Below are 115,343 nucleotides of genomic sequence, written 5' to 3'. Positions count from 1 at the left end.
GGTCCGCTGGCGACGGCCTCGGCCGTGTACGGCACGTACGGCGGCAGCGTGGCCGTGCGCAACGTCGGCACCGCGGCCCGCACATGCGCGAAGAAACGCTCGCGGAAATGCGCGGCGGAAAACTGCTCGGCGTTCGCGCGGCAATCCAGCGGCGAAAAACGCTTCACGTGGTCGTCGAAACGCTCGACGGCGGCGATGATCGATTCGGCATCCTGTTCATCGAAGAACATGCCGGTGGGCCGGGGCTCGGACAGATCGCGCACGGTTTCGAGCGCACCGCCCTTGCCGTAGGCGATCACCGGCGTGCCGCAGGCCTGCGCCTCGACCACGGAAATACCGAAGTCTTCTTCCGCGGCGAACACGAAGGCCTTGGCGCGGCTCATCCGGTCCTTGAGCACCTTGAACGGCTGGTAGCCCATGATCTCGACGTTCGGCCCTGCTTTCGCGCGGATCTTCTGCATGTCGGGACCGTCGCCGATCACCACGAGCTTGCGCTCCGGCATGCGCGCGAACGCTTCGACGATCAGATCGATCTTCTTGTACGGCACCATTCGCGAGGCGGTCAGATAGAAGTCGTCCTTCTCGGTGCAGAGCGCGAAGGCTTCGACGTCGACCGGCGGAAAGATCACGTGCGCGTCGCGCTGGTAGACCTTCTTGATACGACGCGCAATGAATTCGGAGTTGGCGACGAAGCCATCCACCGAATTCGACGTACGGATATCCCAGTTGCGGATGTAATGCAGAATCAGCCGCGCCATACCAGACTTCAGGCCGGCGGTCAGTTTCGACTGCCGCAGATACTGGTGCTGCAGATCCCAAGCATAGCGGATCGGCGAATGCACGTAGCTGATATGCACCTGGTCGGGGCCGGTCAGAATGCCCTTGGCGACCGCATGGCTGCTCGAAATCACCACGTCGTAGGCCGATACGTCGAGCTGTTCGATCGCGAGCGGCATCAGCGGCAGATACGAGCGGTACCTGGTGCGCGCGAGCGGCAGCTTCTGGATGAACGACGTCGTGACGGGTTTGCCGCGCAGAAAGCTGTGATCGTCGAGAAAATCGACGAGGCTGAACAGGTCCGCGTCTGGAAAGCACGCAACAATCTGTTCGAGCACCTTCTCCGCCCCCGCATACGTGACGAGCCAGTCATGCACGATCGCAACGCGTACCGTTTTATCCCCGCGGAATACCGCGCGGCGCGGCGCCTGAACGCCGGGAACGGTGGTGAGTTCGGCCAGTGCGCTGCGCGTCGCGGGTTGCAGCACGGCTTCTTCAAGGACTTCGTGGTTCATGCGCTTTTCCTCGGATTCAGTCGCAACAGCAGTAAACGCGCAAGATCGCGCAAGGCGGGTGTCATGGTGATCGACCAGGCGACATTCGCGCCCACCATCAATACGCCGGCAACCATCGCCGCCGCGAGACCCGGCAGAAAACTGGCAAGCCACAGGCTGGCCAGCAGGAAAGCGAGGTGGGCGAGCATGTCGAGCACGATCTGCCGCGCGTGAATCGCCGACAGGCGCAGCAACAGGGCGTAGTCGAACAACGCCCGGCCGGCCACGGCCACTGCCGCGCCGGTCAGACCGAAATGCGTGATGCCGAACCACAATGCCCCTGCAAACAGGGGCAATTCGAACAAACCGACGCGCGCGGCGGTGGCCGGATTGACCTGCGACTGGATCAGGATCCGCGTGACGTTCGCCTGGCCGACGAGCCACACGGCGATGATCATGATGCGGCCCACCGGCGCCGCCACGGTGGCGATCTCATTGCCGACCCACAGATGCAGGAACGGTTCGAGCACCAGCATCGCGACCAGCGCGACCGGTGTGAACACGCCGTTGAGAAATTCGAGCGACTGCCGGGTGATGGTGTCGGCATCGGCACGGCCGACTGCGGAGAGCCGCGGAAACAGCGTGCGCACCAGCGCGGTCGGCACGATGTTCAGACGCGTCACGAGGTTTTGCGGCACCGTGTAATAGGTGACGAAACGCGCGCCGAGACTCGTGCCGAGCATCACGCGGTCGAGCGAGTCGGCGATCATGGTGGTGACGCTCGCAATCAGCATCCAGCCGCCGAAATTGAACAGCCCTTTCGCCACGCCGAACTGCGGCGGCAGAATGCGGCGGATTTCCAGCACTTTCAGCGCGGAACGGCCCAGCAGCAGCGCGGCGACGATTCGCGCGAACACCGCGGCGGCCAGCACGTTCTGCAAGGTCGCGCCCATCCACAGGGCGGCGCCGAGCGGCAGCAACTGGAACAGGAAGGTGCCGATGGTCTGATTCGTGTTGTAGACGCCGAAGCGTTCTGCGCCGTTGATCGCACCCGCGAACACCCACGACACGTTGGCGATCGGAATCGCCACCGCGAGCCACGGCAGCGCCATATACACCTCGTGCTGCAACTCGGGCGAGACCTTGGTGAAATACGCGGTGTAGAGAAAGGCGCCGAAATAGATGATCAATCCGCCTATCACGCCGGTTGCGAGATTGAGCCACGTCGCGCTCCAGAACACGCGCTCGCTCTCTTCCCTGTCGCCGGATGCGCGCGCCTTCGAGATGTGATTCTGCGCGGCCATGCTCATGCCGAGATCGAGAATCCCGAAGTAGCCGATCAGCGTCCACACGAGACTGATTACGCCGTAGCGCTCGACGCCGAGCAGCCTGATATACGACGGCACGGTCACGAGCGAGACGAAAGTCGGCAGCACCAATCCGAAGAAATTGATCGCTACGTTCCTGAGAATGCCTTTGTCCATCGGATGCCCTGGTTTGTCTACGGTTGCCTGGCTGCGGTTGCCTGGTGTTGCCTGGTTATGCGAATGAAGTGCTCATGTTTCGCTCATCAAGGCTTCCAGCGGTACATCATCACTTTGCCGCGCGCGTCTTCCTCGACGAACACGAGGTACTCGCCATTGCTGCGTCTGGCGGCGCTGATGCCGTTCGGCACATCCACCCAGCCCGACGCGCGCCCCACTTCCGGGCCCGGCCGGATCACGCCGATCTCCTTGCCGCTGTCCTTGTCCCACACGTGCACCGCGCCGACCGGTTCGACGCCGAAGAGGTATTGCCCTTCGACCGTCAGGCCGATGATGGTGGCGATGGGTTTGCTCTGCGTCTGCCACGGCAGCGTGATCGCATAGCGCTGCACCGGATTGCCGCTCGACCATTTGTCGTAGCGCACCAGCACGCGGCCCACTTCTTTCCAGAAGCCGCGATCGACCGGCGTGTCGGGCGTATAGCCCGTCACGTACAGGGTGTCGGTGTCCGGGTCGTAGATCGCGCGATGCAGTTCCGTGAACGGCTGCGGCACCGGGTACTGCGTCATGTTCGAATACGAGTAGACCGGATTGCCCTTCGCATCCAGCCCGCCGAAACGGAAGCGATAAATGCCCTTCGTATCGCGCGTGCGCCAGATGTCGCCGGCGGTGTCCACCCACCAGCCCCAGCCGCCGGCGAGCTTGGTGCCGGTCGTGTTGAGTGTGAATTCGTCGGTGTCGAACCTGCCGTCGCCGTTCGCATCGCGCCAGATCCAGTCGCCGCCCGGCGGCGCATTCGGCACCTTGGCCACCGCGCGCTCACGTCCCGCGATAAAGCCCGAAGGAATTGCCGTTTCGCCGTCGTGCTGCGGATCGAAGCGATAGATCTTCAGATGGTCCGCGTACATATCCGTGAGGTACAGGAAGGTGCGGCCCTTCAGTTTGCGGGCAGTCGGCAGGCCCGGATACTGGTCGGTGTGAAACACCGGGTCGTCCGGATACTTGAAGCGGTTCGATAGAAAACCCACGTATTTCCAGTCCTGTCCAGCAGGTTTCGACAGATCGAGCTCGAAGCGCTTGTTGCCGGTATAGACGCTGTCCGGGCGCGACGGGTCGATCCACGCGCCGTCGACGAACAGTAGCCCCTGCAGCTGCCAGTTCTGTTTGCCGTCTGGCGCATAGCTTTCGAGCGTCGCGCCGAGTCCCGCGCCGATCGGGTCGTAACGCGGACCGATCCCGTTGGTCGACACGTATACGTTGCCGCGCGCATCCACGCCCACACCGGTCAGTCCGTTGAACCGTTGCGGTCCCGGTTTGCCGGCGACGCCGCTGAAAATGCCGCCGCGCTCGCCAAGCGAGCCCGACTCCGCATAGCGGCCGTTATTCCTGCTGAAATACAGCACCTGCTGACGCGGACCGTTGTCGGCGATCAGCACGCGGCCTTGCGCATCGACCGCGATATCCACTGCAATCGTTCCGCCAGGCAGCGTGAAGTTTTCGTCGATGCGCTTGCCCGCTGCCGTGTAGTGTTCGACGCGCGGCGCAGCGTCGTTGCGCGTGCCGCTCAATACCCACAGCGTGCCGTCCGGCGCCAGCGCAATACGGCCCGGCTCGTGCACGCTCCAGGTGGTCTTCTGCTGCATCGATTCCGCGTCGTACACCTCGATACGATCGCGCGCCGTGTTGGCCGCATAGAGCGTGGTGTCGTTCGCCGCGAGGCCGCCGATTTCGGCGCTCGTGCCGGTGGGCACTTCGTTCATCATCAGGAAGCCGGCCGCCAGTTGCGCGTGCGGATCGGCGCTTTTCGCGGCGGGCTGGAACGGCGCGGCGCGTTTCGGATCGGCGATCTGCCGGCGCGAGATGCCGAACCACTGCTTGCCCTTCTCCGGCCACACGCCCTGCTCGACCAGCCGCCCCTTCTCGTTGCCGACCGCGATCGCGACGAACGCGTACTTGCGATTCACCGCGACCGCGCTGCCGCCGCCGTTACCCCAGCCGTGCGTGCCGCCCGCGAAGCCGAGCATCTTGCCGTTCTGATACACGCTCGCTTCCGCGCCACTTTCGTCCCACGGCGCGTTCGTATAGACCTTGCCGTCGGGCGACACCGCAATAGCGGTGATGTTGATCTGCGCCCAGGTGCCGTCGCCGAAACCAAACGTATTGCCGATCCATGACGTTTTCGCGTTCAACGCGGTTTCCGCATGAACCGTGAAACTGACCGATTCCGCGGTCAGTCCCGCAGCGCACGCAAATACGGCGAGCCAGCTTTTGAACGTGAAACGGGGCAAGGTATTTCCTCCAATCAGCGCCGCGCCGCGCGCGGGCAACGAGACTCGCGCGGCTGCATAAGCCGGTGAAATGACGGTTCGAATCGCAGTCGATCCCATGATGCAAATTGCTAGAAGCCATGCAAGGACATGAGGCAGATTCGTGCGAGGACGGGGGCGAGGCAGCGCGTCGGCACAACGGCTGCCGCGAGTCCGGTGGTCACGCGACGCGCGAACCCACGCGCCGTCCTTGGCCACCCAATCCGCACGGCTCACATTACGCGGAAAAAACACCGCGACGAAAATCGAAAATAATTCAAAAATATTCGGTGCTTTAAGCGCCGTGAAAGAAACTGATTTAAAAATCGATTAAAACGAAATCATCTTCGATGTGCGGCGCCGAGCGCTCTTTGCATCATCCTTACCGATCTCCCGTCGCGTGATCCGCACTTATTACATATCCCATGTCCATTCGGCGCAACCATAAAAATTCATTGCGAATGGATAACGAAACCCCCTGTTGCAATCTGATTCATTTATCCAATTCATTCCCGTTTTTTCACGATTTTATTTTCCCTAGAATCGATTGCACTTCCGTTGCGACGCGAAGCGAGCGCGCCTGTTCTCCGCAAGCCTCGCGCGACGCTTCGCCCGGCCCATCCGCTTCACACCATGGACGGTTCATGACTGCCAGCGCACTGCCCTTAGCGCCCTCTCACTCCCGCCGCATCGTGCAGCTCGACGGCTTGCGCGCCATCGCCGTGCTCGCCGTATTCGCGCAGCACGCACTGAAAGCGCCGCTGTGGATGGGTGTCGATCTGTTTTTTGTTCTGAGCGGCTTTCTGATCACCGGCATCCTGCTCGAACGCAAGGCGCGCGGGCAGTCGTATTTCGGCTATTTCTACGCACGCCGGGCACGCCGCATCCTGCCGCCGTATGTGCTGCTGATGGTGGTGTCGTCGATTCTGTTCGGCTTCGGGTGGGCGCAGCACTGGCAGTGGTACGCATTCTTCGCGACCAATATCGGCGACGCGCTCAATCAGAGCGGTCACGACAGCCTGAATGTGCTGTGGTCACTCGCCGTCGAGGAGCAGTTCTATATTTTCTGGCCATTCGTGATCCTGCTCTTGCCCGAGCGCGTGCTCGGCTACGTGGCGACCGCGTTGATCCTGCTGGTGCCAGTGCTGCGCGCGGTAGCCACGCCCTGGTTCGATTCGTTCTGGCCGATCTATTACCTCACGCCGTTCCGCATGGATCTGCTCGCGGCCGGTGCGTTGCTCGCGGTTGCCGTGCGGCGTGACCGTAATGCGCTCGAACCGTTCAAGGGCGTCGCGGTGGTGGGACTGTTCGCGGCGCTGGCGGTGCTGGCCTGGCTGCATCTGCACTTTCCGCGCTTTCGCGCGGCGAATACGCCGCTCTCGAACGCCGGGCTCTACAGCGTTTCGTTGGTGCTTTGTACTTCCGTCGTGGTCATCGCCCTGCAAAGCAAGGGCATCGTCAAACGGCTGCTGTGCAACCCCGTGCTGGTCTATATCGGCACCATCAGCTACACGATCTATCTGATTCACCTGAGCGTGCTGTACACGCTTTGGCCGCTGCATCTGAACCGTTATGTGACCGCCGCGCTGGCACTCGCGATCACGCTGGTCTACGCCACCATCACATGGTTCGCGTTCGAGAAGCGCCTGATTTTCGGCTCGGCGGGCAAGACGAATGCGCAGACACAGACACATTCGCAGACCGCGGCCGGCGGCGTGAGCACCGCGCCGCAAAGCCGCGCATGAAACGCCGTGCATGGCTCGCTGCCAGCGTGTGGGCGGCAGCGTCAATGCTTGCGCCGGTCGCGATCGCCGTGGGCCCGGGCCCACAAACACAGGTGCTGATCGAGGCCTACGGCGATTCGACCACCCTCGGCATTACCTGCAGCGACGGCCACTGCGGCCCGCAGGCGCAAAACGCGGTGTCCTATCTGCAAGACGAACTGCAGTCGCGCCACGGCGAACGGGTGCGTATCACGAACTATGGCGTGGGCAACACGATGGCGGCGCAACTGCGCGACGGCACGGGCAATCGCCGCGCCGGGCCGACGGCCGGCCTGCCCTGGCAGGAACGGCTCGCCGCCTCGCCCGCGCAGATCGTGCTGATCAACTACGGCATCAACGAAGTGATGCAGAACCAGACGCCCGAGCAGTTCTACACGGCCGAGACGACGCTCGTGAAAACCGCCCGCGCGCTCGGCAAAGAGCCGGTTCTGCAGACCGCGAATCCGATGCCCGACAACCGGCTCAACGCGCGGCTCGCCACGATGGTCGCGATGACGCGCCGCGTGGCCGCCGAGCAGCAGGTGCCGCTGGTCGATCAGTTCGCCTACATCAGCAATCTGCCGGACTGGAAGACATTGATGTCCGATGGTGCACACCCCAAACCGGGTTTGTACCGGCTCAAGGCGGAACGGGATTTTCAGGTCGTCGAACCATTGGTGCGGCGGCTGCTGGACGGCACGCCCTGAAGCGCTTTTGCAAGTGTGGTTCGCGCTTTGGTGCCTTTGGCGCTTGCGGAACGTGCTTCTGAGATGTGTTTCCGGGTGTGCCGATGAAATGCGCCTTTACCGGCGCGACTGCTTTTTCTCTTTCTTTTAACAATCTCGAAGGCAAGCTATGAGCCAACCACGCAAAGCGATCATCACCGGCGTATCCGGTCAGGACGGCGCCTATCTGACCAAACTGCTGCTCGACAAGGGCTACCATGTGACCGGCACCTACCGGCGCACGAGTTCCGTCAATTTCTGGCGCATGCGTGAGCTGGGCGTGCTCGATCATCCGAATCTGCGTCTGGTCGAGCACGATCTCACCGATCTGGGTTCGACGCTGCGTCTGCTCGAAGGCGCGCAGGCCGACGAGTTGTACAACCTCGCCGCGCAGAGCTTCGTGGGCGTTTCGTTCGACCAGCCGGTGACGACCGCCGAAGTGACCGGCATCGGCGCGCTGAATCTGCTCGAAGGCATCCGCATTCTCAACCCGAAGACGCGTTACTACCAGGCGTCGACGTCGGAAATGTTCGGTCTCGTGCAGGCTGTGCCGCAACGCGAAGACACGCCCTTCTATCCGCGCAGCCCGTATGGCGTCGCCAAGCTGTTCGCGCACTGGTCAACGATTAATTACCGCGAGTCGTACGGCCTCTTCGCGAGCAGCGGGATTCTGTTCAATCACGAATCGCCGCTGCGTGGCCGTGAATTCGTCACCCGCAAGATCACCGACACGGTCGCCAAGATCAAGCTCGGCAAGCAGGACGTGCTCGAGCTGGGCAACATGAGCGCGAGGCGCGACTGGGGCTTCGCGCTCGAATACGTGGAAGGCATGTGGCGCATGCTGCAAGCCGACGAGCCGGACACCTTCGTGCTCGCCACCGGCCGCACCGAAACGGTCCGCGATTTCGTGCGCATGGCGTTCGCCGCCGCGGGGTATCAGCTCGAATGGTCGGGCAAGGAAGAGCGCGAAACCGGTATCGATGTCGCTACCGGCAAGACACTGGTGCGTGTGAATCCGAAGTTCTATCGCCCGGCCGAGGTGGATCTGCTGATCGGCTGCGCGGACAAGGCTCACGAGAAGCTCGGCTGGAAACCGGCAACCACGCTGGAACAGCTGTGCCACATGATGGTTCATGCGGATCTGGGGCGCAACGAGCATCACGAGACGTTCTGATTCGCGATGGAAACGCGCGGCCGCGCTGGCGGTCGTGCATCTTCACCGGCTGGGATCTTCTTTCATGCCATGCCGTAACGCGAGGAGAGGCGGAGCCCGATCGCAATGATCGAGGCTCCGCGTTTGTCATTCACCGCGGCACGGCCTTGACTCAATGCACTCCACCCGCCGCAATCGCTTCCCCATACACCGACGCCACCCGTTTCGCGATCACCGAGTTATCGAAGTTCTCACGCGCATAACGGCGGCATGCTTCGGCATCGGGCAATTTCAGCGTGCCGTTCAGCGCGCCCGCGAGTCCGTCCGCGATCGCCTTCGCGCCCGTCTCCGGCAGCACCAGATTCGGGGACAAACCCGCCACGGCTTCCGGCAAGCCGCCCACCGGCGTCACCAGTACCGGCGTGCCCGAGGCGAGCGATTCCACCGTGATCAGCCCGAAGCCCTCCAGCGCGACCGTCGGCACCACGCTGATATTCGCCGCACGGTACAGCGCCGCCAGATGCTGATCGGGCACGAAACCCAGCAGCTTGACGTTGTCCTCCAAACCCGCCTCGGTAATGCGCGCCTGCAGTTCGCCTTCGAGCCGCCCCTTGCCCGCGATCAGCAGCAGCACGTCCGGCGCGCTCCGCTTGAGCAGCTTCACCGCGTCGATCAGATCTTCGAGGCCCATGCGGCGCACCAGGCGCCGCACCGCCAGCACGATCGGCCGGTCTTGCGGCAATTGCAGCCGCAGGCGCGCCTCGGCGGGCGAGATCGGCAGATTGAACTGCTCGACATCCACGCAGCCGGGCACGACGCGCACCCGGTCCGGCGCAATGCGATAGCGCGAGGTCAGAATCTTGCCGAAAGCCTCGGACAACACGATCAGCCGCGACGAGCGCGCATAGACCGATTGCTCCAGATAGCGCTTGGCGCGTTGACCAAGTGAGTCGGCGCCTTCCACGTGACTCTCGTCGGCCCACGGCCCCTGAAAATGCGAAACCTGCGGAATGCCGCGGGTCACGTCGAGACCCGGAAATGTGTAGAGCGCGAAGTGCGACGAAATCACGTCCGGGCGCGACTTGCCGAGTTCCTGGCGCAGCGCGCGGCGCGCGGCCATCAGGCGCAACGGCAGCGATTGCGCGGCCGAGCCGAAGCCGTTGATCGCGCCGCCGGTGTCGGCGGCCACTTTCGGCGAGCCGGCTACCACGCCGCGCACCGCGACGCCCGCGCCCGGCAGCGCGCCGACCAGCGAGTAGTACATGCGGTCGAGGCCGCCCGCGCGCTCGGGGAACCAGTGCATCCCGATCTGCAGCGATTTGATGGAGCTCGTCGTCATGATTGTGACCCCTGTGCGTTCTGAGAGTTGTGGTGATGAAGCGCCGAATACGTCAGCCGGTTGGATGAAACCCGCCGCGTCATTCCGCGCTCTTCTGGCCGGCCAGCGTGTTCAGCGTCAGCGCGTCGTTCCTCGCGACCGTCGCCGCTTCCGCTTCGCTGCGCCGTCGATCCTTCTGCTGCCCGGCCAACTGGCGATACAGCGCGATGTATTGCGCGGCCATGCGCGCCCAGCCGAAGCCGGTCGCGAGTTCGTTGGCGGCGACGCCCATCGCGCGGCGCTCGTCGTGGTTCCCGGCGAGACGCGCGACCGCCTGGGCCAGCGCCCTGGGATCGTCCGGATCGTCGAGCACGATGCCGCATTCCGGCGTGATGATTTCAGCGCCGCCCGCGGTACGCGCCGTGACCACCGGCAAACCGGCCGCCATCGCCTCGAGCAGCGACAGGCTCATCGCTTCATAGCGCGACGGGAATACGAAGGCGTCGACCGAATGCATCAGCACCGGCATCTCTTTCACGAGCCCGAGAAAATGCACCCGATGCGCGATGCCGAGCGCCTTCGCCTCTTCCGGGTACGGGCTGCCCGGCAGAAAACCGGCCACCGCGATCTGCACGTGCTCCGGCAGAAACCTGAGCGCGGCGAGCACGGTGCCGAGGTTCTTGCGCGGCGTGCGCAGGTCGCCGACGAACAGCAGCAGGAACGCGTCCTTCGGCAGGCCGAATTTCTCGCGGTCGCCGGTGGCCGCGGCGAAGCCCTGCGTATCGACGCCGTTGTAGATCACATCCACGCGGTTATCCGGCGTGAGACCGATCGCGCGGATTTCGTCCGCGACCTTCTGCGACACCGCCGTGATTACCTTCGAGCGCCGGTAAGCCCAGCGTTCGAGCAGCGCATTGCAACGTGTATAGACGGATTGATACGCGGACCACACGCCTTTGGTGAGCCCGAACGGGTAATACTTGCTGCCGAACCAGCCGCTATGCACGAAGTGCGAGGTGTTGACGTCGGCGTGCATCCACGTGATGAAGCCGTTCACATGCAGCACGTCGTATTCGCGGCGATGCGCGCGCAGCCACATCGCGCTTCTGAACGCGAACACCTGCTGGCGCAGCAGATTGGTCGGCCACCAGCGGCCGATTTTCACCGGCACCCAGCGAACGTTCGGATGCGCGAGCAGATCCGGCGCGACATGCGAGGCGACCAGCGTGACGCCGATATTCTCGTCGAGCGCCGCGCGCGCGATCTCGTGGTTGACGCGCCCCTGGCCGTCGTTATGGCGCACAACGTGCGTGACAATGGCAACTCTCAATCAGTGCCTCCGTGGAGTGATAGCGTGCGATATGACATACCTGCGCGGTTCAGTTTTTCGTAATGCACCGCGGAAAGGATTGAAAAAACACTCATGAAAAGCAGCAAGCCGCCCGTGCCGACCAGCGAATTGGTGAACACCAGCATCGCGAAGGTCGCGAGACTCAGGCTCAGGCAGGCGGAGACGAATTTGTCGTTGCGCAGCTTGAACGACGCGAGCACGGCGCGCGTCACGAGCCAGACAATGCCGGACATGTAGAGCAGCGTGCCGGGCCAGCCGAGCACGAACGGAATGTTCATCACGCCGCTGTCGAAGTTGCCGTACTGGCCGAGCTGGCCGCCGTCGTTCGAGAGCTTGGTGGACGTGCCGGTCGCGCCCATGCCTTCGCCGGACACATCGGTAAAGGCGGTTTTGGCGAAGGTCGCGTAGAACTCGTTACGCGCCGCGTAGCTCTGGTCGTCGTTCAGGTTGACGATGGTGGTCAGGCGCGCCTGCATCCGCTCGGCGACCGGGCCGACCGCCAGCAGCGGCACGCAGAGCCCCGCCAGCAGCACCGCGCTGGCGACGATGCGCACCCGCACCTTGTTGTTCGATTTGACGAGCTGGATCAGGAGCGCGATGACCCAGCCGCCCCACGTCGAGCGCACGAGGCTCAGGGCGAACGCGAAAAAGCCCAGCGCCGCGGCAACCCAGCGCACCCGGTGCGTGGCCGCCATCACGAACACCATCGCGCCCATCATCGCGAACGCGAACGGTCCCGACGAATTCATCGTGCTGAACACGCGCACGCCCATCGGCACCGGATCGCCTTGCGAGTTCATCTGCGAGCCGAGCATCCACAGCGCGTCCCATTGCGGCATGATGAAAAACTGCACGAGACCGTAGCCGCCCATCACCAGCATGCCCCAGATGAACGTGTTGACGATGGTGTCGCGATACTGCGGATACTGGCGCGTGTTCGCCATGATGTGAAAGCCGATCAGGATCGGATAGAGCCAGTTCGCGAGATCGTAGGTGGCCGCGAGCGGCCCGCTCGACATCACGCCGACGAGGAACGCATAGACGAGGCCGAGCAGAACCAGCAGCACCGGCAGACCGCGCCGTTGCGCGAGCAGCTTGTAGTAGCGCAGCAGCGACAACGCGCTGATCATCGTCACCGCGAGCGGCGCAACCTGAATCAGGCTGGTCGGCGTGAACGAACCCTTGGACCAGTCGGCCAGACGCCGCACTTCCGGGCTCAGGAACCACAGCCACCACATGAAGCCGACATAGCGCGCCGGGCTCCTGAAGTAGAGCCACAGGCCCGTCAGGATCGCGAGCATCGGAAACGCGAGCGTGAGCACCGTGCCCTGATGCGCGCCGATCAGCAGCGCCGTGACGAACCACAGCAAAGCCTCCGGCAGCCATTCCTTGCGGGCACGGGACGGCGCCCGTCCGGTGCCGTTCGAGCTATCGGCGCTTCGCGCAATCGTCGACATCGTTCAGAGACCCCCGCGCGACTGGCGCGCCGACCGCTCGGGCTCGGCCACTGCCGCCGCCGCAGCCGAGGTCATCCCGGCCGCCGGGCGCGCGCGCATCGCGGCCCTCGCCCGCAGCATCTCCTGGGTGATCCGCACATGCTGCATCGCGTAGTGCTGCGTGGTCAGATCGCGTGACAACAGGCCGGCCGCGGCCGCCTGCGCCTGGCGCAACGCGTGCGCCGGTGCGGCGGCAAGCTGGTCGACCGCTTCGCGCAACGCCTGCGGATCGAACGGCGGGATATAGAACGCCTCGCCTGCCGGAAAATAATCCTGCAACGCGCCGACATTCGTCACCACCATCGGCTTGCCGACCGCCGCTGCTTCGAGCATCACGGTAATGCCCGATGCGTGCGAATTCGGCCGCAAGGGCACGACGATCACGTCGGCCCAGTCGTACAGTTCGTGCTGCTTCCTGATGCCGGAGAACAGTGCGATCTCGACGTTGGGCGCGCGCAGCGACGCGGGAATCCGGCGCCGAGTAGCGAGCTTCACGGTATAACGCGCGTCGTTGCCGAATGCCTTGATGAGCGTCTCCCAATCGCGGTCGCGGTCGTTACCGATGGCGGCGATGCGGATTGGCGCGTGCGGCATCCACTCAACAGGGCTCCTGACCGGAAAATCGCGCGTATTCAGGCCGTACAGCAACGGCCTGGCGTCGCGATCGAAATAGCGCCGGCACAGTTCGGCATTTTCGCTGGCGAGCGTGGTGAGCTGATCGGCGCGCTTCATCAGCTTGCGATACAGCCAACTGCGCAGCATGCCGTAAGAAGGCCACTTATCGAGCAGCCACACGCTTTGCGCGAGCAGCAAGGGGCCGCTGTCGGCGCCCGCCTTGCGGCCGCTCAGCAACAGCATGAGCGCGGCCGAGAGCCATTCCTGTTCGGTATGCGTCCAGATCACGTCCGAGCGCAGCATCTCGGCGCGATTGCGCCACGTATGGATGAAGTCGAAGCCGAGCGCCGCCTTCAGCGCGCGGCGCAGCAACCGCACCGGCTTGCCTTCGCGGGCGTCCTGCGAATAGGTGAGCTTGAACGCGTCGGATTCCGCGTGGTGATAGCCGTACAGACAGCCGATATCGTCGCCCGGCCGGTAAAAGCGCGGATCCGCGCCGTAAAACAGATGAACGTGGACTTTCGTACTCATGCAGACACTCCGCTCTGCCGGTGGAAAGGGGCATCGGCGGCCCGAATGCGGGCTGCCGACGCGCGAACGCGATGCGTGAACGTACAGAGCGCGGAAATCACGCGGCGCGGGACAACGCGCGGCGCGCTTCGTGGGCGCCGGTGCGCACGGCGCGCCAGCGCGTGAGCTTCAGGCCGGCCTGCTTCGAGAGCAGCGCGAGCGCCGCGTGCGTAAGCCCCGGATAGACCCGCGTGCCGACCAGCGTCCACCACCACCACGCGGTTTCGCGGCGCAGCGGCGGCAACTGGTCGCGCAGGATCAGATGGAAGTTGAAGGCGGCGTTGCGCAACGCGGTCATGGTTTGCGCGTCGCGCCGGTCGTCGTCGAACCGCTCGGCGGGAAAGTGATCGACCGCCACGCGCGGGTCGTACATCAGCTTCCAGCCGGCGTTCTTCACTGCGAGGCTGAAGGCCATGTCGTTGTGGACCTGTGCGCCCGCGCCGCGCAGGCGCGCGTCGAAACGGATGGTGCGCACCGCCTCGCGGCGATAGCTCATGTTTGCGCCTTTCAGAATATCGACTTCGCGCGCACCGCCCACGCCGAGATGATGATTGCCGATGATCTTGCCGTGAGCCGTGACCTTGCCCACCAGCGGCCGCTCGCCGTCGAGCACGCGGCCTTTCTCGTGCACCCAGTCGCGTCCGCCGAGCGCGCCGAGGCGCGCGTCGCCCTCGAATGCGGCCGCGATGCGTTCAACCCAGTCGGCGTGCGGCGCGGCGTCGTCGTCGGTGATTGCGATCACGTCGCCGTTGGCCGCGTCCAGTCCGCGATTCAGGGCCGCGACCTGGCCGGGCACCTCGACCAGCGCCACCGAGAGCGGCAGCGCGCCCGGCACGGCCGGATCGCGCAGGCAGGCGTGGGTCGCTTCGTCGTCGGCGCGCGCCACTACCACCACTTCGTCGGGCAGCCGCGACTGCCGTTGCAGCGCGGCGAGGCAGCGCGCCAGATCGGCCGGGCGTCGGAAAGTCGGAACCAGTACCGTCACTTTCATCGTGATGTCCTTTTTAATCGTCGTTGCGCGAAGACCGGATTGCATCCCGAAACGCATCCGGCTCAGGTGCTCAGGTATTCCTGAACCGCCGCATAGCCCCGGTCGTAGCCGCCGCGCGAGCGCGCCGGCATGCCGTTGAAAATGCCGCCCTGCACGTGCACGCCGGCCGCGCGCAGACGCTTGAGCGCATCGGCGATTTCGCCCTCGCTGTGCACGCCCGAGCGCATCACGAAGAAGGTCGAACCGGCATACGCGCCGATGATCGACGCATCGGTCACGGCCAGCACCGGCGGCGTGTCGATCATGATTACGTCGTAGCGCTTGGCGAGACCTTCGAGGTACTGCGGCAGCCGCGGCGACATGAGCAGTTCCGACGGATTCGGCGGACGGCGGCCGCACGAGATGAAGCTCAGGCCCTCCACGTTCGAGCTGCGGATCGCTTCTTCCAGCGAGATCTGGCCGCTCAGCAATTCAGAGAGACCGTTATCCGGCACGCCGCCCAGATAGCGTTCGAGCACACCGCGGCGCATATCGCCGTCGATCATCAGCACACGCTTGCCCGAATTCGCGAGCAGCACCGCGAGGTTGACCGTCAGGAAGCTCTTGCCGACCCCGGCCATCGGGCCCGTTAGCATGACGATGCGGTTCTTCGCGTCCATCATGGTGAACTGCATGGAGGTGCGCAGGCTGCGCAGGCTTTCCACCGTGACGTCCTTCGGCCGCGCATTCGCCAGCACCGAGCGCAGGCGTTCGCCGCCGCGCAGGAAACTGCTTTCGAGCACCGCCTGTTCGGCGCTCTGCGGTACGAGTCCGAATACCGGCAGATGGAAGGCACGCTCGATATGATCGGGGTCGTCGATGCCCTTGAACATATTGCGGCGCAGGAACACGAAGCCGGTGCCCGCGATCAGCCCGAGAATCACCGCCGCCGAGAGGATCAGCGCCTTCTTCGGCTTGACCGGCACGCCCGGGCGCAGCGCGGCGTCGACGATATGCACGTTGCCGCCGGTGCCGGCCTTCTGCACCGACAACTCCTGCACGCGGTTGAGCAGCAGCACGTAGATGTCTTCCGCCACTTTCGCGTCGCGCTGCAACTGCACGGCCTTCACTTCGGTGGCCGGCAGATCGCGGAAGCGGTCGGCGTATTTGGCGCGTTGCGCCTGCAATTCGGCCATCTGCGCGCGCGCGGCCACGAGCATCGGGTGGTCGTCACCGTAACGCTCGGTGAGTTGCGCCATCTGCAGGCGCAAGCCGGCGATCTGCTGCTCGTACTGCATGCTGCCTTCGAGGTACACCTTGGCTTCGTCGCTCGCGTTGATCGAGCCGGACTGGCGCTGATAGGCGGTCAGGGCGGCTTCGGAGCGTTCGAGGTCGGACTTCAGGCGCGGCTCTTCGCTCTTCAGGAAGTCGAGCATCTTGCTCGCGTCGGCCTGTTTGTTCAGCACGTGCTGGCGCACGTACGACTGGGCGAGCGCGTTGGCCACCAGCGCGGCATGTTCGGGGCTCTTGTCTTCCAGCGAAATCTGGATCACGCCGGTCTGCTTGCCCTGCTCCTGCACCGTGATGGCCGACTGGAACGCGGTGATGGCGTCGAGGTCGTTGGCACGCATCACCGTGAATTCCTCGCCCGGCCGCGCCACCAGCTTGTTGACCGTCATGGTCACGCCGCCGCCCTGCTCCTGCTGGCCGACGACGCCGCGCAGCAGCAGCGCGCCGTTGGCCGCATACAGTTCGTAGTGCTGGTCGTCGATCACCTTCATGGTCAGCTTCTGACCTTCCAGCGCGGGGATCACGTCGATCGAATCGACGTCGGCCTCTTCACCGCCCCATGCGTACGACGACAGACCGAGCCACGGACGCGCCGGCTGACCCGGCGTCGCCATGCGCGCGGCAATGCTGCCGAGCAGCGGGAACGTCTTCGGCGTGACGCTGAAGTTCAGCTTCAGTTGCTGCACGACCGGGCCGACCACGCCGCGGCTCTTGATGATTTCGATCTCGGCGTCGGTCGGCAGCGCCGTCGAGCCGGTGGTGATCGCCGCGCCGGTTTGCGTCTGCGTGAGCGCCTGCGACGTGTTGTCGGACTGCTCGACCCGCACGTGCGCATCGGCGGAATAGATCGGCTTGGCGAGGAAGCAGTACGCCCCCGCGATCGCGACGATCACGGCGGCGATGGCGATGAGCCACCAGATGTCGTCGAGGATCACCTGCACCAGTTGCCCGAGGACGACGTCCTCTTCTTCGGTCTTGATCGGACCAGCCATGTGTGGAGAGATTTGGTTGCTCACAATTCGCTTCCCGTATCGGTTACATCGGCATTTGCTTCGGTCCCGCGCCGCGTCCTCGATGGACAGTGCGGCACGGGCCTGACGACGGCGGTTCAGACGATCAGCGCGTCAGCTGTTTCAGGTAGAACAACGTCTGCACACTCGGCAGAACCTGCTGCAACACACGGTTGAAGGTGGTCGACGCAGCGGTGCCCACGTACACGACATCCAGCGGCTGCAACTGGAACTGCGAGGACAGCATGATGGCGTCCGGCTGCGTCATGTCGAGGCGATACACGTCCGGTGTGGTCGGGTGATCTCGCATGCCGCGCATCACGAAGATCTGGCGCGGATTGGCGTCCGTGTCGAGAATGCCGCCGGCCTGCGTCAGCGCGTCGGCGATCGTCATGCGCCCCTTGATGATCGGCAGCTGGATCGGCGTCTTCACTTCGCCCATCACGAATATGCGGCTGTCGGTGCGGTCCGGCACGTTGATCACGTCGCCGTTTTGCAGCATCACGTTCTGCGTGGTGTCGCCGCGATCGAGCATGCGGTCGGCGTCGAGCACGTAGAGTTTGTTGTTGCGCGTGAGACGCACGCGCTGAATATCGGCGTCCGCATTGGTGCCGCCCGAACGCGTGATCGCGTCGACCAGCGTGAGCGGCACGTCGCTCACCGCGAGCGGGCCCGGCGTCTTCACTTCGCCGGTCACCTGCACCTTCTGGCCGCGATACGACAGCACGCGCACGTCGACCTGCGGATTGCGGATATAGCGCACGAGGCCGGTGCTCAACTGAGCACGCAACTCGCTGACGGTTTTGCCGGCGGCCCGGATACGGCCGACGAACGGGAAAAAGATCGTGCCGTCGGCGGCGATGGTCTGGCCGTACGGGTCGGCCTGCCCCGGCAGTGCAGCCGTATAAGGCTGCTGCAACGCGCCGCCGATCGACTGCGTGGTGTTGCCGCCCGCCGACAGCGTACTGCCCTGCGGCGTGGTCAGTTCAGGATGGTCCCACACGGTGATGCCGAGAATGTCCTGCGGCGCGAGCCGGTACACATACTGCGACGGGTCGCTCAAGGTGGAGGTCGGCAGCACCTGAGTCTTCGCGGCGGCGGCTTGCGCCTGCGCGGTCACGACATTCGCGTCGATCACATGGACCGGATAGGTCTCGGCGGGTTGACTGTCGTGCTGGCCGTCGTCTTTCAGACGGGAGGTGTCGAGGTAGTTGCCAGGTGCGGTGACGCAGGCCGACAGAAAGGACGTCAGCAAAAGCGTGGCGGCGAGTTTGGACTTGAAATTCGTCGACTTGCCGTCCACGAGTGAGTGTGCAGTGAGTTTTTTCATCAGCATATTTTTTTCAGCCATCCCATGACCAGATGTTCGATGAGCACGAGACTCTCCCTATAAGCGGTTTCCGCCCCGCCGTGCGGATCGGCGACGTCGGAATCCGCTTCCCACTTGCCGAGCGGATAGACCTTGCCGCGCGAGGCCGGATCGAGTGCTTCCACGTCGCTCACCTGCGCGCGCTCGGTGACCAGCACCAGATCGGCGCTGCGCACGAGTTGCCGGTCCAGACGCCGCGCGTAGTGGATGCCCGAGGCGACGCCCTGCTCGGCGAGCAGGCGCCGCATCACGGGGTCCATGCCGTGACCGTTCACGGCGCGCAGACCCGCCGAATGAAACGCGATCGGCTCCGCATGCGAACGCGACGCCGCCCGTTGCCGGGCCTTGAACAGCATTTCGGCGGCGGGCGAACGGCACACGTTGGCGTGGCAGACGATCAGAACGTTGGCAAACATGGCGGGCTCCGTGATGAGGCGCGTGGTGACGGCTGAGCGGGTGCTTGTCGGTGCGTTGGCGTTGGCGGCGCTCCGGCGGCAGCTCAGCGGCTGGCTCCGGCCGCGTCCAGCGCCACCACCTGCGCGAGCGGCAAGCCGTTCGCGCCGACCTTCGCCGGCGCGCTGCGCAGTGCGTGCTGTCGGCCGATCGCCTGATACTCGATACCGAGTTCGAGCAGCGCGTCCGGTTCATACAGGTTGCGGCCGTCGAAAATCAGCGGCGTCTTGAGGATCCGCTTGAGCGAATCGAAGTCCGGGCTCTTGAACACCTTCCACTCGGTGAGGATCACCAGCGCGTCCGCGCCTTCGGCGGCTTCCATCTCTTCCTTCACGAACGACAGGCGCGCGTGCTGCTGCGGCACGTCCTTCAGATCCAGCGCGAACACCCGCTTCGATTCGTCGATCGCGACCGGGTCGTATGCCTTCACGCGGGCGCCGCGGCGCAGCAGTTCGGCGATCAGCGGACGGCTCGGCGCTTCGCGCATGTCGTCGGTATTCGGCTTGAAGGCGAGGCCCCACACGCCGAAGGTGCGGTCGGACAGATCCTCACCCAGACGCGAGACGATCTTCTGCGCGAGCACTTTCTTCTGCGTGTCGTTGACCGCTTCCACCGCTTCGAGAATGCGCAGATTCGCCTTGTGGTCGGCGGCCGTGCGGATCAGCGCCTGCACGTCCTTCGGAAAGCACGAACCACCATAGCCGCAGCCGGCATACAGGAAGTCGTAGCCGATGCGCGGATCGGACCCGATGCCGCGCCGCACCGCCTCGATATCCGCGCCGACGCGGTCGGCCAGATTCGCGAGCTCGTTCATGTACGAAATGCGCGTGGCGAGCATGGCGTTGGCCGCGTACTTGGTGAATTCGGCCGAGCGCACGTCCATATACAGCGTGCGTTCGCGATTGCGGTTGAACGGCGCGTAGAGGCGCTTCATCAGCTCGCGCGCTTTTTCGCCCGGCACGTCTTCGTCGCAACCGAGCACGATGCGATCGGGCCGCGTGAAGTCTTCCACCGCCGCGCCCTCTTTCAGGAACTCGGGATTCGACACCACCGAGAACATGTGCGCAGCGTTGCGGCCGGCCAGTTCGGCGGCGATCACGTCACGCACGCGCGAGGCCGTGCCGACCGGCACCGTGGATTTGTCGACGATCACCTTGAAGCCCGTCATATGGCGGCCGATGTTGCGCGCGGCGGCGAGCACGTATTGCAGGTCGGCGGAACCGTCTTCGTCGGACGGCGTGCCGACCGCGATGAACTGGATATCGCCGTGCGCGACCGCCGCTTCGACGGCGGTCGAGAACGTCAGGCGCCCGGCCTTGCGATTGCGCGCGATGATCTCCTGCAGACCCGGCTCATGGATCGGCACGCCGCCGTTGTTGAGCACGTCGATCTTGCGCTGATCGACATCGAGACAGAACACGTCGTGGCCGATGTCGGCCAGACACGCGCCCGTCACGAGGCCTACGTAGCCACTACCGATGATCGTCAGGTTCATGTATTACACCTCGGAAAATGGAATCCAATAAAAAGTCACATGACGCGTGACCGAAGCCCGCAAGAAAACGCCGGGCCGCCCCAAGTTTTCCTGCACCCCCTCGGGGGGCTGGCGCGAAGCGACAGGTGCGGGCCGTCAATAAGCATTGCTGCCAACAAAGCCCTTCCACAGCGTCAGCACGACGATCTTGATGTCGAGCCAGAAGGTCCAGTGCTGCATGTAGTACAGATCGAGCTTGACGCGGCCCATCATCTTTTCGATGCGGTCGGTTTCGCCGCGATAGCCGTTGATCTGCGCCCACCCGGTAATGCCCGGCTTGATCCGGTAGCGGTGCATGTAGCCCTTCACCAGATCCTTGTAGATGTCGTCGTGTTCGAGCGCATGCGGACGCGGGCCGACCACCGACATCTCGCCGCGCAGCACGTTGATGAACTGCGGCAGCTCGTCGAGGCTGGTGCGCCGCAGGAACGCGCCGACCGCGGTGATGCGCGGATCGCGCCGCGTGGCCTGGGTGATCTTGCCGTGCTCTTCCTTGTGCATCTTCATCGAACGGAACTTGTAGATCTCGAACTGATTGCCGTCGATGCCCTTGCGCTTCTGCCGGAAGAACACGGGGCCCGGCGAGTTCAGCTTCACCGCGGCGGCGATGACCAGCATCAGCGGTGCGAGCGCGGTCAATGCGGCCAGCGCGAACAGGCGGTCGAACACGCGCTTGGGCAGCACGCGCAGATCGGTGATCGGCGAGGCGGCCAGGTTGATCGCCGGCACGCCGAGCAGATCGACCATCGGCTGATTGAAAAGCGTGAGACTGCGCACGTCGGGAATGAAGCGGATGTTCACGAAGTCGTTGCGCAGGTCCATCACGAAGCGGTGAATCGCTTTCTCCTTGGAGATCGGCAGCGCGAGCCACAGTTCGCGGATCGCGCGCTGGCGCACGAGATGCAGCATGCGCTGATAGTCGCGCTCGACCGGCACGCCTTCGATCGCCTCGCCCGCATCGGGGTCTTCATACGGATTGATGGTGCCGTCCTCGTCGAACACCACGACGGGGCTGAAGCCCGCATCCGGACGGCTGCGCATCTGCTGGATCAGAAAGCGCCCATACGGCGCGCCGCCCACAATCGCCACCGCGCGCTGATTGAAGCCTTCGCGGCGCAGTCCGCGCAAGATCGAATAGACGATCACCTTGGTGACGATCAGGAGCACGATCGTGGCCGCCGCCCAATAGACGAGCCACAACCGCGACAGGCTGTCCGAGCGGTGCAGGCTGAAGCTGATCAGCACGCCGGTGACTTCCACCAGCAGCCAGCCGCCCGCCACGCGGCACAGCAGGTCGTACAACGGCTTGCCACGCCACGACTGATAGATCCCGAGCGCCGGAAAAAACACCACCACCAGCAGGCAGTCGAACGCGAGCGAGACGCTTTGCATATCGTCCAGCCACACGGCTTTCCCGCTGTGCACGGCCGCCGCAATGGCGGCGCCGAGCGCGACCATGGCGATGTCGATGATTCTCGATAGAACGCTCAGCATGCGCTGCCCCTCAGTTCGTCAGTCAAGTGCCATCCGTTGGTTGGTTGAAATCCACTCCGGCGATGGGACGCACAACGCCGGTATCCGCGTCATGCAATTCCATGCGCGACGCGAAACTGTTCGAAGCGGTGCTAATTGCCCTTCTGTTTCCCAATCGAAAAGATCGCCTGAACGACCGGATCAGGAAATGTGTGTCGGAATGAGTGAATACCCTTGTACAGGTATAGATAAAGCGGTATTAAAATTCCCACTGCAAGACCGCAAAATATCTCAAATTGTATCGGTCAATGTTTCGGTATTTTTTCTGAATTTTGTTCGGCAATTTTTACCGGCACGGATGTCTTTTCACTGCCTGGTAAGCCTTTGTGTGAGCCAATCCAGTACTTTCTGATGGTTTTCCTACAAAGCTTACGCGACGCCTTCCGTTGTCATTTTGCGGCATGGACGACGATAAAAAAATGTCCCGTGATTTTTTTCGGGTAATTTTTCTTTTTAAAAAATTATAGGGACATTTTTTCTTCACGAAATGGATAATTTTATTTGGCGCTTTATATAGTTTCCATTTAACGCGCTTTTATTGATTCCCGGGTTCGTGATAAAAATCGACGCATTCACCCAGCCTCGAGGAGTCCATCATGACAGCTCCGGTTACGGCCACGTCTGCCGACACCCGGTCCACGCAAGTCAAGTCCCTGAACGTCAAGCTCAAGGTTCATCCTGTGATTCTGGCGGGCGGCTCCGGCACGCGGTTATGGCCGATGTCGCGCGAACAGCACCCGAAGCAGCTCATCGGCCTGCTCGGCGACGATTCGCTGCTGCAATCCACTACGCGCCGTCTCGACGGACTCGAAGCCGGCTATCCGCTCACCGAGCAACTCATCGTGGTGGCCAATGAAGAGCAGCGCTTCACCACCGCCGAGCAATTGCGCACGAGCGGCAAGCCGACCCGGCTGATTCTCGAACCCGCAGGACGCGACACGGCGCCGGCGCTCACCGTGGCCGCCCTCTCGGTCGCCGCGCAAGACGAAGACGGCATCATGGTGGTGATGCCCGCCGATCATGCGGTCACGGACATCGCCGGATTTCATGCGGCAGTGGCGACCGGCGTGCAGCATGCGGCAGCCGGGCATATCGTCACGATGGGTATCGTGCCGACGCGCGCCGAAACGGGCTACGGCTACATTCGCATCGGCGCAGCGCTTGGCACGACTAATGATACGCAGGACGCCGGCACGGAAGCCGCCGGCAGGATCGGCGCGCACAAGCTCGATCGCTTCGTCGAGAAGCCGCATCTGGAGCTGGCGCAGCGGTATATCGATTCGCAGGAGTACTGGTGGAATAGCGGCATTTTCATCATGCGCGCGTCGACCTGGCTGAAGGCGATCCGTTATTTCCAGCCGGCCATTTACGAAGCGTGCGACGCGGCCTTCGCGGGCGGCAAGGCGGACGGCGACTTCTTCCGCCTGCAACGCGACGCGTTCAGCGCCTCGCCGTCGAATTCGATCGACTACGCGGTGATGGAACAGCTCGGCAACGACCAGAGCGCGGCCTCGGGCATCGTCGTGCCGTTGCAGGCGGGCTGGTCCGACGTCGGTTCGTGGGACGCCATCTGGGACATCTCGGACAAGGACGCCGATCAGAACGTGGGGCGCGGCCGGGTGATGTTCGAAGGCGCCGTCTCGACCTTCGCGCATTCGGAAGGACGCCTGATTGCCTGCGTGGGCACACAGGATCTGGTGGTAGTGGAAACGGCCGACGCCATTCTGGTCGCCGACAAGTCGCGCGTGCAGGACGTCAAGAAGATCGTGGGCCGGATTCGCAGCGACGGCGGGATGGAAGCGGCCAACCATCGCAAGGTGCATCGCCCGTGGGGCAATTACGACTCCGTCGACACCGGCGAGCGCTTCCAGGTCAAGCGGATCGTGGTGAAGCCAGGTGCGCGGCTCTCGCTGCAAATGCATCATCACCGCGCCGAACATTGGATTGTCGTGCGCGGCACGGCGCTCGTCACGCGTGGTGAAGAGCGCTTTATCGTCTCCGAAAACGAATCGGCTTATATTCCGCTGGGTGTCACCCACCGTCTCGAGAATCCGGGCAAGATGCCGCTCGAAATGATCGAGGTCCAGTCCGGTTCGTATCTCGGTGAGGACGATATCGTGCGTTTCGACGACACCTACGGACGCCAGTGACAAGCCACTAACAAGCGTCGATCAGGGGCGTCGGCGAACGGCGTCCTTCTGACATCACCAGTGAATCACAACGAATGAAGCGGGAGCCTGCGGCGGTTGCTCCTACCGGCCGCGGGGAACTGCTGTGCTCACCCTGCGTGGGAGATGAGTTCTGGGTACGACGTAAAACGATCTGATGTACTGCTCTCGGTCGCTGCGTTGACAGCAGCCGGTTCGCCGGGATAACGGCGCAGCGGACCACGAAATGCGTTCAGCGGTCCATGCAAAGACGCACCGTGATTGACCGCGACCGGTTCGGGCACATGGCGCAAGGCAGGCAACGGACGAGCCGCCGTAGGCGCCGGGTTTGCAGCGACGTGCGCCGACGCTTGAGTCGAAACATGAACTGCCGCCGCGGATTCGGCTGCTGCCGCCAGCGTGAGGCATTCACGATCGATCCACTGCCGCGCCCAGTCGAGCGCGTATTGCTCCGCCACATCCGTATCCGCAAAGCGCGGGCCGACAAGGCCTGAACGCTCGACGCGTTTGCCGTCCTTCATGATCTCCGCCCACGCGCGAAACATGGCGTTCGGCACCCGCTCCGCCGCGACATAAATCACATAGCCGCGGTCGGCGATTTCCCTGCCGCGTGGCGCGAGGCTCAGCGACAGCGGGCTGCGCCGGTCGTCGGGCGCCGGCGTGCTGCGCGCTGATGCGACGGCGGAATTCAAACCATGCATGGCGGCATTCACCGCGCCCGCTTCGTCCGCGCGAGCGAGGTCCGGCCGCGCGACATACCGTACGGGCGCCGCAGGCGCGCGGGACACCGGCGGCACGCTTGCCGCCCCGTTCGCCTCTCCCGACAACTGACGCGTGATGTCGGCAATCGGATCGGCCGACCGCCAGTTGCTCAGGCTGTTCGACACGCCGGGCGCTTGCCACGACTCTGGACTTCTCCAGGACACACCACGCAGAGTCTCGTCGCGCGCGCGGGCTTTCCGTTACCGGTGCCGCGGGTTTGGCCGCGACGGGCGGCGCCGGCTGGGGGACGTACGCAAAGGTGCGCCCGGTTTGCGACAACAGCCGAACCATCTCGAGCAGCGTGCCGTTCAATTGCCATTCTTCAAAACGGCGCCGGCAAGTGGGCCCCGACGGATAACGGCCGGGCAGTTTCGACCAGGGCTCGCCGGTGGTCAGGATCCACAGCACGGCATTCGCCACGATGCGTGGTTCGGCGCGGGGCCGGCCGCGTCGGTTTAGACGGACGGCCGGCTCATCTGAGACAAGCGCTGCCAGCAGCGCCCATTCGTCATTGCTTAGCTCATCGAAAAACATTGGATTTTCTCCACGCAGCCTGGCCGGGCCGCGGCTTTGGGACGCCACGGATTCAACTTTCACGATCCGTGTGCAGCCCGCGGTTGCACAAATATGTCTTGTACGTTCTGTCAGCTGGTCAAACCCGCCCTGTCTTAGTGCGGTTTATCCCTATTGCGAAGCACAAAACGTGGTCTCACTCGTGCATGGGAGAATTGTGCACGAAGCATACCATCCCCAGGGTTTGCGTGAATACGCGTGAGACAAGTGTTACGGATAGAAACAAACTTGTCCTTTTTGCTGCGTCTTTTCTCGCATTGCCGTCACAGAACTGCTGTTGCTTCCAGCTAAAAAATGGCGCTATTGCAGCGCACAACAATTGGATATCGCTGGCGAATTGACTTTGATGAATTCGCCGTTTTTTTGAAGGTGGATTCCGATGCATTTCGCTGTCGCTATGTCTAGCGGCGGTGAGCGGAAGCAGCGGCAGAACAGCCTATGTGCAATGCATCGGTGTCAGGACGATGGCGCGGCCAGCGTGGCGCAGGCACCGCTAGAAGATGCGCCGCTCCGCAGCCAAATCCATCGATACGACCGATAGACCTGGTTTCAGCGCATCGGTTCGCCGCGCCCTCGCCGACCACAGCCGTCCTTTCCCGTGCGTGCCGGCATGTCACGATACCGGTGGGCACGTATGCCGCCGCTGTGACAGCGGCGTCGCGGTACAACTACCGGCACACATGCTGGTCAATATTACCCCTATGTCATAAGACGGAATTTTCTGCCGATTTACCATTCAGTTGCATTTGCAGCAATCCGCAATGGATATTTTAATCTTTCATCGAACTCCCCGAATCGCGTCGCGCTAATTCGTTTCGAATTCGCTTCATGCAATTAATCTGGAATGCATAACATAATTCGGCACGCCGCTATTGCCCCTTTCATTCTCCGATGCGCCATCGCCGCCCGCCGCGCAAGGGAAAATCTGTGCGAGTGCATGTCAACCGGATTGCTGTTTTGGCCGTTCTGGCAGACAGCATTTGCCATAATGGACATGCCGAGGGTTCTGGATACCGTTGACGCCCGCGCGCATGAACGACCAAAAACGTTTTCACCACCGATGGAGTGTCATATGAAAGTCCAATCCGCTATCGCTACGCTGGTGCTGGGCGCTGTCCTCGTTTCTCCGGTGTTCGCACAGAACAGCCAGCAGACGAAAATGGCCGACTGTAACAAGCAGGCCGGCGACAAGAAGGGCGATGACCGCAAGGCATTCATGAAAACGTGCCTGTCCGCGAAGCCGGCCGCCGCCGCGCCGATGAGCCAGCAGGACAAGATGAAGGCGTGCAACACGCAAGCCACCGGCAAGAAGGGTGATGACCGCAAGGCGTTCATGAAGAGCTGCCTGTCGTCCGCACCGTCCAACTAAACACCGTGAGTCAGCGCCGCGCCACGAGCGCGGCGCACGAGCGCCCTGCGCTCGAACCAGGCGACGCCGCGCCCGGCGCCGCTTACCTGTCACTTACTGCCCACTTACTGCCGCCTCCCGCTCCGCCCCACGCCGTGCATCCGCCCGAACGCGCCGTTTTTCTTCTATGATGGCTGCGGAGACGGCCCCCCCATATAGAACATTAGACGGGCCGCCATCTTGTCGTTGGAGCTGCAGAGCGTCCATCGGAGGCAAGGATGGTATCGAAGCATAAAAACCGCTGGCTGAGGCGGTGGCTGGTCGTCATCATCTTCTGGGCGGTGCCCGTGGCGATCGTGGCGGTGAGCGAGATCCGGGAGGAAATGGCGTACAACGCCGTCGACCTCGACCGCGCGCTGACCACCTGGAATTTCACCGACGCGCAACGCGCGGCCGGCGCCCCCGCGCGCTGTCACGGCAATCCCGACGAAGCGCAAGCCGCGGGTTGTCCGGCCGATGTGCTGGCCGCCAACGCGGCGCGACAGCAGGACGCCCGCAATGAATACGGCGTGCGCCGCGCTACCCTGATGGCTTATCTCTGGCATGCATTTGTCGGTTACTGGATCGTGCCGGCCGTCGCGCTGTTTCTGCTCGGCGTACTGATCGGCATGCTGCGCCGCGTACTGCGGCGTCCGCCGCCGGTCAAAAGCCCGGCGAATCACGGATGACGGCGCACCCGCTTCGACAGCCGATCTGCGGCATCGACGCAACGCTTTCGGTTTTATTACAACGCGAATACGCGAGGCGCGAAAATCGGTAAAAACGAATCATCCAGGCTGTTACGGCCCCGTTCCGATTGAGGCACATCAAATCGGGCCCGAATTCCCGGGAACCTGTTCCAACGCGCGGCGCGCGCGCTCACGCGGCGCGCTCCAGTACCAGTCAAAATTACAGCGCGATCCCTTACGATTAGCCCGAAACCCCCGCCGTACAAGGCTTTTCGCCTGTCAAGGAAGCGCGCCATTTGTGCTTGCGTGTGATATAACTCAAAAGCAACCCGGCAACATCAGATGAGGTTGCGCCCCGGAACAATGACGGAGAAAAACGATGCAAAGACGAAACTTCATGTTGAAGACTACCGCTGCGCTCGCTTTCGGAGGCCTTGCACTGGCTGGTTGTACGACGAATAAAGGCAACCCGGACACACCCGCCACCGATTCATCCAAGCGCCAGTCGATCGACGCCAGCGTCGAAGGCACGATGTCGCGACTTTTCACGACGGTGCAGGGCTCGCGCGAACTGGTTTCGAAGGCGCGCGGCGTCCTCGTGTTCCCGTCGGTGCTTCAGGTCGGCTTTATCGTCGGCGGTCAGTACGGCGAAGGCTCGCTGAAGGTCGGTGGCGGCACGGTCGGTTACTACAGCACGATTTCCGGTTCGTTCGGCCTGCAGGCAGGTGCGCAGTCGAAGGCGATCATTTTCCTGTTCATGACGCAGGACGCACTGGACAAATTCCGCAACGCCGACGGCTGGTCGGCGGGCGGCGACGCCTCCGTCGCGCTGGTGAAAATGGGTGCCAACGGCGCGATCGACACCACCACGGCGACGGCTCCGGTCGAAGTGTTCGTGCTGACCAATGCCGGCCTGATGGCCGACGTATCGCTGCAAGGCACCAAGGTTACGCGTCTGAAGATCTAAGGGGCGCGCTCCGATTGCCGGTCTGCGGGGTGTGCGTCTGATCCGCCGGGTTTCCGTGAGCAGCGGTGGCCGGATCAGACGCAATCCCGCGCAGCCCGCTTTTGCAACGCAAGCAATGTGGCACGCGCCGCGGCGGTGAGCTTTTGTGGGCCGCGGGTAGCCGCAGATGATCGGTCGCATTGCCTGACGCCATTGTCTCGAATCATGCGGCAACAAAAACGGCGATGCGCTGCCTGCATCGCCGCTCTTTTTGATCTCGCGCGTTCGCCAGTCTTTCCGGCTCAGCTTCCCGACGTATCGATCACCTTGAAGCGCGAACGTTTCTGCGCGCGAATCACCGACTGATACGCGTTCACATACTGTTGAGCCATGCGGTGCGACGTGAAGCGCTCCTCGAAGCGCTGCCGTACGCCCGCTCGCGGCACCTTGTGCAGGCGATTGACCGCCGCCACCGCGCCGATCTCGTCTTCCACGATAAAGCCCGTCACACCATCTTCCAGCACTTCCGGCACCGAACCGCGATTGAACGCGATGACCGGCGTGCCGCATGCCATCGCTTCGATCATCACGAGGCCGAACGGCTCAGGCCAGTCGATCGGAAACAGCAACGCGTGCGCCCCGGACAGGAATTCGGCCTTCTGGTGATCCGCAATCTCGCCGATGAACTCCACGTACGGCAAATCCAGCAGCGGCCGGATGTCGCGTTCGAAATACTCGCGATCGGCGGCGTCCACTTTCGCGGCGATGCGAATCGGCATACCGCAGCGGCCGGCAATCCGGATCGCGGTGTCGACACGCTTTTCCGGCGAGATCCGGCCGAGAAACGCGAGATATTTCTGCTCGACCGGCTGCGGCGTGTAGAGCTGCTCCGGCAAGCCGTGATACACGGTGGTCAGCCACCTGGCCTGCGGCAGCGGATGCCGCTGCGCGTTCGAAATCGAGATCACCGGCGCGGTGTTGAAGGTGTCGAACACCGGCTGTTGCTCGGGCAGATCGAGGCGGCCGTGCATGGTCGTGACAAACGGCGTTTCCTGGCGCTTGAAGACCGAGAACGAGTAATAGTCCAGGTGGAAATGCAGGACGTCGAAATTCTCGGCCTGACGGCGCACCAGTTCCATCAGCAGCATATGGGGCGCCACGCGGTCGCGAATGCCCGGATCGAGACGCAGCGCGCGCGGCCAGACGGCTTCGAGCTTCGCGTTGGTCACGGAGTCGCCGCTCGCGAACAGCGTCACGTCATGGCCGAGTTCGACCAGCGCCTCGGTGATGTATGACACGACGCGCTCCGTGCCGCCATACAGCTTGGGCGGCACCGATTCGGTCAAAGGGGCGATCTGCGCAATCTTCATATTCTGTCTCCGTGATCTGACGGCTTGCGCCTGCGGCGGTGCACGTCAGCAGCGCTGAGTATGGACAGCGCCACTACCGCCGATCAATGCAACGGCCGCGCTCCGGCACGGTGCACGACCGGCATCGACGCATTATTCACCACGGGCCAACAAAAAACCCCCAAACTTGCACTTTCTCGGCACTGTTACATTCAGCTTACACGCGACTCGAAACGGAAACGGATCCCCGATTATCGGGCGGGCCATTTCCAGGGCGGCAGATCGCGCTCGTCGTCATCGGCGATACGGGTGGCGCCGAAGTGCTTCTCCAGCACGATCGACTGGCTCGCCTCCTCGCGTTCGAGTGCCGCGATCAGGCGCGCCGCATGCGACACCACCAACACCTGCGAATATGTGGCAGCCCGCGCGATCAGGCGGGCGAGCGCCGACAGCAGGTCCGGATGCAGGCTCGTTTCGGGTTCGTTCAGCACGAGCAGTTCCGGCGGACGCGGCGTCAGCAAAGCGGCGACCAGCAGCAGATAGCGCAAGGTGCCGTCCGACAGTTCCGCGCCTTTCAGCGGCCGCAGCAGGCCATGCTGCTGCATCGCCACTTCGAAGCGGCCGTCCTGTGTCGTGACGTCGAGGCGAGAGCCCGGGAAGGCGTCGTCGATGGCGGCGTCGAGCGCAACCGGATCGCCGATCTCGCGGATGGTTTGCAAGGCGGCGGCGAGATCCGCACCGTCGTTCGCGAGCACCGGCGTGTGCGTGCCGATCTGCGGCAGACGCGCGGCCGCTTCGACGTCCGTGCGGAAATGGTCGTAGAAACGCCAGGAGCGGATCTGCTCACGCACCGTGACCATCTCAGGTGCGGTGCGCGGGTCGGAGAACTCCGTCATCATGCTGTCGAAGCTGGCGACCGGTTGCGGAATGGTCTGCCAGTCGCCGTGCTCGTCGCGCGTGCGCAGCGCCGGGCCGTGCCGGTCCACCAGTAACGCCGACGGCCGCAGCACAGGGCCGCTCCAGATGCACTCGCGTTTGATGATCGGATCGAGCAGGAACTTGCTGGGTATGGGAGGCGCTGGCCGCTCCGGCGCTGGCAGCCCCAGATCGATCGCGTAGCCGAACTGATCGCCGGCAAAGCCGAGCCGCAGGCTCACGGGTTCTTTACGCCGCGTGCCCTCGACCGGGAACTCGCCGGCCAGCACGGCGCGCGAAAAGCGTTCGGGACCGGCCCATAACGTGGAAGGCAAACCGCCTTCGCGCGCCAACGAGGTAATCACACCGCCGCGCGCCGTCTCCGCCAACAAACGCAGCGAACGATACACGCTCGACTTGCCGCTGCCATTGGCGCCCGTAATTACGTTCAGGCGGCCGAGCGGCACGATCAGCTCGCGCAGCGAGCGGTAACCCGCGACAGCCAGCGTGGTCAGCATGCGGCAACCCGGGATTCAGTCACGCACGCGTGCCCTTTCCGTAATTCCGCGACGCGCCCGCACGCGGCGAACCGCCCGCGCGAGAACCAGGCCAGGCATTGGTCAAGACGCCCCATCAGTTATGCCCGCCGCCCTTGCCCGGCTTCTGCACCGGCACGCTGCGCAAATCGTGCAGGAACGTATCGCGCCACACGCCGAGATCGTTCTTGCGCAGCGCCGCCATGTTGATTTCATGGCGCCGCTGACGCGCGTCGAGCGGCATCTGCAACGCGCGCTGCAAGGCTTCGCACATGCCGATCGCATCATGCGGATTGACGAGCAGCGCGCCGCTCAGCTCCGCCGCCGCGCCCGCGAAAATCGACAGCACCAGCACGCCTGGGTCGTCGGGATTCTGCGCGGCGACGTATTCCTTCGCGACCAGATTCATGCCGTCGTGCAGCGGCGTGACGAAACCGATCTGCGATTCGCGAAACAGCGACATCAGCTTCCAGCGGTCGTACTGCTGATTCAGATAGCGGATCGGCGTGTAGTCGAGACCCGAGTAGCGGCCGTTGATGCGCCCCGCTTCGTACTCCAGATCCTGGCGAATTTTCTGATAGGTGGCGACGTCCGAACGGGTGGGTGGCGCGATCTGCACCAGCGTGACGTTGCCGCGCCATTCCGGCGAACGCTCCAGCAGATGCTCGAAGGCCCGGAACCGCTCGACCAGACCCTTCGAATAGTCCAGCCGGTCGACGCTCATGATCAGCTTGCGCCCCTCCAGGCTCTGCTTCAGGTCGAGCACGTGCTGACGGCTTTCGTAGCGCTTCGCCTGTTCGGCGATTTCGTCGGGGAACACGCCGATCCGGTAGACGCCGGTGTGCAGTTTGCGGCCGAACGCTTCGACGAGACCGTCCGCGCTCACCGTGCCGCGCGCGTGGCGCGTGACGTAATCCTTGAAGGCGAGTTCGTCGGTAGCGGTCTGGAAGCCCAGCAGGTCGTAGCACGACAGCGACTTCACCAGTTCTTCGTGCGGCGGAATGTTGAGCAGGATCTGCGGCGCGGGAAACGGAATGTGCAGGAAAAAGCCGATGCGGTTCGTGACACCCTCGTTGCGCAGCGCCTCGGCGAACGGGATCAGGTGGTAGTCGTGAATCCAGATCACGTCGTCGGGTTCGAGCAGCTTGATCAGCTTGTGCGCGAGCCACGCGTTGACCCGCCGGTAGCCCGCGTATTCCTCGCGCTCGTAGCGTGCAAGGTCGTTGCGGTAGTGGAACACCGGCCACAATGTCGCGTTCGAAAAGCCGCGATAGTACTGGTCGTAATCCTTGCGTGTCAGGCCCACGGTCGCAAAGGTCACCGCGCCGTCCTGCTCCAGCGTCGGGCCGGCGTTGGCGACGGTCTCGCTGACCACGTCGCCGCTCCAGCCGAACCACACGCCTCCAGCATCCTTCAACGCGCCGAATACGCCGACCGCGAGGCCGCCGGCCGATCCTTTGGTTTCCGTCGGCGTAGCGACGCGATTCGACACGACGATCAATCGCCCCATGTTGCATGTCCTCCTTGGTTCGCGCGACGCGCGCGGGTGCGTTCCATCAGGTCCTGGCGGCCTCCCGTGCGCAATCGCGCGACGGGAACCCGAGCCACCCTGAAGCACACCATGCCGCGCCAGCTTCGTGAGTGAGTGGACGGTTCGACCGCTTTGGTGCCCGATCAGTTGCATTCATCGGTGCCTGTGCGCCACAGTATGGCGCTTTCGCCGTCGAACCCACCGTCAGAGCGCGGTCAAAGCCGGTATCAGACCCACCGTCAGACTTTTTCCTTCACAGGCTGCGGCACATCGGCCGCCGGAGCCCGTCCGGCGCGGCTTGCCACCGGATCGGCCTCGGTATGCGCGGCGGTGCTGCCAGCCGGCGTCTGCGTGCCGCGCGGCACCCAGTCGAGCGGTGCGCCCTTGCCGGTTTCGAGTTCCGCCGACACTTCCGCGCGCGCCCGCGGCAGGTACTGCGGATAGTGCCTCTGTATGAAGTCGAGCAGTCCCTCGCGCACCCGGCAGCGCAAATCCCAGTTCAGACCGGAATCGAGCGAACTGACGAGGGCGCGCAATTGCATCGAGCGCTCGGTGCCGTCCGTGACCTGCAGCACCTGCACGCGGCGATCCCACTCGGGCGCGTCCTCGACGATGCGGGCGAGCTCCTCGCGCAACGGCGCGAGCGGCATCCGGTAATCGACGTACAGAAACACTGTGCCGATAATCTGCGAACTGCTGCGGGTCCAGTTCGAGAACGGGTTCTCGATGAACCACTGTAGCGGCACGATCAGCCGCCGCTGATCCCACAGACGCACCGACACATACGTGCCCGTGATTTCCTCGATACGCCCCCACTCGCCCTGAATCACGACGACGTCGTCCAGACGGATCGGCTGCGACAGCGCGATCTGCAAACCGGCGATCAGATTGCCGAGCACCGGCCGCGCGGCGATACCGGCAACAAGGCCTGCCACGCCCGCCGACGCCAGCAGGCTCGCGCCGATCTGCCGGACATTGGGAAACGTCATCAATGCGCCGCCCACGCCGACGATCACGATCACGAACATCACGGAACGCGCCAGCACGCGCGCCTGCGTATGGATGCGGCGCGCCTGCAGGTTGTCGGCGGTATCGAGCGGATGGGCCTGAATGATCGCCTCGCCGATGGCCGCCGCCGAGCGCACCGAGAGCCACGTGATCGCGCCGATCAGCGCGATCGCGGCGGCGTCGCGCAGCGGCGTGATGAAAGTCAGCGTGTCGGGCGCTTCCCACCATACCGCTTCGAGCGCGAGGATCACGAGCACGAAGAGCGACGGCTTGTCGATATAGCGCAGCACCACGCTGGTGAGCGGATAGGGCCGCGCGAGCCGCGTCGCCATGCGCGCGCCGATCCGATGGACGCCCACGGCCAGCAGCACCGCGATCACCGAGACGATCAACGCGCCGAGCCACGTATGCAGCGGCGCTTCGGCGATGCGGCTGAGGTCGTCGAGAGTAGGCATCAAAGGGATCGTCCTCCTGGCTTGAGGGGTGAACAGAGTGGGCGCGGAATCGCGAGACTTCGAATGTGGCCGCGTGTTGCGCGACGCGTCGGACCGCTTCAAAAGCTCCAGTCGGCAAGCGACGATGAAGCAAGCGCGAACCGGACGACTGCGCGCCGTCGCGGCCTGCCTACTGACATCTTGGATTGTTCTTCGGCGCGATCTGGGAAAGGTGCCCAGGCTGGCCGCCTCTGCAAGTGGACAGCCGGAGCTCAGACCGGGTTTCAGATAGGCTTCGAGGAACCCCCACAGAGGTTCCGGCTGAAAAGCCGAAACACACTCATGAGATGAGGCAAACCGCCCAACGCGCCCGCTGCGGGCGCGCGACATCAGCCGCAATTCAGTTCAGCTACCGCTCTTGCACGGAAACGCCTTGCCGAGCCCCAGCGAGATCGCCGTGCTGGCGTTGTAGCCCGCGACGTTCGGATTCTCCGCAATGTACTTGCGCACCGCGTCGGTCAATTGCGCCGAGCGCGCGTCCTGCGGCAAGCAGAAGTACTGGCCGACGCGCGGACCGGTCGTGCCGCCGATCGCGTCGATGGTGTTGAAGATGCCGTCGGCGGCGCCTTCGATATAAGCGGCACACGCGCTACGCGATGCCACGTCCGTCTTGGTGCACAGCTTGTTGAGGTCGCCTCCCGTAAACGCGGCTGCCGATAGCGGTACGGCAAACGCGCTGGCGAAAATCAAAGCCCGCAGCATGGTGTTCCTTTCCAGGGTCGTTTATCAGGCGGTCTTTCGCCGCATCCAAAGGGCGCGCCCACGTGGCGCGCCAAAGTCGTCATTCTGCACTGTTTTGCGAAGCGCAAGCGTGCGCACCGCCGCTATCTTCAGGCACTTTTTTAGCGCGGCGGCACGGCGACCCGCAGGCCGGCTACCCGCGCCGCCATGCACATTATTTCTGCTGCATCTGCTGCAGCCGCGCCGTCAGCCCTTCGACCACGTCCGGCTCCTTGTAGGTCTTGGCGAAATCAAGCGCCGTCATGCCGATCTGGTTCTTCACCGTCAGGTCCGCGCCGTTGTCGAGCAACAGCTTCACGGTCGACACGTGGCCGCCGCGCGCGGCCATCATCAGCGGCGTGGTGCCGTTCGGCGAGCCGGCGTCGACGTAGGCCGAATGGTCGAGCAGCACCTTGACGATATCGTCGTTGCCGTTCGCCGCCGCGTAGTGCAGCGGTGCCCAGCCCTTCTTGTTGACCTCGGCGTCTTTCGCGATCAGCTGGTTGACGAAGTCGAGGTCGCCGTTCAGCGCGGCCATCATCATCGCGTTCTCGCCGGCTTTGTCCTGAATTTCAATGTTGGTTTTCGGATTGGCGAGCAACGCGGCGCCGACCTTGTCCGATTTCTCGCGCGCGGCCAGCACCAGCAGCGGCATGCCCTGGTTATCCACGCTATTCGGATCCATGCCCTTGGCGAGCAGCTTGTTGACGCCGTCGACGTCGTCGAATTTGACCGATTTGATCAGCGAATCGATCGGCGCAGCCTGGGCCGGCGACACCGCCAGTGAAGTCAGCGCGGCACAGGCCAGCGAAGCCGCGAAAGCGAGGCGCGAAACGCCGCGCCGCGCCGAAGCCAGCGCGCCATGCGCTGCGACGTTCGTTGCCGAAGTGTCTTGGAATGCGGCGTCCAACATCGAAATTTCTCTCATATTTAACTTTAGGAAACGTCCCTATCCTTTTGATATTTATCGACTTTACGTTTCACGCGCCGATGGGCGCCGGGATCTTGAAAAGGCGGAAGAAGTTCTGCGTGGTCGCGGCGGCCAGCGCCGCTTCCGGCATCTCGCGTTGCTGCGCGATGAACCGTCCGACATAACTTACGTAGGCAGGTTCATTAGGCTTGCCGCGATACGGCACGGGCGCGAGGTACGGCGAGTCGGTTTCGATCAGCAAACGCTCCAGCGGCACACGGCGCGCGACGTCCTGCACGTCGGTCGCGCTTTTGAATGTGACGATGCCCGACAGCGAGATGTAAAAATTCTGCGCCAGCGCCTGTTCGGCGACCGGCCACGGCTCGGTGAAGCAATGCATCACGCCGCCCGGCTCGCTCGCGCGTTCCTCGGCCATGATGCGCAGCGTGTCCGCCGACGACGAACGCGTATGGATGATCAGCGGCTTGTGCGTAGCGTGCGCCGCCCGGATGTGGGTGCGAAAGCGCTCGCGTTGCCATTCCATGTCGGCGATCGTGCGGCCTTCCAGCCGGTAGTAGTCGAGACCGGTCTCACCGATCGCGACCACCTTAGGATGCGCGGCCAGTTCGACCAGTTCGGCGACGCTCGGCTCGCGCATGTGCTCGTGATCCGGATGCACACCGACCGACGCGTACACGTTCTCGTAGCGGCTGGCGATATCCAGCACGGCAGGCAGCGTCTCCAGATCGACGGACACGCACAGCGCATGCGTGACCGAATGGCTGCGCATGTTCTCGAGCACCTGCGGCAGGCGCTCGGCGAGTCCTTCGAAGTTGATATGGCAATGCGAGTCGACAAACATGGTGATGTCCTGCGTAGGGCTGGCTCGAAATGAATCAGGCGGCGGCTGCGGCGCTCGCGGTGAGGTTCAGGCGTTTGCCGAGAATCACCAGATCGCGCTCCACGCCGTCCAGCACGGCCACGCGCGGCAGCGAGCCCCACGTGTCGAAGCCGAAGCCGCGGAACAGGCGCAAGCTCGCCTCATTGTGGCCGAAGATAAAGCCGAGCACGGTATCGAGGCCGAGCGCCGGCGCCGCTGCCAGCGAAGCCGCCAGCAATTGCTTGCCGAGGCCGCGGCCACGCGCGCTTTCGTCGAGATAGATACTGACTTCCGCGGTGCGCAGATAGGCCGGACGGCCGTAGAAGTCCGAAAAGCTCAGCCATGCGATCACGCGGCCGGGCTGTTGCGGGTCTTCCACCACCCACAATGGGCGCTTTTGCGGTCCGTGCGCGTGAAACCAGGCCAGCCGGCTTTCGACGCTGACCGGTTCGAGGTCGGCGGTGACTTGCCGCGACGGCACCGTCGAGTTGTAAATGGCGACGATGGCGGGCAGGTCGTCGAGCGTGGCATCGCGGTAGGAAAGGCTCATGGTGCGTTGAACGTGAGGTGGAAGGCCAATACAGGACGGAACAGGACAGAAGACGGACCGGCGCCGGCCGCGCGGCTTGCCCCGTAGACGCGGCTCAAGCGAACAGATCGCGGTAGCCGATAAACAGTTCCTCGAACACCAGCCGCGCATTCAACGGATGGTTTTCGACGGCGCGCTGGCGCGTCACGGTACGCATGAAGCGCGCAAACGCGCTGGCGTCGGCCTGCGACGCACAGCGCGTCAACGCCGCCGACGCCTGTGGAAAATAACGCGGTGCGCCCGCCGTGCGCTGCGCCAGCAGATCGTACATCCAGCGTTGCAGCCAGCCTAGCACCAGCGGCACGGGCAGCTTCTGCAGCGCCTCCCCGCAGGCGAAGGCGTCGCAGTCGGGGCCGGCCGCGAGCTGTTTCAGCGTCCAGTCGCGCAGCGCGCGGTTCTCGTCGCTGGCGAGCGCAAGCGCCGTGAGCGGCGCGCCGCCGGCTTCGGCGAGCAGCGCGGGCGCCTCGGCCACGCCTTGCGCGGCAAGCCACTTCGTTGCCACGTCCGGCGCGGGCATGGTCATCGGCCATTGGCGGCAGCGGCTGATGATGGTCGGCAGGAGGCGGTCGATGCGCGCCGACACCATCAGGAACACGACGCCCGCCGGCGGTTCTTCGAGCGTCTTCAGAAGCGCGTTGGCCGCGGCGATATTCAGCGCTTCCGCCGGATACAGCACGACCACGCGCGCGCCGCCGCGGTGCGAACCCACGCCGACGAAATCGAGCAAGCCGCGAATCTGCTCGATCTTGATTTCCTTGCTGGGCGTGCGGTTTTTTTTGCCTTCGTCGGCGTCGGCCTTGTCGGCTTTTTCGTCCGCGGCATTGTTGAGGCCGGCTTCGGCGGCCAGCGCCTCGGGCACGATGATCCGGTAATCCGGGTGATTGCCTTGCGCGAACCAGTTGCAGGCCACGCACGCGCCGCACGGCTCGCCATTGGCCTGCTGGGCCTCGCACAGCAGGCCTTGCGCGAGGTGCTGCGCGAAGCGCAGCTTGCCGATGCCCGCCTGTCCATGCAGCAACAGGGCGTGCGGCCAGTGGCCGCGCAACTGCTGCAGGCGGTTCCAGTCATCGGCTTGCCACGGATAAATCATCGTTTCTCTTTAAAATCAATCGGTTGAATGCGCTATCTGAGACATCACGCGAATTTGTCAAGCCGTTATAAATAAGAATTATATTATTTTAAAATCAAAGAATTGCGATCAACTCTTCAAGTCGCCTCTGAATCTGCGTGATGCTCTGCGCGGAGTCAATGATAGCGAACCGGTACGGCGCTTCTTCGGCACGGCGCAGATATTCGGCGCGGGTACGGCTGAAGAACGCCTCCGATTCGCTCTCGAAACGATCCGGATCGCGCGCCGCGCTGCGCCGCTCGCTGGCGATCTCGGGATCGAGGTCGAACAGCACCGTCAGGTCTGGTTGAAAGCCGCCCTGCACCCAGCGTTCCAGGGTTTCCAGCTTGTCTCGCGGCAGTCCGCGGCCACCGCCCTGATAGGCGAAGGTCGCGTCGGTGAAACGGTCCGACAGCACCCAGTCGCCGCGCGCGAGCGCCGGCTCGATCACTTCGGCCAGATGCTGGCGGCGCAGCGCGAACATCAGCAGCGCCTCGGTTTCGAGGTCCATTTTCTGATGCAGCACGATTTCGCGGATCTGCTCGCCGAGCGGCGTGCCGCCCGGTTCGCGCGTCATGACGACCGAGCGCCCGGTGCTCGCGACTTTCTGTTCGAGGCGCTCCCGAAACCAGCTGAGGTGGGTCGTCTTGCCCGCCCCGTCGATGCCCTCAAACGTGATGAATTTGCCCCGCGCCATCATTGCCCTCGAATGTATTTGTCCACGGCCTTGTTGTGATCGCCGAGGGTGTCGGAAAAGATACTGCTGCCGTCGCCGCGCGAAACGAAATACAGCGCGGCGGTGGCTGCCGGGTTCAGCGCCGCCTGTAGCGACGCCACACTGGGCAGCGAGATGGGCGTTGGCGGCAGCCCCATCCGGGTGTAGGTATTGTAGGGAGTGTCGGTCTGCAGGTCTTTCTTTCTGATACGGCCGGCGTAGCTGTCGCCCATGCCGTAGATCACGGTGGGATCGGTTTGCAGCGGCATGCCCACGCGCAGCCGGTTCGCGAACACCGCCGCCACCAGCGGCCGGTCCGATGTCTTGCCGGTTTCCTTTTCGATGATCGACGCCATCGTCAACGCGTCATACGGTGTTTTGTACGGCAGGTTCGGCGCGCGCGCCATCCATGCCTCGTCCAGACGCAGGCGCATCAGGCGGTAGGCGCGGCGGTACACGTCGAGATCACTGGTGTTCTTGTCGAACAGGTACGTGTCCGGGAAAAACAGTCCTTCGCCGTTGCCGATCGACGCTTCCGGCGCGTTGATCGCGTTCATCAGATCGGTGTCGCTCATGCCGGCCGTGTCGTGTTTGAGTGCCGGATTGGCGTCGAGCTCGGCACGCATGCGCTTGAAGGTCCAGCCTTCGATAATGGTCGCCACGTATTCGTTGACGTCGCCGCGGGCGATTTTCTGCAGCACCTCATACGGTGTCACGCCCGTTTTGAACTCGTAGTTGCCCGATTTCAGCTCGCTTTGCAGTCCGAGCAGCCGCGTCATCAGGACAAACAGCTCCGGCTCGACAGGCACGCCGCCGCGATTGAGTTGCAGCGTGACGCTGCGCAAGCTGCTATGCGGCTTGACGGTGACATCGAGTTGCGCCGGGGTCAGTTCGAGCGGGCTGGTGGCCCAGTGGTATCCGCCGGCAATTGCGGCTGCGGCCAGCACAACGACGAGTGAGCCGGCAATGAAACATTTCTTGAACAGGGACATGCGAAACGTGGCAAGGTTGGACTGCATATAATACTTGTTTGCCTTCGCCAAAGTCAGAATTGACTGTTCCCGGAATCCATGAACATACCGCTCGCTACCGCTTCAGGCACTCCGTCAGGCACGGCTCCCACGGCAATTGCCGCCGCGCCCGCCGGTCTGCCCACTCTGCCGCGCCCCGGCGCCGATGAATTCGACGCGGTCGTTGCGCATGGCGCGTACATGCCGCTCACGCAGTTCGGCGTGATCGACGCGACCGGCGACGACGCTGCAAGCTTCCTGCACGGCCAGTTGACCAACGACACCCAGCACCTCGACGCGGCTAACGCGCGTCTGGCGGGCTATTGCTCGGCCAAGGGGCGCCTGCTGGCATCGTTTCTGACCTGGCGCAGCGGCGACACGATCCGCCTGCTGGTTTCGAAAGACGTGCAGGCCGCCGTGCAGAAGCGGCTGTCCATGTTCGTGCTGCGCGCCAAGGCCAAACTCACGGACGCAAGCGGCGAACTGGCGGTGATTGGTCTCGCCGGCGACGTGCGCAAGGCGCTCTCGGGCGTGTTCGACGCGCTGCCGGACGGCGTGCATGTGAAGGTGGACGGCGCGGCGGGCTCGCTGATTCGCGTGCCGGATGCGCTCGGGCGCCTGCGTTATCTGTGGGTCGGCCCGAAGGCGCAGATCGAGCCGCAGCTTGCGTTGCTGGATGAGACGCTCAAACGCGTGTCGCCGGCGGTGTGGGACTGGCTCGACATTCGCGCGGGCGAACCGCGCATCACCCAGCCGGTGGTCGAGCAGTTCGTGCCGCAAATGGTCAATTTCGACGTGCTCGGCGCGGTGAATTTCCGCAAAGGCTGCTATCCCGGCCAGGAAGTGGTGGCACGCAGCCAGTATCGCGGCACGATCAAGCGGCGCACCTCGCTCGCCAACGTGGCGGGCGAGCCCGATTCGGTGCGCGCCGGCGCGGAACTGTTCCATTCGGACGACCCGGGCCAGCCATGCGGCATGGTGGTGAACGCGGCATCGGCGCCGGAGGGCGGCGTCGATCTGCTGGTCGAGATCAAGCTCGCGGCGCTGGAAAACGGCTCGGTGCATCTGGGTGCGGCAAACGGCCCGGCGCTGCGGTTTTTCGCACTGCCCTACGGGCTGCCCACCGAAGTCTGAACTTCTCGCAGAGTACCAGGCGGCGCAATCAGGCGCCGCTTTTTACTGGCCTTTTCACCTGCAACGCCTCCACCGGGAGACGCCCCCGATGTGCCTGATCGTCTTCGACTGGCGACCCGACGCGGTCGACGGCCCGCTCTTCACGCTCGCCGCGAATCGCGACGAATTCTTTCGCCGCATGGCCGAACCGATCAGTTGGTGGCATGACGCGCCAACGGTGCTGGCCGGGCGCGATCTGCAAGGCGGCGGCACGTGGCTCGGCCTGTCGCGCGACGGCCGCTTCGCCGCGCTGACCAATTACCGTGCGCCGCACGAAATGCGCGCCGACGCGCCGACGCGCGGCACGCTGGTCAGCGACTGGCTGACCGGCGCCACGCGCGATTCGAACGGCAGCCCGCACGCCACGCCGCTCGCATATCTGCAGCATGTCGCGCAAACCGGCGACATCTACAACGGCTTCAATCTGCTGGTGGGCGACTGGACGCGCCGCGAACTCGCCTGGTACTGCAACCGCTCCGACCGCGCGCCTGCGCTGCTTACGGCGGGCACGCACGGCATCTCGAACGCGGTACTCGATACCGCGTGGCCGAAGCTCGTGAAAAAGCGCGCCGAACTGGGCACGCTGCTCGCGCGCAACGCAATGCCGCCGCTCGAACGCCTGATCGATCTGATGCGCGATCCGCGTCTCGCGCGCGACGACGAACTGCCGTCCACCGGCATTCCGCTCGAACGCGAACGGGCGCTGTCGGCCGCGTTCATCGAAACGCCTGACTACGGCACGCGCGGGACCACTGCGTTGCGCGTCGCCGTGCATGGCGAGGTGGTCAACGTGGCCGTTGCCGAGCGCAGCGACGACAACGGCTCGCATCGGATTGCACGGCCCGGCGATTTCGAGCGCAGCTTCGCTTTCAATATCGAACGCGAGATGGTGTGACGGTTGCCCGGCGGCTCGCGGGCCATTGACCGCCGCCTGGCGAGGCGAGCTTAGTGCGCGTCGACCCCGAACGCCGCGCGCAAAGCCGCCGCGGCGTCCGCATGCGCCGCGCCGACCTCCGGCACGAAGCCGCCCATCTTGAAGAACTCGTGGATCATGCCCGGGTAGCGTTTGAGCGTGACCCGGTTGCCCAGCGCGTGCAATTTCTCCGCGTAGGCGTCGCCCTCGTCGCTCAGGGGATCGTATTCGGCTGTGGCAATCCATGCGGGCGCAACGCCGTGGAAATCGGGCGCGCCGTGCCGGCCGTCGAGCGGCGCGAAACGCCAGTCGTCGCGGTCGCTTCTGTCGCGCACGTAATGGTCGAAGAACCATTGAATCGTGTCGCCCGACAATAGAAACCCGTTGGCGAAGCGCGAGTGCGAATCGGTTTGCTGATGGCCGGTCGTGCCCGGGTAGATCAGCAATTGCAGCACGAGTTCGATGCCGGCGTCGCGCGCGAGCACCGCGCAGACCGTGGCCAACGTACCGCCCGCGCTATCGCCGCCCACTGCGAGCCGGCTTGCGTCCACGCCGTATTCGGCGGCGTGCGAGTGCAGCCAGACCAAGGCGTCGAAAGCGTCTTCGACGGCAGTGGGAAATTTGTATTCCGGTGCGAGCCGGTAATCCACCGACAACACCGTGCACTTGGCATCGCGCGCGAACATCCGGCACAGCGCATCGTGCGTATCGACGCTGCCCACCGTGAAGCCGCCGCCGTGGTAGTACACCAGCGCCGGCGCGGGCTCGGCCCAACTCGGCTCGACCGGGTGGTAAAGACGCGCACGAATCGTCGCGCCGTCGCGTGTCGGGATCCGCAGATCTTCGATCGCGAACATCGGTGCGCTTGCAATCTCCAGGATCGGCGCACTTTTTTCGTACGAGGCCCGCGCGTCTTGCGCGGTCATTTCATGGAGCTTCGGGCGCCTGGCCCGCTCGATCATGTCGAGCACCTGCTCGATCTTGGGATTCAGCGGCATGGTGCGTCTGGTGGCGCGTGAGCGCCGAAGGTTTAAAAAAACGGCGCCACAATGTCGGCAGCGCCAGCGATGCGATGAGCGCTTTACCTAGCCCGCGCTTTTAACTTCCGGCTTCAGCGACATCGGATCGGTGGGATTGCGCAATTGCTCGATGTCTTCATGACGCAGTTTCACCGTCGCCATGATGCCCGGATGCGTGACGACGTAGAAACGCCGCGCCGCAATCGCTTCGAAGGTGATGCCGGCGACATCGTCTGCATTCAGCTTGCCTGACTGCACCGCGCGCTGTAGTTGCTTGCCGGCGGCGATCTGCGAGCGCGTCGGCCGGCTGTCGTTGCGCAGGTCCGCGGGCCGCGCGCGTTCCGCATCGGCAATGCCGGTCGGCACAAAGGCCGGGCACAGCAGCGAACAGCCGACCTGCGCGCCGGCCGTTTCCACCTGAGCGGCCTGCGCCAGTTGCAGATCGTGATACAGCGTTTCGGTGAGCGACACCACGGCATGCTTCGACGCGTTGTAGATACCCATTGCGGGCGGCGACAGCAAACCCGCGACGGACGCCGTGTTGACGATATGCGCCGGTTCGTTCTGCGCCAGCATGATCGGCGTGAACACCCGCACGCCGTGCGCGACGCCCATCACGTTCACGCCGAACACCCACGACCAGTCGTTCGCCGAGCTTTCCCACAAGAAGCCGCCCGCGCCCACGCCCGCGTTGTTGAACAGCAGATGCACCTTGCCGTAGGCAGCGAGCGCCGCTTGCGCGAGCGCTTCGACCTGCGCCGCGCTGGCGACGTCGGTTGGCACGCCGATCGCTTCGGCGCCGCCGGTGCGCAATGCTTCGACGGTTTGCGCGAGCGCGCCGGGGTTCACGTCGGCCAGCACGAGCTTCATGCCGAGCGACGCGCCCTTCTGCGCGAACGCGCGGCCGAAGCCGCTCGCCGCGCCGGTGATCACCGCCACCTTGCCTGAGAACTCGAACGTCATGTGACTCCTTTGGGTTGACCGGTTGTCTCGTGGGATTCGCTCAGTTGCCGCCACGCTCAGATCACTCAGATCACTCAGATCACTCAGATCACTCAGATCAGCTTGACGAGCTGCTTGCCGAAGTTCCTGCCTTTGAGCAGGCCCATGAAAGCCTCGGGCGCGGCATCGAGCCCTTGCGCGATGGTCTCGCGATAATGCAGCTTCTTCTGCGCGACCAACGTGCCGAGTTGCTTGAGCGCTTCGGGCCATACGTCCATATGTTCGCTGACAATGAAGCCTTGCACGAGCAGACGCTGTGTGAGCATCAGCGAGGGATGCTTGAGCGGCAACGGCTGGCCGTCGTAGCCCGCGATAAATCCGCACAGCGCGATCCGGCCGAACGCGTTCATGCGCGCAAGCGTCGCGTCGAGCACTTCGCCGCCGACGTTTTCGAAGCAGCCGTCCACGCCGTTCGGCGTCGCAGCCTTGAGATCCTGATAGAGATTGCCGGCCTTGTAGTCGACGCAGGCGTCGAAGCCGAGCGTCTCGGTGACATAGCGGCACTTGTCTGCGCCGCCGGCAATGCCGACCGCGCGTGCGCCGGCCAGCTTCGCCAGTTGGCCGACCACGCTGCCCACCGCGCCGCTCGCCGCGCTGACCACCACCGTCTCGCCCGCTTTCGGCGCGATGATGCGGTTCAGGCCGTACCACGCGGTGACGCCCGGCATGCCGACCGGGCCGAGATAGGCCGAAAGCGGCACATGCGTATCGTCGACTTTCTGCAGGCCGGTTCCGTCCGAGGTGCCATATTCCTGCCAGCCGAACATCGCGACGACTTTGTCGCCGACCGCGAACTTCGGATTCTTTGATTCCACCACTTCACCCACCGTGCCGCCGATCATCACTTCGTTCAGCGGTTGCGGCGGCGCATACGACTTGCTGTCGTTCATGCGGCCGCGCATGTACGGGTCGAGCGACAGGTAGTGATTGCGCACGCGCAATTCGCCTTCGGCCAGCGGCGCGAGCGGCGCTTCGACGAGGCGGAAATTGTCGGGCGTCACGGCGCCTTGCGGGCGCGAAGCCAGCACGAGTTGACGGTTGATCTGGGGCATGACGAGCGTCTCCATAGGTTACCGATTGGATCGGCGAATGATTCGAACGGTGCGCACGAAGGCGGAAACCGGCACGCGCCTTCCGTACGCGCGCGGGGTTCACACGGCAGCGCTCAGCCGTCGCTTGGGCCGGGTTTCGCCGACGGGTCGCTGCGCAAACGCTGTTGGGTCACCTCGCGGCCCACGGCGAGGCGCCGCATGTATTTGAACGTGCCGAGCGCCTTGGCGACGAAGTGACCTTCGCTGTCCCGGATCTCGCCTTCGCAATACGCCATGGTGGTCGAGCGATGCAGCACGCGGCCGGTGGCGCGCAATTCGCCGCGGCCCGGCTGCATGAAGTTGACCTTCATTTCGACCGTGACCACGCCGACACCGTCGCCGGCCAGACTACGCGCGGCCATTGCCAACGCGACATCGGCAAGTGTCATCGTGACGCCGCCGTGAGCGACGTCCCACGTATTCATATGATCCGGCTGCAACGGCAGTGCGACTTCGCTAGCGCCGTCCGCAGCTGACAAAAGCTGCGCGCCGAGCCGATCGACGAACGGGCTCTCGGGCAAGGAGGCGATGCTCGCGTTGGAGGAAGGCGAATCGGTCATGGCTGTTTTCAGATTTCGTGGTCGGTGCGTATCGGTACGTTCATGCGGTTGAGGCAGGACGCGAGGATGCCTTCGGCCAAGGCAGACGCTAAGCCTATCAAACTTACACCTTCGATGGAGCTTTATCAGGAGGTCTGGCCGGCGGTTATGGGCCTTGCCGATACCGCAATGGCGCGCTCGCGAGCATCGCGCTTCGCTATGAATTACGCCGGAGAGATCGAAATGACAGGTATCGCGACGACTGGCCGGGGTCCGTGACCCGACTGGGCTCCTCGAATGGCGCCAATCGGGTACGGACTACATCGACGATAAATTGGAAGGTGTCTACAGACGTTGAGATAAACCATCGAGGTTGGCGCACGAGTTCGACGCCGCCCCGTTTAAAGTATCAATGGCTGAAGTCAGCCCCCAGCCAACCCGCCGCGGTGGTTTTCGCATGACTGAGAGCGCCTTGTGCGTCAGGGAAAACGCCGAGCTGGTCCCACCGTTCCTCTGCCGCAAAAGGCCCCTTGATGCCAAGCGCCTTCTGGATGCTCAACTGCGCGGCGTATCTTCCGTCTTCAAGAGGCCGTGCTGTTGCAACCACCTTGTGCGGGAGCCCTTGCCGCACGGGCTGAATCAGTTCCAGAGGACCGCCGGCCATACCTACGTCGATCAGCTCGTTGCGCATATTGCAGTCGGGGCAATAGAAGAAAAATGCATTGTTATCCCGATTCGGTTTGACCTGCTTGCGGGCAAGAACAGCCCGGCACTCGACATTTTCGCAAATGAATGGCATATCGGTCTCCGTGATGATTTTCGAATCGTGGCGCGGTGCAGATCGGAACGGCGCTTCGGGAAACGATCTGCCAGAAGCAGTCAGGGAGCAATCAGCAGATGACCGGATTGCTAATGCCATGCGAATGCCAGCGGCTCCTCGCGCAACACGGCCCGGTACAATGCATGACCCAAGCCGCTTGTTCCGTGCTTGCTTCCGCGCTTGTTCCGAGGTGCAGGTCATGTCCATTTTCCGCGCGCTGCTGTCCGGCCGTTCCGTTCGCCTCGCCACGATCCTCGCCATCGTCACGCTGACGCTCAACGGTTGCGCCGGCCTGTTCGGCGGCGACCCGCTGCGCGTGAACGTGGCCGGCATAGAACCTATGGAGGGCCAGGGTCTCGAAATGCGCTTCAACGTGAAACTGCGCGTGCAGAATCCCAACGAATCCCCGGTCAGCTTCAACGGCGTGTCGCTCGATCTCGAACTGAACGGCAAGCCTTTCGCGAGCGGCGTGAGCGATCAGGCCGGCACCGTGCCGCGCTTCGGCGAAACGGTCGTCAATGTACCGTTGACCGTGCCGGCTTTCGCCGCGGTTCGCCAGGCTTTCGCCTTCGCGGGCGCCGCCCAGTCGGGACAGATTCCGTACATTCTGCGCGGCAAGCTGGCGGGCGGGCTCACCGGCACGACGCGATTCGTCGATCAGGGGACGTTGAGCCTGCCGTCGTCCGGCATGGCGTTGCCCTGATGGCGTTCATCGAGGCGAGCATCGCGCGCAAATAAAAAAGCGGGTGGCGAGGGTTCGTCGCTATCGCGCCGAAGCACACGGCACCCGCCGTTCATCCAGCGTTCGACATGGCTCACACCACCTCGAACAAGCCTGCCGCGCCCTGCCCGCCGCCGATACACATCGTCACGACAACCAGCTTCGCGCCGCGCCGCTTGCCTTCGATCAGCGCATGCCCGGTCAGCCGCGCACCCGACACGCCATACGGATGGCCGACCGCGATCGCGCCGCCGTTCACGTTCAGACGATCCTGCGCAATGCCGAGCTTGTCGGCGCAATACAGCACCTGCACCGCGAACGCTTCGTTCAGCTCCCACAGGTCGATATCCTCGACTTTCAGACCTGCCTGCCTGAGCAGCTTCGGCACCGCGAACACCGGACCGATACCCATCTCGTCCGGCTCGCAACCTGCCACCGCGAAACCACGGAAAATGCCGAGCGGCTGCAGGCCTTCGCGCTCCGCCACCTTCGCGTTCATCACCACGCACGCCGACGCGCCGTCCGAGAACTGGCTCGCGTTGCCGGCCGTGATCACACCGCCAGGCAATGCGGTACGAATCTTCGAGACACCTTCGAGCGTCGTGTCGGCGCGAATGCCCTCGTCGCCGCTCACGGTCACTTCTTTCGTGAAGAGACGTCCGCTCGCTTTATCGGCAACGCCCGCGAGCACAGTCAACGGCACGATCTCGTCCTTGAACCTGCCGGCTTCGAGCGCGGCGGCGGCGCGCTGTTGCGAACGCACGCCGTATTCGTCTTGACGTTCCTTCGAGATCGAATAACGTTTCGCGACGTTCTCGGCGGTCTGCAGCATCGACCAGTAGATTTCCGGCTTGTTTTTGCTGAGCCAGCCTTCGGTCAGCATGTGGTGGTTCATCTCGTTCTGCACGCACGAGATCGACTCCACGCCGCCTGCCACATACACGTCGCCTTCGCCCGCAATCACGCGTTGCGCGGCCAGCGCGATAGTTTGCAATCCCGAGGAACAGAAACGGTTCACTGTCATGCCCGGCACGCTGACCGGCAAACCGGCGCGCAGCGCGATCTGCCGCGCGATGTTCATGCCCGTCGCGCCTTCCGGATTGGCGCAGCCCATGATCACGTCCTCGACGCGCGCCGGGTCGAGCTTAGCGCGCTCGACGGCAGCCTGCGTCACATGGCCGCCGAGCGTCGCGCCGTGCGTCATGTTGAAACCGCCGCGCCATGATTTGGCAAGGCCTGTGCGGGCGGTCGATACGATTACGGCGTCAGTCATGCGTGTCTCCTGTGTCGATCAGCGTTGGCGTGTCGACCGGAGTCAATGCTTCGACACCGACTCCGGTCCCACGCAGCGCGCTCTGATCCCATACAAGTTGTGTCGAGGGTGGCGCGCTGGCGAATCGATCACCGCATGGCACCACCCCAATCTTTCACTCGAACGGCAACTCAGCCGTTGAACCCGCGTCCCTCGCGCGCCAGTGCCGCGATGCCCGGCGCCAGTTGCCAGGCATCGCCGTTCGGCTGCGCGGCATAGCGGCGAATCGCGCGCTCGACGTTGTAGAGGCCGACCGTGTCCGCATACAGCATCGGGCCGCCGCGATAGAGCGGAAAGCCGTAGCCGGTCAGATAGACCATGTCGATGTCCGACGCCTTCGACGCAATACCCTCTTCGAGAATTTTCGCGCCTTCGTTCACGAGCGCGAACACGAGGCGCTCGACGATTTCCTCGTCGCTGATCTTGCGGCGCTCGGCGTTGGCTTCCTTCGAAAACGCGACGATCATGTCATCGACCACCTTCGACGGATACGCGGTGCGATCGCCCGCCTTGTAGTCGTACCAGCCGCCGCCCGTCTTCTGGCCGAAACGCCCTGTCTCGCAGAGACGGTCGGCGATCTTCGAGTAGTGCATGTCGGGATGTTCCTGATAGCGGCGCTTGCGGATCGCCCAGCCGATGTCGTTGCCAGCCAGATCGCTCATGCGGAACGGCCCCATCGCGAAGCCGAACTTTTCGATCGCGCGATCCACCTGCGCGGGCAGCACGCCTTCTTCGAGCATGAAGAGCGCCTGACGGATGTACTGCTCGATCATCCGGTTGCCGATGAAACCGTCGCACACGCCCGAGACCACGGCGGTTTTGCGGATCTTTTTGGCAAGCTTCATGACCGTGGCGAGCACGTCTTTGGCCGTCTCCTTGCCGCGCACGACTTCGAGCAGCTTCATCACGTTGGCCGGGCTGAAGAAGTGCATGCCGACCACGTCCTGCGGACGCTTCGTGAAAGCGGCGATCTTGTCGACGTCGAGCGTGGAGGTGTTCGAGGCGAGGATCGCGCCTGGCTTTGCCACTTCGTCCAGACGCCTGAACACCTGTTCTTTCACGCCGAGTTCCTCGAACACCGCTTCGACGATCAGGTCGGCGTTTTTCAGGTCGTCATAGGAAAGCGTGGGCGTGATCAGCGCCATGCGCTGTTCGAGCGCTTCGGGCTTGAGCTTGCCCTTCCTGACGCTCGCTTCGTAGTTCTTGCGAATGGTCGCGAGGCCGCGATCCAGCGCTTCCTGTTTCGTTTCCAGCAGCGTGACCGGAATGCCCGCGTTGATGAAGTTCATCGCGATGCCGCCGCCCATCGTGCCCGCGCCGATCACGGCCACCTGGTCGATGTCGCGCACCGGCGTGTCGGACGGCACATCGGGAATCTTGCTCGCCGCGCGTTCACCGAAGAATGCGTGACGCAGCGCGCGGCTTTCCGGCGTCTGCACGAGCGCGACAAAGCATTCGCGTTCGAACGCGAGGCCCTTGTCGAAGCCGTTCTGCACGCCCGCTTCCACGGCGTCGATACATTTGTGCGGGGCAGGCAAATGCTTCGCGACCGCTGCCACGCTATTGCGCGCGAACTGGATGAAGCCGGCGGCGTTCGGATGCTCGATCTTGCGGTCGCGCACCTTCGGATGCGGGCCTTCTTTTGCACCGACCTTGCGGGCAAATGCCAGCGCTGCTTCGGCCAGATCGCCTTGCGCGAGTTCATCGAACAAGCCGGAGTCAGCGAGTTTCTCCGACATCACGGGCGTGCCGGAGACGATCATGTTGAGCGCGGCTTCGAGACCGATGGCGCGCGGCAGACGCTGCGTGCCGCCCGCGCCCGGCAGAATGCCGAGCTTCACTTCCGGCAGCGCGATCTGCGCGCCGGGTGCGGCCACGCGGTAATGCGCGCCGAGCGCGAGTTCTAGACCGCCGCCCATCGCGACGCTGTGAATCGCCGCGACCACCGGCTTCGCGCTGCCTTCCACGGTCCTGATGACGGTGGCGAGCGTCGGCTCCTGAGTCGCTTTCGGCGTATTGAACTCGGTGATGTCCGCGCCGCCCGAGAAAGCTTTGCCCGCGCCCGTCAGCACGATCGCCTTGATGGCCGGATCGTTCTGCGCGCGCTCGATCCCCTCGACGATGCCGGCTCGCGTCGACAGGCCGAGACCGTTGACGGGAGGATTGTTCAGCGTGATGACGGCCACGCCGTCATGGGTTGTGTAGTCCACTGCCATCTGCCTGCCTCCATGCGATCCATGCAATAAGGCGACGCGCTGGCGCGCCGCCCTTCCGGTTCATTGGGTCGGACTATCGGTCCGACTCATTGTCGGACGAATTGTCGTTTGACGCCGGGGTCAGCAGGCAGAATACACAGAAAAGCACGCTCGTTCAATTTATCGGGAGACGGGGTTTCCCCTGGCAAGCGGTGTCAGCGGGCAGTCCTTTTCTTCCTCCAGCGCGGACGGCAGAACATGGTCGCGGAAAATGTCGCGCAACTTGAGTTTCTGCAGCTTGCCGGTTGCCGTGTGCGGCAGTTCGTCGACGAAGGCGACGTCGTCGGGAATCCACCATTTGGCGACCTTGCCTTCGTAGAAGGCGATCAGCTCATCGCGCGTCACGTCGAAGCCGGGGCGCTTGACGACCACCAGCAGCGGCCGCTCGGTCCATTTCGGATGCGCACACGCAATGCACGCCGCCTCGGCCACGGCCGGATGCGCGATCGCCACGTTTTCGATGTCGATCGAACTGATCCATTCGCCGCCGGACTTGATCACGTCTTTCGAGCGGTCCGTGATATGCAGAAAGCTGTCGCGGTCGATGGTGGCGACGTCGCCGGTGGGAAACCAGCCGTCCACCAGCGGCGAGTCGTCCTTGCGGAAATACCGGTCGATCACCCACGGCCCGCGCACGTGCAGATCGCCGAACGCCACGCCGTCCCACGGCAGTTCGCTGCCGTCTTCGCCGACGATCTTCATATCGACGCCATAGAGCACGTGCCCCTGCTTCTCCAGCAATTTGCGCTGCTCTTCCAGCGGACGCTGGCTTTGCTCCCACGTCAGTTTGGACAGCGTGCCGAGCGGCGACATCTCGGTCATGCCCCATGCATGGATCACCTGCACGCCGTAGTCGTCCTCGAACGTGCGCAGCATGGCCGGCGGACACGCCGAGCCGCCGATCACCGTGCGATTGAGCGACGAAAACCGCCCCTTCGCCTCGCGCAGATAGTTGAGCAGGCCGAGCCACACGGTCGGCACGCCGGCCGAATATGTGACGCGTTCGCTTTCCATCAGTTCGTACAGCGACTTGCCGTCGAGATCCTTGCCGGGGAACACCAGCTTCGCGCCGGTCAGCGGCGCAGAGTGCGGAATACCCCATGCGTTCACATGAAACATCGGCACGACGGGCAGCACGCAGTCGCGCGCGGAAAGGCTCATGGCGTCGGGCAACGCGGCGCCGAACGCATGCAGCACCGTCGAGCGATGCGAATACAGCGCGCCCTTCGGATTACCGGTGGTGCCGGACGTATAGCAAAGGTATGAAGCCTGGCGCTCGTCGATGGGCGGCCATTCGTAATTGCCGTCCTGCGCGGTGACGAGCGTCTCGTAGCTGAGCACGGGTGTCTGCATGACAGGCAGATGCGCTTCGTCGGCGAGCGCGATCCAGCCGCGCACTTTCGGGCATTGCGGCGCGAGGACGTCGACGAGCGGCGCGAACGTGGTGTCGAACAGCACGTAAGCGTCGTCCGCGTGATTGATGATGTAGGCGATCTGATCGGGAAAGAGACGCGGATTGATCGTGTGGCAGACAGCGCCGAAGCCGGTCGTGCCGTAATACGCTTCCAGATGCCGGTAGCCGTTCCATGCGAGCGTCGCGACCCGTTCGCCGGGTTCGACGCCGAGCGCGATCAAAGCCTGCGCGAGCTGCTTCGCGCGTTTTTCGCAATCGCGATAGGTATAACGATGCAGGTCGCCTTCAATGCGGCGCGACACGATTTCAGTGCTGCCGAAATGCCGCGCGGCATGCGCGAGCAGCGAAGGCACGGTGAGCGGCACGTCCATCATCTGGCCAGCGAGCGGCGTCGTCATCAAGAGTGGTCTCCTCGGCTTGATTGTTTCAATCGGTTTGCAGCTCGGGGGCGCGCCTCAGTCTCAACGCGCCGTCAGCGAAATGCGGAAATCCGGCAAACAGCTACGCGAGGCCCGATTCGGCAACGACAGTGGGCCGGCCAGCAGCTCCGCGGGCGCGGACTTACAATATCGGTTAATCCAGAGGCGCTCAACATGTCGTTTTCCCCAAGCATTGCAGGGTTATCCGGGCCTTTGTCGGCCCTTTCCGATGCGCTCACCACTGCGCCGGAAAGCGCGTTTGCGAGCCTTGGCAGCGTGTTTCTCACGCGCCTGCCGGCGGCGCCGCTCAGCGCGCCATATGTGGTCGGATTTTCCGCGGAAACCGCCGCGCTGCTCGGTTTGGAGCCCGGCATCGAGAACGATCCGGCGTTTGCCGAACTGTTCTCGGGCAATGCCACGCGCGAGTGGCCGGCCGAGGCGCTGCCCTATGCGTCGGTGTATTCGGGCCACCAGTTCGGCGTGTGGGCCGGCCAGCTCGGCGACGGCCGCGCGCTCGGCCTCGGCGAAGTCGAACACGGCGGCCGGCGTTTCGAGCTGCAGCTCAAAGGCGCGGGGCGCACGCCCTATTCGCGCATGGGCGACGGCCGCGCGGTGTTGCGCTCTTCGATCCGCGAGTATCTCTGTTCGGAGGCCATGCATCACCTCGGCATTCCGACCACGCGCGCGCTGTGTGTAGTCGGTTCCGATCAGCCGGTGCGGCGCGAGACAGTCGAAACGGCCGCGGTGGTCACGCGCGTGGCGCCGAGCTTCGTGCGCTTCGGCCACTTCGAGCATTTCTATTCGAACGATCGCACCGATGCGCTGCGCGCGCTCGCCGATCACGTGATCGAACGCTTCTATCCGCATTGCCGCGAAGCCGACGATCCGTATCTCGCGCTGCTGAACGAAGCGGTGCTGTCGACCGCCGACCTGATGGTCGAGTGGCAGGCGGTGGGTTTCTGCCACGGCGTGATGAACACGGACAACATGTCGATCCTTGGTCTGACGATCGACTACGGTCCATTCGGTTTCATGGACGGCTTCGACGCCGGCTACATCTGCAATCACTCCGATTCGCAAGGCCGTTACGCATACAGAATGCAGCCGCAGATCGCCTACTGGAACCTCTTCTGCCTCGCGCAAGGCCTGTTGCCGCTGCTCGGCGAAAAGCACGAAGAAAGCGTGCGCGGCGACAAGGCGATCGAAGACGCGCAGCGTGTGCTCGGCGGCTTCAAGGACCGTTTCGCGCCGGCGCTGGAGCGGCGCATGCGCGCGAAGCTCGGCCTCGAAACCGAACGCGCCGGCGACGACGCGCTCGCCAATCGCCTGTTCGAAGTGATGCACGCCAATCGCGCGGATTTCACGCTGACCTTCCGCAATCTGGCGCGCGTGTCGAAGCACGACGCGAGCGGCGACGCCGCGGTGCGCGATCTGTTCCTCGACCGCGCCGCGTTCGATGCGTGGGTGAACGACTACCGCGCGCGGCTGTCGGAGGAAACACGCGAGGACGCCGCGCGTGCCATTGCAATGAACCGTGTGAACCCCAAATTCGTACTTCGCAATCATCTGGCGGAAACGGCGATCCGCCGCGCGAAAGAGAAGGATTTTTCCGAAGTGGAGCGACTGGCGGCCGTGCTGCGCCGCCCATTCGACGAACAGCCCGAGCACGAAGCGTATGCCGGGCTGCCGCCGGACTGGGCGAGCTCGCTGGAAGTGAGCTGCTCGTCGTAACGCGCTGAAACACCGCTGATTGCGTCTGATTGTGTGTAGCAGGCTTAATGAGCCAATCCGGAGCCGAATCCGCCTGACCTATCCAGCCGCCCCCAGAACAACCCCGAGCCAGCCCGAGACAGGAACCCGACCATGAACAAGCCCGACGACCTCAACACCGACGCCCCCGCCGTGCAGAAAGACGACGCCGAGTGGCGCAAGCAGCTTTCCGATGTCGAATATCAGGTGACGCGCCACGCGGCCACCGAGCGGCCGTTCACGGGCCGCTATCACGACCACTGGGACCGCGGCATCTATGACTGCGTCTGTTGCGGCACGCCGCTGTTCGAATCGGACACCAAGTTCGACGCTGGTTGCGGCTGGCCGAGCTACTTCAAACCGATCAACGGCGAAGTGATCGCCGAGAAGACCGACCGCTCGCACGGCATGTTGCGTATCGAGGTGCAATGCAAGAACTGCGGCGCGCATCTGGGCCACGTGTTCGAAGACGGGCCGGCGCCGACCGGCCTGCGGTACTGTATCAATTCGGCTGCGTTACAATTCGAGCCCAAGTAACGCAGCGCGGAGTCCGGCGCGTTGCCGGCCGGCGCCCGCGTCCAACCAGGCGCGCGCCGGCCGCGACACCCTTCATCCAGCTTGCGAGCCGGTCGAACCGGTCGATCGGCTTCGCACCGCGCCCCTGATCTCCGACCCATTCTCCGATTTCCCGCCCAGATAATGAAATTCCTGTTCGATCTGTTCCCGATCATCCTGTTTTTCGTCGCCTTCAAGATCTGGGGCATTTTCACGGCGACGGCAGTGGCGATCGTCGCCACGCTGGTGCAGATCGCATGGGTGGCTTTCCGCCACCGCAAGGTCGATCCGATGCTGTGGGTGAGCCTCGGCGTAGTCACTGTGTTCGGCGGCGCAACGCTCGTGCTGCACAACGACACGTTCATCAAATGGAAGCCGACCGTGCTGTACTGGGCATTCTCGGTCGCGCTGATCGTCTCGCAACTGGCCTTCAACAAGAACCTGATCGAAGCGATGATGGGCAAGCAGATCACGCTGCCGCACGCGGTCTGGGGCAAGCTGAATGTCGTGTGGGCGGTGTTCTTCGTGCTGCTCGGGCTCGTCAATCTGTTCGTCGCGTACAACTACACGACCGACCAGTGGGTCAATTTCAAGCTGTTCGGCGCGACCGGCTGCCTCGTGGTGTTCATCGTCGGGCAGAGCTTGTGGCTGTCGAAGTATATGAAGGAAGAATGACATGACGAGCAATGCCGATGTATTCATGCACGCCACCACTGCAGAGCGCGCCGCGTTGATCGAGACGCGCCTCGCCGCCGCCCTCGCGCCGGTCACGTCGATCCAGATCACCGACGACAGCGCGCAGCACGCCGGCCACGCCGGTGCCTCGGCCGGCGGTCATTTCAGTGTCACGATCGTGGCTGCCGCATTTGCCGGCAAGGCCCGCGTGGCGCGGCATCGCATGGTGTATGATGCGCTGGCCGATGCCATGCAGCGCGGCATTCACGCCCTTGCAATCACGGCGTACACGCCCGAAGAATTCGCTTTGTTGCCCCGCTAGGAAAATTTTCGATGACCTTGAAGAAAACCCGCCTTTGGGTATTGCTGGCTGCATTTGCAGCCGCACCTGCATTCGCACAGAACATTGCCGTCGTGAACGGCACGCCCATTCCGAAAGCACGTGCCGATGCGCTGATCGATCAACTGGTTCATCAAGGCCAGCAAAATACGCCGCAACTGCAAACGGCCGTGCGCGAAGAACTGGTGAACCGCGAGATCCTGATGCAGGAAGCGCTGCGCCGCGGCCTGCCGAATCGTCCGGACATCAAGGCGCAAATCGCCGTGGCACAGCAAACCGTGGTGCTGCGCGCGCTGATCGAAGACTTCGTGAAGAACAACACGCCGACCGACGCCGAAGTCACCGCGCGCTACAACGCGCTGATCAAGGACGCGGGCGGCAAGGAATATCACCTGCACCACATTCTGGTGGACAACGAGCAGCAGGCCAAAGACCTGATCGCGAAGATCAAGGCCGGCGCGAGCTTCGAAGATCTGGCCAGGCAATACTCGAAGGATCCGGGATCGGGCAAGAACGGCGGCGATCTGGACTGGTCGGACCCGAAGGCTTACGTGCCTGAATTCGCGGACGCGGCCACGCATCTGCAGAAAGGCCAGATGACCGATACGCCGGTGCATACGCAATTCGGCTGGCACATCATTCGTGTCGACGACGTGCGCAACATCACGCCGCCGCCACTGGAGCAGGTACGCCCGCAGATCGTGCAGCAGATCCAGCAGGAAAAGCTGCAAGCGTTCGAAGAAGGTCTGCGTAAGAACGCGAAGATTCAGTAAGCGGGAGCTTGCCGCTGAGAATCAATCGGGTGGCGCTCCGGGTTAGCGCTTCTCCTGATCGACGGTTCTCGATTCTGACGAAGGCGCTGTTCAGTCAATGACTGAACAGCGCCTTTTTCATATGCGATCGACCAAGTCGGTTAAACCGCCGTGCTCATTTGCGCAGCGCTGCGCTCATCTCCGCGAGCGGCATCGCGACGATCGAGTCGAGTAGCCGGACTTCGCCGGCATTCGGCTGCGCGATTTCGTCGACGGCACGCCGCGTGTCCGCCACGCGCGCGTCGAGAATGGCCAGCATGTCATCCAGCAACCTTTCCGAACCTCTTGGCGCGAGATGAAGCGCCTCGCCGAATGCCAGCATGTTCCTTCTGGAAATGTCCGCGAACTGCGTGGCGTCTCCAACGGGCATGGTCAGGTCGCAGCGCGGCCAACGGTCCCGCTGTTGCGGCTGGTAGGTCGGCGTATGGTAGACGACCGTGCTCACCAGATCGTAGAACGGAGCCAGTATGTAGCCGCGCGGGCTGACGAAGAACGACAGGTTTTTCAGATGCGAGTCGGCGTTGCCAATCAGGACGTTGAAGACCGCCCATCGGAATACATCGAGACGCGCCACTGCGCGAGTGCTCGTTTTTTCGATGGCATCACTGAGCACCTGCGCCGTCGCGTTCTGATATTTGAAGCTGCGGTCGTAGTTCAACAACTGCATGGCGTCGACCGTATGGAGGCGCCGGGCCGGTTCAGTGGCCGTATCACGGTCGAAACGATCGATGATGTAGCAGGCCGAAGGCACGCGTAAAAAGTGCGTAGGCGGCACGTTCAAACCCATCGCGCGAGCGAGGCGCATGCAGAAAAATTCGTTGATCGCTGAATGGAGATAGCCCGTGCTTCGCATATCGGGCTTGAGCAGATGCATGGACGGCTCACTCCCCACAGGTTCAAACAACTCGTAATCCGGCGCGGTGCCTCGCAAGGTCAGAAGCAGCTTCTGCTGGGCGCCCGCCGCGGACATGCGTTTGGGCGCCGTAGCGGTGAGCGCGTGATGCGGCATGGCCTGAATGCGCGCCTCCAGATTCGCGTACGACAACGGTTGCAGACCGCCGGATGCCTCGTGTTCAGCCTCGGCGAGCAGCGTCAAGGCTCCAGCCGACTCCCGGCCGTAATGGGCGAGCAGACCCCAGGCATCGCTCGCATCGACCTTGGCCTCGCGAGCGAGCGACATGCGCATTTCCTCTTCAGGCAAGAGGTTGTCGAAGAACCATTGCACTGGCCTTTGGCTCGAGGTGTCGACGAACGGCTGGGCATTCAGAGGAAATGCAGGTGAAAGCGCAAACGCGTCGTCATGACCCAGCCAGTCCTGGTCGTAGGTAAATGACCAGATACCGCTGTCATCGCTTACGATGCCAACGCGCCGGCCATTCGCATAGGCGACGAGCGTTCTAGCGGCCATGAGGGGTCCGTCTGCGATGGAGCGCCTTGGCGGCCGAGGCTGGAGGAATGTCCACGGAAACTTGCGCGTGCAGCCTGATGCCCAGTTCGCCGAGAAGATGCAGCACCTTGCCGATCTGCGCTGTCGGCTTGCCGGCTTCGATATGCGTGATGAACTTGGGGGACAGGCCTGTCGCAATGGCGACATCGTCGCGTGTCAGCCCTTGTGCGAGCCTCGACGCCCGTACGAGATCGCCGAGCGCCGTCATGTCGCCAATGAAAACCTCGGATTGCCGCACTGTTCACCCCTGTACGTTCGTACCCGCTCGGGAACATTATGCCACATGACAGGAAGGGAGGCTTGATCTCGTACCCGATCGGGTACGGAATGATGTGTTAGAAGTCTCGGCAAACCATTTCGTACCCGATCGGGTACGAAGAATAGAAAAATTGCTGACTGCGGCGCTTCACGTACCAGAGCGGATACGGAGCATGTGTCGACAGGTTTGGGCACCGCTGCAAGGCGGCACAGCGTTTTCCACCGCCCGCCCTGCTCACGCCACGCGGCCGCACGGCCCGTGGCACGTCACATCTTCAGCCCAGCCAGCGGCGCGCGTTCTGGAACACGCGCATCCACGGGCTCGCGTCCGTACCGCCCTCGCCCCAGCCTTCCGGATGCCAGCTCATCTGCACCGCGCGATGCACGCGCTCGGTGTGCGGCATCAGCACCGTGAAGCGTCCGTCCGGCGTCGTCACCGACGTGATGCCGTTCGGCGAGCCGTTCGGGTTGAACGGATACTGCTCGGTCGCCTGACCGCGGTGATCGACGTAACGCATTGCTACCGCGACCTTCGACGCATCGCCCTGCTGCGAGAAGTCCGCGTAGCCTTCGCCGTGGGCGATTGCCACCGGAATGCGCGAGCCTTCCATGCCGCTGAAGAAGATCGACGGCGAAGCCTGCACTTCGACCAGCGAGAAGCGCGCTTCGAATTTCTCCGACTTGTTGCGCGTGAACTTCGGCCAGGCTTCGGCGCCCGGAATCATGGAGGCGAGGCTGCTCATCATCTGGCAGCCGTTGCAGATGCCGAGGGCGAACGTGTCTGCGCGGCCGAAGAACGCGGCGAACATGTCGGCCAGTTGCGCGTTGAAGCGGATCGCCTTTGCCCAGCCTTCACCGGCGCCCAGCGTGTCACCGTACGAGAAGCCGCCGCACGCCACCGCGCCGGCGAATTCCGCCAGATTGGCGCGGCCCGCCAGCAGGTCGCTCATGTGCACGTCGTGCGCGTCGAAGCCCGCGCGGTCGAATGCGTAGGCGGTTTCGAGGTGCGAGTTGACACCCTGCTCGCGCAAGATCGCCACGCGCGGACGCGCGCTCCTGCCGATGAACGGCGCGGCGACGTCTTCCGTCGGATCGAAACTCAGCGCCGGGGCGATGCCCGGATCGGCCGCGTCGGAGAGCGCGTCGTATTCGGCGTCGGCGCAAGCCGGGTTGTCGCGCAGACGCGAAATACGCCAGCTCACTTCGCTCCACGTGCGATGCAGTTCGGTGCGTGGAGCTTCGTAAATCTTCTTCGCGTCGCGATAGATTTCAATGGTGTCGCGCTCGTTGATCTTGCCGATCACATGCGAGCACGCCGACAGGCCATGTTCGCGCAACGCGACCAACACCGCGTCGCGCTCGGACGCGCGCACCTGGACGACGGCGCCGAGCTCTTCGTTAAAGAGCGCGCGGATCGTGCGATCTTCGCGGCGGCCGCTGGTCTGCTTCGCCCAGTCTTTGGCGTCGCCGTAGTCGGATTCGTGGCTCGGATCGAGCACCAGCATGTCGACATTCAGCGACACGCCAACGTGCCCCGCGAACGCCATTTCGCACACCGTTGCCCACAGCCCGCCATCCGAACGGTCGTGGTAGGCGAGTAGCTTGCCGTCCTGGTTCAGCGCCTGAATCGCGGCGAAGAAACGCTTCAGATCTTCCGGGTCGTCCACGTCCGGCACCGTATCGCCGACCTGCTGCGTGACCTGCGCGAGAATACTGCCGCCCAGACGATGCTTGCCGCGGCCGAGGTCGATCGCGATCAGCACCGACTCGCCCACGTCGCTCGCGCGGCGCAGTTGCGGCGTGAGGTGGCGGCGCACGTCTTCGACCGGCGCGAATGCCGAGATGATCAGCGAGACCGGGGCGACCACTTCTTTCGCGACGCCGCGGTCTTCCCACTTGGTGCGCATGGACAGCGAATCCTTGCCGACCGGAATGCTGATGCCGAGCGCCGGGCACAATTCCATGCCGATCGCCTTGACCGTGTCGTACAGCGCGGCGTCTTCGCCCGCTGCGCCGCACGCGGCCATCCAGTTGGCCGACAGCTTGAGCTTGTCGAGCGACGCGATCGGCGCCGCCGCGATGTTGGTCACCGCCTCGCCGACCGCCATGCGGCCCGATGCCGGCGCGTCGATCACGGCGAGCGGCGTGCGCTCGGCCATGGTCATGGCTTCGCCGCGAAAGCCCGCGTAGTCCATCGTCGTGATCGCGACGTCGGCCACCGGCACCTGCCACGGGCCGACCATCTGGTCGCGCGCGGTCGTGCCGCCCACCGAGCGGTCGCCGATCGTGATCAGGAACGACTTGCTCGCCACCGTGGGATGACGCAGCACGCTGGTCGCGACATCCGCCAACACGAGGCCGGTGACATCCACCGGTTCGAGCTTCCGCTCGACGCGTTTGACGTCGCGATGCATGCGCGGCGCCTTGCCGAGCAGCACTTCCATTGGCATGTCGACCGGCTGGTGCGCGGTGTCGTCGTTCAGCTCGGAGTCGATCAGCTTGAGTTGACGCTCCGCGGTGGCCGTGCCGATCACGGCAAACGGGCAGCGCTCGCGCTGGCACATGGCCTCGAAGGCCGGCAGATCGGCCGGTGCGATTGCCAGCACGTAGCGTTCTTGCGCTTCGTTCGACCAGATTTCGCGCGGTGACAAGCCGCTCTCTTCCAGTTGAATTTTGCGCAGGTCGAAGCGCGCGCCCTTGCCCGCGCCATCGACCACTTCCGGGAAGGCGTTCGAAAGACCGCCCGCGCCGACGTCGTGAATACTCAGAATCGGGTTCTTCTCACCAAGCTGCCAGCACGCATTGATGACTTCCTGCGCACGGCGCTCGATTTCCGGGTTGCCGCGCTGAACCGAATCGAAATCGAGTTCCGCGGTGTTGGTGCCGGTCGCCATCGAGCTCGCGGCGCCGCCGCCCATGCCGATGCGCATGCCCGGGCCGCCGATCTGGATCAGCAGCGAGCCTTCCGGTAGATCGTGCTTATGCGTGTGCTGGTCCGAAATATTGCCGATGCCGCCGGCGATCATGATCGGCTTGTGATAGCCGCGCACCAGGCCCGCGACGTTCTGCTCGTAGGCGCGGAAATAGCCGCCCAGGTTGGGCCGGCCGAATTCGTTGTTGAACGCGGCGCCGCCGAGCGGACCGTCGATCATGATCTGCAGCGGCGAGGCGATGCGATCGGGTCGGCCGTACGCTTCGTGCTTGTCGTCCGGATTGCGGTGCGCGAGCGGCTGTGCGGCGTCGCGCGCGTTTTCCCACGTCTCGACGCCGTCCGGCAGTTCCAGATTCGACACCGTGAAGCCCGCCAGACCCGCCTTGGGACGCGCGCCGCGGCCCGTCGCGCCTTCGTCGCGGATTTCGCCGCCCGCGCCGGTCGCGGCGCCCGGGAACGGCGAGATCGCGGTCGGGTGGTTATGCGTTTCCACCTTCATCAAGGTGTGGGTGAGTTCGGTGCTGCGGCGGTAGTGCTCGGGCAGCTCACTCGCGCCGAGGTCGGCCGGCGTACGCGGGAACCAGCGCTCGGCCATACCGCCCGCCATGATCGCCGAGTTGTCCGAATAGGCGACGATCGTGCCTTGCGGATTCAGCTTCTCGGTGTTGCGGATCATGTTGAAGAGCGAGATGTCCTGCTTCTCGCCGTCGATCGTCCAATCGGCGTTGAAAATCTTGTGGCGGCAGTGTTCGCTGTTGGCCTGCGCGAACATCATCAGTTCGACGTCGGTCGGGTTGCGTCCGAGCTTCGTGAACGCGTCGACCAGGTAGTCGATTTCGTCGTCGGCCAGCGCGAGGCCCAGTTCCGTGTTCGCCGCGACCAGCGCGCCGCGGCCGCGGCCGAGCACGTCGACGGTTTGCAGCGGCCTGGCCGGCAGTTCGTCGAACAGATGCAGCGCGTGCTCGCGCGAAGGCGACATGCTTTCGGTCATGCGGTCGTGCAGTGCCGCCGCGACGGCCGCGCGGGCTTCGTCGGAGAGCGCCTTCTTGCCGCCCAGCAGGCCGCTTTTCAGCGTCACCGTGTACTCGACGCCGCGCTCGATGCGGCGCACCTGCGTGAGGCCGCACAGATGCGCGATATCCGTTGCCTTGCTGGCCCACGGCGACACCGTGCCGAAACGTGGCACCACGAGGAAGGTCTCGGCGGTGCCGCGCTCCCTGGTTTCTTCGAGCGGATCGCCGTAATGCATCAGCGCTTCGATCTTCGCGTTGTCTTCAGCGGAAAGCGGCGCCTGTGCATTGACGAAGTGCAGATATTGTCCGCGCACGCCGGTGATGTTCGGATCGATGCGCGTAAGCGTTTCGAGCAGGCGGGTTTGACGGAAATCGGAAAGGGCCGAAGCACCGGGGAAACACGAGAAGTGGGCCATGGACTTGACGTTGCGTCGCTAATGATGCCGATGAGTGATGCGGATGAGTCGCGCCGATGAGCCGCGCGTGATGGCGGCGTGAGACGCAAAGGAAGTCCGGGATTATACCTCGGGAACGGGCTTCCAGCGGCCATGCGACGCGTCCGCGTGGCCGGGGGCCGCATGCTCGCGAATGTGTTCTTCCGATACGACATCTCGTCGGCATGCCGATGCTCTAATCGACGCGCAAGTGGGGCAATTCATTCTCCCGGACGCGTCGGCAGCGCTGCGCCACGCGAACCGCAAACTCATTTGAACGGGCATGTCATGAACGTCAACCGCTATGGCAGTACCTATCAGACTTCGCATCCGCTGGCTTTGATGCGCCCGCCGCCGGGCACGGCCGCCGCATTCATGCTGACGACGCCTCACATCCATTCGCCGGCCGAGACGCCGCGCGCGCCGATCGGCAATGCCGCGGCCGGGCTCCCGCACGGCAAGCCGGATGGCCGGGCGCCGAGGGTTGGAGGCGGTGTTCAAGCGCTTGAGCGAATCGGCGGCAAAGCGGCGCGGGATAGGCTGGACGCTTCGGGTAGGCGCGTCCAGGACAGCAAGGACAATCCCGTTCGCGCCACGTGGGCCCCCGACGGGCGGCACACCCGCGACAGCATGGACGCCAACGGCACGCGCATTCACGAGACGTGGGACGCGGCCGGCAGTCACACCCGCGACAGCGTGGACGCCAACGGCACGCGCATTCACGAGACGTGGGACGCGGCCGGCAGTCACACTCGCGACAGCGTGGACGCCAACGGCAACCGTATCCGTGACATTTGGGGCCCGAACGGCAAGCACATCCGTGACATCTGGGACGCAAACGGGAAGCACAAACGCATCGTCTTGCACAACAAGGCCAACCACATACCTCCTTCGATGCACGCCGGCGGTCTCACGCCCGGCCCTGCCGGCCGCAGCAGTCGCCCAATGCCTCTACCCGCGGTCGGCGACGCTCCTGCGTCATCGCCGCTCGCGGTCCCAGCCAATGGCGCCGCCAGCGGCGAGCCGTTGGAACCCGTCGGCGGCGGGGATGGTGAACAGCCTGCCGAACCCACAGGTCGCGGCGCCCAGCCCTCCGCCCCCGTCAGCGGCGGTAGCGGCCAACCCTCCGCGCCCGGCGACGACGACCTTCAGGCGCCCGACGACAACACCGGCCATACCGACTACGATCAACCTTCCCCCGGCTCCGCGCGTACCCCGGCGTTGATCGGGCTCACGTCGGAGCAACGCGGGATAGTGACCCGCGCCTATCAACACGTGAAGCGCATGATCGACAGCGCCCTCGACAAACTCAAATCTGGTCATCCCGACAACAACTTTTCGCGCTGGTTCGGCAGCCCGACTCAGCGGAATGTGCAGAAAGTCGAACAGGTTCTCACCCACATGCAGCACGCCATGTCGCACGACCGGTTCACCTTCGTCCTCGGTGCGTCGCACGACAACTCGGAACTGGCGCACGTGCAATCCAATTCGCCTCATCAGATCAACCTGAAGCCGCACTTCTTCGATCACGCATTCGGCGCCAACACCCCGGAAGCGACGATTGCCCACGAGCTGAGCCATTTCCCGTACATCGGCAACACCAAGGACCACCTGTATGGTCCCGCCGCCGTCGCCAGCCTCGCGGCACGAAACAGCGACATGGCCACCGACAACGCCGAAAACTACGGCATGTTCATTCGCGCGCAGGCGACCGCATGAGCCTCTGAGCGGAACCCGCATTCGCCGCGCTCACGACGGACCACGAAGGACGGCGCCGCACCCCGCGCGCTCCCGTCCCTTCGAGTTGCGCTCCGCCGCGGCCGGGCCTGCACGCGGCCCGCGTGGCCGCGCCGGCGGATTGACTGCTATCATTCGCCCTTTCACCAGATCGGCGCGAGCGGCCTCGTCAGGCCGGGCAACGCGCCGCATGTCACGCTCAACGGGAATGCGCCGCTTCGGCGTCCCGTCGGCAAATCGAATCAGAACATGGATGTCATCGTCATCGGCGGCGGGATTGCGGGCGTCGCCACCGCTTATCAACTGCGCGCGGCCGGCCACCGGGTATGCGTCGTCGAGCGCCACGCCACTGTCGCGCAGGGCGCGACCTATGGACACAGCGGCACCGTCCTGCCGACCCCGCTGGACGTCTGGTTCGGCCCGACTTTCATGGCCAGCCGTCAGAACGCCAAAAACGGCATAGTCAACAAAGCCGGTTTCAACGGGCCGGTGCGCCAGCTGGTCAAACAGCTCGCCGAGCTGCAGGAACCCAACGCGTTCGGCCACCAATACGGACTGCTGCGGCCGCTGATCGAGCTGTCGCGCGAAACCATGACGGACATGGAAGCACGCTTCGGGCTCGAGTTCGAACAGGCGAGCGGCGTGCTCTACCTGGTCCGTTCCGAACAGGAGTGGCAGCAGTTGCGGCCGGCCCTCGGGCTGCTGCGGCTCTTCGAAGTGCCGCACCACGAGTTGACCCCGGAACAATGCGCCGCGTTCGAGCATTCCGTGCGCACCGAGCCGGAATTCGCCGGCGGCGTGCTGTTCGACCAGGAGCGCACAGCCAACTGCCCGCTGTTCACGAAGCTGATCAAGCAGACGCTGGATACGCAGGGCGACGTCCAGTTCATGCTGGGCTGCGAAGTCTCGTCGGTCCGCCTGGAAGGCCAGCGCGCCGCGGTAGAGCTGGCGCCGCGGCCGGGCACGGCATCCCGCTCGCGCGAAGTGGACGTGATCCACGCCGATGCGGTAGTCGTGGCCGCGGGCCACGGCAGCCTGCCGCTGCTGGAGCGCCTCGGCTTGCGGCTGCCGCTGCATCCGCTGCGCCTGCATACGCTGGTCGCACCGATCGCGCATGAGGAATGCGCGCCTCACGTCGCGATCGTGGACGCGGTGAAGCGGATCGCGATCAGCCGGATGAACCATCGTCTGCGGATCGCGGGCGGCGCGGTTCTGCAAAGCGCTGGCCAGATCGACAAGCCGCTGGGCGAAGCGGTGACGAAAGAAGCCCTCGCGCTGCTCGGCCAGGCCACGCACGACTGGATTCCGGGCGCCGCGCGGATCTCGGCGGCTTTGCCGTGGGAAGGCGTCAAACTGCTGTCGCCGGACGGCTTGCCGGTGATCGGCAATGCGCTCCATCCGCGCCTTTTCGTCAATATCGGTCACGGCCCTGCGGGTTGGGGCCTCGCCTGCGGATCGGGCAAACTGCTTGCCGATCTGATTTCGGGCGGCACGCCGGACCTTCCTGCGGACACGCTGGCCGCCCTGCGCGCGGATCGCTTCCGTTAAAACCAATCCCGAGGCCCCGCCGATAACGGAAGGGGCCTTCTGTTTTTTGGCCGTCCCTCGGGCGGGCCCCGTGCACACGCTGTCCGCAAGAGACCCCGCCGGGCACCTATCGGCACTACCATAGCGATTCCCAAGCTTTCTCACCTCGCTCCAGGTGAACCGCCGAGCCTAGCCATGACAGAAGCCGACCACACGCCGCCGACGCTAATCAGCCCGCACAATCGCGCCTTGCCTTTACTGACGCTGACCGACCTGCGGATCGCCGAATCTCAGGCGCAGACAGCGCTGCCGAAGCACACGCTGATGTCTCGCGCCGGCAAATCCGCGGCGAGTTTCCTGCAGGAGCAGATCACCCGCGATACCTCGATCGAAAAATCGCGGCACAAGGTGTGGCTCATCGCCGGGCCGGGCAACAATGGCGGCGACGCGCTGGTGCTTGCCACGGAACTGCACAAAGCCGGCATCGCTGTGGAATTGTGCATGCCCGTCGAAGTGAAACCGGACGACGCCCGCTGGGCTCTCGACACGGCCCGCGCGGCGGGCGTCGCGATCAGCGCCGCGGCGCCCGCCGCGCTGGACGACTACACGTGGCTCGTGGACGGCATGTTCGGCATCGGCCTGACACGTCCGCTCGAAGGGGTGTTCGCGGACGTCGCCCGCCGGCTCTCGCAACGGACCAAAGCACGCCCCCGCAAAGGCGGCGTGCTGGCGCTCGACGTGCCGAGCGGTCTCGACAGCGACACCGGCATGGCGGTGGGCAATGGCGACGGCGGCGCCGTCCATGCCACCCATACGATCACCTTCATCGGCGCCAAGCCGGGGTTGTTTACCGCGCAAGGCCGCGACCTCGCGGGCGCCGTCACCGTCGCGCCGATCGGCGTCGACACCAGCGGCCGCACGGCCGTGCAGCTCAACGCGCCCGAGCTCTTCGCCGCCTTCCTGCCGCCGCGCGATTTCGCGACCAACAAGGGCAGCTTCGGCAGCCTTGCCGTGGTCGGCGGCGACACCGGCATGTGCGGCGCGCCGATTCTCGCTTCGCGCGCCGCGCTTTACACCGGCGCGGGCAAGGTGCACGTCGCGCTACTGGGGGAAGGCGCGCCGCCCTACGATCCGCCGCATCCCGAACTCATGCTGCATGCGATCGACGATCTGCCGCTCGATCACATGGACGCGCTCGCAGTCGGCTGCGGCATGGGTCATCGCGAGCGCGCCACGCGGGTGATGCACGACGTGCTGCACCTCGACGTGCCCAAGCTGTTCGACGCGGACGCGTTGAACCTGATCGCGAAAGACCCCGCGCTCGCCGCCGAAGTCACCGCGCGCGGCGTGCAAGGCGATCCGTGCATCCTCACCCCACATCCGCTCGAAGCCGCGCGCCTGCTCGGCACCGACGCGCCGGACGTGCAGCGCGACCGCCTCACCGCGGCGCGCGCGCTCGCCGCGCGCTTTGCCAGCGTAGTGGTCCTGAAAGGCACCGGCACGGTCGTCGCGGCACCGGACGGCCGCCTTGCGATCAATCCGACCGGCAACGCCGCGCTCGCGACTGGCGGCACCGGCGACGTGCTCGGCGGCATCATCGGCGCCCTGCTCGCGCAGCGTCTGCCGCGCTACGAAGCGGCGCTCGCGGGCGTCTATCTGCACGGCCTCGCCGCCGACACGTTGAGCGCGCAAGGCCACGGCCCCGCCGGCCTGACCGCGGGCGAACTGGCGCCGATGGTGCGCACCTTGCTGAACCGTCTGTTCTATCCGGCGGCGGAGTGCTGAAAGCGTTCGTCCCAACCTATGGCGGCGCCTCCAAACCGCTGCCCGCTGTCACGCAACGCCGTTATACTGACTGACTGCGCTGCGCATCGGAGCCAGTCCGGTTGACGGCGAAGTTTCGTCGTCAACCGCAGCGAACCCGGCTGCGCGGCATCGCTCTAACAGCATCGTTGCATCATCCTCGGCAGCGCTTCACGCGCGCGCCTTTCTTCGTGCCCCTTGGTTAGACGGACGCTATGACGCAGAACTCGCTCCCCTCCTGGTCCTCGCTGCAAACGCATTACGAAAAGATTCGCGATGCGCACATGCGCGACTGGTTCGCCCCCGAGAACGATCCCGCCCCTACCCGTGCCGAGCGCTTTGCGTTCGCGGGCGGCGGTCTCGCGGCCGATTTCTCGAAGAACCGCATCACCGACGAAACACTGAAGCTGCTCGTGCAACTCGCGCGCGAAGCCGGCGTCGAGACGCGCCGCGACGCGATGTTCGCGGGTGAAGTCGTCAACCCGACCGAGGGCCGCGCGGCACTGCACACGGCACTGCGCGCCACTGATCCGAAAGCGCCGTTCTACGACCAGGTGCAGGCCGAGCGCGCCAGAATGGCCGCCTTCGCCGACCAGGTGCGCAGCGGCGAGTGGAAAGGCTATACCGGCAAGCGGATCCGCTACGTGGTGAACATCGGCATCGGCGGTTCGGACCTCGGACCGAAGATGGTCGTGCACGCGCTGCATCATCTGGCCACGCCGGAGATCACCACGCATTTCGTGTCGAACGTCGACGGCGCCGATCTGTACAACGTGATGCAGCAGATCGATCCGGAAGAAACGCTCGCGATCATCGTCTCCAAGACCTTCACCACGCTCGAAACCATGACCAACGCGCGCTCGCTGCGCGACTGGTTCGTCGAGAAAGGCTGCCCGGAAAGCGCGCTGGCGAAACACTTCGTCGGCGTGTCGGCCAATCCCGCGGAAGTAGTCAAGTTCGGCATCGCGAAAGAGAACGTGTTCGAGATGTGGGACTGGGTTGGCGGGCGTTACTCGTTGTGGTCGGCGGTGGGTCTGTCGATCATGATCGCGATCGGACCACAGCAGTTCGGCGAACTGCTCGCCGGCGCCAACGAGATGGACCAGCATTTCCGCAACGCGCCGCTCGATAAGAATCTGCCGGTGCTGCTCGGCATGATCGGCATCTGGTATCGCAACTTCTTCGGCTCGCAAAGCTATCTGGTCGCGCCGTATTCGGAAGCGCTGCATTTTCTGCCGTCGTATCTGCAGCAGCTCGAAATGGAGAGCAACGGCAAGTCAGCGCGGCTCGACGGCGTAATGGTCGACTATCCGACCGCCGCCGTGACGTGGGGCGAACCGGGCACGAACGGTCAACATGCGTTCTTCCAGATGCTGCATCAGGGTCCCACGATCGTGCCGATCGATTTCATCGCCGTGTTGACGCCGGAGCATCCGCTCGTCAGTCATCATCCGAAGCTGCTCGCCAACTGCTTCGCGCAGAGCGAGGCGCTAATGCTCGGCCGCACGCTCGAGGAAGCGAAGAAAGTGGCCGGCGCGGACAAGCCGGAACTGGCGCCGCACCTGGTGTTTCCGGGGAATCGCCCGACCAGCACGCTGCTGGTCGACGCACTGACCGCGCGTTCGCTCGGCGCTTTGATCGCGTTGTACGAGCACAAGGTGCTGGTGCAGGCGTCGGTGTGGGACATCAATCCGTTCGATCAATGGGGCGTGGAGTTGGGCAAGATTCTCGGCAAAGTGGTGGAGGCTGATCTGACGGCGCCGAGTGTCGATGAGAAAAAGCATGACTCGTCGACGTCTGCGTTGATCGCGCGGGCTCGCGCCGCGTTGAAGAAGTGACCATGTCAGCGGCGCGGTGGTTCGCGCCGCTGAGTCTATGCTGAATCTGCGCTGAACCGGATTGGCGCGTTCATCTGCCGGCGAGGCGAGCCGGATTGAAAAAGCGGGCCCTTGTGGTCCGCCTGGCTTTGGCTGCGACGCTCAAGAATCGCGGTGTCCCGCTCTCACACAAGACGACCCGCCTCGATCGTCACCGTCGTATCGCAGCGGCGTGCCAGTTCGATGTCATGCGTGACGAGAATCAACGTGGCACCGTTCGCGCGATTCATCTCGAACATCAGATCGATCACCGCGTGACCGGTGGCGGCATCGAGACTGCCGGTCGGCTCGTCGGCGAACAGGATAGCCGGATGCGTGACGAACGCGCGCGCCAGCGCCACGCGTTGCTGTTCGCCACCGGACAGCAGCTTCGGATAATGACCGGTACGCTTGCCGAGTCCCACTTGCTCCAGCAAGCCGCGCGCACGCGTTGCGGCCTCGCGGGTACTGATACCGCCTTGCAGTTCCAGCGGCAGCGTGACGTTTTCGAGCGCGGTCAGATGCGGCATCAGTTGAAACGACTGAAACACGAAACCGACCGAGCCGCTGCGTAACGCGGCGCGCTCGTCTTCGTTCAGTTCACCGAGTTCGCGGCCGAGTAGCCGAACCGAGCCCGAACTCGCGCTGTCCAATCCTGCGAGCAAGCCCAGCAGCGTAGACTTGCCCGACCCGGACGCACCGACAATCGCCACACTGCTGCCGGCAGCGATAGCAAGATCGATGTCGTCGAGAATCGTCAGTTCGCCCGTTGCATCCTTAACCTTCTTGCACAAACCCCGCACTTCAATGACTGGATCAGTTTTGTTTAGCATGGTGAAGCGTAGGTTGAAAGTGCGTGACATGACGCCTCGCGCCACGGCGCTGACAACGGCATGCGGGTGCGCCGTGATGGCAGCCGCCCTGTTTTCAGCGAGCTTCGCGGCGCGGGCCGCCAATGCGCCCGAACCGGCCAAGCCTGTGATCGTCGTGCTCGGCGACAGCATCTCCGCCGAATACGGCCTGCCCCTTGACACTGGCTGGGTTGCCTTGATGCGCCAGCGCCTCACCGACGAGCGAATCGATTATAGCGTCGCCAATGCAAGCATCAGCGGCGACACCACGAGCGGCGGACGGGCCCGCTTGCCTGCGCTCATGCAGCGGTTGAAGCCGAGCATCGTGATCGTCGAACTCGGCGCCAACGACGCGCTGCGTGGCGTGCCGCTTTCCACTACCGAAGACAACCTGCGCACGATCATCGAGCAGGCTCAGCAAGGTCACGCAAAGGTGGTACTGGTGGGCATGTATGTGCCGCCTAATTACGGCCCGGACTATACGCAAAAGTTCCACGGTCTGTACGGCGAGTTGTCAAAACAACTGCGCGTGTCGCTCGTGCCGTTCCTGCTCGCCGGCATTGCCGACAAGCCTGACATGTTCCAGGCCGATCAGATTCATCCCACCCAGCAGGCACAGCCAGTGCTACTCAACAACGTGTGGCCTGCAATCAAGCCACTTCTTCGTACAAGTTCGCCGCACTGAAAAGACTGCTAACAACTTGTTTCCAGAACTTCGGGAACACGGATCGGTAAGGTCTATCCGACACTTTCGTAATCCCGTGTAACCCGGCTCGATTTTGAGCGACTTTTGAGGAGATAACGTGAAATATTTACCGTTAATCGCTTTGACCGTGGCAATTTCTGCCTGCGCCGCTCAACCCCCTGCTGGCGTTCAGTCCGTTGGTCAAAGCCAGCAACCGCCGAAGGCTGTTGCCACCTGCATCGCGCAGAAGTGGGCAGACAGCTCGCAGCAACAAGTCGTGTCGCAAGACACGTTGGCTAACGATCAAGCCATGGATGTGTATGTTCCAGGTCAGCAGCCGCCTAACGGCGCCGCCGCTGTCGTGCGCCCTTCGTACACCGGCAAGGGTACGTGGGTCGGCTTTCGTGGGAACGGCGCTGCGGGCAGCGACGCCACCAGTGCAATCAGCGGCTGCCTGTAACGCGCTGCTGCAAACCGTTTGACGAGCTTGCACTCGTCAAACGCAAAAAAGCCCCGCAAATTGCGGGGCTTTTTTGCGTTTGCGCGATTTTACTCGCTGCTCGCCTGCGCGTTGCTGCTATCGAGCGAGCCGTAGAACTTCACCTTCGAACGCGCGCGCAGCGCTTCGAGATACGCCTCTGCTTCGGACTGCGCATCGACCTGCGCGATCTGTTGCTGCGCCGCAGCCAGACGTTGCGGATCCACCGTCGTACCCGCCACCACCGCGTTCACACGATAGATCGCATAGCCGTCGTCACCGAGGTCCACACCGACATAGGCCGGCAATTTCTGCGCGTCTGCCTTGTAGATTGCACTCAACGCGGCCGGCGGCACGCCCTGCGCGTCGTTACGCGACACCTTCAGCGGCGAAGAGAAGCCTGCGGTTGACTTCGACTTTTCGAAATCGGCGAGTTTGGCCGCTCCGTCTTTGTGAGCCGCTTCGTTCGACTGAACCGCGATGACCTTCTGGCGCACGGCGTCCTTGACAGCGTCGAGCGACGGCACGGCTGCGGCTTTGTAGTCGGTCACGCGAGCCGCGATCAGCGTGTTGCCGCCGACGTCGATAGCTTGCGTATTGTTGCGCGCCGTCACCGCGTCGTTCGCGAACACCGCGGCGAGGAACTTCGCGTTGTTCAGCGGGCTGTCAGGCGCGAGCTTCGGGTCCGGCTGCGGCGTGACCGTGGCGGTCTGCAATTGCAGCTTGTACTTGTCTGCAGCCGGCTGCAGACTCTTCGCCTTTTCATAGACGATCGACGTGAAGCCTTCGGAATCGTCGGTGAAAGCCTTGCTGGCCAACTGCGTCTTCAGGTCTTTCGAGATCTGATCTTTCACTTCGTCGAACGGCTTCGTGATAGCCGGCTTCACGTCCGTCACCTTGACGATGTGATAGCCGAAGTCGGTCTGCACAATGCCGCTGACTTCGTCTTTCTTCAACGCGAACACAGCGTCGTCGAACGCCTGGCCGCCTGCGATCATGCCGCGGCCGAAGTAACCCAGATCGCCGCCCTTCGACGCCGAACCCGGATCTTGCGAATTCTGCTGCGCGAGCTGCGCGAACTGATCCGGATGCGCCTTGATCTGTGCGAGCAACTCCTCGGCCTTCTGCTTCGCCTTGGCCTTGTCGGCCGCGCTCGCGTCTTTCGGCGCCGCGATCAGGATGTGGCTCGCACGCACCTGACCCTCGACGCGGTAGTGCGCAATGTTGTCGTCATAGTACTTTTTCAGATCGGCGTCGCTCGGCTGAACGGACGTGGCCAGCGTTGCCGGCGACATCACGAGATACTGGATCGTGGCGGTAGCCGGCGTGGCGAAATCGTTGCGATGCGCGTCGTAATACGCTTGCAGTTGCGCGTCCGTGGGCTGCACCTTTGCCGCGTAGTCGCGTGGATGGAACGCGATGCCCTGCACTTCGCGCTGCTGTTCAGCGAGTTCGGTCAAATGCTGCGCGAGCGTCTTCGACGTGAACGCGCTGCCTTGAATGCTGGCCGGCAACTGCTGCGTGGCGATGCTGTAGCGCACGCGTTCGTCGTACTGGTCGGGCGTCATGCCCTGCATGGCGAGCAACTGCTTGTAACGGTCGACGTCGATCGTGCCATCAGGATTCTTCAGCGACGAGATCACCGGATCGTTGAGCAGCACACGGCGCACGGCGTCGTCGGAGGCGGTCAGATGCAGGCGCTGTGTTTCGTCGGCCAGCACGCGTTGCTCGATCAGACCGTCGAGCATCTGACTGCGGCGCTCCGGTGTGTCGAACGACTTCATGTCGAACTGCGCGCCGAGCATCTGACGGGCGCGGTCGAGTTGCTGACGCATTGCGTCGTCGTATTCTGCGCGAGTGATCTTGTGACCGTTGACGCTCGCGACGTTTGCACTTTCGTCAAAGAAGCCGCGGAAGCCCTGAATACCCACAAAACCCAACCCCGGCACAATGACGAGGATGAGCATGAACATCATCAGGCGTTTGTGATTGCGGAAAAAATCGAGCATGCGTGAGGAGTGCCAAAAACAGAACGCCCGATCTTACAACAGCGGGCAACAAAAAAGGCGAACCGGAGTTCGCCTTTCGAGGATACTGGCGGAGTGGACGGGACTCGAACCCGCGACCCCCGGCGTGACAGGCCGGTATTCTAACCGACTGAACTACCACTCCTTATACTGCAATGAAACTGCGCTAGAGCATTCAGCCAAATCTGAAACTGGTGGTGCTGAGGGGTTCGAAACCACCCAGCGAAGCCTTATGGGGTAAGGCGCACACACAGTTCGATCCAGCGGATACAACGAAAAATACAACGATCCAAGATTTTGCCGTAAATGTCGCAGTTTGGCAACGGAAATCTGGCCGCGCCAGCTAACCCGAACGCATCGCGCCTCTTATGCTACTCGCCACTCATCAAAGATGGCGGGTCCGGGTTCCCATCACCCGCAGCGGGTGTGCCCTGTCGATATATCGGATACCGGTTTTTGCCTACGTCCGACTGTCGCTGTGGGAAGTCGTCTATTGAGATCGGGCCACGAGACTTGCTCCCAAAGGGAGCCCGGCGACAACCGATCAGCTAGCCACGCGTGGTAGCCCGATAGCCGCAACATGTTGGTCGAGGTGAATGAATACCGCGTATTGGCCTCCATACGTTGCCGCCAGCGAGTTCTGAGATATCCCGAACCAACGGATATACCCCACTCGATTCTCAATTGAGCCTGCTAAGCCAGCAATGGTGGGCTGTTGGGACGATCCGTCCGACTATGGTACCGTAAAGCGTACCGCCCTACATGCCCCTCTGCGCGCTTACATTATGCGAGTTGTTATGGCATCGCGACATTTCTCCGCCCCGAGCTTTGTGTCTGAAGTCGTTCAGCGGCGTCGACCTGTCGACCAAGCAACTATCCCTGTCGCACAGATCTTCAATGAAAGGCTCGCACGCCGCATGTTCGACGGTATCGCCACCGAGCAGACGAAGCTCAGGCTCCGATACCGTTCTCCGGTACCGTCACAATAGAAGTCCGGATGCCGGCAACAGTGGAAGTTCGAGTCTCGCCCTGGGCACCACAAAGCTGTTCAAGGTAGTAAAAAGCAGTCCAGCAGGATCCCGCCAAGCCTTGTCGCAGCGGGGGGTTTTTTGCTTTTTGCGCTCCATCGCCATCCAGCTGAATCGCGTGTCAAAGTAGTATTAGCCGGCCGCAGGCCGGAAGTTCCAGCTGGCCGGATGACCGCCGTGCTTCTGACTGCCGGCAGGTCCAGCCGGCCAGGCCGTCCAGCCGTGACGACACGCTCAAGGACGGCCGCGGCCTGTTCCTCTTCGTGCCCACCGTCGGCCCCAGATGCTGGCACTTCCGGTACAGCTTCGCCGGGGAACAGCGGCGCATCTCCTTCGGCACGTACCCAGCCCTCTCCCTTCGGGATGCCCGCGAGCACACGTCTACGGCCCGGACCCAGCTGGCGCACAACACGGATGCCGGCCACCACCGCCGCACCACCAGAAAGCTCTCGAAGGAAACGGAGGAAAAGCTCTTTCGTTCGGCCGCCGAGCGATGGTACAAGCGGAAGGAGGTCGCCGGCCGTGCCAGCTCAACACTTGGCAAGATGCGCACCTACCTCGACAAGGACATCCTGCCCGAGATCGGTTCGATGATGTTGCAGGACATCACCCGTGCAGACTGCGCCCGCGTCCAGGCGCGCTTCGAAAAACGGGATGCCCTGAACGTGTCAAAGAAAGCCCGGGACTGGCTGCGTGAGATTTTCAGCCAGGCAATCGCAGAGGGGCGCTGTGAATTCAACCCCGCCTCCGAACTGAAAACCATCGCCAGGGCAGCACCGAAGTCCAGACCGTACCCTCATCTGCTCGAACCCGAACTGCCCGATTTCCTTCGCGCGCTCGGGAAGTCGACGAGTCGCCTCATCGCCTACACCGCTGCGTGGATGACGATCTGGACGGCCAGCCGGCCCGGTATGGTGCGCTACGCGGAATGGACGGAGGTCGACCTCGATGGCGCCCTGTGGACGATATCGGCGGAGAAGATGAAGATGCGGCGCCTGTATCTCGCACCCCTGCCGACACAGCTAGTCGGCGCGCTGCGCGAACTCAGGAAGCTGACCGGGCGCCATCGCTATCTTTTTCCCGGCATCGGAACCAAACACGAAGTCATCAGCGAAAACACGATCAATCTCGTGTTCTCGAAGATCGGCTACAAGGGCCGCATGGTCGGTCATGGCACCCGCCATACGGCGAGTACCCTCCTTCGCGATCACGGCTGGGAAAAAGACCATGTCGAGACGCAACTATCACACCTTGAGGCGGGCATCGCAGGCGACTATAACCACGCAAAATATCTTCGACAACGCCGCTCGATGATGCAGTGGTATGCGGATTATCTCGACGCGCTGGGAACCGGGATGTCTCCTGCCCAGCAGGTGACCTTTGCGCGACGGGTTAATGCAACGCGTCAGCAATTGGCGCCGCCCCCGCTGGGGGCGGCGTCGGTTAGAATTTCGCGGAGAGATCACGTGCCAATGAAGCCAGACGTGCCCGGCGACACCTCCGATGTCGCTGCTTTAGAGCATCGAACTCAAACCGCCTAGCCGATAGGACGACCGCCAAGCCACATAACACGAGGTACCGCGGTCCACGCCAGTATCCCATCGCGGGGTGCGCCGATTGTTGTAAGCGCGCGCTCGCAGATGCGTCTTACTGCTGGCGTCCAATCAGAGTGCACCAACTGTGCGGTCACGCCCACGACCGGCCTCCGCAAAAAGAGCTGGTTTGTGCTGTGTCTGAGATACACGTACGCGTGCCCTTTCGAGGAGCCCCTCGCACCAGACCATCTGGAACCTACTTCTTTAGATTTGCGAGCAGGCCATACTGGAGTTCGATGTCCTCCGCGACAGCGTATCCATGGCCGGCAATCGCATCAAAAACGTCAACCTTCATCCGGGAGAGATTCGTCGGGAAATCGCGTACGAACGTAGCATTTGCCTGGTCTCCGCCGCGAATCTTCGTCCCGATGTAGGTATAGGCGCCAGCACTGCCCGATCCCTCGAGGTAGCTAACAAATGAACGCACCCGTAACGTCCGCGATTGCTCCGACATGATATCGGCGAGGCGCTTCGCCCGAAACAAGCTGAAGAAGGGTGCGCGCCCGCCGGCAAGTGGAGCGCCCGCATCCGAAACGTAGATGACGGTCCCAGCAATTTTTGGCTGCTGTTTGCCAACATCGAAATACGGCTCTAGTCCCAGATTGTCGTAGACGCCACCGTCATAAAGGTGCAGGTTCTTGTAGGGCAACGTCACCGGTTCCGCTGGCTTACCGGCATCCCATTCCTTTCGGCGCATCCATGAGAATGCTCCGGTCTTGATGGAGAGCGGCCCGATCAGTCCCGGAAAGGCCGCCGATACCGCCATCGCACTCGATAGCGCGAACTCGCCGCCGGGAGCGTAGCCGGACTTCCAGTCCCCGATCGAGTCTCGCTTAAACCGGAACCGTCGCCCGGTCTCAGCGGTCGTCCCGTTGATCGACCATTCCGGATGCGTTGGCAGGTCTTTGAGGCACTGCGTAACGCCCCAGCCCCGTAGCGACTTCGCGATCAGATTCGCCCGGGACAACACATAGCACCAGTTTTGTGGAAGCAACAGTTTGCATATCGCGTCGAAGGCGAGGCTACGTCGGCTCATCTGAGTACGCAGCGGTTCGTACACCTGCTCAACGAAGCCTGCGGACGATGGCCAGTTCATGTTGCACTGGTTAAAGATAAGTCCCACCAGCAGGCTGCCGCCGGATACAGTCGAGACCCGCGAAACACGCTCCAACATACCCTGCTCTGCCAGGTACCGCAGTACACCGAGATGGAATGCCATCGCACGTGCCCCTCCGCCTGACAGTGCCAGCGCGATTTGGAGCTGACCGATTTCAGGGGCCTCGATACCTTGTGACGCCGTACCCTTTGCGAGCGCGGCCTCATTGTTGACTGTCGCCCGAAACGAAGTCAGTTCCGGCGCAATACGATCACTATCCATATGATGTCCCCGGCGAGCGCTCTACCTGACTTAAGCGTCGAGCGTGTATTCCACTTCTACTTCGAGGGTGCCGATATAGTTGGGGAACGTGGTCCTCGATTCGTTATTGAGCTTGCTCGGCCCAACGTATGTCGAATTGGAAACGTAAAAGTGCACCTTACCTTCGACGCACTCCATGATGATGTCGCCGGCACGGTTCTGGGTGATTTTCTGGTAGCCCGTGTAATAGTTCAAATGCCGCGAGGGAGCCTCGCCGATCACGATGATCTGCGGATCCAATTTCTCAAGCCACGAGTCAGGAATTTTTCCTGACTCTCGACCGTGATGTGAAGCGAAAACGATTGTGGTTTTCTCGAGCTTGATGTGATCCTCGATCTTTTCCATGAACTCCGTTTCGAGGTCACCCAACCACATCACACTTGCTCCGTTCTCAAGCTTGTATCGAATGACGGCCGACGTATTGTTATATGAGTCACCCACTTCGCAGTCTGCCAGCGCCTCCTTAAAATCGGCGTTGTTGGTATCCGGCCACAGGACGCTGATGCCCGACGTGTCGCGCGTATCGTCGCCAAGATTCATCCACTTTCGCTTACAGCCTTTGTGGATATAGAACGCCTTGTCCGCGTCGTCTCGAAGCTCGCAATAGCGCGTGAACGAGTCCGTGTCCGTATCCTTGACGGCTTGATTCTTGACGACGTAGAAATTCCGGATGGGCATTTCATCATCGAGCAGTTCGATTCCCCCAAAGTGATCCTGGTCCGGGTGGGTACAGATGAAGCGAGTGATGCTCTTGCTGGCCGACTCTTTTTTCAGCTCGGCGACGATTGCGTCCTTGTTCTCATCAGTGAGATTGCAGTCGATAATCGTGAAGTTATCGCTGTTGTGCTTGATGTAGAACATGTCGCCGTTTCCTACGGAGAAACTCTTGACGATAGACATGCGCAGCTCCGGTGTCAGGTGCGAGCGCTTGTTATCAACGGACGCACGCATTCGGGTGAATTCGGCGCGAACGGGTTCTGCGCCGCCGGTCATGTTGGTTCGGTTATCCGCTACCTGCCGGAAGCGCTCTGAATTTAGTGCCACATCAAGCAGCGTCAACTTTTGGGAGGCTTTAAGCCGACTTTCCGTTAGCCTCTCATGCCGGGAGTGCTAGCACTATATGTGGTGTCCTACTGGCGGTCAATACACTATATGTGGAAATTGTGCAACTTCAGGGAGCCGGGATCGGAAATTGCTCTTGCGTTTCTTGCCCGGCCGCGCAACGCGCAATTCCGCGCCGCTGGCAAGGTCGCAGCCGAATACGGATTAGCCCAGTCAGCTGTTCGCTTGCGACCGACATGCCGCCACTGCGACAACTACGAATTCGTGATCTATCGATGATCCCGTCGGCGAAGCTATGCCTGAAACGGCCTTTTTCACTGGAGATTGAAGGGGTGCGCCTATCCATCGCGAAACCAGCAGGCCCCCTAGCCCACTCTAAAATCTCAAGCCCCTTCGAGCCCATCGACCTCGTGCGACCGTCATCTCAACGACCGGCCAGTAACCATGCGGGCAAGCAACTCGGTGCGACAAGCACCACCAATACCGGGTGTACGATACCCAAGACGATCCGAACGTCATCAAACATCCCAAGATGAATAACGAAGAAAACAATTCAATCGAAGACCTGCCGGATTACGCCGCCTTGAAGAAGTTCGCGTCGGCACTGTGGCAACTTGACAATGCATTCCACGGCGCGGCCGTTATGGTTGGCGCTGGCTTCAGCCGGGGCGCCGCGACGACAGGAGATGCTGACAAGAAACTCTCGCTCTGGGGCGACTTTTCGAGACTTCTGGCCGGCGAACTCAAAGAGAGCTCCGCCATGGATCCCCTCCGTCTCGCGGAAGTGTATTCCGCCTACTTCGGAAAGCAGAACCTGTACGACCTCATCACGAAGGAAATCAACGACCTTGGGTGGACGCCAGGCCCACTCTACAAGTCCCTTCTTGAGCTGCCGTGGTCCGAGGTATTGACGACCAACTGGGACACATTGCTTGAACGCGCGGCGCAAGACGTACATACACAGGTCTACAGTGTCGTTCGTCGTCAGGAGGAACTTTCGAGTGCGCGCTCACCCCGGATAGTGAAACTGCATGGCACGGTCAACATCACCGACGAGCTGGTGTTCACGCAAGAGGACTACCGGAGATACCCCGAGCAATATGGAACCTTCGTCAACTTCGCGCGTCAGGTGTTTGTCGAGAACGAGTTGTGCCTGCTCGGATTCTCGGGTGATGACCCAAATTTTCTGCAATGGGCAGGATGGGTACGCGACCAGCTGACAACACATGTACGTCGCATATACCTTGCAGGACCGCTGAGGCTTACTTCAGCAAAGCGCAAATATCTGGAGTCCATCAACATTGCGCCCATCGACCTTGCCGAGCTCGTTGATGATTATGACGACCGGGACATCCAGCATGTCAAGGCAACTGAACTGTTCCTGGACGCATTAAAGCGACTGAAACCGAAAGCCACGTGGGAGTGGGAGCCAAGCAAGCTTCGCCAGACCGGGCTGACTGCAGACGATGCGTCACGTGCCGTTCGCGACGCCGAGTACGGAGCGTCGTTGCTAAAACAGCAGCTTCCCACACTTGAGGCAGATCGCAAGTCCTATCCCGGATGGCTGGTATGCCCGTCATCTGTGCGTTTCCAGATCGGGTCGCAAATCACTGACCCTTTTCCAAACATACACAACATCGCGAAGCTCGAGGCCGACGACAGGGCAAGGCTTCTGTATGAAATCGCATGGCGTCGCAGTGTGACATTCGAGGTCATATTGCCTTGGCTCGTAAAAGAGCTGCTCAAGGTATGTGACCCGGCCGAACCAAACGCGCTGACGATAAGGCATCAAATGGAGATCGCCCTCAAGCTGCTGAAAGATACGCGGTGGTATGAAGGCGAAGAATCGATGGCGACGGAAGAAAAGACCACTGCGATCTTGCAGGCCAATGCGAAGCACTGGCCGGAGATCGCATCAGAGCTCAGCTTCCATCGCGCAATCGCCGCCCGCGATCGCCTTGACTATGCCTCAGTCGAAAAATTTGCTGACGAAATTGCTGCAACGGACCCCGTATGGAAAATGCGAAAAGCTTCGCTCCTGGCCGACGTCGGTCGATTTGAGGAGGGGGAACAGCTGCTCGCTGAAGCCTATAGTGAATTGCTGTCTCGTCATAGGAACGACAAGAACTCCATCTATGTATTCTCGCGACTGGCATGGGCTCACTGGCTCCTTCGCGGAACCCAGATGTTAAAGAGCAGCATCCCGTTCGAGCGTTTCCCATCGATTTACAACGATGCAAAGTGTAGTCCTGCAGACGTCGTTGATAGCATAAAGGAACGAATCGCCAAAGAGCTTGATGAGCAGAACGAGAGAAACCAGATAGATGCGGCATTCGAGGCCGGCATGTTCAGGGATAATTCGGGCGCCGTTACGATCAACCGGGACCTTCACCCCCTGATTCTGCTTGAAGGTGTGTCGCTTAGCGCCGGCATGCCACTGCGGTGGAATGGCATCGGATTTCTGTCTGACCCTGCGTCCACGATGACGCGCCTTGACGACCTCGAAGATACTTACAAAATCCCACTTTCGATCCGCGCTGCGAACAGCGATACGTCCGATTCGCTGAAGATAACCTTCTCTCGTATCCGAATGGCCTGCACCACCTCGAACGAAGCAGAGCAGCTTCGACGTCAGTGCATACAGGCTGTGCGATATTGGGTTAGCAAAGTAACGAAGCGGGGTGGGTCAAATTCCATCTCGCGCTTGCGCGTACTTGTCGAAGTTCTGGCACGCGTATCAATTCGGGCGACGCCCACCGACGCCATGGAGATATTCCGGCTAGCCATGGAGCTCGGCAAGACAAAAGAACTGCGCCACCACTGGCTATTCGACGTATTGGAGCATCTGGTTGAATATACTCTGGGCAGCGTTCCTGCTGAACGACACCGGGACCTGTTGCTGGACGCCCTACTTTTCCCGCTTCACGCCGAGATCGATGGCCCGTCATTCAAGGAATGGCCCAATCCCGTTATCACCTTTCCCGGGAAAAGAACCCCCAATGCGGCGCTTGACAGGCGGATTGATGAAATAATCGAGCGTATCGCCCCCTGCTCCGTGGCAAGCCACCCCGCGTTAGAACGACTCCTGCCTCTGGTCGAGCACAATTTTCTTTTGGAAGCAGAGTTACAGAAAATTGCCGGTTCAATCTGGCCAGGTGGCGCGGAAGCTGAGGCCCTACCGACGACCGGCCTTTCTCTATATGTCTTGCTAAAGTTGCCGTCACCGAACCCGGACGTTACCGGGGCACGCATCAGACTGGCTCTCTTCGGAATTACCGACGATAGATTGTTTGAGCCTGCGCTGCTTGCAGCAATTGCAAATGCGGCAATCGACAAAGCCGTACGAGAACGTCCCACTGCAAAGCAGGCAATGGCGTATTTCGACAAGCTCGTTAAGTGGCGCCCCGAACCCGTAACCAGCGACGAGATGGGGCTTGCCAGCCGTGACAGGAAACAGCGCGGCGTTCTCATTGGCCAGGTGCTATCGCATTCCATCGTACCGGCTCTCGACAGCAACGCCCTGAGCGAGGACCGCTTCGAACGTCTTTACTCATTCTACTCAGAGGTCGGAGCATTTTCGGCCCTGATCGGGCTTACATACTTTTATCAATGTGCGGCGAATCTGAAAGAGAAAATCGAGGCCAAAATCCGGCACGGACTTCACGACCGCGAAGCCAATGTTGTCGCCTACGCCTCACATGCTCTTCTGACGTGGCGAGAAATTGCCGGACTAGACAGCTGCACGAACCTGATTCGCCATATGATCTACGTGCTCGCCTCCGGCAGGTCCGCCGGTTTGGCCGCACTACTGTGGACCGCGCGACAGATGCACAACAACGGTTGGCTCGACACGCAAGAGATAGCGGTTTTGACTGACAGCATCCCTGTGCTGTTTGAGGAGAGGGACTATGCCGGCATACAGTATGGAAGCCGCGAAGCGGTTAGCGCATCGTCCGTTCGCGCCGCGTGTGTCCGACTGGCGCGGGATATCTTAAAGCGAAGCGAGAAGCCCGACGACGGCCTGCTCGAAATTCTGGGATCCGCGCGAGACGATCCTCTGCCCGAGGTGCGGTTCGCGGAGTCTAATGACGACGATTGACAGAACACGTGAGTCCGGGAGGCACAGTAGCACGAGCAACGTCAAATTCTGGCGTGATTTCGGATCAGTCGGTCATGCTGTTGTTCGCGCAGTGTCCGGCTCGATAAGCGGCGAAACCCGTATAGTTCGGCGCAACAGACGATGTGCATGGGCAGCCTCTTGGGATTAGAAGACACACGCCCTTCCTTCCAACAACTTGAATATGGCATTCATCATCGACTCGTCACCTAAAGCAAAACGAAGGCGTGCAAATCCCACCGAAGCAAGATCGCGCAATCGTAAAAGACCTGAAGCACGAGAACGGGACGTAACCGCAGTTGAAATATCACTGGACGTCCTGCTCGGCCCACCCGCGCTGGTAGATGTGATCGTTGACGATCTGCCGATTACCTCACTGCCTCTCGCCAATATCCCTTGGCCTCGCTTTGAAGCGCTCTGCGCGCAAATCCTCAACGACGGAGGTGAAGAGAAGGTTCGTCAGGCGGTACAGTACGGACGACCGGGACAAGATCAGTACGGCATCGATATCGTCGCATACCGTATCGGTGCACAGAAGCACATCGTCGCTCAGTGTAAGCGCGTGCGGCGATTGTCAGCCGGAAGTATAGAAGATGCAGTCAACGATTTCCTGAGTGGTCCGAAGGCTAGCTCCACAAGCAAATACATATTTTGTACGACGACGACACTGGGTGAAGAGACGGCTGCAGTGGATGCCTGGACGAACGCATACAACCGGCTTATCGTCGCAAACATTGAGGCAGAGCTATGGGATTCCGCTCGCCTGAATGATTTGCTGCGCAAGCGGCCCGCAATCGTCACGCGATTTTTCGGAGCTGAGTGCGCGCGACGATTCTGCGACCCGGCGTCACCATCAGGAATGTATCCGTCGCAATTCAGACAACACTTCGTAGGGCAGTTCGAGAATCAACTTGCTCTTGAACAGGTGACAACTCGACTCGACGTCAACCTCCCCTGCGAGAGATTTCCCCATTTTGGTGGAATCCTGACGTTTGCGCGTGCGGACCTGAGCGGAATCAGTTTTGCGATTAGCGCGAAGACACTCCTCACGTGGGCTCAATGGCGAGTATGGGCAACGACGAAACACGATGAGCGGCCGTACGCACAACAAAGTACCGTGCCGGGACGGTACGTTCTTTCCGCTGACGGTGTTCGGCTGACGTTAAACACCGAAGAAGTTCAAGACCTGGACTGGATTCTTTGCAAGGCGTGGGAAGGTTTCCTGCAGGCTGCCAATGAACTTGAAAAATATTGGCGCTTTCTTCGGTTTCCCCGTTCGACGCACGATGAACAAGGTTTTGTGGTGGCGCGCGTCAGTCGCGACGCCTGGAGAGCGATGCTGGATTTCGCAAATACGCATGATTTCGAGAAGGGCGGCACGTCAAGACACATTTTCGACCGCAGCGCAGGCCTGCTGAAAATTTACAACCCGAGCAGCAGGCAAACCACGGCATCAGTGCATCACCTCGTGCTAAAAGCGGTATCAGACGGTGAGATGGCTTTACAGTGGGAACAAGACAGTCTTCTCGTAACCTGGCAGCCGCCGACAGTTACGCCCGGTGACAGCAGCTTGATCGGCCCTGTGGGATATTGGGACGTCGAGCATGCACATGAGTGGCTGGTAGATACCTTCGCGGACTGGGCAAATGACTGGGTGAAGCAGACGCAAGCGCCCGAAACCGGCACAGGCTGGTTCAGGCGGACCCAGGTTCGCCCTCCTGCCGAGCCCTTCGAGCTGCATATCGACTCCCACGCGATTCTGCCGCGACGGGATTTCCATTCGCCACGCACCGTATCTGAACTGATCGAATTCTGCACACATCTTCAGGGGCATTTCTACCTCGACAAATCGGGCGTACCCGTTAAGCGCGAAACGACCACTAATGTTTTGCAACTCGTCCTGCGGTTCCTCAGCCTAGGCGGCAAAGGAGAGAGGCGATACATTGCCGGAAAGCTGACACTTAGATCGGACATGCTGGACGGGGCAATTCCGGGTCTCATTGCTGACACCTCAAAACGCTTTGACCTCGTGGCTTGGCTCGATAATGCCCTTCGTTGCCTGATCCAGTTGCTGCGAAACGCCAAGCGCCTCACGCAATCCGATATCGACTTTGCCGTCGACCTGCTGCTGCCCGCCGCGAACAGAGTACGTGAGGATCTCCTGTGTCAGGCGTTCTCGCTGCGAGCCTCTTCATAGAGTAAGCCTGGACCACATCCGCTTCCACGCGCCGGACATGCGGGAAACCGGCTCGCGCACTTCCGTCGCCCGTTTCGCAGGACAAGTTCGTGGGTAACGGGATTTTTATTGCCAAAACCTTACAATTAAATTTCACAATCTCAAATAGACCACAATATCTTGTGGTTGACGTTTTCGCCAGTGGCTCATATAGTGAAAATAAGGAGGGTTCCCGATTTCGATAGGCCCCTCCAGCACGCTACGAAGAGGCCACAGTGACAACAACGCATTTCGTGAAATTCTATGGCGTCGCCAATGGCGATACCGCCCAGGTGATACTCGACAACGGTCGCCGCGTGCTTTTCGACTTTTGCCATCGCGGCAATGCCGAGGATCCGGACACACCGGAGATCGATCTGAAAGCGATCCTGAAGAAGGAGCTTAAGGACGCCGACCGGGACTATTTTGACGTAGTGGCCTTTACGCACGCCGACCTCGATCACATTCAGGGCAGCACCGAATTCTTCGAACTCCAGCATGCCAAAATCTACCACGGCGAGGGCCGGATAAAGATCAAGGAGCTGTGGGTGCCTGCTGCGATGTTGCTGGAAGAGGCCGACAACGACCACCAGAAGGAAGAGTACGTATTGTTGCGCCAGGAGGCCCGTCATCGGTTGCTGAATGGACAGGGCATCCTCGTCTTTTCGAAGCCGGAGGCGCTCCGGGAATGGCTTGAGCCCAAGCTCAAGGAGCGTGGCGAACGCCCGGATGCCCGGGACCATCTGTTTGTGGACGCCGGCACACTCGTCCCGGGGTTCTCGCTTGCGAGTGACAACGTGGAGTTTTTCTGCCACTCGCCATTCATCAAGCATTGCGACGACGGCTCCGACGTTATACGCAATTCCGCTTCACTGGTCTTCAACGTCCGCTTTGATGCCGACGGCCAGCGCTACGACTTTCTGCAGGTCGGTGACAGCTGCGCTGAAGACCTCGAAGACATCGTGCGCACGACGCTGTATCACAAGCGCGGGGATCGACTCGGATGGAACCTGTTTAACATTCCCCACCACTGCAGTTATCTTGCGCTGACTGGAGACTGCGAGAAAGGGGAATCGGAAACCGAGCCGAAAGAGCTTGTCAAATATCTGCTCCGTCAGGGAAAACCTGATGCGTATATTGTGAGCAGCAGCAAACCGATTCCGGATGTGAAAGAGTCTTACACGCAAATTCAGCCACCCCACATCCAGGCCCGGAAGGCTTACGAACGGTATCTGCGCGAAGTAAAGGGCCGCAAATTCGTGGTTACCATGGAAGAGCCCAATGCACGCAAGCCCGAACCGCTCGTGTTTGAGATCGGTCGGGGCGGCGTTAGCTGGAAGAAAACGACATCAATCGGTGCTCCTGCATTGGTGCTCTCATCTCCGCCCCGCGCAGGTGCGTGTGACTGAATATCATGAACTCCCGGGTTTTTCCGAACTGCAGGCTGACGAAGAACCCGCCATTCCGCGCGCAAAGTCCCTGGTTCGCGCAATCGAACGTTCCCGCGACTTTTCGCTCATCAAGGTGCTGCGCGCTACCAGCACGGATGGGCATCAGCTCGAGTGCCTCGTCGCGGACGTGGAAACCGACGACGTACCGCCAGATAACCCGCATGGGATTCTGTATCGGGAATGCGTCGCTCTTTGCGTGAGCGACAATCCCTCCGACCTTGTGGAGGTTCTTGCCTTGCGCAAGGACTTCCCGGTGCTCATGCATCAAAACCACGGCTACTACGAGGGCCCCGCAAGCCTTTGCCTATACTTCGAGTCAGCTGTTTCCGTCTTGCGCACCTGGACACCGGAAGCATTTCTTCGCCGAATTCAGTGGTGGCTCGCGCGCAGCGCTCGAGACGAGTTGCACCCCGCTGATCAGCCGGTCGAGCATCTGTTCTTCTCCAGCAACTACGAGCTTGTTCTGCCCAGGAACTACGACGAGCTACGCAACAGTGGCGAGTACCGCTTCGGGTTGAACAAGAAAGCAATTCGCGCGGACGAAGGCTTGACTTGCGAACTGGTACCCATACCAGTCGCGGCCGATCTGCCTCAGGGAAACATTACCCCCATCGAAATTGAATTGCCCCCAGTCGTCCACGGCGCAATCACGCGGGACCCCAACACGTTAGGCGCACTCGATACTATCCTCGGGCAGCGAGGGGTCGATTTCGCCTCTCTTTTGAAGGACATGGTTCGCGATCGCGTTGGAGATCGCGCGCAGAATAAACCTGCCAATAAAGAAACGACTGTCTTGTTGCTTCACATTCCAATCTGTCGGGTCGAAGGCGGCGAACCGCAGGCGATGGGGCACCGTGCCTTCTTCATACCCGTCAGCGTGCTCGATCTGGGAGTGAGCATTGGCCTGCTCACCTTCGCAAATGGGACCTACGCCCCGCACCTGGGCGGAGGCGCGGATAAAGGCATCTGGAGAACGCAAGCCATATTGCCGATGGAAGTTCTCCAGAAAAACGACGCGGATCAATTTCGCCGTCAATCGGGCGTCGATAGCGCCGGGCCGAAAGCTGTATTAATCGGCGCGGGGTCGCTCGGCAGCGCGATGCTCAATCTGTGGGGCCGAGCCGGCTGGGGCACGTGGACCGTAATCGATAATGACCATGTGAAGCCGCATAACCTGACTCGTCACGTAGCGCTCGATGAGCACATTGGTCATCAGAAGGTGGACGTGGCAGCGAATCTGCACCGTGCTGCGGTGGGTGAAGCGACTTCAGTCACACCGTTAAACGCCAACGCTCTCGATTTCGGCAACCAGGCCCTCTCTGCGGCGCTTTCGGCAAGCGAGCTGGTCATCGACGTATCGACGACACTCGACTATCCGCGTGCAGCGAGCTCCGTTGACGCATTCGCGCGCCATGCTTCGGCTTTTGTCACCCCAGATGGCAACGGTGCGGTTCTTCTCATGGAAGATACCGCCAGAGCAGTGCGTCTGCGAAGTCTTGAAGCACAGTACTACCGGGAAATAATTAACAACGACTGGGGACGCGATCACCTCGGAACAAATACGGATACGTTCTGGAGCGGCAATAGCTGTCGCGACATCTCGCTCGCAATGCCGTACTGGCGCATTGCCACACAGGCAGGCACCTTGGCGGAACAGGTCGTTCTTCTATCTGCGCACAAGGATAGCCAAATCCGGATCTGGCAACGCGATCCCGAGCGCGGTTCCGTGCAGGCATACGACGTGCCTGTATGCTCCGAGCGTCAGTTGATATTCGACGAATTCAAGCTGTACATTGACACCGGAGTTGAAGCTGAACTGCGCTCCCTTCGAAAGGATGCGTTCCCAAATGAGACAGGTGGCATCCTACTCGGATACTACGACTTCAACGTCGGCGCCGCCGTGGTAGTTGCCGGGTTGTCGGCGCCACCCGACAGCGTCTCAACGCCGACTTCATTCAAACGCGGAACAGCAGGAGTTGCAGATGCCGTCGCCGAAGCACACCGACGAACCAATGGCGTGGTTGGATACATCGGCGAATGGCACAGCCATCCGCCCGGTTGCTCGGCGTCGCCCAGCCGTGAAGATCTCGTACAGCTGGCACACCTCGCCCATGGCATGCTCGACGACGGTCTTCCTGCCGTCCAGCTGATTATCGGTGAGGAGGACGTCCGTATCCTGCAAGCCATTGCCTACGACTAAAGGCTTTGGGCGGTATTACACCCAGCTCTCCTGGCAGCATGAAAAGAGCGGATTGCGGAGCCTAACGTGGTGAGACCGTCCGGCAACGTGGACGGTCCTACCAGACAGGGATCCAGGGCGTCAGGCTTAACGCCTCCACGAACGCCTCGGGAAACTCACTTTTCCCAGAGTACCGATTTTTTTCAAGAAAACCTTGCATGTGCGAGTATGTGGTCCATTGACCCTTATGCCTGTACGCGAGGTTGAGCATGAGGGCATCGCGCTCAGCCATTTTGAGCACCTTTTCGAAATGGGATTCAGTCCATTCCGCGTATCGTTCGCATATTATGTCGTCAGGCCACTCGTCGACATTCAACTGCCCCTCCTCCTCGCTGTCCCTGCGCAAACATATCGTCGCCGCGCCTTTGGTCCACCTTGAGTGTCTGTAATATGTGGAACACAGCCGAGCTGTGAACTCGTCAGCGAAGACCGGAACAAGAAGCGGAACGATCTCTTCGAGAATGACGTCCATCGGCAACCCGGTACGCAGGGCAATGAACGCCGCCAACATATCCCAGTCACACGAATTCAGCACCGCTATTGCGTCACGCGCGTACACCGACTCAGCGGCAGGATTCGAATGGACATAAATCTTTGGGATTCCTCTTACCCATCGTATCGTGTCGTCGATATCGGCTTTCGAAGGCATCCGGTAGATATCGGATGTGCGGCCATTGCGCCACTCCGATTGCGCCACAAAGAACTTCCTGTGGCGGCGACCGAATCGCAATACCGGCCCCGGATCCGCTACAAGGGCATGCCGACCATCCTTGCGTGCCAGAATCGCGAGGTCTGTCCAGCGTTCAAGCCGATGGTCCAGTTTGGCGAGCTGCGGATTAGTCGAGCTTGTTAGCCTCGAAAGAAAGTCCTTATGATTTTGCTTGAGCTGCTTCGCAATCCAGTTGCTGTGCTTTTCCAGCTCACCCTGCGTCCATCGGACGAACGATTCACTGGGCGAAGTAACGTTCTGGTTAAGAACGACGATAGGAGTGAAAGCCTGATCGCCTAACCCCTGAACGCAGGCATAAGCGTCCGCCGTGCTATTACTACTCGTCAATGTCAGAACTGTGACCGGCCGCTTCTCAACAGAGGACTCGCACTGGAAGACGGAAAAACATGAATCGCTGTCACTAGCTACAGGCAGCGCGCCAGCTAATGTTTCCACACGACGTACGTTTGGACAAACGAGCGATGCTCCGACCGATCGAACCACGTTCCGGAAGTTGAGTTCCGGAAGACCGTGTCGGCCGCTGGCACTTACCATGACGCTACGGGGCCTCAGCCACGCATATACGTCGTTTTGGGCATCAGAACGTCCCTCAATGAACAGCTTGCCTCCATGATGCGGTGCTTTCAATACGTCTATCCCGAGGCCAACAGGATGCTTCGCAGCAATGTAGGACCAGTTTTCCTGGTCACCCGCTAGAACAATTCTCTTTCGATGCGCGCCTCCAAGATGAACGTCCAGAACAGCGACGAGTGAGGTGTCATTGAGAACGTGATTCCCGAAAAACTCGGGGTCGAGGCGCTGCGCGCTTTCATGCGTATTCGCGCTGCGGACAGCATCTGCATCCAGCAGGCTTGGACGGGGGAGTCCGGTAGCAAAATCGTCGGGCGAAGCCGACGATCCGGTGCGAAAGATACTGCGCAGGAATGCAAAGTCGTCGCCGTCGTCGCTGGCATCGCTCAGGTCGGCTTCCAGTAGCCATTCGCTCGGTAATGGCGCTCGCATCAAAAGGTTGCCCAGTTCTTCGCCGTCGGACAGCGCCAAGGCTTCGATGAGTCGTGAGGCCGGCGATAGAATGGAAAGGACCACGCGACCGTTGACAAACCTTGAGGAATAGCCTTCGAACGGATATGAAACGGGCACCTTCGCGGCTAGCAGGGCGTCCTCCCATTGCTGTGCCCGCTCGACCGCATTGCGCACCCGGTCAGCGAAGAGCCACGCAAGACGACGAAAGGCCGGAAGACAGGGTCCGAGATACTCGCCGATCGTAATTTTTCCCTCAAGAAGTTGCGGCAAGCCACCTTGGTGGTCGTTGTCCACATGGCTCAACATCACCACGTCGATATCCGGACGCCCGTCATTGCGTGGATTTTCCGCAAGATGGGCGACCAGTGCATGAGGCAAACCCTCCCCCGCATCAACGAGCAATCGAAACTGAACGGCCTCATCGCGGACGTATTCGACTAACGTACAGTCTCCATGCCGCACGTTGTAGCTGCAGACGCGAACGCTCTCGCCAGCTGCGAGATTCCGGTCGGTTACACTTTTTGCCATGATCATTCAGGGGACTTTTTTGTTTGTGTCAAGGATCAATGCCGCGCAGCGACGCCGAAGCATGTTCCCTTGCCGATGCAGGCAGCGCGGACGCCCCGCACGCACCGATTCATGCTTCGACCTCCTGCTTCTTGCGCGGCTTACGGCCTAAGTTCCGCTCCCAGTTACCACCGCATTCGTGGTCCAATCAGGAAACGTAGCAGTTGCCGCTCGCAAAGGTAAAGATAAGCTCACCATCGTAGCGAGTCGTCAGAACGCGCCGAACATTGCCTGGACGCCTGAAATCCGATATCCCGCTGCACTTGCTTGCGTAGTACTGTACAGTCTCCTGTGTGTCGTACTGCTTGTAGTCATCGGAGATCACGACGAGTCTCGGGCGGCACCCCCATACGTCGAACATTTCAGGACAAATGCCGTTCTGCCGTCCGTGATGCGACGCGACCAGGATGTGTGTGCCGCCCACGACTTCGCGAAATCGCTGGTTGGTGTTCAGCATGTGCCTGAATCCAGCGCACTCCAGGTCTCCCGGAAATAGAAATGAAAATCCGTGAATCTTGAGATGGAGAACGAGACTCAGATTATTTTCATCCGTGAAGTACGGGTATGGATTCCAGAACCACTCGACGAACACATTGGGAAAGTCCGGCGGAACTACCTGCGATGGCGTCAGCGTAAAGTGACCAAGGGCATTCACGAGCGAATCGATGCCCTTCCCCATCCCATCATCCGTTTTCAGGGTTTTGACAACCTGAGCACTCACCGTCGGGTTTCTTAGCATCCAGGCGACGTCGATACCATTCTGAGCGAGGTACGGATGCCCAGAGGCGTGATCCTCGTCATAGTTGGTGATGACGAATTGCTCAAGGTATGAGACCCCCAGATTGCGCAGGTGGGAGCCAGCGTTCCAGCCCGTCGTCGAATTGTGCCCGCAATCGATGAGCATGCGCCGGCATCCATCGCCCGGAGCCGGAACCGTTAAAAGCGCACATGCTCCATGCTCGACGTCAAAGACCTGGAGTAATCCGTCATGAACCGGAAGACCTGCCACGTTCTCTCCGCATGAGTCATTTCGAGTGGTTACCGCTCAATCAGAGAGCCGGCAAACGGTCAGTCGTACTCCTCGACAAGCGGACTCAATCCGATCGCTTCGGTTGCCCCATATCCCTTTCTCCACGCAAATCCCCCCCGATGGACCCGCTTGCTTCCCTGCGTTGCGTGGACTCCGCCACCGCGTCGAATGAAGGCATTGAGCACCATCTTTCTCGGGTGTGAGCTGTCGTCTACTGGAGCCGACGCGAAAGCGGCAAACGTCCGCGTCCCTTCCGGTTGCACAGGGCCGATCAGTTCGTTCAGGATGGCTGGCCCTACATTGCTCCGACTGCCATGGTGAGGAACCTGCACGAAACTGAAGCTTCGTAGCGGAAAGCTGTTCGCTTTGGCATACTCGACTGCCCAAGACAACGCACACACGCCCGCGTCGCCAGTCAGCAGGAATCTCCTGCCGTCAGCAATGTTGGCATAGAGGACGACACTGCTCTCATTGCTGGCCGACGTGCACGCGCCATCCCGGAGGTGTTCCTCGTGCCAGGTTTCCTCAATCCAGCTTTGCGTGTCACTGGCAGCGGCCTCGAGGGCTTTACCCAGAGCATCGTTCGTCGCTTGAGTCAGCCAAAATCCCGCTGTCTCAATTGCTTCCTTGTCGGGATCCGGAGTCTTGTCAAACTGCGGTAGCAAATGGAGATAGTGCTGCCTGCTTGGTGATAGCACTGTAAACGGGCCGATTCGACTGCCTTGGAACGGGTAATGGACTTTGGTACCCGCAGCCCACGCCATGCGGAGTATCTCGCTTAGGATGTCGTATTCATCCTTGATGGCCTTCGTTAGCCCTTCCTCCGTCCAGCTCTTGCTTGCGAAGAGGTGCCTTGCCTCCGGAGCGAGTCGCCACGGGATGTGCATCCAAAGCTTCTCGACTCTGATTTCAGCAAATAGCTCGCGCATGCCCGAAGCATGATCTGCGTCCGCATGGGTCAAAACCGCATGCGAGACGGTCACATCCTTGCCATAGTGCGTGCGAAGATGCTTGACCAGATTCTTGCCGCTATCGACTGTTCCACCGTCGATGACCATCAGCTCGTAGCTGTCTTCTTCCCCGTAACGGACGACAATGCAATCGCCCGCTCGGCTTGCATCACCCACGGGTAGAAATTCAATTTCGCACTTCATTTATCTGATTCCCCGTTGGAGCCATTCCCTACGGAACTTGCGGATCGGGTTCTTCTCGCTTTCGGCGCATCGGGTTTTTCATCTACCACGGAATCGGCTCGCTTCTTCGCCCGGGCGCCGGAAACGGACCGGCTCTTTTCCGGCAGCGAATTCAACGATTCAAAAAGGCGCTCGGCGTAGACGTACCCAATCCGCTTCACTTGATCCTCGTTGAAATGGGCCCAGAAAAAGAGCAATGCAATGGAGACCACCAGCGTTATGCCGCCGCTTGGGCCAGGTGCTACAAGATTCAATACATCAAAAGCAAGAGGATGAAACTGGAGCGCTTTGCTCAGTACAAGTCCGAGCAGGATTCCCAGGACACAAGTGAACACACCGACCGGTCGCATGGCAAACATGTTGCGGTGAAAACCGTAGGCAATATTCTCTTTGAGCAATAGGGCATTGGCCTTTCCGCGAGTCAACTCACGCAGCAAACGCGTCGCGCCTTTATAGACGTCGTCGGCAGCAACGAGGTCGCGCGCTTCCTCTTCAGGCGTCGGGACCGTAATACCGAGCTTGGTTCTGATCACATCGTGGTAGCGCTTCTTGCTGACGCTGTCCAGGAAGCGGTCGCCATGACGCAAAATCAGCGTCGTTGGCATACCGCCCCAACCTTTAACGAGTTTCTCCTCGAGTCGTTTGCCGCGCCCGCGAGCGACACTGGCAAGCGCATAGATTGCCCCGCAGCCACCTACGAGGCCGACCAAAGCAGTCAGGACTGGACTTTTGGGCCCGAAGATCCAGAGCAAGGGAACGAGAAGCGGCAACACCGTCAGCAGTCCAGGAAAAATCCGGGCTTGCTTCTGGTAGGGATCGCGCAACTGTTCGAGCACCATGTTCAGGTTCATAGCGTGGGCACGTCTTTTGACTGATGTTTTGCGCCCAGTATAAGGCAAATATTTCTTGATTATCTACCGGAAAGGTAACTTTGACATCCTATGTTCTATCGTCAATCTGGTGGCGAATGCTGTCCAGCACGGCTGTGGCCCTGTCTGCGTGGAAGCCCGTGGCGATGGTGAACGCGTCAGAATCGCCGTCTCGAGCGGCGGTCAGCCCATACCGGCTGACGCCCTGCCTAAACTCTCCGATCCGTTGACCCGCGCCGCCCCTGCGGCGGGACGCAGGCGTGCTGCGACTGGCATGGGACTTGATCTGTATATCTGCCGTTGCATTGCGAACGCCCATGACGGAAAGATCGAAGTCAAATCTGATGAGCGCGCCACGGTTTTCACCGTGGACCTGCCCCGGTTCGTGGCATGCAGGCGCTGAGCAGGTTGGGGCAGCCAGCTTCCCTGTCGCTCAACGCAGCACATCCCGTCCTTTCAGATTCTGGCGAAGGTGCCTGTGTCGCGCACCGCTTTCCTATTCGCGTACCACAATCACGACATTTAGCGTGCCCCTCGTCGACCTTTGCTCGCCGTGTAACGAGGAAGAGCCCACCTCGCGCCATCCGCTGCAAGAGGCCGTTTTCTGCCCGCCCCACCGATTCGTCTGCTCCTAGCTTTCCAATCGAAGGCGTGCAGCAACAAATCAGTAACCAGATGTAACGCCGACGTGTCTCGGTGCATTGGAAACGTCAACGCAATCTCCCTGCGACGCCTGCCACATCACGCTGGTGTCCAGGCGAAGCCGTTGCGCAGGAGAAGGCTTTGCGGATAATCAGCTATGACAAATGCAATCCGGAGCCGTGCGAAATGGACCAGGTCATGCGCATGAAGGACGTCGTCAAAAAAATCGGTCTCTGTCGGGCGACCATCTATTCGATGATCAGCCGCGGAGAATTCCCCCGCCCTATCCGCATCGGCGAACGCGCGACCGGATGGCGCGAATCCGAGCTTGAGGCTTGGCTTGCCAACCGCTCGGCGGCGAGAGAGCACGCGTCGCGGTCCTTCTCCCAGGGGCACTGAGTTCGCTTGCCCACATCAGGATTCACCCTGCTGCCAGCATCGTACCCCTGCATGTGGAAGCGCCGCACCGACACACATAGTCCAGCCTGATCTCGTCGTCGGCTGGTTCGTCGGTGATCAGTTGATAGTCCAGGAACAATTCATCGCCGGGTACTATCGCGGCCGACGCACGAATGAACACGCGATCGTCGATCTCGATTGCCTCGCAATTCGCTTCGCACGAGTGATTGAGCCAGCGCGCGCTGTTACCTCCCTAGCCACCATCGATGACGCGTCCGTCCGACAGACCGAAGAAATAGGTGTGACCGGAGGCGCCGCTCTTCCGGTGTTGCCTGATGGCGGCCCTCCAGGCAATGACCTCACCCTTGTACTCCAATAGCCGTTCGCCGGCTTCGAGTGCCCGTAACGCGAACACACCACGCCCGTGCACGGGCGAACGTCGAACCACCACACGTCGCTGCATGACCTGCCTGTCCTCCTCTTCAATGGCCGGAGTATAGGGTAACGAATCGCAGCCTATGTGTACTTCTTGAAGTACTTGGCCATGTTCCAGATCGCGATCATGATCATCAACGACACCGGCCAGAAAAGCAGATACACGGGCAGCGGCACAGGCGCCACCAGCCAGATCATCGCAGTGAGCGGAATGACGCCGAACATCAACAGGTGCTTCGCGTGGTGATAGCGGGTAGCCGATTCGTGGCCGCCCTCCTCGCGCCTCACATGCCGCGATACGAGTCCATCAACGAGCGCCATGGCGACCGCCAGCACGAACTGGGGAATCGTCATCGCGAGCATCGCGACACGAACTCCGAAAAGCTTGATGCCGATCATCGCCACCACCAGCGCCTCCCGGGTCGTGCCGGTAAACGCGGGGCGCAGAAGCGAACCCACCCCTTGATGCGGCAGGACCCCCGCCTCCCATGCGCGTGCCGACGCATCGACACCCGTCCAGCCGAACCAGCTCCAGTAGGCGAAGTCCGCTGCCCGCTCGGCCAGTTCGGGATCGCTCGTCTGCTCCATGTAGTACCGCACAAGCGACCGGATTCCGTCTGACGGATCGTCACGCCACAGAAAATGCGCGGCGGCCAGATCTGCCAGCACCGAGAGCAGGCTGGCCAGCAGTAGCCAGAGGGCGACGTGGATCGCGAGATCAACGATCCAGAAGAAAGATTTCACGCCATCGGCATTTCCATCCCGCGCTCTTGCCGTCATTGCTCACCTTCGTGGTCAGAATCCCGCGCCCTTGCCTTCGACGGCCCACGGTGCGGCGGTTGACGCCGGACCGCTCGCACCAGCCGGCATGAAGCTACCGACCGCTCCGCCAATAGCGTCCGGCGCCACCCCTCCCGTATCGTCAAAGGCCGATACGGCCTGGACGTACGACGCATAGCGCAAGCGCATGTCCGCCGCCACATCATCAAGCCCCGGTAGCATGACCGGATCGTGTGCGTCCAGCAGCGGCAACCGCACTTTCACAAGCTGGCCTCCTTCAATCAGCGCAAACGCCTGGCCCTTGGGTAGCTGCGTCAGGTCCGACGGCTGTAGCATCGGAACCGGCCGCACAGAGATCTGATCGTGAGTCTGCGCGGTGAAATGCACCCCCTCCCCGCGGCGCACGGCGTCTGTCGCCGACGACGCCAGCGTCAGTGTCTTCACGTCGACCATCGGTAACTGGTCGGTCAGGATTTTCGCGGTCGTGACGTACTTCACACGCAGCATCACGAGCGTGTTGAAGTTGCCGAAGATCTGCTCGGCCTTGGCGCGCGAACCGATCTTCGCTTCCACATCGGCGCTCGTTTGCGTATAGGCCGTCACCTGGTAGCCCGCCCCACCCGCCTTGTTCACCATCGGCACGAACTCGTCACCCACCAGTTCGTTGAATTCGTCCGCATGGATCGACACGCGGCGCTTTCCGCCGGTGGCGCTCTGGCCGTAACCATGCCCATACTTGTAGATGCGTCCCGCAGTCGACGTCAGGTCCGCAAACATCGCGTTGCCGACCACGCCCGCGACCTCGAAGTCAGACAACGCATCGAGCCCGACGTACACGATCCCACCCCGGTCCATCACCCGGTTCCAGTCAAACACCGGGCGCAGGTCGTCCGGATCGCCGTAATCGGGAGACAGCAACTCCGACGTGCGCCCTGTGGTGAGCTTTTCCAGGAGCGGGTACAGCGAAGAGATCAGCTTGTCGAAGTACGAACGCTCGTTACTGATCACCGACAGCAGGCCGTTCGCGATCGGATCAGTCCAGCCCTGCTGACGGATCAGGTTCGCAACCTGCAGCACCTCCTGATTGCGCTGCAGCCGCATCGCCTGTTTGGCTTCCTCCTTCTCCAGCGGTTCCAGCCCGTCTTCCCAGCCTGGATGATCACGATCGAGCCAGAAGCGGAAATACCGCAACGCCAGTCCGTCGATGTTCACCGCGTTCTGGTAGATCATCTCGTAGGTCGGACGGATGCCGAGCGCACTCATCGCGCGGGCCATCACGTTCACGAAGCGCCAGACGAAATCCCGGAATGCGGCCGACTGGCCTTCCTTCGGCAGGTTGCCGGCGATGCGTGTCGCCACTTCGGTGATCCTCGAATACGTGCCGATCGGGCTGTACCGCGCGGACTTGTCGGGATAGCCGAGATGGAAGAACGTGAACTCGCTCTCCCGGCCGCAACGCTTCGCCTCCGCATACATGCGCAGCAGCAGGTCGACGTCGCCCTTCGGGTCGAACACGATGACGATGTCACCGCGACGGATATCCTGGGCAACCAGCACCTCGCACAGCCGGGTCTTGCCCACGCGGGTCGTCCCGAGCACGGCCATATGGCCGACGCGCTCAGCGAGGTCGAACCAGATGTCGCGCTCCTCCGGCTCGACGCCGTGCAGTGCTGGATCGCCGCCGACCGGTGGCAGCGGCGCGACCGGGTTCCACCATGCCTGCCGGCGCGTGATACGTGCAAGGCGCCCGTCGGGACGTAGCCGCTCGTAGTCCCGCGCGTGGTCATACAGATCGTTGCGGGCAAGCAACCGCCTGTTTTCGGGCAGCCGGGCCTGATACAGGCGCTGCGTGTGAATGCCGCTCCACCGGAAACCCCGGCCGAGAAATACCTCCCTGTCCGAGCAGGGAATGGCCGCAGCCGGAATCACATACTGGGGCAGGCGCCGCAGGTTGCGCTGGAAACGGATCAGTTGCCATGCCTGCCGCCCTCGCACGAAGGCGACTGCGAGCAGCGCAAGCGTCGTTACTCCGCCTGTTGCCGGCGTGACGAGGAATAACGCGGGATCGGACCAGAGCACGCCCGTCGCCGCGAGCGCGGCAACGGACGACAGCAGTTCGACCGGCCTGCGGAAGCGGTTTTCGACGGGATAGGCCATCTCCATTTCGCTCCCGGTCGACGCTTATGACTGCGCCGGGCCGTCCCGGTCCTGAGCCGGCTTCTGCTTCGACTGGATCATCGCGTTCGGCGGCGGGACGGGATTGAAGAATCGCTCTGGCTCCGGTACGAGCATCACCGACAGTTGCCGGCCGCCCGCTCCCTTGATGTTGTAGTGGATAAGATATGACCGGCCGGCTCCGCCCGAATCGGCCGCCACGGGATAGCCAGACTTCTGGAAATCGCGCTGAACCTGTTTCCACGGTTCCGGCGTTCTCCCGTCATCCGTGGGTGTCTGCTCGATCGCTTCGGGATGTGCCTGCGCGAAATCACGGAAAACGGCAGGCGTGACGAGCAGCATGCCTTCCGGCACGAAGTGCACGCGCGCCATCGATTCGTTGTACGGCAGCGCGCCGGTGGCGACGCCTTCCTGCACCCAGGCCAGGAAGCGCTCCGCGTTCGGGCGGGGCTGCCGGCCGCCTTCACGCGAAGCAACGGACTTCGCGGGCACCTTCGCTTTCTGTTTCGGGCGCACGGGCGACGTGACCTCGTCCGGAACCGGCCCGTCTGCTTTCGGCACCTCGCGTTCATGAGATGCTTCGGCCTGCAATGCGGACGCGCTCTCTGCGTCAGGCAGGAAATCTGCAGCATCATCGTGCGAAGCCGGTCCGGACACGTCCGTGCCAAGAGCCAGCGCAGGTCCATCGCCTGCCGCCCCATGGCGATCGGGAATCACCAGCAACATCGGCACAACCGCGCCCAATTCCTCCGTGTGCGCCTCCGCCGATGGCGGTGAAGCGTCCGCCACTACCGCTGGCCCTGGACCCTCCGTTTCCCGCGGAGCAGACTGGACATCTGCAGCGGCACCGGACGAATCCCCCTCACCCGAACCTGCTTCCTTATCCTTGCCCGCCTCGAGCACACGCACCGCGCCGACCGCCAGCGCGCGGGGATATCGCCCCGGGTCTGCATACAGCCGCTCGAGCGGAAAGCGCAGGACGGTAAAGTTCTGCTTCCAGGTGCCGACCGTGATCTCGACGGTCCAGATCGCCCCACCCTCCGGCGTCGGAACAAGCGCCCCGTACTCCTGCCAGGTATCGAACAGCCGGTTGTTGTCGGACGGGATACCGGCCGCGCCTGGCTGCTGCTGTTCGTGCCGGGCCAGATACGACCGCACAGCTTCGGCGAGCGTCTTTGCGACACACCACAGCGATTCGCCATCGCAGTAGCCGGTAGCACCCGCCCGGTTGAGCGGTAGTTCGCCCTCCGCCAGCAGCCGACGCAGCCCTTCCATCAGCCGCTCGATCAGCGGAACCGTACGGGCGGTCGCAAACCGTGTGCGCGGCCCGGCAAGCAGGTTCTGCGCAACCGAGCGCCGGTCCGCCTCGCCGACAATCTTCGCGAGTGCGCCGTCCGTCGTTGCGCCGTCGCCCGACAGGTACGCTGCCAGTTCGTCAAGCACAGGCGGATACTGCGCCAGCCAGCCGAGCGTAGCCGATGGAACAAGACGCTGGAGCAGCACGATGGGCAGGCGCGCGTGCGCGCCGTAGTCCCGCTGGGCCGGGTCGGGAAAGTCGACCTGGTACCACTGACCGCCCTGCTCGTTCATGCTGCCTGCCAGCGGTACCCACCGGCGCGTGTCCGTACCGCTGACGAGCTGCACCTTCAGGTCAGCCAGGGGCTTGCCGATGTCATGCAGCAGTGCGGCGATCAGCACCGCATAACTGCAACGCGCGCCGTGCCGCATCTGGTCCTCGGGACTGGCGCCGAGCGGCAGACGATATCCCTCGCGAAAGCGCAATGCATATCGGGCCACCTCGAACAGATGGATCAGCAATCCTCCCGGCTGGGCATGATGATGCGACTCCGATGCGGGCAGAAGCTGAACGAATTCGGTGAGTCGCTCGATGAGCGGCTCGACGTCGCGACGTTCATTGTCTGTTGACAGGCCCACGCTGCTGCCGATCCGGTGGGCTGCGCCCTGCATGCCGCTCCGGTCCAGCAGCTCGACGTATCCGAGGACCGGCAGGTGCTGCGCAGACGGCGCTGGTCGCAACACGACCGGCGCGGAAGACGACGCGGGCGGCGACGCCGCCTGATGCGGCCTCGCTGATGCTGGCACGGACAGCCGCAGCCAGGCCAGGGCGGTACTGAATGCCATGTGGTTTTGAGTGGGTACGGTGAAACTGGGGTTCAAAGAGGACTGCTACTCGATACGTCATGGCCCCACAGTACGCAGCCGGGCCGACGTCGGCCCGAAATGCCTGCATGGAAGCGGGTCACCGGATGCAGTCATGCCGCACACGAGCACACCCACGCCCAGGGTCGGCAGAGCGATCTGTTCCTGGCCTTCTGCAGCATGCGCTGCAGCCTTTTTTTCCCTTGCGGCAATGCCCTTTTTCGCCCTTCACCCTTTGCGCCTTTGAGCGGGTGAAGCGTCTCATCCCAAGCTTCACCCGCGGCCTTTGGATAAGGCCCTTCCCTTTGAATTGCCCTTTGTTCCCCTTGCCTTCGCGGCCTTCGTCAACCGCCTTTGTATCTCGCTGGACGGTCCGCCCCACGCCGGGACCATCGACATGCAACCCGAGAAAAACCTGCTTAAGGAGTCGCACGCCCGAGCAGGCATCCGGCCCACCGGCACGCCGTCGCTGCCTACAGTGAAGCCGTCGGTCCGCTCCCCTGGGCCGACGCGCGCTGTTGGCCTGCCGGGGTGCACCCCGCCCCCGGCAGGCTCTTTTTCCGGCAACTGTCTCGATAGTTAACTGATGAGGTCAAGGTGAAGCGTGTGCGGATCGTTCTGGCTGGTGTCGTCCTCTGTGCGTCGGCCTGCGCCGTCCGGGCGGACTGCATTGACGACGCCGCACGGTTTCATCACCTGAACGCGCGGCTTGTGCGCGCAATCGCAACCGTCGAATCCGGGCAGCACCCGGACGCTGTCCACGTCAACGCGGACGGCACCAGCGATATCGGGCTCATGCAGATCAATAGCCGCTGGCTCAGCACGCTGTCGCGCTTTGGCATTTCTCGCGCCGGACTGTACGACAGTTGCACCAACGCGTACGTCGGCGCATGGATCCTGTCGCAGAACATCCATCGTCTCGGGCTGACGTGGGACGCTATTGGGGCCTACAACGCCGCGACTCAGACGCGGCGCGTTGCGTATGCGCGCCGCGTCTACCGGCAGATCTTCGCGGCACCGGTATCCGCTCAGCCGGATGCGGCGTACCGCGCATCTCCCGCGCCCGGCTTCGTGGCGAAGCTGTTCCAGCCAGTCGCTTGGGGGAATGGACGATGAGCCGGCTCACCTACGAATACGCGATCGAGGTACTCAATGACTACCTCGGCCCGCTACAGGGCATGCTCGCTGACGCAGACGTGCAGGAGATCATGGTCAACCGCGCCGACACGATCTTTGTCGAGCGCCATGGCGTCATCTCCTACGTCGCGGGCTGCGACCTCGACCCGGACGCGCTCGACCGAGCCATCACGATTCTGGCCAATGTCAATGCAAAGGAGCAGACACCATTGCTTGACGCGCGGCTACCCGGTCTGCGCATCGCGGCCGCCCGTCATCCGGTTGCCGTTCACGGTGACATGCTGTCGATCCGCAAGCATGCACGCCGCCGCATCGGACTCGCCGAGTACGAACGCACGGGTGCCTTCAACGTCCTTCCGGCGGGACAAACTCCCGTTGCGCGCCGTCGCAACGCCGCGCTGCTCGGGCGGCTCGCAGATGGCGGCATGGCACTGCTTGAATTCTTCCAGTGGGTCATGCGCGAACGGATCAACGTCGCGTTTTCCGGTGGCACCTCCTCGGGCAAGACCACACTGCTGAACGCGATGATCGACGCGATGCCACAGGCCGACCGGATCGTCACCATCGAGGACACGGCCGAACTGCAGGTTCATGCGCCCAACCAGGTGGCGTTCGAGACCAACCTGGGCATCACGATCCGCGACCTGGTTCGCTTTTCCCTGCGCATCCGCCCTGACCGGATCATCGTCGGCGAAGTCCGCGGTGCCGAAGCCTTCGACCTGATGGAAGCGCTCAATACGGGCCACCCCGGCTCCATCGTGTCCTTTCACGCCGACTCCGCGGACACCGCGCCCACACGCCTCGAATCGCTCATCCGCATGAGCGACGAGGGGCGCCTGATGACCATCACGGATCTGCGCCAGAAGATCGCCTCAACGTTCCGCTTCTTCGTGCACGCCGAGCGTCAGGGCGCGGTACGTGGGCCCGTCGAGATCCGCGAGGTACTCGGCGTCCAGAACGATCGGTACCAGACGCGTTGCCTGTTCTCGCGCTTCGGCGCCGTCGAGGATTCCGTCCATGCCTGACACGACACGTACCTCCCGGGTTGCAGGCGCGACCCGCCGCGCGGCCTCGCGTGCCTGCCGCTACTGCAGCGAAGTTCGCTTGGCGTGGCGAAGTCTGCTGATCCAGCACGAACGCCCCTTGCGCGCCGTCCTGGTTGCCCTGTGGCTCGGGTCAATCCCGGCAATCGCGCACGCAGGCATCTGGAATGGTGGCCTGTGCACCGTCTATCAGGACGTGCTCGACAACGAGCTACTCGAAGTCGTCTCGCTGTCCGCGCTCGTGGGCTCCATCGTCCTGTGGCTGCTCGATGACGGTCGCAGCAACATCAAGACCCACGTCCTGCGTGGCGTGCTCGGCACGCTCTCGATCCTGAACATGCCGCTGCTGTGGGCGCAGGTCTTCAACCACGGCGCTGCCTGCTCCGGTACCGTCTGAGCGCAATACATGATGGAAAAGCCGCCACCCGATTCCCGCGCACCAGCCGGCGAGCCCGACGATCCGCTCGCTGCCCGCATCCACAAGACGATGCTCGAACAGTTCCTGTTGCTCGGCATCGACCGCAAGTGGTGCATCGCACAGGGCGCCATTGTCATCACCTTTGCCGCCGGCATGCGCACGTGGTGGGTACTGCTCGCAGTGCTGGTCACCCACCCCGTACTGTGGCTCGCGGTGCGGCGCGATCCGGACCAGATCCGCTGCTACACGAAGTACAGCCGTCAGGGCGACTACTACGAGCCTCGCCAGTTGCTGCGCCAGAAGGTCAACGCCCGTCCGAAAGGCTTTGCGCGGGGAATGCCATGCTGACGCCCGCCTTCGCACGCTCGCCGTTCGACGCCGAACCACTCGCGCGCATCGAACAGCGCACCGACGGTGACCGCCGGGCGTCGGCCGAACTCGTGCCGTGGCTCTTCCGTTTCAGCGACACGCTCGTGGTCAACAAGGATTCGGCGGTCATGGCCACCTATGGCTTCTCGGGACCGGACGCCGATGCGCTCTCGAACAGCCACGTCCTCGAGCTGATGGACAACCTGGTCACGTCGCTGCGCGACATGGCGCGCCGCCCCATCACCATGTGGTGGACGGTTCACCGCCGGCGCAGTGCCCAGTACCTCAGCGTGCCGATGCCGGATCCCGTCTCGCAGCGGATCGACGATGCCCGTAGGGCCACGTTCGAGCAGGCAGCAAACTACACGAACCGGCATTTCGTCACGTTCACGCTGGCACCGGAGGTCGGAATCGACCGCTTCGCCGGCAAGGTGACGCATGGGATGACGCACGATGACCTTTCCATCGTCAAGTCGCTGGTGCAGGCCGTGCACGGTACGTTTTCCGACCAGTACCTCTTTGCCTATACTGCCTCGGAACTCCGGGCCGTCGTCGAGACCTTCGAAAACCTCCTGTTCGGCTTCACGGCCAGCAATCCGCGTCTGGACTGTCATCGCCTGTCCGGTCCCGAGCTGGGCGCCTTCATGCACGCGTGCTGTTCGCCGCCCGGTGACGACCTGCCGGCGGTCGCGGTGCCCGACATCCCGGCGCTCGACCTCGCGATGTGTGACGCCGAAGTCCGCCCCGGTCACGACTATCTGCACTTCTACGCCGGCGGGCGGCAACGTTTCGGCATCGCGGCCGGCATTCCGGCCCGCCGCGACTTCTGGCCTGACAGCGTACTGCCGACCAGTCTCGACGGTCTGCTGAAGGTGCCCGGTGAACTGACGGTCTCCCACTGCTTCCGGCTCGCGACACCGACTGCGGCGATGCGCTTCATCGACGGCGTGCGCCGGTATCACGAGGGACGCCGTCTCGATACACGCTCGCTGCTCGCCGCCACCCTGCGCGGCGGCGACATGTCCGGTGCGCGCCAGAACCAGGCGCGTTCAGCGGCGGCCGACGATGCCAACCGCAGGGCCGGCCGCGTCGAGATGGCCGAAGAGGTCTACGGGTACTACAACCTGTCTGTACTGTCGTATTCGCCGGTATTCGACACCAGCCCCTTCGATGACGGAGGCGCGGCCGAAGCGGCATGGATGCAGGCAGTCGCCACCCACAAAGCCGTGGAGGAAGCGCTACGCGCTGCCCACTTCACGCCCGTTCGCGAAACGCTCCATGCGCTGTCCGCGTTCGCGACCACCATTCCCGGCATGTGGCGCGAATGTGCGCGATGGGCGTTCATCGACACCGGGGCACTGGCGCGCGTGCTGCCGCTGCGTGGTGTCCTCGACGGTCACCGGATCAACCGGCACCTGAGCAAGGAAACCAGAGCGCTGTGCCCGGCACTCGCCGCGTTTCCCACCGAGTTTGGCACCCCCTACTGGTTCACCGGCTTCCTTGGCGATGTGGGCCACATGCTCGTATGCGGCCGGACCGGCTTCGGCAAGACGATATTCATGCTCCTGTGCGCCACGCTCTTCCGCAAGTATCCGGATGCCTGGCTGTACGGCTTCGACAAGGATCTGTCGATGCGCATCCCGACCATGCTTCAGGGTGGCCGCTACATGCAGTTCGACGCCCAGGCGACCGCCGTGCATACCGACGAGCGCGCGCAGATGAATCCGCTCGTGCTGCTCGCCGACCCTCGACATCTGGAGTTTCTCTCCGAATGGATCATCCTGCTTGTCCAGCAACGCGGTACTTACCGCGTTACCGCGGCCGACCGACGCGAACTTGAAACATCGCTGGCCGCAACGCGCAGCCGTGCCGATCACCGCCTGTGGCGCCTACGTACGGTCCACGCGTCGCTGCCCGCCGGACCACTCGCGGACGAACTGGCTCTCTGGGTCGGCAGCGCCGTCCACGCCCATTACTTCGACAACGTCGACGACAGCTTCGACGACTCGCACTGGGTCTCGATGGCAACGGACCGGATCCTGGGGAGTCCCGTCGTCGCGCGACCATTCCTTTCATACGTCACCTACCGTATCCAGGATTCACTGGAGCAGCGGCGTGCTCAGGGTGTCATCGGACCGACGCTCGTGATGCTCCCCGAAATCTGGAACCTCCTGGACGACGAGGCGTTCGCCGCCCAGATCGGCAACTGGATCGTCACGATGCGCAAGAAGCTTGGCTGTGTGTGGATGGATGCCCAGTCGCCCGAACAGGTGTCGGCCTCGGCCATCTGGCCGCAGATCCGCGACAACGTACTCGTGCGCGTGTTCGTACCCGTCGAGAACTTCACGCCTTCGGCGAGAGCCGCTTACCAGCGGGACTTCGGGCTCTCGGATGGACAGATCCGCACGATCCAGAAGCTCGTCGCCAAGCGCGACTACTTCATCGCCGAACAGGGCGGCGCGTCGCGCCGCATTTCCGTCCCCCTCGATCCTGTCTCGATTGCGATCCTGCGCTCCGAAATGAGCGCCCAGATCCTGTTCGACCGGCATCTGCATTCTGGCTTTCCCGACTGGAAAGAACGCTATATCGATGAGGCAACGGCACAGGTCCGCGGCGATTCCGCGAAGCAGTCATGGCTGGAGGTCGATCATGCGTAATGGTCCGCTTTACCGCACGGCCGCGGCCCTCGCCGCCGCGTTGCTTCTGCATGTCAATGCCGCCCAGGCCGGCGGTGGACTGGATGGCGGAGCCACCGAAATCACGCAGATAGCGAACCACGTCGAACTGGCTTCATCGGTCGCGCAGCAGGCGCAGATGGTCGAACAGAACGTCCAGGCGCAGATCACGCGCCTGCAGCAGTACGTGACGATGGTGCAGAACCTGAAGCAGGTCCCGACCTCGCTGATCAACCAGACGATCGCCCCCTACCGCACCCAGATTTCCAGTTTCCAGTCGCTCTCGACCGCCATCACGCAGCTCCAGTCGGCGGCCAACGCCACGAACCAGCTGTTCGGACGCAGCCTGTCGGAAATGAATACGACCGGCATGTCGCCGTCGCAATGGCTGTCTGCCTATACGACTCTCGCCTCGACGCGCGGCGGTCTCTACCAGCAGCAGTTGACACAGGACATGCAGAGCCTGAACACGCTGGCCACCCGTGCCCAGAACCTGCAGCAGATCCAGTCCCAGATTCCCAACGTGACCGGCACGGTGCAGGGCCTGCAGATGCTCAACCAGCAGTCGAATGTTCTGGCTGGCGAAATGGTCGACCTGCACGCGCTGATGCAGCGCCAGGTCGCGCAGCAGATGCAGGACCGGGCCAGCCAGGCGCAGGCGCAGGGGAATGCCGCACAGCTTGCCACTGCGCGCTCGGCGGCGATGGGACAGGTCAACCAGCTGGAGCAGCAGACGACGCAGGGTGCCCCTGACTTCAGCCTGCTGCAGGACCAATGAGCGAGGAGATCGACCGTGTTGCTGCGCTGGCTGATCCACACCCTTTGCATGACACCGGCCGAACTGCGTCTCGTCCTGGAAGGCGTGCGGGCCTACCACCAGTACAGCCAGCAGTCACTGCACGAACGCGATCCGCAGTGGCGCTTCGACCGGCGGATCACCCGCAACGTGCGCCTGTCATTGCTGACCGGTCTGCTCATCGTCCACATCGACAGCCCGCACGTCTTTGCGGCCGGTCTGATTGCGCTGCCTCTCGCAGTCCTCATCGCCCTATTGCGGCTCATCGGGACATTGCGTTGAGCATGCCCGGAACCTGAATAATGAACGACGTCATCTCGGTCCTCAACACGCTGTTCTCCACCATGCAGACGACCGGAACCGGCCTGCAGACGCTGTTCCTGCCCGATGGTATCGACCTGCTCGCCGCACTCGGACTGATCATGGCCACCTGGCACGTGTTCCTGTGGCTGCTCGAGGGGGATTTCCCCGGGTTCTTCGCGAACCTCTTCCGCCACCTGATCAGATGCGCGGTCATCCTCGTGATGCTCACCACCTGGAGCAGCACCGTCCACAGTTATTTCGTCGACAACATGCAGACGATGGCCACCCGTGTATCGGGCGGACAGGGCAATCCCGGTGACCTTCTCCGCACGCTCATCAATGCTGCGTCGACCATCATGCAGGGTGTGCGCACCCAGGCCGCGCAGGTGTGCCAGGACGTCCCTGACGTAACGCCAGAAGGCGTCGTGATCCCTAATACCAATCATCAGGAATGCGGATCGACCAGCGACACGGGAGCGAACTCTGCAGGACTGAGTTCGATCTGGACGCTCGTCAAAAATTTGCCCTTGATCCTGCTCGCATTCCTTGCGAAGGCTCTGGCAATCATCGCGATCACGCTGATGACGCTGATCTTCGTAGTAGTCGTGCAGTTCGGCTCCTTCCTGCTCGATATCGCGTTCTGCCTGGGGCCAGTACTGATTCCCTGGTACGTGCTGCCAGCGGGCGAATTCCTGTTTGATGGCTGGCTGAAGTTCACGGTTTCAGCGGGCCTGTTCAAGGTGGTCGCCTGGCTGATGATGGCCATCGTCAACAGCGGCGTGCTGCCCGGTATCCAGAGCCTCGTCCAACAAGCGGCGACGCAAAACGGCACAAACAGTGACGCGTATTACGCGACGAACTACCTCGCGATGCTAGCGCTCGCGCTTGTCTGCGGCGTGGGGGCTTTCATGATGTGGCAGGTACCGGATATCGCTAAATCGATTGTCTCCGGTGGTGCCGGGGGCGGATTACGCGGTTTTGGAAAGGGCGTCATCGGAGACAAATTGACACCCAACGTATTGAAGTGAGATCAGTGATGCCCGCTCTCGTTTTGATGACTCGCGTAGTAAGCATTCCAAGATGCATCAGCATCCCGAAGATGCTGCTCGTCTGCATCCCGAGACCGCTCCCGATCTCGCGGAGTTCGACCAAGCGCGGCCCATGCGAGAAACACGACCGCGCTGGCGAACATCATCGCCACACCGAAATGCTGCGCGCCGACCTGGTACAGGACGAACGCCGCAAACACCAGCATCGGCAGCACGAAATACAGCAGGATGATCTTGAGCTTTGCCATGACGGCACCCTTGCAGCAGGTGAACTGGATCCCAGTGTAGCACCGCGGGCTTTGGCCTGCGCAGGGGCGTGAGCGATGCGAAAGAAGCTCTCCCCCGCACTTTCACAGCCCGCCGCGGCGTCCGCCGCTGACCTGCCCGCTCCGCCCAATACGGGCGAAGCGGTCGCCGCGTGGTTTGCCGCATTCCAGAGGCCGCTCTGGGAAAAGCGGCTCGCGATCAAGCTGGCCGCCGCGTTTGCGCTGATCGCGGCAGGAGAATGCGCCGCACTGATCGTCCAGAGCACGCATAGCGGTCCCCGTCCCTATTTTGTTGAGCATGATGAACGCACCGGCGCGGTGTGGGTATCCGACCGCTATGCCGAGGCCTATTCCGTCACCGCGGCGAACAAGCGCTATTTCCTCGTCAAATGGGCGTCACGCGTGTTCACAATCGAGGCGGACAGCCAGGATACCCTCACGCGCCAGATCCCGGCCGCGTTCGGCTGGACCTCGGGTGCCGCCACCCAAGAACTCGAAACGTACATCACAACGACGGATCCCGTGGCGCAGCGCGTCGTGCAGACGCCCGGACTCACACGCGAATTCGTCGAGAACTCCACGTCGTTCTCGCCCGACGGCCAGCTCGCGTATCTGATCTTCACGCTGATCGAAAGCGTCAACGGCAAACCATCCCACCCGAAGCAGATGCTGCTCACGGCCAGCTTCCTGCTCGCGCCGGAAACGCTGAAGCCTGGCGAGGAGAAGGACAACCCGATCGGACTTCGTATCACCCATTTCAGCCTCACGCCCTACCTGGGCGTCAATCCGGGAGCGACGCAATGAACGTCATCCTCACCCTCACCTGCTCAACGGCTGTCGTCCTCGCCAGCATGGCCAATGCCTTCGCGCAGACCTCGACCATCCCGTCGGACTCGCCAGCACCGCTACCTGCAAGTGCTCCAGTTCCCGCCTCCGCTCCGTCCGGGCAACCAGGAGACCGTCACACCATCGTCGCTCCCAGGGAAGAACGGCATGCGGTCGCGCACCGGCCGCTCAACGGACCGTATCCTTCCCCCGACAGCCCCTCGCTCGTGGTCTACGACTACGATCCGGATTACCTCTATCCGGTTTTTGTGCGCACGAACGAGGAAACGCATCTGGTTTTCGGCGAGGACGAAGAAGTCACCGGTGTCTATCTGTCCGACACCGGCAAACGCTGGCTCCAGCATACGGCGCTCACGAAACGCGACGTGTTCATCGAGGCGCGCCTGCCCGGACTCGACAACGCCGCGACGATCATCACGTCCCGCCGCCGCTATGAGCTCGACCTGCGCTCGTCCGACGACAGCAAGGTATATCACCGTGTCTCGTGGCACTACCTCGACGCGGACGCGCTGTCGCCCGCGGCGCAGACGTCTCCGTTCGGAGTCGAGTATCCAGGCAACGTTCCGTCGTCCACCGGCACAGCCCCCGATGCCGGCTCGTACGAAATGCCAGCCACATCCAACGCCCGGCGCACCGCCGCACCACGCATCGGTCTCGACCACACGAACTTTGACTACCGCGTCGAGGGAACGGCGCCATTCGCTCCGCTAATCGTTTTCGATGATGGCCGCTTCACGTTCCTGCAGTTCCCCCATCGGGCCGAGTTGCCCGCGATCCTGCTGATGGACGAAAAGAGCCAGGCAGAAATCGCAAGCTTCATCCCGCTTGGCAACGACTTCTATGAGGTCCAGCAGACTGTTCAGTATGGCCTGCTGCTCAAGCGGGGAAAGCAGGAGGTCAAGGTCTTCAACGGCCGGGGCAACGGTTGCGGAATCTTCGGCTGCGATTCCGCCCGCATGAAGAACGTCTACGGGGGCCCGTAATCATGGCCGCCCCCGACAACCCTGGTGGTTCGCTTACGTCGGATCCACAGCGACTCACCCGCATCCGGCGGAACCTGGCAAAGACTCTGCTGATCGCACTCTGCTCAGCATTGCTTGCCATCGTCCTCGTTCACGCGCTGTCGCATCCGCACGAAACCTCAGCCGAGCGGCTCCAGCGCGAACAACTTGAAGCTGATGCCCGGCAACCTCAGGCGTCCCCGGATGCAATACGCAAGCGCCTCCAGGATCAACGCAACCTGGCGATGGCACGGGCGGGCACTGCCGCGTCGGCTGCGAGCGCACCGCTCGGCGGAACACCGCTTGATGGTATTCCGGCGGGCGTTCCCGGCGACGATACCGGGCCGCTACCGGACAATTACCGCGACACTGGCCAGCGGACCAGCGGTAACGATGCAGATCGCCTTGCGCTGCAACGGCAGATCGAGGCCATGCAGAGCCAGTCGCTCGTCGCCTATGAAGACACGGGCAGCACTGCGGGACAGGATTCCGGTGGTTTCTCGCTGGATCAACTGGCCGGCAACCTTGCGAGCCTTCCGAACCGGCAGTCGTCGACCGTGCCCCCGAATACCGGCAATGGTCAGCAGGGCACCGCAACCGGGCTCTCACCCGTGGGTGCCGCCACCGCCACCGACCGGCGCAACGGGGACTGGCTGAAGCAGCAGGCCCAGCAGGACGACGACGAAAAACCACTGGTGCCTGTACCGCTCAGCTCGCCTTATATGGTCGTCGGCGGCACGCCGATTCCAACTGTCATCCTGCAGGGTGCGAAGAGCGACATGCCCGGCACCTTTCGGGCCATGGTGGATCGCGACATCTACGACAGCATTGACGGCGCGTGCCTGCTGATCCCGAAGGGCACCCGTATCCTTGGTCGGACCAATAACGACGTTACGATCGGCCAGGACCTGATGCTCATGGCCGCAACCAGGATGATCTTCCGCCACGCAACGATGCGTCTTGACGGACTTATTGGCAGTGATCCGGACGGCGAGGCCGGCGTGAGTGCGGACGTCAATAACCACTTCTTCAGGATCTTCGGCTCGACGTTCCTGATCGCGGGCGTGGCAGCCTGGGTTGGCCATAACCAGAGTCAGCAGAGCGGAACGACGATCAACATCAACGGGGGAGTCTCAACCGATCTGTCCGACGCCGCCGCCCAATCGCTGTCGCAGACCACTCAAACGATCCTTCAGCGCAACATGAATATCCAGCCGACGCTGACGCTGGAGCCCGGTCAAGGTATCACGTTCATCACACAGCGGGACATGATGCTGCCACCCAACGTTACTGACGGGAGCTGCAATCGATGAAACGCGCCACCACCCTGCTCTCTGCAACCATTCTGGTCGCTGGCTGTCTGCTTCAATCGGCCTGTGCCGAACCACCACCCGTCGCAGGCCCCGTCTATGACTTCGACTGGCGTCTGGGCGGTGCGGCCGAAGTTCGACCCTACCAGGTGTTCGATGATGGCCAGAGAGTTTTCCTGCAGTTTGACGATCCGAAGCGCGTGCCCGCCATCCTCGCGGACACACCGGGCGGTCTCGTGCTTCTGCACTGGCGCCCCGATCCGCCCTATGTTGTCGTCGACCGGATGGATCCCGCACTGGTCTTCCGTTCGGCAGGCCGGGAAGCCCGCGCTGTACGGACGGCGCCCGGCGGCCCACCCCGGATGGCGCAATTCGGGGCAGCCCGGCCATCAGGGGAAGCCCCGGTCACCGCGCCCCAGCAAGTTAGCGGCGCAGCGGCACGCAGCATGAATTCGCCGCCTGACGACAGATAACGCGGGCAAGACGCCTCGGCCAGTCAGGCAATGCTCACAGGAAGCTGCATCCATGCCGGGATTAAACGGGTATTCGGATTCAGCGGTTGACGCTCGCAATACATGTTGCATTGCGAGAACCCGACATCCTAAACATGTGTGGGACATCGGGCACATGTCACCCAGAACCGCCGTTCGAGATGCGAAGACAATAGTCTGCTGAGAGCCTACAGCGGCCAGTCGAATCTTGTGTTTCACATGGTTGAAAAAGGCCTAGACATGTGTGGGTTGAACATGCTTCAGATGGTCGTGGTCAAGGATGTGAACAATAGTGCCAATAATGTCTCCTTCGACATTGGAGCGATTTTCAAATATCAAACCAGCGTACTCCTTGAATTCAGGGGCAGTTTTTAAACCGTTCAAAACTCCTGTGTGAACTGCGCCTTGACACCGAGAAAGGCCAACCGTCATCAGTCGACCGTATAGCCTCAAATCATCGGGCGTACAATCGATACTTCGAAATCCAGAGTGCACAGATGCGTTTCGGAAATCTCTAATTTTGTCGACAACGCCCTTCATCTTCTTTTTCCACTTCGAATATGATGTATTTTCGGAGAGTCGCTTTAACAAATCTCGGGAGATATATTTCGAATAGGCATTACCCGGAAACCCAAGAAAAAGCATCAGCGGACTGGTAACGTCATCATTCTCACTCTCTTTGAACAGAGCCTCAACCGCAAACCAGCGATATAAGAGGCCTAGATGTATGCTTTTCTCCTGCCTCGCATTTCTGGACCAATGAATTGAACGTTTATATCTGTCGAGCAAATCTCCGCTACGATATGCAAGAAGTTGGGTGTTATTGATTTGCGGCATCGAGTACTGTGATCTGATGAATAGCATCGTCGGTGCGAACCGCTGCTTCGTAATCACTTGATACTCACCGGTATCAAGATTCTTTACATATCCACAGTGTGCCACCGCAAGATGGCTCATCGTATATTCGACGGTTAGTAGGTCGACCACTTCTACAAAATACTGATCCGCGAGAATTTCGGCATCTTCAGACGTCTCGGCCTGCACAATAACTGCGATTCGACAGGCAATCTCAATTTCAACTTCAGCCTCAAGTTTCGTGGAATCAACCGAGTTTTTCAACACGGACATTTCCTCCGTATCTTGTTTGCGTGCAGGCCGGATTTCCACGTTTCCATATACAATTGTGGCCGGTACTGCAATTCCAGGCTTCTTCAATAATTTACATACATAGAAATTAGTCATGAGCGTGCCCAGGCATAGATGAAAGTATCTCGGCCAATCTCGTTCGCAAAATCTTCTTAAGCTCCACTTCGGCTTGTGGTGAAACTTGAGCGCCCTTATTAAGATAAAGAGAGATAAATTTTCTCGCGATGCGAATGTCATTTAACCATAACACACACTCAAGCACAACGCCAAGCGAGTCCGAATCCGAAAGACCTTCGTCCATGGCGGCATTAACACTGCCTTTTAATTTTTCCCTGTCATAAAACGCAAAATAATATCGACAATGAAGAATGAATCTTTCTTTATTCTTCATGCCCGAACTCGCCAACGCCTTATCATATCTTTCCACAAACGGGTCCATTCTTCTTATGGCAAGAAGAAATGCCAATTTGTTTGCGTATTTATTTGTTGGCGCCTCCTGTAACATTTTTTCGCAAAAAAAGGAAGCCTCTATCACTCTTCCAGAATCAAGCAAGGATGTAACATAGTGGCGTATAGAAATATGATTTTTTGGTTTCGAGAAATACTGTTTTTCTATTGCATCCATTTTTTCGCACTCGCCACTATAGATATTCCCGGCATAAAACTTACAGGTCGCCTAAGTCACCCGTATTGTGATGTAACTCACATAAGTCGAGTGCATAAGGTCTCGACGTGTTTTGACTTTGACACATCGCGTATGGACTAACAAGCGAGAGATGAACACTTGCCCTTGCTCGCGTTGGTCCGTCGTCCATACCACGCGAACGACCGCTGACGGTCGGGCAACCATCGTTTGCGCTTACATCGCGTAGGGCCGTTCCTGGCCGAGGCCGTGTAAAAACGCGTGAGCCGGCAGTCTGTCGAGCGACTGGTGAGGCTGCGCCTTGGCAGCTTCCTGCTTTCTACGACTGAACTGATTGCGCCACGCCAGCAAGCATAGCCACGTGT

90 protein-coding genes, 1 tRNA gene and 2 pseudogenes (1 of these 93 running past the window's edge) are annotated in these 115,343 nt (G+C 62.2%); 41 read left to right on the top strand and 52 right to left on the bottom strand.

The genetic code is table 11. The features are described from left to right. The 3 genes from NE850_RS25150 to NE850_RS25140 form a co-directional block, all read right to left on the bottom strand. Positions 1–1,292, bottom strand: the 5' portion of a protein-coding gene (locus tag NE850_RS25150) for a glycosyltransferase family 4 protein (protein WP_310699536.1). The gene continues 1,162 nt to the left of window position 1, outside the view; the window shows 1,292 of its 2,454 coding nt (coding positions 1–1,292); the start codon lies at positions 1,290–1,292; the stop codon falls past the left edge of the window. Then, positions 1,289–2,755 (bottom strand): flippase, encoded by a 1,467-nt coding sequence (locus NE850_RS25145; RefSeq protein WP_310699535.1) that lies wholly within the window; start codon positions 2,753–2,755, stop codon positions 1,289–1,291. Before NE850_RS25145 ends, NE850_RS25150 begins: the two co-directional genes overlap by 4 nt. Before the next feature lie 86 nt (positions 2,756–2,841). Continuing rightward, positions 2,842–5,043 (bottom strand): hypothetical protein, encoded by a 2,202-nt coding sequence (locus NE850_RS25140; protein ID WP_310699551.1) that lies wholly within the window; start codon positions 5,041–5,043, stop codon positions 2,842–2,844. Positions 5,044–5,705: 662 nt separating this feature from the next. On the opposite strand from NE850_RS25140, the gene NE850_RS25135 reads away from it, so the two are divergent. The 3 genes from NE850_RS25135 to gmd all read left to right on the top strand — a co-directional run bounded on the left by NE850_RS25135 (position 5,706) and on the right by gmd (position 8,723). Then, complete coding sequence (locus tag NE850_RS25135) at positions 5,706–6,806, top strand: acyltransferase (protein ID WP_310699534.1); 1,101 nt, start codon at positions 5,706–5,708, stop codon at positions 6,804–6,806. Next, positions 6,803–7,531, top strand: a complete 729-nt coding sequence (locus tag NE850_RS25130; RefSeq protein ID WP_310699533.1) for an SGNH/GDSL hydrolase family protein — start codon at positions 6,803–6,805, stop codon at positions 7,529–7,531. The genes NE850_RS25135 and NE850_RS25130 overlap by 4 nt, the downstream gene beginning before the upstream one ends. 148 nt (positions 7,532–7,679) lie before the next feature. Further along, the gene (gene gmd, locus NE850_RS25125) at positions 7,680–8,723 is read left to right on the top strand and encodes a GDP-mannose 4,6-dehydratase (protein WP_007181954.1); all 1,044 of its coding nucleotides are present in this window, start codon (positions 7,680–7,682) and stop codon (positions 8,721–8,723) included. A 151-nt stretch (positions 8,724–8,874) separates the two neighbouring features. Here gmd and NE850_RS25120 read toward each other — a convergent pair whose 3' ends face one another. The 10 genes from NE850_RS25120 to NE850_RS25075 all read right to left on the bottom strand — a co-directional run bounded on the left by NE850_RS25120 (position 8,875) and on the right by NE850_RS25075 (position 22,172). Continuing rightward, on the bottom strand, positions 8,875–10,041 hold the full coding sequence (locus NE850_RS25120) for a glycosyltransferase family 4 protein (RefSeq protein WP_007181955.1): 1,167 nt from the start codon (positions 10,039–10,041) through the stop codon (positions 8,875–8,877). 79 nt (positions 10,042–10,120) lie between these two features. Further along, positions 10,121–11,350 carry a glycosyltransferase family 4 protein gene (locus tag NE850_RS25115; RefSeq protein ID WP_007181956.1) on the bottom strand — a complete coding sequence of 410 codons (1,230 nt, stop codon included), beginning with the start codon at positions 11,348–11,350 and terminating at the stop codon, positions 10,121–10,123. Then, positions 11,347–12,828, bottom strand: a complete 1,482-nt coding sequence (locus NE850_RS25110) for a hypothetical protein (RefSeq protein ID WP_007181957.1) — start codon at positions 12,826–12,828, stop codon at positions 11,347–11,349. Before NE850_RS25110 ends, NE850_RS25115 begins: the two co-directional genes overlap by 4 nt. A 3-nt stretch (positions 12,829–12,831) precedes the next feature. Next, the gene (locus NE850_RS25105; RefSeq protein WP_007181958.1) at positions 12,832–14,013 is read right to left on the bottom strand and encodes a glycosyltransferase; all 1,182 of its coding nucleotides are present in this window, start codon (positions 14,011–14,013) and stop codon (positions 12,832–12,834) included. Between the two features lie 97 nt (positions 14,014–14,110). Next, positions 14,111–15,043: a glycosyltransferase family 2 protein gene (locus NE850_RS25100; RefSeq protein WP_165185922.1), complete on the bottom strand. Its 933-nt coding sequence runs from the start codon at positions 15,041–15,043 to the stop codon at positions 14,111–14,113. 62 nt (positions 15,044–15,105) lie between these two features. Then, positions 15,106–17,304 (bottom strand): polysaccharide biosynthesis tyrosine autokinase, encoded by a 2,199-nt coding sequence (locus NE850_RS25095; RefSeq protein ID WP_007181959.1) that lies wholly within the window; start codon positions 17,302–17,304, stop codon positions 15,106–15,108. 124 nt (positions 17,305–17,428) lie between these two features. After that, entirely contained in the window at positions 17,429–18,658 is a 1,230-nt protein-coding gene (locus tag NE850_RS25090; protein WP_165187438.1) for a polysaccharide biosynthesis/export family protein, read from the bottom strand. After that, positions 18,652–19,107 carry an exopolysaccharide biosynthesis protein gene (locus tag NE850_RS25085; RefSeq protein WP_007181961.1) on the bottom strand — a complete coding sequence of 152 codons (456 nt, stop codon included), beginning with the start codon at positions 19,105–19,107 and terminating at the stop codon, positions 18,652–18,654. The genes NE850_RS25090 and NE850_RS25085 overlap by 7 nt, the downstream gene beginning before the upstream one ends. An 83-nt stretch (positions 19,108–19,190) precedes the next feature. Then, positions 19,191–20,639, bottom strand: coding sequence for a UDP-glucose/GDP-mannose dehydrogenase family protein (locus NE850_RS25080; protein WP_007181962.1), 1,449 nt, complete (start codon positions 20,637–20,639; stop codon positions 19,191–19,193). 135 nt (positions 20,640–20,774) lie between these two features. After that, positions 20,775–22,172, bottom strand: a complete 1,398-nt coding sequence (locus tag NE850_RS25075; protein ID WP_007181963.1) for an undecaprenyl-phosphate glucose phosphotransferase — start codon at positions 22,170–22,172, stop codon at positions 20,775–20,777. On the opposite strand from NE850_RS25075, the gene NE850_RS25070 reads away from it, so the two are divergent. Both NE850_RS25070 and NE850_RS25065 read left to right on the top strand, forming a co-directional pair. After that, positions 22,147–22,563 (top strand): hypothetical protein, encoded by a 417-nt coding sequence (locus NE850_RS25070; protein WP_310699530.1) that lies wholly within the window; start codon positions 22,147–22,149, stop codon positions 22,561–22,563. The two genes, NE850_RS25075 and NE850_RS25070, sit on opposite strands and share 26 nt — an antisense overlap. 244 nt (positions 22,564–22,807) lie before the next feature. Beyond that, positions 22,808–24,361, top strand: a complete 1,554-nt coding sequence (locus tag NE850_RS25065; RefSeq protein ID WP_007181964.1) for a mannose-1-phosphate guanylyltransferase/mannose-6-phosphate isomerase — start codon at positions 22,808–22,810, stop codon at positions 24,359–24,361. A gap of 128 nt (positions 24,362–24,489) precedes the next feature. Here NE850_RS25065 and NE850_RS25060 read toward each other — a convergent pair. After that, positions 24,490–25,675: pseudogene (locus NE850_RS25060) on the bottom strand (transposase). A gap of 1,111 nt (positions 25,676–26,786) precedes the next feature. Between NE850_RS25060 and NE850_RS25055 the strand changes: the two are divergent. The 3 genes from NE850_RS25055 to NE850_RS25045 all read left to right on the top strand — a co-directional run bounded on the left by NE850_RS25055 (position 26,787) and on the right by NE850_RS25045 (position 28,757). Then, positions 26,787–27,083 carry a PsiF family protein gene (locus NE850_RS25055; RefSeq protein ID WP_007181966.1) on the top strand — a complete coding sequence of 99 codons (297 nt, stop codon included), beginning with the start codon at positions 26,787–26,789 and terminating at the stop codon, positions 27,081–27,083. A 257-nt stretch (positions 27,084–27,340) separates the two neighbouring features. Further along, positions 27,341–27,790, top strand: a complete 450-nt coding sequence (locus tag NE850_RS25050) for a hypothetical protein (RefSeq protein ID WP_007181967.1) — start codon at positions 27,341–27,343, stop codon at positions 27,788–27,790. Positions 27,791–28,169: 379 nt separating this feature from the next. Beyond that, the gene (locus NE850_RS25045) at positions 28,170–28,757 is read left to right on the top strand and encodes a YSC84-related protein (RefSeq protein ID WP_007181968.1); all 588 of its coding nucleotides are present in this window, start codon (positions 28,170–28,172) and stop codon (positions 28,755–28,757) included. 281 nt (positions 28,758–29,038) lie between these two features. Here the strand turns inward: NE850_RS25045 and NE850_RS25040 are convergent, their stop codons facing one another. The 11 genes from NE850_RS25040 to mltG all read right to left on the bottom strand — a co-directional run bounded on the left by NE850_RS25040 (position 29,039) and on the right by mltG (position 40,483). Further along, positions 29,039–30,106 carry a glycosyltransferase family 4 protein gene (locus NE850_RS25040; RefSeq protein WP_007181969.1) on the bottom strand — a complete coding sequence of 356 codons (1,068 nt, stop codon included), beginning with the start codon at positions 30,104–30,106 and terminating at the stop codon, positions 29,039–29,041. A 230-nt stretch (positions 30,107–30,336) separates the two neighbouring features. Next, entirely contained in the window at positions 30,337–31,518 is a 1,182-nt protein-coding gene (locus NE850_RS25035) for an AAA family ATPase (protein ID WP_310699528.1), read from the bottom strand. A gap of 115 nt (positions 31,519–31,633) precedes the next feature. Then, entirely contained in the window at positions 31,634–33,046 is a 1,413-nt protein-coding gene (gene otsA, locus NE850_RS25030; protein ID WP_007181971.1) for an alpha,alpha-trehalose-phosphate synthase (UDP-forming), read from the bottom strand. Between the two features lie 260 nt (positions 33,047–33,306). Then, complete coding sequence (locus tag NE850_RS25025) at positions 33,307–34,530, bottom strand: mechanosensitive ion channel family protein (protein ID WP_007181972.1); 1,224 nt, start codon at positions 34,528–34,530, stop codon at positions 33,307–33,309. A gap of 384 nt (positions 34,531–34,914) precedes the next feature. Continuing rightward, positions 34,915–35,271 carry a Rap1a/Tai family immunity protein gene (locus tag NE850_RS25020; protein ID WP_007181973.1) on the bottom strand — a complete coding sequence of 119 codons (357 nt, stop codon included), beginning with the start codon at positions 35,269–35,271 and terminating at the stop codon, positions 34,915–34,917. 193 nt (positions 35,272–35,464) lie between these two features. Continuing rightward, the gene (locus NE850_RS25015) at positions 35,465–36,202 is read right to left on the bottom strand and encodes an ankyrin repeat domain-containing protein (protein ID WP_405044902.1); all 738 of its coding nucleotides are present in this window, start codon (positions 36,200–36,202) and stop codon (positions 35,465–35,467) included. A 67-nt stretch (positions 36,203–36,269) separates the two neighbouring features. After that, positions 36,270–37,061, bottom strand: coding sequence for a TatD family hydrolase (locus tag NE850_RS25010; protein WP_165185915.1), 792 nt, complete (start codon positions 37,059–37,061; stop codon positions 36,270–36,272). Positions 37,062–37,095: 34 nt separating this feature from the next. Further along, positions 37,096–37,629, bottom strand: a complete 534-nt coding sequence (locus NE850_RS25005) for a GNAT family N-acetyltransferase (protein ID WP_007181976.1) — start codon at positions 37,627–37,629, stop codon at positions 37,096–37,098. A 94-nt stretch (positions 37,630–37,723) separates the two neighbouring features. After that, positions 37,724–38,758, bottom strand: coding sequence for a DNA polymerase III subunit delta' (locus tag NE850_RS25000; protein WP_310699525.1), 1,035 nt, complete (start codon positions 38,756–38,758; stop codon positions 37,724–37,726). Between the two features lie 94 nt (positions 38,759–38,852). Further along, positions 38,853–39,473, bottom strand: a complete 621-nt coding sequence (gene tmk / locus NE850_RS24995; RefSeq protein WP_007181978.1) for a dTMP kinase — start codon at positions 39,471–39,473, stop codon at positions 38,853–38,855. Beyond that, positions 39,473–40,483 carry an endolytic transglycosylase MltG gene (gene mltG / locus NE850_RS24990; protein WP_035518626.1) on the bottom strand — a complete coding sequence of 337 codons (1,011 nt, stop codon included), beginning with the start codon at positions 40,481–40,483 and terminating at the stop codon, positions 39,473–39,475. The genes tmk and mltG overlap by 1 nt, the downstream gene beginning before the upstream one ends. Positions 40,484–40,561: 78 nt before the next feature. Between mltG and NE850_RS24985 the strand changes: the two genes are divergently transcribed. Both NE850_RS24985 and NE850_RS24980 read left to right on the top strand, forming a co-directional pair. Next, positions 40,562–41,635 (top strand): folate-binding protein YgfZ, encoded by a 1,074-nt coding sequence (locus NE850_RS24985; RefSeq protein ID WP_007181980.1) that lies wholly within the window; start codon positions 40,562–40,564, stop codon positions 41,633–41,635. Positions 41,636–41,723: 88 nt separating this feature from the next. Then, positions 41,724–42,569, top strand: a complete 846-nt coding sequence (locus tag NE850_RS24980) for an NRDE family protein (protein ID WP_007181981.1) — start codon at positions 41,724–41,726, stop codon at positions 42,567–42,569. 50 nt (positions 42,570–42,619) lie between these two features. Here NE850_RS24980 and NE850_RS24975 read toward each other — a convergent pair whose 3' ends face one another. From NE850_RS24975 to NE850_RS24955, 5 genes are all read right to left on the bottom strand, one after another. Beyond that, on the bottom strand, positions 42,620–43,585 hold the full coding sequence (locus tag NE850_RS24975) for an alpha/beta hydrolase (RefSeq protein WP_007181982.1): 966 nt from the start codon (positions 43,583–43,585) through the stop codon (positions 42,620–42,622). A gap of 87 nt (positions 43,586–43,672) precedes the next feature. Continuing rightward, on the bottom strand, positions 43,673–44,569 hold the full coding sequence (locus tag NE850_RS24970; protein WP_007181983.1) for an SDR family oxidoreductase: 897 nt from the start codon (positions 44,567–44,569) through the stop codon (positions 43,673–43,675). Positions 44,570–44,661: 92 nt separating this feature from the next. Next, positions 44,662–45,660 carry an NADP-dependent oxidoreductase gene (locus NE850_RS24965; RefSeq protein WP_007181984.1) on the bottom strand — a complete coding sequence of 333 codons (999 nt, stop codon included), beginning with the start codon at positions 45,658–45,660 and terminating at the stop codon, positions 44,662–44,664. A gap of 113 nt (positions 45,661–45,773) precedes the next feature. Further along, entirely contained in the window at positions 45,774–46,259 is a 486-nt protein-coding gene (locus tag NE850_RS24960) for a PaaI family thioesterase (RefSeq protein WP_007181985.1), read from the bottom strand. A gap of 388 nt (positions 46,260–46,647) precedes the next feature. After that, positions 46,648–47,037 carry a hypothetical protein gene (locus NE850_RS24955; RefSeq protein ID WP_007181986.1) on the bottom strand — a complete coding sequence of 130 codons (390 nt, stop codon included), beginning with the start codon at positions 47,035–47,037 and terminating at the stop codon, positions 46,648–46,650. Positions 47,038–47,257: 220 nt separating this feature from the next. On the opposite strand from NE850_RS24955, the gene NE850_RS24950 reads away from it, so the two are divergent. Beyond that, positions 47,258–47,761 carry an LEA type 2 family protein gene (locus tag NE850_RS24950; RefSeq protein WP_007181987.1) on the top strand — a complete coding sequence of 168 codons (504 nt, stop codon included), beginning with the start codon at positions 47,258–47,260 and terminating at the stop codon, positions 47,759–47,761. A 112-nt stretch (positions 47,762–47,873) separates the two neighbouring features. Here NE850_RS24950 and NE850_RS24945 read toward each other — a convergent pair whose 3' ends face one another. The 3 genes from NE850_RS24945 to NE850_RS24935 all read right to left on the bottom strand — a co-directional run bounded on the left by NE850_RS24945 (position 47,874) and on the right by NE850_RS24935 (position 53,158). Beyond that, positions 47,874–49,052, bottom strand: coding sequence for an acetyl-CoA C-acyltransferase (locus NE850_RS24945; RefSeq protein WP_007181988.1), 1,179 nt, complete (start codon positions 49,050–49,052; stop codon positions 47,874–47,876). Positions 49,053–49,222: 170 nt separating this feature from the next. Continuing rightward, positions 49,223–51,307, bottom strand: coding sequence for a 3-hydroxyacyl-CoA dehydrogenase NAD-binding domain-containing protein (locus tag NE850_RS24940; RefSeq protein WP_007181989.1), 2,085 nt, complete (start codon positions 51,305–51,307; stop codon positions 49,223–49,225). 159 nt (positions 51,308–51,466) lie between these two features. Further along, positions 51,467–53,158 carry a 3-(methylthio)propionyl-CoA ligase gene (locus NE850_RS24935; protein ID WP_007181990.1) on the bottom strand — a complete coding sequence of 564 codons (1,692 nt, stop codon included), beginning with the start codon at positions 53,156–53,158 and terminating at the stop codon, positions 51,467–51,469. 195 nt (positions 53,159–53,353) lie between these two features. Between NE850_RS24935 and NE850_RS24930 the strand changes: the two genes are divergently transcribed. The 5 genes from NE850_RS24930 to NE850_RS24910 all read left to right on the top strand — a co-directional run bounded on the left by NE850_RS24930 (position 53,354) and on the right by NE850_RS24910 (position 57,271). After that, the gene (locus tag NE850_RS24930) at positions 53,354–54,910 is read left to right on the top strand and encodes a YdiU family protein (RefSeq protein ID WP_007181991.1); all 1,557 of its coding nucleotides are present in this window, start codon (positions 53,354–53,356) and stop codon (positions 54,908–54,910) included. A 132-nt stretch (positions 54,911–55,042) separates the two neighbouring features. After that, the gene (gene msrB, locus NE850_RS24925) at positions 55,043–55,465 is read left to right on the top strand and encodes a peptide-methionine (R)-S-oxide reductase MsrB (protein ID WP_007181992.1); all 423 of its coding nucleotides are present in this window, start codon (positions 55,043–55,045) and stop codon (positions 55,463–55,465) included. 162 nt (positions 55,466–55,627) lie between these two features. Next, entirely contained in the window at positions 55,628–56,158 is a 531-nt protein-coding gene (locus NE850_RS24920; protein WP_007181993.1) for a septation protein A, read from the top strand. A 1-nt stretch (position 56,159) separates the two neighbouring features. Next, on the top strand, positions 56,160–56,480 hold the full coding sequence (locus tag NE850_RS24915) for a BolA family transcriptional regulator (RefSeq protein WP_007181994.1): 321 nt from the start codon (positions 56,160–56,162) through the stop codon (positions 56,478–56,480). 11 nt (positions 56,481–56,491) lie between these two features. Next, positions 56,492–57,271: a peptidylprolyl isomerase gene (locus NE850_RS24910; RefSeq protein ID WP_007181995.1), complete on the top strand. Its 780-nt coding sequence runs from the start codon at positions 56,492–56,494 to the stop codon at positions 57,269–57,271. Positions 57,272–57,425: 154 nt separating this feature from the next. On the opposite strand, the gene NE850_RS24905 is transcribed toward NE850_RS24910, so the two are convergent. From NE850_RS24905 to purL, 3 genes are all read right to left on the bottom strand, one after another. Then, positions 57,426–58,718 (bottom strand): HipA domain-containing protein, encoded by a 1,293-nt coding sequence (locus tag NE850_RS24905; protein WP_165185910.1) that lies wholly within the window; start codon positions 58,716–58,718, stop codon positions 57,426–57,428. Next, the gene (locus NE850_RS24900) at positions 58,708–58,965 is read right to left on the bottom strand and encodes a helix-turn-helix domain-containing protein (RefSeq protein ID WP_035518627.1); all 258 of its coding nucleotides are present in this window, start codon (positions 58,963–58,965) and stop codon (positions 58,708–58,710) included. The genes NE850_RS24905 and NE850_RS24900 overlap by 11 nt, the downstream gene beginning before the upstream one ends. A gap of 325 nt (positions 58,966–59,290) precedes the next feature. Further along, the gene (gene purL, locus NE850_RS24895) at positions 59,291–63,376 is read right to left on the bottom strand and encodes a phosphoribosylformylglycinamidine synthase (protein WP_007181998.1); all 4,086 of its coding nucleotides are present in this window, start codon (positions 63,374–63,376) and stop codon (positions 59,291–59,293) included. Between the two features lie 393 nt (positions 63,377–63,769). Here purL and NE850_RS24890 point away from each other — a divergent pair, with 393 nt between their 5' ends. The 4 genes from NE850_RS24890 to pgi all read left to right on the top strand — a co-directional run bounded on the left by NE850_RS24890 (position 63,770) and on the right by pgi (position 70,299). Then, the gene (locus NE850_RS24890; RefSeq protein ID WP_310699522.1) at positions 63,770–65,113 is read left to right on the top strand and encodes a M35 family metallo-endopeptidase; all 1,344 of its coding nucleotides are present in this window, start codon (positions 63,770–63,772) and stop codon (positions 65,111–65,113) included. Between the two features lie 267 nt (positions 65,114–65,380). Further along, positions 65,381–66,679: an FAD-dependent oxidoreductase gene (locus NE850_RS24885; protein ID WP_007182000.1), complete on the top strand. Its 1,299-nt coding sequence runs from the start codon at positions 65,381–65,383 to the stop codon at positions 66,677–66,679. Between the two features lie 174 nt (positions 66,680–66,853). After that, positions 66,854–68,443 (top strand): bifunctional ADP-dependent NAD(P)H-hydrate dehydratase/NAD(P)H-hydrate epimerase, encoded by a 1,590-nt coding sequence (locus NE850_RS24880; RefSeq protein WP_007182001.1) that lies wholly within the window; start codon positions 66,854–66,856, stop codon positions 68,441–68,443. 233 nt (positions 68,444–68,676) lie between these two features. After that, positions 68,677–70,299 (top strand): glucose-6-phosphate isomerase, encoded by a 1,623-nt coding sequence (gene pgi, locus NE850_RS24875; protein ID WP_007182002.1) that lies wholly within the window; start codon positions 68,677–68,679, stop codon positions 70,297–70,299. Between the two features lie 164 nt (positions 70,300–70,463). On the opposite strand, the gene NE850_RS24870 is transcribed toward pgi, so the two are convergent. Further along, positions 70,464–71,150, bottom strand: a complete 687-nt coding sequence (locus NE850_RS24870) for an ABC transporter ATP-binding protein (RefSeq protein WP_007182003.1) — start codon at positions 71,148–71,150, stop codon at positions 70,464–70,466. Between the two features lie 28 nt (positions 71,151–71,178). Here NE850_RS24870 and NE850_RS24865 point away from each other — a divergent pair, with 28 nt between their 5' ends. Further along, positions 71,179–71,853 (top strand): arylesterase, encoded by a 675-nt coding sequence (locus NE850_RS24865; protein ID WP_197740224.1) that lies wholly within the window; start codon positions 71,179–71,181, stop codon positions 71,851–71,853. Between the two features lie 118 nt (positions 71,854–71,971). Continuing rightward, positions 71,972–72,313 (top strand): hypothetical protein, encoded by a 342-nt coding sequence (locus NE850_RS24860; protein WP_007182005.1) that lies wholly within the window; start codon positions 71,972–71,974, stop codon positions 72,311–72,313. An 89-nt stretch (positions 72,314–72,402) separates the two neighbouring features. On the opposite strand, the gene NE850_RS24855 is transcribed toward NE850_RS24860, so the two are convergent. Then, positions 72,403–74,340 carry a SurA N-terminal domain-containing protein gene (locus NE850_RS24855; RefSeq protein WP_007182006.1) on the bottom strand — a complete coding sequence of 646 codons (1,938 nt, stop codon included), beginning with the start codon at positions 74,338–74,340 and terminating at the stop codon, positions 72,403–72,405. 86 nt (positions 74,341–74,426) lie between these two features. Next, a tRNA-Asp gene (locus tag NE850_RS24850) sits at positions 74,427–74,503 on the bottom strand. Between the two features lie 1,014 nt (positions 74,504–75,517). On the opposite strand from NE850_RS24850, the gene NE850_RS24845 reads away from it, so the two are divergent. Further along, positions 75,518–76,927: a phage integrase central domain-containing protein gene (locus tag NE850_RS24845; RefSeq protein WP_310699550.1), complete on the top strand. Its 1,410-nt coding sequence runs from the start codon at positions 75,518–75,520 to the stop codon at positions 76,925–76,927. 250 nt (positions 76,928–77,177) lie between these two features. Here the strand turns inward: NE850_RS24845 and NE850_RS24840 are convergent, their stop codons facing one another. Beyond that, positions 77,178–78,359 (bottom strand): patatin-like phospholipase family protein, encoded by a 1,182-nt coding sequence (locus tag NE850_RS24840; RefSeq protein WP_310699521.1) that lies wholly within the window; start codon positions 78,357–78,359, stop codon positions 77,178–77,180. Between the two features lie 30 nt (positions 78,360–78,389). Next, positions 78,390–79,457, bottom strand: coding sequence for a hypothetical protein (locus NE850_RS24835; RefSeq protein WP_310699519.1), 1,068 nt, complete (start codon positions 79,455–79,457; stop codon positions 78,390–78,392). A 490-nt stretch (positions 79,458–79,947) separates the two neighbouring features. Between NE850_RS24835 and NE850_RS24830 the strand changes: the two genes are divergently transcribed. From NE850_RS24830 to NE850_RS24815, 4 genes are all read left to right on the top strand, one after another. Continuing rightward, positions 79,948–83,559 (top strand): SIR2 family protein, encoded by a 3,612-nt coding sequence (locus NE850_RS24830; protein WP_310699518.1) that lies wholly within the window; start codon positions 79,948–79,950, stop codon positions 83,557–83,559. 202 nt (positions 83,560–83,761) lie between these two features. Continuing rightward, positions 83,762–85,774, top strand: coding sequence for a restriction endonuclease (locus NE850_RS24825; RefSeq protein WP_310699516.1), 2,013 nt, complete (start codon positions 83,762–83,764; stop codon positions 85,772–85,774). A 254-nt stretch (positions 85,775–86,028) separates the two neighbouring features. Beyond that, positions 86,029–87,201: an MBL fold metallo-hydrolase gene (locus NE850_RS24820; protein ID WP_310699515.1), complete on the top strand. Its 1,173-nt coding sequence runs from the start codon at positions 86,029–86,031 to the stop codon at positions 87,199–87,201. Then, positions 87,194–89,443: a ThiF family adenylyltransferase gene (locus NE850_RS24815; protein WP_310699514.1), complete on the top strand. Its 2,250-nt coding sequence runs from the start codon at positions 87,194–87,196 to the stop codon at positions 89,441–89,443. Before NE850_RS24820 ends, NE850_RS24815 begins: the two co-directional genes overlap by 8 nt. Before the next feature lie 97 nt (positions 89,444–89,540). Here NE850_RS24815 and NE850_RS24810 read toward each other — a convergent pair whose 3' ends face one another. The 4 genes from NE850_RS24810 to NE850_RS24795 form a co-directional block, all read right to left on the bottom strand. After that, entirely contained in the window at positions 89,541–91,763 is a 2,223-nt protein-coding gene (locus NE850_RS24810) for an MBL fold metallo-hydrolase (RefSeq protein ID WP_310699513.1), read from the bottom strand. A gap of 187 nt (positions 91,764–91,950) precedes the next feature. Then, positions 91,951–92,811 carry a hypothetical protein gene (locus NE850_RS24805; protein WP_310699512.1) on the bottom strand — a complete coding sequence of 287 codons (861 nt, stop codon included), beginning with the start codon at positions 92,809–92,811 and terminating at the stop codon, positions 91,951–91,953. A gap of 59 nt (positions 92,812–92,870) precedes the next feature. Continuing rightward, positions 92,871–93,986 carry an MBL fold metallo-hydrolase gene (locus NE850_RS24800; RefSeq protein ID WP_310699511.1) on the bottom strand — a complete coding sequence of 372 codons (1,116 nt, stop codon included), beginning with the start codon at positions 93,984–93,986 and terminating at the stop codon, positions 92,871–92,873. Then, the gene (locus tag NE850_RS24795; RefSeq protein ID WP_310699510.1) at positions 93,983–94,876 is read right to left on the bottom strand and encodes a hypothetical protein; all 894 of its coding nucleotides are present in this window, start codon (positions 94,874–94,876) and stop codon (positions 93,983–93,985) included. The genes NE850_RS24800 and NE850_RS24795 overlap by 4 nt, the downstream gene beginning before the upstream one ends. 55 nt (positions 94,877–94,931) lie before the next feature. On the opposite strand from NE850_RS24795, the gene NE850_RS24790 reads away from it, so the two are divergent. Next, the gene (locus NE850_RS24790) at positions 94,932–95,297 is read left to right on the top strand and encodes an ATP-binding protein (protein ID WP_310699509.1); all 366 of its coding nucleotides are present in this window, start codon (positions 94,932–94,934) and stop codon (positions 95,295–95,297) included. 425 nt (positions 95,298–95,722) lie between these two features. Further along, complete coding sequence (locus NE850_RS24785) at positions 95,723–95,935, top strand: AlpA family transcriptional regulator (RefSeq protein WP_310699508.1); 213 nt, start codon at positions 95,723–95,725, stop codon at positions 95,933–95,935. 22 nt (positions 95,936–95,957) lie between these two features. Here the strand turns inward: NE850_RS24785 and NE850_RS24780 are convergent. From NE850_RS24780 to mobH, 4 genes and pseudogenes are all read right to left on the bottom strand, one after another. Then, a pseudogene (locus NE850_RS24780) lies at positions 95,958–96,398 on the bottom strand (SET domain-containing protein). A gap of 53 nt (positions 96,399–96,451) precedes the next feature. Next, on the bottom strand, positions 96,452–97,150 hold the full coding sequence (locus tag NE850_RS24775; protein ID WP_405044901.1) for a DUF4400 domain-containing protein: 699 nt from the start codon (positions 97,148–97,150) through the stop codon (positions 96,452–96,454). A gap of 15 nt (positions 97,151–97,165) precedes the next feature. Then, positions 97,166–99,307, bottom strand: coding sequence for a type IV conjugative transfer system coupling protein TraD (gene traD, locus NE850_RS24770; RefSeq protein ID WP_310699506.1), 2,142 nt, complete (start codon positions 99,305–99,307; stop codon positions 97,166–97,168). A 24-nt stretch (positions 99,308–99,331) separates the two neighbouring features. Beyond that, complete coding sequence (gene mobH, locus NE850_RS24765) at positions 99,332–101,467, bottom strand: MobH family relaxase (RefSeq protein ID WP_310699505.1); 2,136 nt, start codon at positions 101,465–101,467, stop codon at positions 99,332–99,334. Between the two features lie 615 nt (positions 101,468–102,082). On the opposite strand from mobH, the gene NE850_RS24760 reads away from it, so the two are divergent. From NE850_RS24760 to NE850_RS24725, 8 genes are read left to right on the top strand one after another with little or no spacing between them, the layout of a single operon-like run. Continuing rightward, the gene (locus tag NE850_RS24760) at positions 102,083–102,601 is read left to right on the top strand and encodes a lytic transglycosylase domain-containing protein (protein WP_310699504.1); all 519 of its coding nucleotides are present in this window, start codon (positions 102,083–102,085) and stop codon (positions 102,599–102,601) included. After that, on the top strand, positions 102,598–103,647 hold the full coding sequence (locus tag NE850_RS24755; protein ID WP_034194652.1) for a CpaF family protein: 1,050 nt from the start codon (positions 102,598–102,600) through the stop codon (positions 103,645–103,647). The genes NE850_RS24760 and NE850_RS24755 overlap by 4 nt, the downstream gene beginning before the upstream one ends. Beyond that, entirely contained in the window at positions 103,640–104,062 is a 423-nt protein-coding gene (locus tag NE850_RS24750; RefSeq protein ID WP_310699502.1) for a hypothetical protein, read from the top strand. Before NE850_RS24755 ends, NE850_RS24750 begins: the two co-directional genes overlap by 8 nt. 9 nt (positions 104,063–104,071) lie before the next feature. After that, positions 104,072–104,431: a VirB3 family type IV secretion system protein gene (locus NE850_RS24745; protein WP_310699501.1), complete on the top strand. Its 360-nt coding sequence runs from the start codon at positions 104,072–104,074 to the stop codon at positions 104,429–104,431. Beyond that, entirely contained in the window at positions 104,425–107,109 is a 2,685-nt protein-coding gene (locus NE850_RS24740; RefSeq protein ID WP_310699500.1) for a conjugal transfer protein TraC, read from the top strand. Before NE850_RS24745 ends, NE850_RS24740 begins: the two co-directional genes overlap by 7 nt. After that, positions 107,102–107,905 carry a conjugal transfer protein TrbJ gene (locus tag NE850_RS24735; RefSeq protein WP_310699499.1) on the top strand — a complete coding sequence of 268 codons (804 nt, stop codon included), beginning with the start codon at positions 107,102–107,104 and terminating at the stop codon, positions 107,903–107,905. The genes NE850_RS24740 and NE850_RS24735 overlap by 8 nt, the downstream gene beginning before the upstream one ends. Positions 107,906–107,920: 15 nt before the next feature. Next, the gene (locus NE850_RS24730; RefSeq protein ID WP_310699498.1) at positions 107,921–108,205 is read left to right on the top strand and encodes a hypothetical protein; all 285 of its coding nucleotides are present in this window, start codon (positions 107,921–107,923) and stop codon (positions 108,203–108,205) included. 20 nt (positions 108,206–108,225) lie between these two features. Further along, complete coding sequence (locus NE850_RS24725) at positions 108,226–109,254, top strand: type IV secretion system protein (protein WP_310699497.1); 1,029 nt, start codon at positions 108,226–108,228, stop codon at positions 109,252–109,254. Positions 109,255–109,256: 2 nt separating this feature from the next. On the opposite strand, the gene NE850_RS24720 is transcribed toward NE850_RS24725, so the two are convergent. Beyond that, entirely contained in the window at positions 109,257–109,523 is a 267-nt protein-coding gene (locus NE850_RS24720; protein ID WP_310699496.1) for a hypothetical protein, read from the bottom strand. A gap of 75 nt (positions 109,524–109,598) precedes the next feature. On the opposite strand from NE850_RS24720, the gene NE850_RS24715 reads away from it, so the two are divergent. From NE850_RS24715 to NE850_RS24700, 4 genes are read left to right on the top strand one after another with little or no spacing between them, the layout of a single operon-like run. Beyond that, positions 109,599–110,345 (top strand): VirB8/TrbF family protein, encoded by a 747-nt coding sequence (locus NE850_RS24715; RefSeq protein ID WP_310699494.1) that lies wholly within the window; start codon positions 109,599–109,601, stop codon positions 110,343–110,345. Continuing rightward, positions 110,342–111,370 (top strand): TrbG/VirB9 family P-type conjugative transfer protein, encoded by a 1,029-nt coding sequence (locus tag NE850_RS24710; protein ID WP_310699493.1) that lies wholly within the window; start codon positions 110,342–110,344, stop codon positions 111,368–111,370. Before NE850_RS24715 ends, NE850_RS24710 begins: the two co-directional genes overlap by 4 nt. A 2-nt stretch (positions 111,371–111,372) precedes the next feature. Beyond that, positions 111,373–112,701 carry a TrbI/VirB10 family protein gene (locus tag NE850_RS24705; protein WP_310699492.1) on the top strand — a complete coding sequence of 443 codons (1,329 nt, stop codon included), beginning with the start codon at positions 111,373–111,375 and terminating at the stop codon, positions 112,699–112,701. Continuing rightward, positions 112,698–113,171: a TrbG/VirB9 family P-type conjugative transfer protein gene (locus tag NE850_RS24700; protein WP_310699491.1), complete on the top strand. Its 474-nt coding sequence runs from the start codon at positions 112,698–112,700 to the stop codon at positions 113,169–113,171. Before NE850_RS24705 ends, NE850_RS24700 begins: the two co-directional genes overlap by 4 nt. A 252-nt stretch (positions 113,172–113,423) precedes the next feature. On the opposite strand, the gene NE850_RS24695 is transcribed toward NE850_RS24700, so the two are convergent. Further along, entirely contained in the window at positions 113,424–114,431 is a 1,008-nt protein-coding gene (locus NE850_RS24695; RefSeq protein ID WP_310699490.1) for a hypothetical protein, read from the bottom strand. Beyond that, the gene (locus tag NE850_RS24690; RefSeq protein WP_310699489.1) at positions 114,424–114,960 is read right to left on the bottom strand and encodes a hypothetical protein; all 537 of its coding nucleotides are present in this window, start codon (positions 114,958–114,960) and stop codon (positions 114,424–114,426) included. The genes NE850_RS24695 and NE850_RS24690 overlap by 8 nt, the downstream gene beginning before the upstream one ends. Positions 114,961–115,343 lie beyond the last annotated feature (383 nt).

The organism is Paraburkholderia sp. USG1 (assembly GCF_031570135.1).
GTDB classification, from domain to species: Bacteria; Pseudomonadota; Gammaproteobacteria; order Burkholderiales; family Burkholderiaceae; genus Paraburkholderia; species Paraburkholderia dioscoreae.
Note: the sequence above shows the minus strand (reverse complement) of the source record. Positions and strands in the feature narration are given on the sequence as shown.

What these genes read in the sequence shown, in the direction of transcription:
- NE850_RS24975 (WP_007181982.1), bottom strand. Translation starts at nt 43,585, where the DNA reads ATGCCGCTGAATCCCAAGATCGAGCAGGTGCTCGACATGATCGAGCGG.
- purL (WP_007181998.1), bottom strand. Translation starts at nt 63,376, where the DNA reads ATGGCCCACTTCTCGTGTTTCCCCGGTGCTTCGGCCCTTTCCGATTTC.
- NE850_RS24725 (WP_310699497.1), top strand. Translation starts at nt 108,226, where the DNA reads ATGAACGACGTCATCTCGGTCCTCAACACGCTGTTCTCCACCATGCAG.
- NE850_RS25010 (WP_165185915.1), bottom strand. Translation starts at nt 37,061, where the DNA reads ATGTTTGTCGACTCGCATTGCCATATCAACTTCGAAGGACTCGCCGAG.
- NE850_RS24755 (WP_034194652.1), top strand. Translation starts at nt 102,598, where the DNA reads ATGAGCCGGCTCACCTACGAATACGCGATCGAGGTACTCAATGACTAC.
- NE850_RS25145 (WP_310699535.1), bottom strand. Translation starts at nt 2,755, where the DNA reads ATGGACAAAGGCATTCTCAGGAACGTAGCGATCAATTTCTTCGGATTG.
- NE850_RS25025 (WP_007181972.1), bottom strand. Translation starts at nt 34,530, where the DNA reads ATGCCTACTCTCGACGACCTCAGCCGCATCGCCGAAGCGCCGCTGCAT.
- NE850_RS24900 (WP_035518627.1), bottom strand. Translation starts at nt 58,965, where the DNA reads ATGACGGCGCTCGGCGATCTCGTACGGGCGTCGAGGCTCGCACAAGGG.
- NE850_RS24740 (WP_310699500.1), top strand. Translation starts at nt 104,425, where the DNA reads ATGCTGACGCCCGCCTTCGCACGCTCGCCGTTCGACGCCGAACCACTC.
- NE850_RS24965 (WP_007181984.1), bottom strand. Translation starts at nt 45,660, where the DNA reads ATGCCCCAGATCAACCGTCAACTCGTGCTGGCTTCGCGCCCGCAAGGC.
- NE850_RS24800 (WP_310699511.1), bottom strand. Translation starts at nt 93,986, where the DNA reads ATGAAGTGCGAAATTGAATTTCTACCCGTGGGTGATGCAAGCCGAGCG.
- NE850_RS24865 (WP_197740224.1), top strand. Translation starts at nt 71,179, where the DNA reads ATGACGCCTCGCGCCACGGCGCTGACAACGGCATGCGGGTGCGCCGTG.
- NE850_RS25050 (WP_007181967.1), top strand. Translation starts at nt 27,341, where the DNA reads ATGGTATCGAAGCATAAAAACCGCTGGCTGAGGCGGTGGCTGGTCGTC.
- NE850_RS25035 (WP_310699528.1), bottom strand. Translation starts at nt 31,518, where the DNA reads ATGCTGACCACGCTGGCTGTCGCGGGTTACCGCTCGCTGCGCGAGCTG.
- mobH (WP_310699505.1), bottom strand. Translation starts at nt 101,467, where the DNA reads ATGGCATTCAGTACCGCCCTGGCCTGGCTGCGGCTGTCCGTGCCAGCA.
- NE850_RS25130 (WP_310699533.1), top strand. Translation starts at nt 6,803, where the DNA reads ATGAAACGCCGTGCATGGCTCGCTGCCAGCGTGTGGGCGGCAGCGTCA.
- NE850_RS24810 (WP_310699513.1), bottom strand. Translation starts at nt 91,763, where the DNA reads ATGGCAAAAAGTGTAACCGACCGGAATCTCGCAGCTGGCGAGAGCGTT.
- NE850_RS24950 (WP_007181987.1), top strand. Translation starts at nt 47,258, where the DNA reads ATGTCCATTTTCCGCGCGCTGCTGTCCGGCCGTTCCGTTCGCCTCGCC.
- NE850_RS25075 (WP_007181963.1), bottom strand. Translation starts at nt 22,172, where the DNA reads ATGCTGAGCGTTCTATCGAGAATCATCGACATCGCCATGGTCGCGCTC.
- NE850_RS25085 (WP_007181961.1), bottom strand. Translation starts at nt 19,107, where the DNA reads ATGTTTGCCAACGTTCTGATCGTCTGCCACGCCAACGTGTGCCGTTCG.
- msrB (WP_007181992.1), top strand. Translation starts at nt 55,043, where the DNA reads ATGAACAAGCCCGACGACCTCAACACCGACGCCCCCGCCGTGCAGAAA.
- otsA (WP_007181971.1), bottom strand. Translation starts at nt 33,046, where the DNA reads ATGGGGCGATTGATCGTCGTGTCGAATCGCGTCGCTACGCCGACGGAA.
- NE850_RS24750 (WP_310699502.1), top strand. Translation starts at nt 103,640, where the DNA reads ATGCCTGACACGACACGTACCTCCCGGGTTGCAGGCGCGACCCGCCGC.
- NE850_RS25040 (WP_007181969.1), bottom strand. Translation starts at nt 30,106, where the DNA reads ATGAAGATTGCGCAGATCGCCCCTTTGACCGAATCGGTGCCGCCCAAG.
- NE850_RS25135 (WP_310699534.1), top strand. Translation starts at nt 5,706, where the DNA reads ATGACTGCCAGCGCACTGCCCTTAGCGCCCTCTCACTCCCGCCGCATC.
- NE850_RS24720 (WP_310699496.1), bottom strand. Translation starts at nt 109,523, where the DNA reads ATGGCAAAGCTCAAGATCATCCTGCTGTATTTCGTGCTGCCGATGCTG.
- NE850_RS24870 (WP_007182003.1), bottom strand. Translation starts at nt 71,150, where the DNA reads ATGCTAAACAAAACTGATCCAGTCATTGAAGTGCGGGGTTTGTGCAAG.
- NE850_RS24795 (WP_310699510.1), bottom strand. Translation starts at nt 94,876, where the DNA reads ATGAACCTGAACATGGTGCTCGAACAGTTGCGCGATCCCTACCAGAAG.
- NE850_RS25005 (WP_007181976.1), bottom strand. Translation starts at nt 37,629, where the DNA reads ATGAGCCTTTCCTACCGCGATGCCACGCTCGACGACCTGCCCGCCATC.
- NE850_RS24915 (WP_007181994.1), top strand. Translation starts at nt 56,160, where the DNA reads ATGACGAGCAATGCCGATGTATTCATGCACGCCACCACTGCAGAGCGC.
- NE850_RS24960 (WP_007181985.1), bottom strand. Translation starts at nt 46,259, where the DNA reads ATGACCGATTCGCCTTCCTCCAACGCGAGCATCGCCTCCTTGCCCGAG.
- NE850_RS24715 (WP_310699494.1), top strand. Translation starts at nt 109,599, where the DNA reads ATGCGAAAGAAGCTCTCCCCCGCACTTTCACAGCCCGCCGCGGCGTCC.
- NE850_RS24910 (WP_007181995.1), top strand. Translation starts at nt 56,492, where the DNA reads ATGACCTTGAAGAAAACCCGCCTTTGGGTATTGCTGGCTGCATTTGCA.
- NE850_RS24935 (WP_007181990.1), bottom strand. Translation starts at nt 53,158, where the DNA reads ATGACGACGCCGCTCGCTGGCCAGATGATGGACGTGCCGCTCACCGTG.
- NE850_RS24825 (WP_310699516.1), top strand. Translation starts at nt 83,762, where the DNA reads ATGGCATTCATCATCGACTCGTCACCTAAAGCAAAACGAAGGCGTGCA.
- NE850_RS24855 (WP_007182006.1), bottom strand. Translation starts at nt 74,340, where the DNA reads ATGCTCGATTTTTTCCGCAATCACAAACGCCTGATGATGTTCATGCTC.
- NE850_RS24690 (WP_310699489.1), bottom strand. Translation starts at nt 114,960, where the DNA reads ATGGATGCAATAGAAAAACAGTATTTCTCGAAACCAAAAAATCATATT.
- mltG (WP_035518626.1), bottom strand. Translation starts at nt 40,483, where the DNA reads ATGTCCCTGTTCAAGAAATGTTTCATTGCCGGCTCACTCGTCGTTGTG.
- NE850_RS24700 (WP_310699491.1), top strand. Translation starts at nt 112,698, where the DNA reads ATGAAACGCGCCACCACCCTGCTCTCTGCAACCATTCTGGTCGCTGGC.
- NE850_RS24885 (WP_007182000.1), top strand. Translation starts at nt 65,381, where the DNA reads ATGGATGTCATCGTCATCGGCGGCGGGATTGCGGGCGTCGCCACCGCT.
- NE850_RS25105 (WP_007181958.1), bottom strand. Translation starts at nt 14,013, where the DNA reads ATGAGTACGAAAGTCCACGTTCATCTGTTTTACGGCGCGGATCCGCGC.
- NE850_RS24980 (WP_007181981.1), top strand. Translation starts at nt 41,724, where the DNA reads ATGTGCCTGATCGTCTTCGACTGGCGACCCGACGCGGTCGACGGCCCG.
- NE850_RS24890 (WP_310699522.1), top strand. Translation starts at nt 63,770, where the DNA reads ATGCTGACGACGCCTCACATCCATTCGCCGGCCGAGACGCCGCGCGCG.
- traD (WP_310699506.1), bottom strand. Translation starts at nt 99,307, where the DNA reads ATGGCCTATCCCGTCGAAAACCGCTTCCGCAGGCCGGTCGAACTGCTG.
- NE850_RS24735 (WP_310699499.1), top strand. Translation starts at nt 107,102, where the DNA reads ATGCGTAATGGTCCGCTTTACCGCACGGCCGCGGCCCTCGCCGCCGCG.
- NE850_RS25000 (WP_310699525.1), bottom strand. Translation starts at nt 38,758, where the DNA reads ATGATTTATCCGTGGCAAGCCGATGACTGGAACCGCCTGCAGCAGTTG.
- pgi (WP_007182002.1), top strand. Translation starts at nt 68,677, where the DNA reads ATGACGCAGAACTCGCTCCCCTCCTGGTCCTCGCTGCAAACGCATTAC.
- NE850_RS25095 (WP_007181959.1), bottom strand. Translation starts at nt 17,304, where the DNA reads ATGGCTGGTCCGATCAAGACCGAAGAAGAGGACGTCGTCCTCGGGCAA.
- NE850_RS25015 (WP_405044902.1), bottom strand. Translation starts at nt 36,202, where the DNA reads ATGTTGGACGCCGCATTCCAAGACACTTCGGCAACGAACGTCGCAGCG.
- NE850_RS25090 (WP_165187438.1), bottom strand. Translation starts at nt 18,658, where the DNA reads ATGCTGATGAAAAAACTCACTGCACACTCACTCGTGGACGGCAAGTCG.
- NE850_RS24955 (WP_007181986.1), bottom strand. Translation starts at nt 47,037, where the DNA reads ATGCCATTCATTTGCGAAAATGTCGAGTGCCGGGCTGTTCTTGCCCGC.
- NE850_RS25100 (WP_165185922.1), bottom strand. Translation starts at nt 15,043, where the DNA reads ATGAAAGTGACGGTACTGGTTCCGACTTTCCGACGCCCGGCCGATCTG.
- NE850_RS25045 (WP_007181968.1), top strand. Translation starts at nt 28,170, where the DNA reads ATGCAAAGACGAAACTTCATGTTGAAGACTACCGCTGCGCTCGCTTTC.
- tmk (WP_007181978.1), bottom strand. Translation starts at nt 39,473, where the DNA reads ATGGCGCGGGGCAAATTCATCACGTTTGAGGGCATCGACGGGGCGGGC.
- NE850_RS24775 (WP_405044901.1), bottom strand. Translation starts at nt 97,150, where the DNA reads ATGACGGCAAGAGCGCGGGATGGAAATGCCGATGGCGTGAAATCTTTC.
- NE850_RS24785 (WP_310699508.1), top strand. Translation starts at nt 95,723, where the DNA reads ATGGACCAGGTCATGCGCATGAAGGACGTCGTCAAAAAAATCGGTCTC.
- NE850_RS24745 (WP_310699501.1), top strand. Translation starts at nt 104,072, where the DNA reads ATGATGGAAAAGCCGCCACCCGATTCCCGCGCACCAGCCGGCGAGCCC.
- NE850_RS24970 (WP_007181983.1), bottom strand. Translation starts at nt 44,569, where the DNA reads ATGACGTTCGAGTTCTCAGGCAAGGTGGCGGTGATCACCGGCGCGGCG.
- NE850_RS24920 (WP_007181993.1), top strand. Translation starts at nt 55,628, where the DNA reads ATGAAATTCCTGTTCGATCTGTTCCCGATCATCCTGTTTTTCGTCGCC.
- NE850_RS25020 (WP_007181973.1), bottom strand. Translation starts at nt 35,271, where the DNA reads ATGCTGCGGGCTTTGATTTTCGCCAGCGCGTTTGCCGTACCGCTATCG.
- NE850_RS24705 (WP_310699492.1), top strand. Translation starts at nt 111,373, where the DNA reads ATGGCCGCCCCCGACAACCCTGGTGGTTCGCTTACGTCGGATCCACAG.
- NE850_RS25120 (WP_007181955.1), bottom strand. Translation starts at nt 10,041, where the DNA reads ATGACGACGAGCTCCATCAAATCGCTGCAGATCGGGATGCACTGGTTC.
- NE850_RS24985 (WP_007181980.1), top strand. Translation starts at nt 40,562, where the DNA reads ATGAACATACCGCTCGCTACCGCTTCAGGCACTCCGTCAGGCACGGCT.
- NE850_RS24945 (WP_007181988.1), bottom strand. Translation starts at nt 49,052, where the DNA reads ATGACTGACGCCGTAATCGTATCGACCGCCCGCACAGGCCTTGCCAAA.
- NE850_RS24930 (WP_007181991.1), top strand. Translation starts at nt 53,354, where the DNA reads ATGTCGTTTTCCCCAAGCATTGCAGGGTTATCCGGGCCTTTGTCGGCC.
- NE850_RS25080 (WP_007181962.1), bottom strand. Translation starts at nt 20,639, where the DNA reads ATGAACCTGACGATCATCGGTAGTGGCTACGTAGGCCTCGTGACGGGC.
- NE850_RS25065 (WP_007181964.1), top strand. Translation starts at nt 22,808, where the DNA reads ATGACAGCTCCGGTTACGGCCACGTCTGCCGACACCCGGTCCACGCAA.
- NE850_RS24710 (WP_310699493.1), top strand. Translation starts at nt 110,342, where the DNA reads ATGAACGTCATCCTCACCCTCACCTGCTCAACGGCTGTCGTCCTCGCC.
- gmd (WP_007181954.1), top strand. Translation starts at nt 7,680, where the DNA reads ATGAGCCAACCACGCAAAGCGATCATCACCGGCGTATCCGGTCAGGAC.
- NE850_RS24695 (WP_310699490.1), bottom strand. Translation starts at nt 114,431, where the DNA reads ATGACTAATTTCTATGTATGTAAATTATTGAAGAAGCCTGGAATTGCA.
- NE850_RS24940 (WP_007181989.1), bottom strand. Translation starts at nt 51,307, where the DNA reads ATGGCAGTGGACTACACAACCCATGACGGCGTGGCCGTCATCACGCTG.
- NE850_RS24880 (WP_007182001.1), top strand. Translation starts at nt 66,854, where the DNA reads ATGACAGAAGCCGACCACACGCCGCCGACGCTAATCAGCCCGCACAAT.
- NE850_RS25110 (WP_007181957.1), bottom strand. Translation starts at nt 12,828, where the DNA reads ATGTCGACGATTGCGCGAAGCGCCGATAGCTCGAACGGCACCGGACGG.
- NE850_RS25055 (WP_007181966.1), top strand. Translation starts at nt 26,787, where the DNA reads ATGAAAGTCCAATCCGCTATCGCTACGCTGGTGCTGGGCGCTGTCCTC.
- NE850_RS25070 (WP_310699530.1), top strand. Translation starts at nt 22,147, where the DNA reads ATGATTCTCGATAGAACGCTCAGCATGCGCTGCCCCTCAGTTCGTCAG.
- NE850_RS24905 (WP_165185910.1), bottom strand. Translation starts at nt 58,718, where the DNA reads ATGGCCGCTAGAACGCTCGTCGCCTATGCGAATGGCCGGCGCGTTGGC.
- NE850_RS24840 (WP_310699521.1), bottom strand. Translation starts at nt 78,359, where the DNA reads ATGGATAGTGATCGTATTGCGCCGGAACTGACTTCGTTTCGGGCGACA.